The 115343-nt window shown below is 55.3% G+C and carries 104 protein-coding genes and 7 tRNA genes (2 of these 111 cut by a window edge); 68 read left to right on the top strand and 43 right to left on the bottom strand.

Features of this window, described 5'->3' with window-relative positions; all coding sequences use genetic code 11:
• The 5 genes from ACMGGS_RS14060 to seqA form a co-directional block, all read right to left on the bottom strand.
• Positions 1–472 carry the 5' portion of a substrate-binding domain-containing protein gene (locus ACMGGS_RS14060; RefSeq protein WP_414166275.1) on the bottom strand. It extends 386 nt beyond the left edge of the window, so the window shows 472 of its 858 coding nt (coding positions 1–472); it begins with the start codon at positions 470–472; the stop codon falls past the left edge of the window.
• Positions 473–639: 167 nt separating this feature from the next.
• The gene (locus ACMGGS_RS14055; protein ID WP_414163153.1) at positions 640–1713 is read right to left on the bottom strand and encodes a zinc-binding dehydrogenase; all 1074 of its coding nucleotides are present in this window, start codon (positions 1711–1713) and stop codon (positions 640–642) included.
• A 92-nt stretch (positions 1714–1805) separates the two neighbouring features.
• Positions 1806–2603 (bottom strand): DeoR/GlpR family DNA-binding transcription regulator, encoded by a 798-nt coding sequence (locus ACMGGS_RS14050; RefSeq protein ID WP_414163152.1) that lies wholly within the window; start codon positions 2601–2603, stop codon positions 1806–1808.
• A 410-nt stretch (positions 2604–3013) separates the two neighbouring features.
• On the bottom strand, positions 3014–4654 hold the full coding sequence (pgm, locus tag ACMGGS_RS14045; RefSeq protein WP_414163151.1) for a phosphoglucomutase (alpha-D-glucose-1,6-bisphosphate-dependent): 1641 nt from the start codon (positions 4652–4654) through the stop codon (positions 3014–3016).
• Positions 4655–4678: 24 nt separating this feature from the next.
• Positions 4679–5221: a replication initiation negative regulator SeqA gene (seqA, locus tag ACMGGS_RS14040; protein ID WP_276164273.1), complete on the bottom strand. Its 543-nt coding sequence runs from the start codon at positions 5219–5221 to the stop codon at positions 4679–4681.
• A 181-nt stretch (positions 5222–5402) separates the two neighbouring features.
• Between seqA and ybfF the strand changes: the two genes are divergently transcribed.
• The 5 genes from ybfF to ACMGGS_RS14015 all read left to right on the top strand — a co-directional run bounded on the left by ybfF (position 5403) and on the right by ACMGGS_RS14015 (position 8788).
• Positions 5403–6173: an esterase gene (ybfF, locus tag ACMGGS_RS14035; RefSeq protein ID WP_414163150.1), complete on the top strand. Its 771-nt coding sequence runs from the start codon at positions 5403–5405 to the stop codon at positions 6171–6173.
• Between the two features lie 129 nt (positions 6174–6302).
• Positions 6303–6596 (top strand): LexA regulated protein, encoded by a 294-nt coding sequence (ybfE, locus tag ACMGGS_RS14030; protein WP_176917699.1) that lies wholly within the window; start codon positions 6303–6305, stop codon positions 6594–6596.
• A gap of 150 nt (positions 6597–6746) precedes the next feature.
• Positions 6747–7277, top strand: coding sequence for a flavodoxin FldA (gene fldA, locus ACMGGS_RS14025; RefSeq protein ID WP_276164270.1), 531 nt, complete (start codon positions 6747–6749; stop codon positions 7275–7277).
• Between the two features lie 289 nt (positions 7278–7566).
• Positions 7567–8019 (top strand): ferric iron uptake transcriptional regulator, encoded by a 453-nt coding sequence (fur, locus tag ACMGGS_RS14020; protein ID WP_414163149.1) that lies wholly within the window; start codon positions 7567–7569, stop codon positions 8017–8019.
• Positions 8020–8176: 157 nt separating this feature from the next.
• Entirely contained in the window at positions 8177–8788 is a 612-nt protein-coding gene (locus tag ACMGGS_RS14015) for a helix-turn-helix domain-containing protein (protein ID WP_414163148.1), read from the top strand.
• A gap of 47 nt (positions 8789–8835) precedes the next feature.
• Here ACMGGS_RS14015 and chiP read toward each other — a convergent pair whose 3' ends face one another.
• The 3 genes from chiP to nagE form a co-directional block, all read right to left on the bottom strand.
• Positions 8836–10242 carry a chitoporin ChiP gene (gene chiP / locus ACMGGS_RS14010; protein WP_414163147.1) on the bottom strand — a complete coding sequence of 469 codons (1407 nt, stop codon included), beginning with the start codon at positions 10240–10242 and terminating at the stop codon, positions 8836–8838.
• A gap of 565 nt (positions 10243–10807) precedes the next feature.
• The gene (glnS, locus tag ACMGGS_RS14005) at positions 10808–12475 is read right to left on the bottom strand and encodes a glutamine--tRNA ligase (protein ID WP_176917656.1); all 1668 of its coding nucleotides are present in this window, start codon (positions 12473–12475) and stop codon (positions 10808–10810) included.
• A 178-nt stretch (positions 12476–12653) separates the two neighbouring features.
• The gene (gene nagE, locus ACMGGS_RS14000) at positions 12654–14606 is read right to left on the bottom strand and encodes a PTS N-acetyl glucosamine transporter subunit IIABC (RefSeq protein WP_414163146.1); all 1953 of its coding nucleotides are present in this window, start codon (positions 14604–14606) and stop codon (positions 12654–12656) included.
• A gap of 326 nt (positions 14607–14932) precedes the next feature.
• Between nagE and nagB the strand changes: the two genes are divergently transcribed.
• The 12 genes from nagB (at position 14933) to ACMGGS_RS13940 (ending at position 21999) form a co-directional block, all read left to right on the top strand.
• Positions 14933–15733, top strand: coding sequence for a glucosamine-6-phosphate deaminase (gene nagB / locus ACMGGS_RS13995; RefSeq protein WP_176917658.1), 801 nt, complete (start codon positions 14933–14935; stop codon positions 15731–15733).
• A gap of 57 nt (positions 15734–15790) precedes the next feature.
• On the top strand, positions 15791–16939 hold the full coding sequence (gene nagA, locus ACMGGS_RS13990) for an N-acetylglucosamine-6-phosphate deacetylase (RefSeq protein ID WP_414163145.1): 1149 nt from the start codon (positions 15791–15793) through the stop codon (positions 16937–16939).
• A 9-nt stretch (positions 16940–16948) separates the two neighbouring features.
• Complete coding sequence (nagC, locus tag ACMGGS_RS13985; RefSeq protein ID WP_414163144.1) at positions 16949–18169, top strand: DNA-binding transcriptional regulator NagC; 1221 nt, start codon at positions 16949–16951, stop codon at positions 18167–18169.
• Positions 18170–18213: 44 nt separating this feature from the next.
• Positions 18214–18966, top strand: a complete 753-nt coding sequence (locus tag ACMGGS_RS13980; protein WP_176917661.1) for an HAD-IIA family hydrolase — start codon at positions 18214–18216, stop codon at positions 18964–18966.
• Between the two features lie 335 nt (positions 18967–19301).
• Entirely contained in the window at positions 19302–20966 is a 1665-nt protein-coding gene (gene asnB, locus ACMGGS_RS13975) for an asparagine synthase B (protein ID WP_414163143.1), read from the top strand.
• A gap of 219 nt (positions 20967–21185) precedes the next feature.
• Positions 21186–21262: transfer RNA gene (locus ACMGGS_RS13970), tRNA-Met, on the top strand.
• Positions 21263–21269: 7 nt separating this feature from the next.
• Positions 21270–21354 (top strand) — tRNA-Leu (locus ACMGGS_RS13965).
• A 104-nt stretch (positions 21355–21458) separates the two neighbouring features.
• Positions 21459–21533 (top strand) — tRNA-Gln (locus ACMGGS_RS13960).
• A 37-nt stretch (positions 21534–21570) separates the two neighbouring features.
• A tRNA-Gln gene (locus ACMGGS_RS13955) sits at positions 21571–21645 on the top strand.
• A 21-nt stretch (positions 21646–21666) separates the two neighbouring features.
• Positions 21667–21743, top strand: a tRNA-Met gene (locus ACMGGS_RS13950).
• A 47-nt stretch (positions 21744–21790) separates the two neighbouring features.
• A tRNA-Gln gene (locus ACMGGS_RS13945) sits at positions 21791–21865 on the top strand.
• A gap of 59 nt (positions 21866–21924) precedes the next feature.
• Positions 21925–21999 (top strand) — tRNA-Gln (locus ACMGGS_RS13940).
• Positions 22000–22303: 304 nt separating this feature from the next.
• On the opposite strand, the gene ubiF is transcribed toward ACMGGS_RS13940, so the two are convergent.
• Positions 22304–23479 (bottom strand): 3-demethoxyubiquinol 3-hydroxylase, encoded by a 1176-nt coding sequence (gene ubiF / locus ACMGGS_RS13935; protein WP_414163142.1) that lies wholly within the window; start codon positions 23477–23479, stop codon positions 22304–22306.
• A gap of 144 nt (positions 23480–23623) precedes the next feature.
• On the opposite strand from ubiF, the gene miaB reads away from it, so the two are divergent.
• The 9 genes from miaB to ACMGGS_RS13890 all read left to right on the top strand — a co-directional run bounded on the left by miaB (position 23624) and on the right by ACMGGS_RS13890 (position 32874).
• Entirely contained in the window at positions 23624–25048 is a 1425-nt protein-coding gene (gene miaB / locus ACMGGS_RS13930) for a tRNA (N6-isopentenyl adenosine(37)-C2)-methylthiotransferase MiaB (RefSeq protein ID WP_414163141.1), read from the top strand.
• Between the two features lie 171 nt (positions 25049–25219).
• Complete coding sequence (locus tag ACMGGS_RS13925) at positions 25220–26260, top strand: PhoH family protein (protein ID WP_176917666.1); 1041 nt, start codon at positions 25220–25222, stop codon at positions 26258–26260.
• A complete protein-coding gene (gene ybeY / locus ACMGGS_RS13920) occupies positions 26257–26724 on the top strand; it encodes an rRNA maturation RNase YbeY (protein WP_176917667.1) in 468 nt (155 codons plus the stop codon). Before ACMGGS_RS13925 ends, ybeY begins: the two co-directional genes overlap by 4 nt.
• A 97-nt stretch (positions 26725–26821) precedes the next feature.
• Positions 26822–27700, top strand: a complete 879-nt coding sequence (gene corC / locus ACMGGS_RS13915; protein ID WP_176917668.1) for a CNNM family magnesium/cobalt transport protein CorC — start codon at positions 26822–26824, stop codon at positions 27698–27700.
• A gap of 5 nt (positions 27701–27705) precedes the next feature.
• Positions 27706–29247 carry an apolipoprotein N-acyltransferase gene (gene lnt, locus ACMGGS_RS13910; RefSeq protein ID WP_414163140.1) on the top strand — a complete coding sequence of 514 codons (1542 nt, stop codon included), beginning with the start codon at positions 27706–27708 and terminating at the stop codon, positions 29245–29247.
• 415 nt (positions 29248–29662) lie between these two features.
• A complete protein-coding gene (locus tag ACMGGS_RS13905; RefSeq protein ID WP_414163139.1) occupies positions 29663–30571 on the top strand; it encodes an amino acid ABC transporter substrate-binding protein in 909 nt (302 codons plus the stop codon).
• Positions 30572–30734: 163 nt separating this feature from the next.
• Positions 30735–31475 (top strand): glutamate/aspartate ABC transporter permease GltJ, encoded by a 741-nt coding sequence (gltJ, locus tag ACMGGS_RS13900; RefSeq protein ID WP_176917671.1) that lies wholly within the window; start codon positions 30735–30737, stop codon positions 31473–31475.
• On the top strand, positions 31475–32152 hold the full coding sequence (gene gltK / locus ACMGGS_RS13895; RefSeq protein WP_176917672.1) for a glutamate/aspartate ABC transporter permease GltK: 678 nt from the start codon (positions 31475–31477) through the stop codon (positions 32150–32152). The genes gltJ and gltK overlap by 1 nt, the downstream gene beginning before the upstream one ends.
• Positions 32149–32874: an ATP-binding cassette domain-containing protein gene (locus ACMGGS_RS13890; protein WP_176917673.1), complete on the top strand. Its 726-nt coding sequence runs from the start codon at positions 32149–32151 to the stop codon at positions 32872–32874. Before gltK ends, ACMGGS_RS13890 begins: the two co-directional genes overlap by 4 nt.
• A 62-nt stretch (positions 32875–32936) precedes the next feature.
• Here the strand turns inward: ACMGGS_RS13890 and ACMGGS_RS13885 are convergent, their stop codons facing one another.
• Together ACMGGS_RS13885 and ACMGGS_RS13880 are read right to left on the bottom strand one after the other, a co-directional pair.
• Entirely contained in the window at positions 32937–33896 is a 960-nt protein-coding gene (locus ACMGGS_RS13885; RefSeq protein ID WP_414163138.1) for a hypothetical protein, read from the bottom strand.
• 104 nt (positions 33897–34000) lie between these two features.
• Positions 34001–34483 carry a zinc ribbon-containing protein gene (locus tag ACMGGS_RS13880; protein WP_414166274.1) on the bottom strand — a complete coding sequence of 161 codons (483 nt, stop codon included), beginning with the start codon at positions 34481–34483 and terminating at the stop codon, positions 34001–34003.
• 225 nt (positions 34484–34708) lie between these two features.
• Between ACMGGS_RS13880 and leuS the strand changes: the two genes are divergently transcribed.
• The 14 genes from leuS to lipA all read left to right on the top strand — a co-directional run bounded on the left by leuS (position 34709) and on the right by lipA (position 49655).
• Positions 34709–37291 (top strand): leucine--tRNA ligase, encoded by a 2583-nt coding sequence (leuS, locus tag ACMGGS_RS13875; RefSeq protein ID WP_414163137.1) that lies wholly within the window; start codon positions 34709–34711, stop codon positions 37289–37291.
• 14 nt (positions 37292–37305) lie between these two features.
• Complete coding sequence (gene lptE / locus ACMGGS_RS13870; RefSeq protein ID WP_414163136.1) at positions 37306–37881, top strand: LPS assembly lipoprotein LptE; 576 nt, start codon at positions 37306–37308, stop codon at positions 37879–37881.
• Positions 37881–38912 (top strand): DNA polymerase III subunit delta, encoded by a 1032-nt coding sequence (gene holA / locus ACMGGS_RS13865; RefSeq protein ID WP_414163135.1) that lies wholly within the window; start codon positions 37881–37883, stop codon positions 38910–38912. Before lptE ends, holA begins: the two co-directional genes overlap by 1 nt.
• Before the next feature lies 1 nt (position 38913).
• A complete protein-coding gene (nadD, locus tag ACMGGS_RS13860; protein WP_414163134.1) occupies positions 38914–39555 on the top strand; it encodes a nicotinate-nucleotide adenylyltransferase in 642 nt (213 codons plus the stop codon).
• Positions 39556–39808: 253 nt separating this feature from the next.
• Complete coding sequence (gene rsfS, locus ACMGGS_RS13855) at positions 39809–40126, top strand: ribosome silencing factor (RefSeq protein WP_176917680.1); 318 nt, start codon at positions 39809–39811, stop codon at positions 40124–40126.
• Positions 40127–40129: 3 nt separating this feature from the next.
• Positions 40130–40597, top strand: a complete 468-nt coding sequence (rlmH, locus tag ACMGGS_RS13850; RefSeq protein ID WP_176917681.1) for a 23S rRNA (pseudouridine(1915)-N(3))-methyltransferase RlmH — start codon at positions 40130–40132, stop codon at positions 40595–40597.
• A gap of 27 nt (positions 40598–40624) precedes the next feature.
• Positions 40625–42526, top strand: a complete 1902-nt coding sequence (gene mrdA / locus ACMGGS_RS13845) for a peptidoglycan DD-transpeptidase MrdA (RefSeq protein WP_176917682.1) — start codon at positions 40625–40627, stop codon at positions 42524–42526.
• Between the two features lie 2 nt (positions 42527–42528).
• Positions 42529–43641 carry a peptidoglycan glycosyltransferase MrdB gene (gene mrdB, locus ACMGGS_RS13840; RefSeq protein ID WP_194205445.1) on the top strand — a complete coding sequence of 371 codons (1113 nt, stop codon included), beginning with the start codon at positions 42529–42531 and terminating at the stop codon, positions 43639–43641.
• A gap of 10 nt (positions 43642–43651) precedes the next feature.
• Positions 43652–44770 carry an endolytic peptidoglycan transglycosylase RlpA gene (rlpA, locus tag ACMGGS_RS13835; protein ID WP_414163133.1) on the top strand — a complete coding sequence of 373 codons (1119 nt, stop codon included), beginning with the start codon at positions 43652–43654 and terminating at the stop codon, positions 44768–44770.
• 138 nt (positions 44771–44908) lie between these two features.
• A complete protein-coding gene (gene dacA / locus ACMGGS_RS13830; RefSeq protein WP_176917685.1) occupies positions 44909–46123 on the top strand; it encodes a D-alanyl-D-alanine carboxypeptidase DacA in 1215 nt (404 codons plus the stop codon).
• 102 nt (positions 46124–46225) lie between these two features.
• On the top strand, positions 46226–46489 hold the full coding sequence (gene ybeD / locus ACMGGS_RS13825; protein WP_176917686.1) for a DUF493 family protein YbeD: 264 nt from the start codon (positions 46226–46228) through the stop codon (positions 46487–46489).
• Positions 46490–46584: 95 nt separating this feature from the next.
• Complete coding sequence (gene lipB / locus ACMGGS_RS13820; RefSeq protein ID WP_414163132.1) at positions 46585–47226, top strand: lipoyl(octanoyl) transferase LipB; 642 nt, start codon at positions 46585–46587, stop codon at positions 47224–47226.
• A gap of 301 nt (positions 47227–47527) precedes the next feature.
• A complete protein-coding gene (locus ACMGGS_RS13815) occupies positions 47528–48481 on the top strand; it encodes a YbeF family transcriptional regulator (RefSeq protein WP_414163131.1) in 954 nt (317 codons plus the stop codon).
• Positions 48482–48689: 208 nt separating this feature from the next.
• Entirely contained in the window at positions 48690–49655 is a 966-nt protein-coding gene (lipA, locus tag ACMGGS_RS13810; protein ID WP_176917689.1) for a lipoyl synthase, read from the top strand.
• 82 nt (positions 49656–49737) lie between these two features.
• Here lipA and tatE read toward each other — a convergent pair whose 3' ends face one another.
• Positions 49738–49941 (bottom strand): twin-arginine translocase subunit TatE, encoded by a 204-nt coding sequence (gene tatE, locus ACMGGS_RS13805; protein ID WP_414163130.1) that lies wholly within the window; start codon positions 49939–49941, stop codon positions 49738–49740.
• Positions 49942–50068: 127 nt separating this feature from the next.
• The gene (locus tag ACMGGS_RS13800) at positions 50069–50857 is read right to left on the bottom strand and encodes a deaminated glutathione amidase (protein WP_414163129.1); all 789 of its coding nucleotides are present in this window, start codon (positions 50855–50857) and stop codon (positions 50069–50071) included.
• An 88-nt stretch (positions 50858–50945) separates the two neighbouring features.
• Here ACMGGS_RS13800 and crcB point away from each other — a divergent pair, with 88 nt between their 5' ends.
• A complete protein-coding gene (gene crcB, locus ACMGGS_RS13795; RefSeq protein ID WP_414166273.1) occupies positions 50946–51317 on the top strand; it encodes a fluoride efflux transporter CrcB in 372 nt (123 codons plus the stop codon).
• A gap of 63 nt (positions 51318–51380) precedes the next feature.
• Here the strand turns inward: crcB and cspE are convergent, their stop codons facing one another.
• The 9 genes from cspE to ACMGGS_RS13750 form a co-directional block, all read right to left on the bottom strand.
• Positions 51381–51590: a transcription antiterminator/RNA stability regulator CspE gene (cspE, locus tag ACMGGS_RS13790; protein ID WP_000034826.1), complete on the bottom strand. Its 210-nt coding sequence runs from the start codon at positions 51588–51590 to the stop codon at positions 51381–51383.
• A 193-nt stretch (positions 51591–51783) separates the two neighbouring features.
• Positions 51784–52344, bottom strand: a complete 561-nt coding sequence (gene pagP / locus ACMGGS_RS13785; RefSeq protein WP_414163128.1) for a lipid IV(A) palmitoyltransferase PagP — start codon at positions 52342–52344, stop codon at positions 51784–51786.
• Between the two features lie 161 nt (positions 52345–52505).
• Positions 52506–52817, bottom strand: coding sequence for a DUF1493 family protein (locus tag ACMGGS_RS13780; RefSeq protein WP_414163127.1), 312 nt, complete (start codon positions 52815–52817; stop codon positions 52506–52508).
• Positions 52817–53281, bottom strand: a complete 465-nt coding sequence (locus ACMGGS_RS13775) for an STM2901 family protein (RefSeq protein ID WP_414163126.1) — start codon at positions 53279–53281, stop codon at positions 52817–52819. Before ACMGGS_RS13775 ends, ACMGGS_RS13780 begins: the two co-directional genes overlap by 1 nt.
• A 137-nt stretch (positions 53282–53418) precedes the next feature.
• Complete coding sequence (locus ACMGGS_RS13770) at positions 53419–56538, bottom strand: efflux RND transporter permease subunit (protein WP_414163125.1); 3120 nt, start codon at positions 56536–56538, stop codon at positions 53419–53421.
• Positions 56535–57968 carry an efflux RND transporter periplasmic adaptor subunit gene (locus ACMGGS_RS13765; protein ID WP_414163124.1) on the bottom strand — a complete coding sequence of 478 codons (1434 nt, stop codon included), beginning with the start codon at positions 57966–57968 and terminating at the stop codon, positions 56535–56537. The genes ACMGGS_RS13770 and ACMGGS_RS13765 overlap by 4 nt, the downstream gene beginning before the upstream one ends.
• Positions 57965–59221 carry a TolC family protein gene (locus tag ACMGGS_RS13760; protein ID WP_414163123.1) on the bottom strand — a complete coding sequence of 419 codons (1257 nt, stop codon included), beginning with the start codon at positions 59219–59221 and terminating at the stop codon, positions 57965–57967. Before ACMGGS_RS13760 ends, ACMGGS_RS13765 begins: the two co-directional genes overlap by 4 nt.
• Before the next feature lie 12 nt (positions 59222–59233).
• A complete protein-coding gene (locus tag ACMGGS_RS13755) occupies positions 59234–59554 on the bottom strand; it encodes a copper-binding protein (protein ID WP_414163122.1) in 321 nt (106 codons plus the stop codon).
• Positions 59555–59610: 56 nt separating this feature from the next.
• Positions 59611–60000 carry a DUF2946 domain-containing protein gene (locus tag ACMGGS_RS13750; protein ID WP_414163121.1) on the bottom strand — a complete coding sequence of 130 codons (390 nt, stop codon included), beginning with the start codon at positions 59998–60000 and terminating at the stop codon, positions 59611–59613.
• 354 nt (positions 60001–60354) lie between these two features.
• Here ACMGGS_RS13750 and dcuC point away from each other — a divergent pair, with 354 nt between their 5' ends.
• The 7 genes from dcuC (at position 60355) to ptsP (ending at position 69073) form a co-directional block, all read left to right on the top strand.
• A complete protein-coding gene (gene dcuC / locus ACMGGS_RS13745; RefSeq protein WP_414163120.1) occupies positions 60355–61728 on the top strand; it encodes an anaerobic C4-dicarboxylate transporter DcuC in 1374 nt (457 codons plus the stop codon).
• 116 nt (positions 61729–61844) lie between these two features.
• The gene (rna, locus tag ACMGGS_RS13740; RefSeq protein WP_414163119.1) at positions 61845–62639 is read left to right on the top strand and encodes a ribonuclease I; all 795 of its coding nucleotides are present in this window, start codon (positions 61845–61847) and stop codon (positions 62637–62639) included.
• A 178-nt stretch (positions 62640–62817) separates the two neighbouring features.
• The gene (locus ACMGGS_RS13735; protein WP_103677414.1) at positions 62818–63147 is read left to right on the top strand and encodes a PTS fructose transporter subunit IIB; all 330 of its coding nucleotides are present in this window, start codon (positions 62818–62820) and stop codon (positions 63145–63147) included.
• Positions 63148–63168: 21 nt separating this feature from the next.
• On the top strand, positions 63169–64413 hold the full coding sequence (locus ACMGGS_RS13730; protein WP_414163118.1) for a PTS fructose transporter subunit IIC: 1245 nt from the start codon (positions 63169–63171) through the stop codon (positions 64411–64413).
• A 16-nt stretch (positions 64414–64429) separates the two neighbouring features.
• Positions 64430–65524, top strand: a complete 1095-nt coding sequence (gene ypdF, locus ACMGGS_RS13725; protein ID WP_414163117.1) for an aminopeptidase — start codon at positions 64430–64432, stop codon at positions 65522–65524.
• Positions 65515–66555, top strand: coding sequence for an aminopeptidase (gene ypdE, locus ACMGGS_RS13720; RefSeq protein WP_414163116.1), 1041 nt, complete (start codon positions 65515–65517; stop codon positions 66553–66555). The genes ypdF and ypdE overlap by 10 nt, the downstream gene beginning before the upstream one ends.
• A gap of 22 nt (positions 66556–66577) precedes the next feature.
• Positions 66578–69073: a phosphoenolpyruvate--protein phosphotransferase gene (gene ptsP / locus ACMGGS_RS13715; protein ID WP_414163115.1), complete on the top strand. Its 2496-nt coding sequence runs from the start codon at positions 66578–66580 to the stop codon at positions 69071–69073.
• Between the two features lie 3 nt (positions 69074–69076).
• Here the strand turns inward: ptsP and ACMGGS_RS13710 are convergent, their stop codons facing one another.
• The gene (locus ACMGGS_RS13710; protein WP_414163114.1) at positions 69077–69931 is read right to left on the bottom strand and encodes a helix-turn-helix transcriptional regulator; all 855 of its coding nucleotides are present in this window, start codon (positions 69929–69931) and stop codon (positions 69077–69079) included.
• A gap of 94 nt (positions 69932–70025) precedes the next feature.
• Positions 70026–70856 carry an alpha/beta fold hydrolase gene (locus tag ACMGGS_RS13705; RefSeq protein ID WP_414163113.1) on the bottom strand — a complete coding sequence of 277 codons (831 nt, stop codon included), beginning with the start codon at positions 70854–70856 and terminating at the stop codon, positions 70026–70028.
• Positions 70857–71103: 247 nt separating this feature from the next.
• Between ACMGGS_RS13705 and rnk the strand changes: the two genes are divergently transcribed.
• Both rnk and uspG read left to right on the top strand, forming a co-directional pair.
• Positions 71104–71514 carry a nucleoside diphosphate kinase regulator gene (gene rnk / locus ACMGGS_RS13700; RefSeq protein ID WP_176919694.1) on the top strand — a complete coding sequence of 137 codons (411 nt, stop codon included), beginning with the start codon at positions 71104–71106 and terminating at the stop codon, positions 71512–71514.
• A gap of 193 nt (positions 71515–71707) precedes the next feature.
• On the top strand, positions 71708–72136 hold the full coding sequence (gene uspG, locus ACMGGS_RS13695; protein WP_176919695.1) for a universal stress protein UspG: 429 nt from the start codon (positions 71708–71710) through the stop codon (positions 72134–72136).
• Positions 72137–72395: 259 nt separating this feature from the next.
• On the opposite strand, the gene ahpF is transcribed toward uspG, so the two are convergent.
• A complete protein-coding gene (ahpF, locus tag ACMGGS_RS13690) occupies positions 72396–73961 on the bottom strand; it encodes an alkyl hydroperoxide reductase subunit F (RefSeq protein ID WP_414163112.1) in 1566 nt (521 codons plus the stop codon).
• A gap of 242 nt (positions 73962–74203) precedes the next feature.
• The gene (ahpC, locus tag ACMGGS_RS13685; RefSeq protein WP_176919697.1) at positions 74204–74767 is read right to left on the bottom strand and encodes an alkyl hydroperoxide reductase subunit C; all 564 of its coding nucleotides are present in this window, start codon (positions 74765–74767) and stop codon (positions 74204–74206) included.
• A gap of 669 nt (positions 74768–75436) precedes the next feature.
• Here ahpC and citR point away from each other — a divergent pair.
• The 3 genes from citR (at position 75437) to ACMGGS_RS13670 (ending at position 78326) form a co-directional block, all read left to right on the top strand.
• Complete coding sequence (gene citR / locus ACMGGS_RS13680; protein ID WP_414163111.1) at positions 75437–76336, top strand: DNA-binding transcriptional repressor CitR; 900 nt, start codon at positions 75437–75439, stop codon at positions 76334–76336.
• 155 nt (positions 76337–76491) lie between these two features.
• Positions 76492–77715 carry a phosphoadenosine phosphosulfate reductase gene (locus ACMGGS_RS13675; RefSeq protein ID WP_414163110.1) on the top strand — a complete coding sequence of 408 codons (1224 nt, stop codon included), beginning with the start codon at positions 76492–76494 and terminating at the stop codon, positions 77713–77715.
• Complete coding sequence (locus ACMGGS_RS13670) at positions 77700–78326, top strand: IbrB-like domain-containing protein (protein WP_414163109.1); 627 nt, start codon at positions 77700–77702, stop codon at positions 78324–78326. The genes ACMGGS_RS13675 and ACMGGS_RS13670 overlap by 16 nt, the downstream gene beginning before the upstream one ends.
• Here the strand turns inward: ACMGGS_RS13670 and ACMGGS_RS13665 are convergent, their stop codons facing one another.
• Together ACMGGS_RS13665 and mtnA are read right to left on the bottom strand one after the other, a co-directional pair.
• Positions 78327–79487: a pyridoxal phosphate-dependent aminotransferase gene (locus ACMGGS_RS13665; RefSeq protein ID WP_414163108.1), complete on the bottom strand. Its 1161-nt coding sequence runs from the start codon at positions 79485–79487 to the stop codon at positions 78327–78329.
• Positions 79488–79596: 109 nt separating this feature from the next.
• Positions 79597–80622, bottom strand: coding sequence for an S-methyl-5-thioribose-1-phosphate isomerase (gene mtnA / locus ACMGGS_RS13660; protein WP_414163107.1), 1026 nt, complete (start codon positions 80620–80622; stop codon positions 79597–79599).
• A gap of 105 nt (positions 80623–80727) precedes the next feature.
• Between mtnA and mtnK the strand changes: the two genes are divergently transcribed.
• The gene (mtnK, locus tag ACMGGS_RS13655; protein WP_414163106.1) at positions 80728–81927 is read left to right on the top strand and encodes an S-methyl-5-thioribose kinase; all 1200 of its coding nucleotides are present in this window, start codon (positions 80728–80730) and stop codon (positions 81925–81927) included.
• 40 nt (positions 81928–81967) lie between these two features.
• On the opposite strand, the gene ACMGGS_RS13650 is transcribed toward mtnK, so the two are convergent.
• From ACMGGS_RS13650 to ACMGGS_RS13635, 4 genes are all read right to left on the bottom strand, one after another.
• The gene (locus tag ACMGGS_RS13650; RefSeq protein WP_414163105.1) at positions 81968–83212 is read right to left on the bottom strand and encodes an LVIVD repeat-containing protein; all 1245 of its coding nucleotides are present in this window, start codon (positions 83210–83212) and stop codon (positions 81968–81970) included.
• 76 nt (positions 83213–83288) lie between these two features.
• A complete protein-coding gene (locus ACMGGS_RS13645) occupies positions 83289–84353 on the bottom strand; it encodes a sugar ABC transporter substrate-binding protein (RefSeq protein ID WP_414163104.1) in 1065 nt (354 codons plus the stop codon).
• Positions 84354–84374: 21 nt separating this feature from the next.
• Entirely contained in the window at positions 84375–85370 is a 996-nt protein-coding gene (locus tag ACMGGS_RS13640; protein ID WP_414163103.1) for an ABC transporter permease, read from the bottom strand.
• On the bottom strand, positions 85367–86869 hold the full coding sequence (locus ACMGGS_RS13635) for a sugar ABC transporter ATP-binding protein (protein WP_414163102.1): 1503 nt from the start codon (positions 86867–86869) through the stop codon (positions 85367–85369). The genes ACMGGS_RS13640 and ACMGGS_RS13635 overlap by 4 nt, the downstream gene beginning before the upstream one ends.
• A 163-nt stretch (positions 86870–87032) precedes the next feature.
• Between ACMGGS_RS13635 and ACMGGS_RS13630 the strand changes: the two genes are divergently transcribed.
• The 3 genes from ACMGGS_RS13630 (at position 87033) to ACMGGS_RS13620 (ending at position 88977) form a co-directional block, all read left to right on the top strand.
• Positions 87033–88121 carry an oxidoreductase gene (locus tag ACMGGS_RS13630; protein ID WP_414163101.1) on the top strand — a complete coding sequence of 363 codons (1089 nt, stop codon included), beginning with the start codon at positions 87033–87035 and terminating at the stop codon, positions 88119–88121.
• A gap of 183 nt (positions 88122–88304) precedes the next feature.
• Complete coding sequence (locus tag ACMGGS_RS13625; RefSeq protein ID WP_414163100.1) at positions 88305–88601, top strand: type II toxin-antitoxin system RelE family toxin; 297 nt, start codon at positions 88305–88307, stop codon at positions 88599–88601.
• On the top strand, positions 88582–88977 hold the full coding sequence (locus ACMGGS_RS13620; protein ID WP_414163099.1) for a helix-turn-helix domain-containing protein: 396 nt from the start codon (positions 88582–88584) through the stop codon (positions 88975–88977). Before ACMGGS_RS13625 ends, ACMGGS_RS13620 begins: the two co-directional genes overlap by 20 nt.
• Here ACMGGS_RS13620 and ACMGGS_RS13615 read toward each other — a convergent pair.
• From ACMGGS_RS13615 to entC, 7 genes are all read right to left on the bottom strand, one after another.
• Complete coding sequence (locus tag ACMGGS_RS13615; RefSeq protein ID WP_176919712.1) at positions 88974–89171, bottom strand: YbdD/YjiX family protein; 198 nt, start codon at positions 89169–89171, stop codon at positions 88974–88976. The genes ACMGGS_RS13620 and ACMGGS_RS13615 overlap by 4 nt on opposite strands.
• Before the next feature lie 57 nt (positions 89172–89228).
• Positions 89229–91334, bottom strand: a complete 2106-nt coding sequence (gene cstA / locus ACMGGS_RS13610; RefSeq protein ID WP_414163098.1) for a pyruvate/proton symporter CstA — start codon at positions 91332–91334, stop codon at positions 89229–89231.
• A 454-nt stretch (positions 91335–91788) separates the two neighbouring features.
• Complete coding sequence (entH, locus tag ACMGGS_RS13605; protein WP_176919714.1) at positions 91789–92202, bottom strand: proofreading thioesterase EntH; 414 nt, start codon at positions 92200–92202, stop codon at positions 91789–91791.
• A gap of 2 nt (positions 92203–92204) precedes the next feature.
• Positions 92205–92960: a 2,3-dihydro-2,3-dihydroxybenzoate dehydrogenase EntA gene (entA, locus tag ACMGGS_RS13600; RefSeq protein ID WP_414163097.1), complete on the bottom strand. Its 756-nt coding sequence runs from the start codon at positions 92958–92960 to the stop codon at positions 92205–92207.
• Positions 92960–93817 (bottom strand): isochorismatase family protein, encoded by an 858-nt coding sequence (locus ACMGGS_RS13595; RefSeq protein ID WP_176919716.1) that lies wholly within the window; start codon positions 93815–93817, stop codon positions 92960–92962. The genes entA and ACMGGS_RS13595 overlap by 1 nt, the downstream gene beginning before the upstream one ends.
• A 13-nt stretch (positions 93818–93830) precedes the next feature.
• The gene (gene entE / locus ACMGGS_RS13590) at positions 93831–95441 is read right to left on the bottom strand and encodes a (2,3-dihydroxybenzoyl)adenylate synthase EntE (RefSeq protein WP_414166272.1); all 1611 of its coding nucleotides are present in this window, start codon (positions 95439–95441) and stop codon (positions 93831–93833) included.
• A gap of 9 nt (positions 95442–95450) precedes the next feature.
• Positions 95451–96626, bottom strand: a complete 1176-nt coding sequence (gene entC, locus ACMGGS_RS13585) for an isochorismate synthase EntC (RefSeq protein WP_414163096.1) — start codon at positions 96624–96626, stop codon at positions 95451–95453.
• A gap of 180 nt (positions 96627–96806) precedes the next feature.
• Between entC and fepB the strand changes: the two genes are divergently transcribed.
• Positions 96807–97766: a Fe2+-enterobactin ABC transporter substrate-binding protein gene (gene fepB / locus ACMGGS_RS13580; RefSeq protein WP_414163095.1), complete on the top strand. Its 960-nt coding sequence runs from the start codon at positions 96807–96809 to the stop codon at positions 97764–97766.
• Between the two features lie 3 nt (positions 97767–97769).
• On the opposite strand, the gene entS is transcribed toward fepB, so the two are convergent.
• A complete protein-coding gene (entS, locus tag ACMGGS_RS13575; RefSeq protein WP_414163094.1) occupies positions 97770–99020 on the bottom strand; it encodes an enterobactin transporter EntS in 1251 nt (416 codons plus the stop codon).
• Between the two features lie 144 nt (positions 99021–99164).
• Here entS and fepD point away from each other — a divergent pair, with 144 nt between their 5' ends.
• Genes fepD through fepC form a run of 3 tightly spaced genes read left to right on the top strand, consistent with a single transcriptional unit; the run spans position 99165 to position 101964 of the window.
• Positions 99165–100172 (top strand): Fe(3+)-siderophore ABC transporter permease, encoded by a 1008-nt coding sequence (gene fepD / locus ACMGGS_RS13570; RefSeq protein WP_414163093.1) that lies wholly within the window; start codon positions 99165–99167, stop codon positions 100170–100172.
• Positions 100169–101161, top strand: coding sequence for an iron-enterobactin ABC transporter permease (gene fepG / locus ACMGGS_RS13565; protein WP_414163092.1), 993 nt, complete (start codon positions 100169–100171; stop codon positions 101159–101161). Before fepD ends, fepG begins: the two co-directional genes overlap by 4 nt.
• On the top strand, positions 101158–101964 hold the full coding sequence (fepC, locus tag ACMGGS_RS13560; protein WP_414163091.1) for an iron-enterobactin ABC transporter ATP-binding protein: 807 nt from the start codon (positions 101158–101160) through the stop codon (positions 101962–101964). The genes fepG and fepC overlap by 4 nt, the downstream gene beginning before the upstream one ends.
• Before the next feature lie 134 nt (positions 101965–102098).
• Here the strand turns inward: fepC and entF are convergent, their stop codons facing one another.
• The 3 genes from entF to fes are packed head-to-tail and all read right to left on the bottom strand — an operon-like array spanning position 102099 to position 107403.
• Positions 102099–105983 (bottom strand): enterobactin non-ribosomal peptide synthetase EntF, encoded by a 3885-nt coding sequence (gene entF, locus ACMGGS_RS13555; RefSeq protein ID WP_414163090.1) that lies wholly within the window; start codon positions 105981–105983, stop codon positions 102099–102101.
• Positions 105984–105993: 10 nt separating this feature from the next.
• The gene (locus ACMGGS_RS13550; protein WP_414163089.1) at positions 105994–106197 is read right to left on the bottom strand and encodes an MbtH family protein; all 204 of its coding nucleotides are present in this window, start codon (positions 106195–106197) and stop codon (positions 105994–105996) included.
• A 12-nt stretch (positions 106198–106209) separates the two neighbouring features.
• The gene (gene fes, locus ACMGGS_RS13545) at positions 106210–107403 is read right to left on the bottom strand and encodes an enterochelin esterase (RefSeq protein ID WP_414163088.1); all 1194 of its coding nucleotides are present in this window, start codon (positions 107401–107403) and stop codon (positions 106210–106212) included.
• A 250-nt stretch (positions 107404–107653) separates the two neighbouring features.
• Here fes and ACMGGS_RS13540 point away from each other — a divergent pair, with 250 nt between their 5' ends.
• From ACMGGS_RS13540 to ACMGGS_RS13510, 7 genes are all read left to right on the top strand, one after another.
• Entirely contained in the window at positions 107654–109903 is a 2250-nt protein-coding gene (locus tag ACMGGS_RS13540; protein ID WP_276164188.1) for a TonB-dependent siderophore receptor, read from the top strand.
• Between the two features lie 51 nt (positions 109904–109954).
• A complete protein-coding gene (entD, locus tag ACMGGS_RS13535; protein ID WP_414163087.1) occupies positions 109955–110599 on the top strand; it encodes an enterobactin synthase subunit EntD in 645 nt (214 codons plus the stop codon).
• Between the two features lie 134 nt (positions 110600–110733).
• Positions 110734–111675 (top strand): D-ribose ABC transporter substrate-binding protein, encoded by a 942-nt coding sequence (locus ACMGGS_RS13530; protein ID WP_414163086.1) that lies wholly within the window; start codon positions 110734–110736, stop codon positions 111673–111675.
• Between the two features lie 11 nt (positions 111676–111686).
• Positions 111687–112295, top strand: coding sequence for a DUF2291 family protein (locus ACMGGS_RS13525; RefSeq protein WP_414163085.1), 609 nt, complete (start codon positions 111687–111689; stop codon positions 112293–112295).
• The gene (locus tag ACMGGS_RS13520; RefSeq protein ID WP_414163084.1) at positions 112295–113821 is read left to right on the top strand and encodes a sugar ABC transporter ATP-binding protein; all 1527 of its coding nucleotides are present in this window, start codon (positions 112295–112297) and stop codon (positions 113819–113821) included. The genes ACMGGS_RS13525 and ACMGGS_RS13520 overlap by 1 nt, the downstream gene beginning before the upstream one ends.
• 1 nt (position 113822) lies before the next feature.
• Entirely contained in the window at positions 113823–114911 is a 1089-nt protein-coding gene (locus ACMGGS_RS13515) for an ABC transporter permease (RefSeq protein ID WP_176917563.1), read from the top strand.
• 273 nt (positions 114912–115184) lie between these two features.
• Positions 115185–115343: the beginning of an MATE family efflux transporter gene (locus ACMGGS_RS13510; protein WP_414163083.1), read on the top strand. It continues 1182 nt past the right edge of the window; the window shows 159 of its 1341 coding nt (coding positions 1–159); its start codon is at positions 115185–115187; its stop codon lies off the right edge, out of view.

Here is a 115343-nt window from a genome sequence, read left to right as displayed (position 1 = left end):
GATGTTTTTTCATCGCATCTTCAAAGCCGCGCACGCGCTCAAGGATCGGTACCACCGGAATACCGTCAAGGATCGCAACGTTGCCTTTGTTACCCAGCGCTTTCGCCAGGTTTTCACCGGCAATCAGGCCCGCATCGTAGTTTTTCGATCCGACAAACGAATCCAGCGGGCCGTTAGCCTGTGCGTCAATGGCGACTACCACCACGCCCGCTTTTTTTGCCGCCAGCACGGCAGCTTCAGCACCGACACTATCCGCCGGGTTGATGAGCAAAATATCAATTTTCTTCTGGATCATATCCTCGATGTCGCTAATTTGTTTCGAGACATCATGAGCGGCATCGGCGGTATATAATTTGGCATTGATATCCTTCGTGGCATCCTCAACGGATTGTTTCATGGTCACGAAATATTCGTTATTTAATTCCTGAAACGACATTCCTACGGTAAGTTGTTTGGCACTGGCTCCGGCCATTAGCCCCAGTGACAATAAGCCGACCAGTAACGTTTTACATTTTAAACTTCCAGACATATGAACTCTCCTTCTCATTGTTATGAACGGTGTTGGCGAACGTCTGTTTTTATCAATTCATTATCAGGGACCGGGATCGCCGCGCTACGGATAGACGATCCCGGCACCAATTACGGTTTAATGACGACTTTGATGGAATCCAGCGTTTTGGCCATATCAAACGCTTCCTTCCAGTCATCGATAGAATAAAAGTGCGTTACAATGCCTTTGGCGGTAATTAACCCACGGTCGAACAGATCGATAGCCACGTCATAACTATACGGGCCGAGGTGCGCGCCGCGGATATCAAGTTCTTTTCGGTCGCCAATAATCGACCAGTCGACCGTGGTTTCTTTACCGAACACGCTAAACTCAACGAAACGCCCCAGCTTACGGATCATCTCAAGTCCCTGTGTTACGCCAATTGGCGCACCGGTCGCTTCGATGTACACATCGCAGCCGTAGCCGTCGGTCATGGATTTCACAATGGCGATCGCATCTTCTTTTGCTGCATTAATCACTACGTCAGCGCCAAAGGTTTTGGCCAGCGCCAGACGATCTTCCATGGTGTCGATGACAATTAACTTCTTCGGCGTTTTAAGATGGGCAACCTGAATCATGCACAGCCCCAGCGGCCCGGCACCGGCAATCACAACCACATCGTTCAAATCGATATCACCACGGCGCACGGTGTGAATGGCGCAGGCCATCGGCTCAATAAGCGCCGCATCTTCTTCGGAGAGCGAATCCGGAATTTTGTGAATAATGGCTCTTTCCGAGAAACGCATATATTCGGCCATCCCGCCGTCAGCAACATCTTTCTGGAAGCCGTAAATATCATGGACTTCACACATCCAGTATTTTCCGGACTTACAGAAACGACACTCGTGGCAAGGAACAATTTGCTCCGCCAGAATACGATCGCCGATTTTTAATTTATATTTTTCGGCGGAGCCTGCGCCTAATTCGGCGACCCGGCCATAAAATTCATGTCCGGGTACCACCGGTGTTTTTACCCACGGATCGTCACCCCAGAACATAGGGGCACCATCACTGGCTTTGCAATCTCCGGCGCAAATACCACAACCATCCACTTTGATGACCACTTCTCTTTCTTTAGCAACCGGGCGAGTAATTTTTTCAAAACGATAATCTTTAGGACCATGACAGACCACGGCTTTCATATCTTCAGGCAGTTGTTCCATAGCAAACCTCTTGTTCACTGATGACATTTGAGATGTCGTTGAATGAATTAAAATAGATGGCGTAATATGATATTACTTAATACAGTGATGCATTAATCTGTTTCAATCGTCTGAATTTTGGCACAACGATATTCTTCGGAAGGCAATTTATTGGTGATCAGCACATCTACGCCTTCCAGATTACAAATCTTATATAATGAATATTGATCAAACTTCATTGAATCGGCGAGCAGTATTTTTTTATCTGAAACATTGAGCATTTCTTGCTTTAGCCGCACGTTCAGCTCGCTGCCGTCCCGGATGTCATATTGCGGCGCGATGCCCTGACATGAAAAGAAAAACTTGTTCACCTTAAAGCTTTTAATGGTCAGTTCCGCCACCGGGCCATGAAAATCGCCGTGGCGCTCGGAATACTCGCCGCCAACGCTAATAATACGGATCTTCTTGCGACAGGCCAGCGTCTGAACAATATTCAGCGAGTTGGTGATCACCGTTAAATTGATGTCCGGCAACTGGCGCGCCAAAAACCAACAGGTGCTGCTATTGTCCATTATGATACAGTCGTTTTCTTTAATAAATGTCAACGCCGCTTTAGCAATACGTGTTTTAACGTCGGTGCGCTCGCGGGTTCTTTTAATAAAAGACTCGGCAGTATCAACAAAATTCTCGGAGACCGCCTTTTGCTCTACTTCAAGATAACCATTATTGTTTTCAAATAATGCTGCACCGCCAAAACTGCGGACTATTTTTTTACTTTTGGCTAATATTGCCAAATCCCGTCGAATCGTTTCCTGGGATACGGAAAACATATCTGAGAGTTCTTTTACGCGGGCACAGTCATTCTCTTTTATATACCGGAATATTAATAAATGACGTTTTACCTGTAGCATTTGGCTTCTCAGATATTATTTTCGATGTGGCAGTATGATACCTAAAAGGCGCTTTTTGTTAAGTGACTGACTTCATACAATACAGTGACGAGCAGGTTAAAAAAAATTTTATTAGACGGCAATCATATTTTGTACGTTAACGAGGAGGAAATACGCTTATTTTCGTGATGACCATCACATATTTCAGGGGTTTTATTCTGGTGTTGTAGAAAACGAAATGTGGAAATGGTCACAAACGGTCATTCATTCCATGCCCGATTATGACCGGGTTGTGGCTTTTCTTCGCAAAGACGCAGTTTTTCGGAGCGGCAAAATAAAAAGAATACGGGAAGGCAGGCAAATTTTGGCACGTTCCCACACCCTGAAACGCAAAACGCCTCCCGAAGGAGGCGTTACGGTAAACAGACCTGTCAGGCGTTCTTCAGCACTTCGCTAACAATCTCTACCGCTTCTTTTTCAATGCGCTTACGGTGTTCTTCACCCAGGAAACTTTCACAATAGATTTTGTATGCGTCTTCGGTACCAGACGGACGGGCGGCGAACCAGCCATTGTCAGTCATCACTTTCAGACCGCCAATCGCTGCGCCGTTGCCCGGTGCCGCGGTTAAACGCGCGGTGATCGGGTCGCCTGCCAGAGTGTCGGCACTGACCATTTCCGGAGAGAGTTTAGACAGCGCGGCTTTCTGTGCTGACGTGGCACTCGCCCCCAGACGGTTGTAGCTCGGCGCACCAAAGCGTGCGGCCAGCTCGTCATAATGCTGCTGCGGGTTTTTCCCGGTAACGGCGGTGATTTCTGCCGCCAGCAGGCACATGATGATGCCGTCTTTATCCGTTGACCACGGGGTACCGTCAAAACGCAGGAACGAGGCACCCGCGCTTTCTTCACCACCGAAGCCGAAGCTGCCGTCAAACAGACCGTCAACAAACCATTTAAAGCCTACCGGCACTTCCACCAGCTTACGGCCCAGATCGTTCACCACACGGTCAATCATCGCTGACGACACCAGTGTTTTACCGACCGCAACGTCTTTGCCCCACTGCGGGCGATGCTGGAACAGGTAGTTGATCGCCACCGCCAGATAGTGATTAGGATTCATCAGACCGGCTGGGGTCACAATCCCGTGGCGGTCATAATCCGGGTCGTTAGCAAACGCCAGATCGAATTTATCACGTAGCGCCAGCAGCCCTGCCATCGCGGATTCCGAAGAGCAGTCCATACGGATCACTTCGTCTTTATCGAGATGCATAAAACGGAACGTCTGATCGACATGATCGTTCACGATGGTCAGGTTGAGCTTGTAATAGTCAGCGATGCGTTTCCAGTATTCGATACCGGAACCACCCAGCGGATCGACACCCAGCGTCAGGCCCGCTTTCTGGATCGCCGCCATATCGACGATCTCAGCCAGCCCTTCGATAAATGGCTGCACCAGATCCTGCTCTTTCACATGACCTGACGCCAGCGCGGCATCCAGTGCCAGACGCTTCATGCCTTTCAGACCGTCAGCCAGCAACGCGTTAGCACGATCTTCCACTACTTTGGTGACGTTAGTATCGGCCGGACCACCGTTTGGCGGGTTATATTTGATACCGCCATCTTCCGGCGGGTTGTGCGACGGCGTGATGACGATGCCGTCAGCCTGCGCGCCGCCTTTTTTGTTATGTACCAGAATGGCGTTTGAAACCGCCGGCGTCGGGGTAAAGCCGTTATTCTCCTGGACAATCATGTCCACGCCATTGGCGGCCAGCACTTCCACAACGGAAATAAAAGCTGGCTCCGACAGCGCGTGGGTATCTTTGCCTACGTAGCAAGGACCAGTGATGCCGTTTTTCGCCCGCTCTTCGGCAATCGCCTGTGCAATCGCCAGAATGTGGGGTTCGTTAAAGCTTTGACGAGCTGCGCTACCACGGTGGCCGGAGGTACCGAACTTAACGGCGTGTTCCGGATTGCCCGCTTCCGGTTTCAGGACATAATACTGAGACGTCAGCTGAGCGACGTTGATCAAATCACGTTGTTGTGCGGGCTGACCCGCACGATTGTGAACTGCCATTGCCTGATCCTTCTGATGCAAGGGTTAAATAGTGCCGCAAACCTTTTCAATCAGTTCCGCCGGGAACTGCATTGATTGCATGATATGTTCAATCATGCCGCATTTACGACCGGTATTGGTATTAGTAATCACCCAGTATGGGGTATCCGGCACCTGTTTCGGTTTAGTCTGATTACCGCTTTGTAACAGCGTTTGTTCGTCAGCCGCAAAATACACGCGGGTACGCCCGTGCAGTGACTCGGTGGCTTCGGCAAACGCCGTGTTATCCAGTGAATAGAGTGTAGACAGGATCAGCATGAAGCGGTTTACCGCCTTACGCTGTTCGGCATATTCATCAGACAACAGCAGCTCACGCATCGCGCGGACGTTATCTTTAGGGGTGTTAACCGGTTTTTTCTCAACCACCGGAGCGGGTGCGCTCACCGCTTTATTTACCGGCGTGACAGGCTGTGATGCGGCAGAAAATTTCAGTATGCGCCGTAAAATGTCGGACGCGCTCTCACCAATGTGCTGAGTGTGGCTGGCAATATAGCGATAGAGCTCATCATCAACTTCGATCGTTTTCATCTTGATCCAGTACGATATTTTTAAGTACAAGTTATTGAGATTATAAGGGCAAATCTCAACTGCGGATAGCGTCAAGCCTGGATGACCGCAAAAGTCCGGAAACTTCTGAAAGCTTGCAGCCGGGCGGCAGAATGTTCACCATAATACCTTAACCTGCCAGAGCGAAAAAAAGATCTTTGCCATGAAATTAAATACCCGCACGCAATCTGCACAACATTCTTCTGATGCTTCACCCATCGTACTCGTTCACGGGCTGTTCGGCAGCCTCGATAATCTGGGCATCCTCGCCCGCGATCTGGTCAGCGATTACGACATCCTTCAGGTAGACATGCGTAATCATGGTCTCTCGCCCCGCGCCCCGGAGATGACTTATTCCGCAATGGCGCAGGATCTGCGGGATACGCTGGATGAACACGGGATAGAGAAAGCCACCTTTATAGGTCATTCCATGGGCGGTAAGGCCGTCATGGCCCTGACCGCGCTGGCGGCAGAGCGGATTGATGGGCTTATCGCCATCGATATTGCGCCGGTCGATTACGCCGTGCGTCGCCACGATGAAATCTTTGCCGCAATTAATGCCGTTACCGATGCGGGCAGCACCACGCGTCAACAAGCGGCTGCGGTGATGCGCGAATACCTTAACGAAGAAGGTGTGATCCAGTTTTTACTGAAATCGTTTGTCGACGGCGAATGGCGTTTCAACGTGCCGGTACTGTGGGAGCAATATCCGCATATTGTCGGCTGGGAGCCGGTCCCGGTCTGGGATCGTCCGGCGCTGTTTATTCCCGGCGGCAATTCGCCCTACGTCACCGAAGCCTACCGTGAGCCGCTGCTGGCACAATTTCCGCAGGCGAAGGCGCATGTGATTGCCGGGGCGGGCCACTGGGTACATGCGGAAAAACCGGAGGCGGTATTGCGGGCGATCCGCCGCTATCTGGCCGAACTCGCCTGATTAAAAATCCAACGTCCGCACGCCAGATTGCCCGCGGGCGTTGGCGTGCTTCCTGCACTGATGTATGATGGCGCGCTACCCAACCGGGCAATGGCCCGGCTGCTTGTTTCCCCGAAGTCACTCTTAATCATGGCAAAAGAACAAACGGACCGTACGACAATAGATCTGTTCGCGAATGAGCGTCGCCCGGGAAGACCCAAAACCAATCCCCTTGCGCGTGATGAACAGTTACGCATCAACAAGCGCAATCAGTTAAAACGCGACAAAGTACGCGGCCTGAAGCGCGTTGAGTTAAAACTCAACGCTGACGCGGTTGATGCCCTCAACGAACTGGCGGATGCGCGCCAGATCAGCCGCAGTGAGCTGATCGAAGAGATTTTACTCAGCCAGCTCGCGCAGTTGCACGGGCAGGATATTGTCTGAAAAAGCCCTCGATCCCCCTTTTCATGTAGCAGAGAGTGCAGTCGGGCGTGATTGCTATTTCCGCGTACTTCTCTGTTCTGCTATGATTGCCCTTATCCGTGTGCAATACGCCACCACCATATCAATAAGTATCAAGAGGTTATTTTACTCATGGCAATCACAGGCATCTTTTTCGGCAGCGATACCGGCAATACCGAAAATATCGCGAAGATGATTCAAAAGCAGCTAGGTAAGGATGTCGCCGATGTGCATGACATTGCCAAAAGCAGCAAAGAAGATCTCGCGGGCTACGATATTCTGCTGCTGGGCATTCCTACCTGGTACTACGGTGAAGCACAATGTGACTGGGACGACTTCTTCCCGACGCTGGAAGAGGTAGACTTCAATGGTAAGCTGGTGGCGCTGTTTGGCTGCGGTGACCAGGAAGATTATGCCGAGTACTTCTGTGACGCGTTAGGTACTATTCGCGATATCATTGAGCCGCGCGGCGCAACGATTGTGGGTCACTGGCCAACGGCAGGTTATCATTTTGAAGCGTCTAAAGGCCTGGTCGATGACGATCACTTTGTTGGCCTGGCCATTGATGAAGACCGCCAGCCGGAACTGACAGCAGAACGCGTAGAGCAGTGGGTGAAGCAGATTTCCGATGAGCTGCACCTGAGCGATATCATCAACGCCTGATGCTGATATGACGCAACCTTCTGGTTGCGTCATACTGATAGATATAAGCAATCAAAATAATTGCTACAATTTTTTAACTTTTCAGTACATATCTGTACAATAGCCACTGATTTAACGAGGTCAGCGCCGCTTTGCGGACCCCCCCTCGTTTTAAACGCTAACTTTGTCTGATACTTGCAGTTTTCAATCAGGCATGGCAGTTCTATAATGAGAGGCATTATGAGCGATGCACTCTCTGTAAATACTTCCCTGTGGGGAGTGAATCTTATAGCAACAGGACAGATTCCGCATGACTGACAACAATACCGCATTAAAGAAAGCAGGCCTGAAAGTCACGCTTCCCCGGTTGAAAATCCTGGAAGTGCTTCAGGGACCTGACAATCATCATGTCAGCGCGGAAGACTTATACAAACGCCTCATTGACATGGGCGAAGAGATTGGCCTCGCCACCGTCTACCGCGTTCTGAACCAGTTTGACGATGCTGGCATTGTCACCCGCCACAATTTTGAAGGCGGAAAGTCCGTTTTCGAACTGACTCAGCAGCATCACCACGATCACCTGATTTGCCTCGACTGCGGCAAAGTGATCGAGTTCAGCGATGACTCGATTGAGTCGCGTCAGCGTGAGATTGCGGCTAAACACGGTATTCGCCTCACCAACCATAGCCTTTATCTGTATGGTCATTGTGCTGAAGGCGACTGCCGCGAAGACGATAATGCGCATGAAGGCTTAAGCAAGTAATGGCATCACAAGCCAGCCTCCCCGGCTGGCTTTTTTTATTCCCTTTCCCTGCCCGTATATTCAGATTTCATCAATACTTTTTATTCTTTGCCCTGGCTAGTATGCCCGCTTTCAGGCGTTACGCCTGTACGACAATGAAGTTGACAAGGATCGCGTCATGCAGCAACACGTCCTCCTTCAGAAGGCGCTCGCCCACATTCTGACTATTTTCGATGATGGCGCTAACAAACGTCGTTTACTGCGTCACAACTACCTGACGTTTCAGGCAGATACGATCTGTTTACTGTATGCCGGTGATTATTCGCTTCTGCGTCGTCATGATGAGTTGCTGGTGACCCGGGCGCTGGCTCCCGGCATCGTTGGTCTGATCCTGCCCGGTATGGCGGAACAATTTGTCACAATCCGCGCAGACAGTGATTGTGACTATCAACTGGTCAGCCATGACGCTTTTTTTACGCAGATCGATGAGCAGCAGGCCCATCATCAGGTATATACCCTTTTGCTGGCGCAGATCACCCGGCAATACCAGCGGGAAGAGCTGCTTTTAGGTTACAGTAGTCTGGTTGCGGTTCAGGGGGCCATTGTGCTGCTTGATCGGCTTGAACCGACGATTCGCGCCAGTACGAATGTTGCCGATTTCGTGGTTAAGTCGACTAACTTATCGCGGAGTATCGTCATGAAATCGATGGCCTTTTTGCGCCAGCAAAACGCGATTGAGATCACTAAAGGCAAGCTTACGCGCATCAATCGTCTTCCTGATATCCATTAAAAAACCCGGCACGCTTGCGCGGCCGGGTTGGAAGAGCGTTGCCTGCATCAGAAGATGGTAAACGGCGCAATAACCATAAATTTCACATCGCGCTCATCCTGGAAGATGTTGCCGTATCCGCCACCGTAACTCGGAATATCGGAGTGGTTGTCGTATTCGGTGAAGTGCAGTTTGAACATCGTCCCCTTCGCCCGGCCATCCTGAAGGGTGTAAACCGCATCCAGACTGTATGAAGACTCTTCGATGGTGCGGTCTTTATCGTAGTAAGCGTCCGGGTTAAGCTGCCAGGTTGAAGGCTTCGCATCCCAGGCGTACACATAAGAAGCGCCGACGCTCAGGCCCGGCAGATCCCAGTTTTTCAGGTCGTACATCGCGCCGAAGAATACCGCTTTTTCACCGTTGGCGTTAAAGTCAGAACGGTTATCCCACCAGATATCAAGGCGGCCGTTAGAGGAAGCATAGGTCGGCGTCATACGTTGCAGGAAGAAACCCTGCTGGCCGTCGGCTTTCACCCAGGTCCCTTCCAGACGCAGATCGACAACTTCCGCCACTTTATAGCCGAAAGTCAGTGCCTGAAGCCAGGCCGTGCCGTCGTAAATATCGTTGGTACTGTGATCGTCAACTTTATCGCGAGTGCCGTAGAACTGATAGCTGGTGGTTAAAGGCGCACCAGCCACATCGAATTGATAGCTGGCTTTAGCAAAATACTGATCGATGTAACCTTCAGCCTGACCAAAAGCGGCTTCGAGCACGAAGTTGTTTTTGAAATCGTATTTAGCCCCGATAGAGTGCAGGTAATCGACCTTCGTCTTTTGGTCATTCTGGTAAAAATGATCCATTTCAACGTGCCACGGTGCTTTGTAGTCGTTGGTCCACATATACGAGAAGCTCAACGCGCCCGCATCGCCATAGTCGAAATTCGCCCCGGCCTCAGCGCCCTGATAGGTGCCCGGCATAAAGCTCCAGTGCGGGGCCAGCAAGGTTTGCCCGGTCGGCTGAATATAGCCCGCGCGCGCCCAGGCGGGTCCATATTTGAATTTTGCTGCCGCTTTATACAGGCTTATCCCGCTTTTATCGCCGGACCAGTCTTCATCATAGGCCTTGTTACTTTTAGAAAAGGCAATTTCGTTCGGGTGTGCGCTGTCGCCATTTTCAGCCATTTCAATCGCCGTAAAGGCTGCAATATCAAGGCCGAACATATCAGCGGCGTAGCCGGACTGGAAATCAAGGTTCGCGTTCCAGGTGGCATGAGAAAGGTTAACTTTGTACTTATCTTCATCAGTGACATCTTTACGGTCACGTTCACGCTGCCAGTAATAGATACCGCCAGTGAGGGTTGAATCGTCGAAAAATCCTTCGGCTTTGGCCTGCGGGGAAGCCATCAAACCAGACATTGCTGTGACGCCGGCAATAGCCAGCGCCAGCGTACTACGTTTGCCACTGAACGTACGCATGGGGTGATCCTCTTTGACTTTTAAAAACGCCGACTAACGCGGCGATAAAATAAAATTAAAAAGTGGCCAGCTAAAAATGTGACTGGCTACTGTAATTCAGAGTATTTTTCGCGGCGCGAATTATCAATCTTTTTTAGCGGGAAAAATGCAGGAGTATGACGAAGCGCACATAATTAATCGTATTTTGTAACAATTTCATGCGCCAAAATGAGAGTGTCACAAGGGCGATAACGCCGATTAAACAGTGGCTTAGATCTGATATTATTAAGAATGAAGATCACCGGCGATAAAGGATCAAAATCATTAATTCGCGTCGCGAATATATTTAGCCATGTGATTATTTTGCTGATAGTGCAAATAAAAAAACGCCGCACAGCGCGGCGTTCAGACTGCTGGCAAACGTTATCTCGTGGAATTTTGCCCGGTGGCGCTGCGCTTACCGGGCCTACGTTTATGATGTAACTTGCTGATATTGTATGTTTTCGTAGGCCGGGTAAGGCGAAGCCGCCACCCGGCAAAACGACATCAACGAGGCTGACACGGTCGCCAGCATTTTAACCGAAGATCACTCGCCGATTTTAGCCCAGGTATCGCGCAGCCCCACGGTGCGGTTAAACACCAGTTTTTCTGCGGTTGCGTAACGACTATCAAGGCAGAAGTAGCCTTCGCGTTCGAACTGATACGCCTTGCTTGCTTCAGCCGCTTTCAGCGATGGCTCGGCAAAGCCCTGTTTGATAACCAGTGACTCCGGGTTAATGACCGTCAGGAAATCCTCCGCAGCCCCTGGATTTGGCACGCTGAATAAACGGTCATACAGGCGAATTTCAACTGGCAGCGCGTGCGTTGCGCTTACCCAGTGAATAACACCTTTTACCTTGCGGCCATCAGCCGGATCTTTGCTCAGCGTTTCGGCATCATAAGAACAGAAGATGGTCGTAATGTTACCGTCCGCGTCTTTTTCCACGTGCTCAGCTTTGATCACATAAGCATTACGCAGGCGCACTTCTTTACCGAGTACCAGGCGCTTGTACTGTTTGTTGGCTTCTTCGCGGAAGTCAGCGCGATCGATCCAGATTTCCCCGCTGAACGGCACTTCACGGCTGCCCATTTCCGGTTTGTTTGGATGGTTCGGCATGGTGACCATTTCGCTTTCACCCTGCGGGTAGTTTTCGATAACCAGTTTAACTGGATCGATAACGGCCATGGCACGCGGCGCGTTCTCGTTGAGATCTTCGCGAATGCAGGATTCCAGCGAGGCCATCTCAATGGTGTTGTCCTGCTTGGTGACGCCGATGCGCTTGCAGAACTCACGGATAGACGCTGCGGTGTAGCCACGACGACGCAGGCCAGAGATGGTCGGCATACGCGGATCGTCCCAGCCTTCTACGTGCTTATCGGTGACCAGCAGGTTGAGCTTACGCTTCGACATCACGGTATATTCCAGATTCAGGCGCGAAAATTCGTACTGGCGCGGGTGAACCGGAATGGTGATGTTGTCCAGCACCCAGTCATACAGGCGACGGTTGTCCTGGAATTCCAGCGTACATAACGAGTGGGTAATGCCTTCCAGCGCATCGCTGATGCAGTGGGTGAAGTCGTACATCGGGTAGATGCACCACTTGCTGCCGGTCTGGTGGTGATCGGCAAACTTAATGCGATAGATAACCGGATCGCGCATTACGATAAAGGGCGATGCCATGTCGATTTTGGCACGCAGGCAGGCTTTACCTTCCTCAAAACCACCGCTGCGCATTTTTTCAAACAGCGCCAGGTTCTCTTCCACGCTGCGATCGCGATACGGGCTGTTTTTGCCTGGTGCTTTCAGCGTGCCGCGGTACTCACGGATTTCATCAGGCGAGAGTTCATCAACGTACGCCAGACCTTTATTAATCAGCTCAATCGCATACTGATGCAACTGGTCGAAATAGTTAGAGGAGTAGCGAATGTCGCCCGACCAGTGAAAACCTAACCACTGCACGTCGTTTTTGATCGACTCAACGTATTCGATGTCTTCTTTCGCCGGGTTGGTGTCATCGAAACGCAGGTTGCACTGGCCCTGGTAATCCTGGGCGATGCCAAAATTCAGACAAATCGATTTTGCATGTCCAATATGCAGGTAGCCGTTCGGCTCCGGCGGAAAACGGGTATGCACGGTAGTGTGCTTACCACTGGTCAGATCTTCATCAATGATCTGACGAATAAAGTTAGTCGGGCGGGCTTCTGCCTCACTCATCTTGGGTTCCTCAAGGCGTAAACAACAGATAACGGCGTATGATCTTATAAGCCAGTGCCGGAGACAACCATTAGTTGCGGAAATTACGGTTCGGATGAGAATTATGGGGATGAACGGCGCAAAAAAAAGCGGCGGAGGTCGCCCCCGCCGCTTCTGTCATCACAATGATGTGGTCAGATTATTTGCTTTTGATCTCATACAGCGGCGTCTGCCCCGCGACGACATGGCCCGTCGCCTGAATCACCAGCGCGCTATAGTCGTCACTGTTGCTGCATACCACCGGGCTAATCATCGAACGCGCGTTGGCGTTGAGGAAGTCCAGATCCAGTTCAAGAACCGGCTGCCCCGCCACCACTTTCGCGCCTTCTTCAACCAGACGTGTAAAGCCCTTGCCGCCCAGCGCCACGGTATCAATGCCCATATGGACCACAATCTCCGCGCCGTTTTCTGTTTCTAGACAGAAGGCATGGTTGGTGTTGAAGATTTTGACGACAGTCCCCGCCGCCGGTGCAACCACGGTTTTATCGGTCGGTTTCACCGCCACACCGTCGCCGACCGCTTTGCTGGCGAAGGCTTCATCAGGCACCGCATCCAGCGCGACAATTTCACCGGTAATTGGCGAAACCAGTTCGGCTATGACTCTGACATTGGGTACGGCCTGCGGCTTCGCCGCGACAGGCGCAGCCGCCACCGGAGAGACAGAACCTGTCGCCGCCGGTACCGGGCGACGCGCTGCTACGCGTTTCATCACGTCGCCGATGGATTCCGCTTTTGCTCCCACGATGACCTGAATAGTCTGTTTATTCAGTTTCACCACGCCAGAAGCGCCGAGGCGTTTGCACATGGCATCATTCACCAGCGCAGAGTCCGCAACGCTCAGACGCAGACGCGTAATACAGGCGTCGATGGCTTTCAGGTTATCTGTACCGCCAACCGCAGCGATATAGTTGGTCGCCAGTTGGGTTAAGCCCTCTTCGGTATTGCTGTTGACTTCTTCTTTTACGATATCGACTTCTTCATCTTCACGGCCCGGTGTTTTCAGGTTGAACATGCGGATCACAAAGCTGAACACCACAAAGTAGATAGCGAAGAAAATCAGGCCCATCACCACCAGCATCCAGACGTTGCTGCTGGCCGCCGGCAGGTTATACATCAACGCATAGTCGATGGCACCGGCAGAGAACGAGAACCCGGCATGAATATTCAGCGCGGTCGCCACAAACAAGCTGATCCCGGTCAGCAGCGCGTGCAGGAGATACAGCAGCGGCGCGAGGAACATGAACAGGAATTCCAGCGGCTCGGTAACGCCGGTGAGGAACGCCGTAATGGCGACCGACAGCAGCATGCCGCCGACCATCGGACGACGCGCTTTCGGCGCGGCGAAGTACATTGCCAGCGCCGCACCCGGCAGACCGAACATCATGATTGGGAAGAAGCCAGACATAAACATCCCGGCAGTACCATCACCCGCGTAGAAACGGTTGATGTCGCCATGGAAGACCACGCCTGCGGTATTGGTAAACTCGCCAATCTGGAACCAGGCGATGGTATTCAGCACCTGATGCAGACCCGTTGGGATCAGCAGACGGTTGATGAAGCCAAAAATACCGGAACCCAGTGCGCCAGCGGAAACAATCCATTCACCACCGGAATGAATAGCGTGCTGCACCGGCGGCCAGACGTAGCCGAAAACCGCCGCCAGGATCAGACAGAAGAACCCGGTGGCGATCGGTACAAAGCGTTTGCCACCAAAGAAGCTCAGGAAGTCAGGAAGTTTGATATCCGCCCAGCGATTGTAGACCGCACCGCCCACTAAACCGGTAATGATACCGGCCAGCACACCCATATTAATTTCCGGGTTAATCGTGACCATCGCCTTGGTCAACACGAAGTAACCCACAGCGCCTGCCAGCGCTGCTGCCCCGGCGCCGTCTTTAGACCAGCTTGACGCAACACCGATAGCAAAGATTAACGCCAGATTGTCAAAAATCGCGCCGCCCGCCTGGGCGATAAACGGCACATTAAGCAGATCGGGTTGACCAAAGCGCAACAGCAGCGCCGCGACCGGTAGTACAGCGATAGGGAGCTGTAACGCCCTGCCCAGCCGCTGAAAAAAGCCTAAAACGTTCATTGTCATTCCCCCTGAGAAACCCTGATAAGGCTCGTTTAAGACAGCCTTTTTATTGTGAGACAACTACTGCAATCATCGATTTCATTCACACAGTTGATGATTCTCTGCAAAATTAATTCGTATCGCAAATTAAATCCGTGTTTTTTGTGATTTTAATCACCAAATATCGTTTGTAAGCCGGCATAATGCTGGTCATGCGGCAAAACTTATTTTACAATTCAAAAAATCAAGGCAGATTTACCCCGCTCAGTGACAAAGTGCATTACTCTTATCACTGCACAGACGCTCAATCTGCACACTTTTTTCTTATACTTTAGAGGTGAACAATGAGACTGATTCCACTGGCAACGGCTGAGCAGGTCGGAAAATGGGCGGCACGCCATATCGTTAACCGCATCAATGCCTTTAAACCGACCGCGGATCGTCCATTTATTCTTGGCCTGCCGACCGGCGGCACCCCGCTGACCGCTTACAAAGCGCTGGTTGCTATGCATAAAGCGGGCGAAGTCAGCTTCAAACATGTTGTGACCTTCAACATGGACGAATACGTTGGCCTGCCGAAAGAGCATCCGGAAAGCTACTACAGCTTTATGCACCATAACTTTTTCGATCACGTTGATATCCCGGCTGAAAACATCAACCTGCTGAATGGCAACGCGCCAGATATTGACGCAGAATGCCGTCGCTATGAAGATAAAATTCGCTCCTACGGTAAAATTCACCTGTTTATGGGTGGCGTGGGCAACGATGGTCACATTGCGTTTAACGAACCCGCCTCTTCACTGGCGTCGCGTACCCGTATTAAAACGCTGACCCATGACACCCGCGTGGCAAACTCTCGCTTCTTTGATAATGACGTTAACCAGGTGCCAAAATATGCCCTGACCGTGGGCGTCGGCACCCTGCTGGATGCCGAAGAAGTGATGATCCTGGTGCTGGGCGGCGTGAAAGCGCAGGCACTGCAGGCGGCGGTCGAAGGCAACGTTAATCACATGTGGACCATTAGCTGTCTGCAACTGCATCCGAAAGCCATCGTGGTCTGTGACGAACCGTCTACCATGGAACTGAAAGTGAAGACCCTGAAATATTTCAACGAGCTGGAAGCTGAAAATATCAAAGGTCTGTAATATCCCACCGTCCTGCCCCCGTGCGCAGGACGGTTATTTTTCCCACCGGGGGTCGACATGTATGCATTAACCCACGGCCGGATTTATACCGGTCACGAAATCCTTGATGACCATGCGATTGTTATCGCCAATGGCCTGATCGAACGTCTTTGTCCGCTGACGGAACTGCCTGCGGGGATTGAACAGCGGTCGCTGAACGGGGCCATCGTCTCCCCCGGTTTTATTGACGTTCAGTTGAACGGCTGTGGCGGCGTGCAGTTTAACGACACTGCCGATGCGGTCAGCATTGAAACGCTTGAAATAATGCAGCGCGCCAATGAAAAATCGGGCTGTACCAGCTATCTGCCGACGCTGATTACCACCAGCGACGATCTGATGAAACAGGGCGTACGCGTGATGCGCGAATACCTGGCGAAACACCCGCATCAGGCGCTGGGTCTGCATCTGGAAGGGCCGTGGCTCAACATCGTTAAAAAAGGCACCCATAATCCGCAGTTTGTACGTATGCCGGATGCCGCGCTGGTCGATTTTTTGTGTGAGAACGCCGATGTAATCACCAAAATCACCCTTGCGCCGGAGCAGGTTGCGCCTGAGGTCATTACTCAACTGGCAGCGGCGGGAATCGTTGTTTCTGCCGGACACTCTAATGCCACGGTAAAAGAAGCAAAACGCGGCTTCCGCGCCGGGATCACTTTCGCCACCCACCTTTATAACGCGATGCCATATATCAGCGGCCGCGAACCGGGGTTAATTGGCGCAATTTTTGACGAGCCAGACGTATGGTGTGGCATTATTGCTGACGGACTTCACGTTGATTATGTGAATATTCGTAACGCTAAGCGTCTGAAAGGCGATAAACTTTGTCTGGTAACGGACGCCACTGCGCCCGCCGGCGCGGATATTGATCAGTTCATTTTTGCTGGTAAAACAATATACTACCGTAATGGACTGTGCGTGGATGAAAACGGCACGTTAAGCGGTTCGTCGCTGACCATGATTGAGGGGGTGCGCAATCTGGTCGAGCATGTGAATATTGCGCTGGATGAAGCACTGCGCATGGCAACGCTTTATCCGGCACGCGCCATTGGCGCAGATAAGCAGTTGGGCAGCATTGCACCAGGCATGGTGGCCAACCTGACTGCCTTCACGCGCGATTATAAGATCATCAAGACTATCGTTAATGGTAACGAGGTCGTCAACGGGTAAAGAGAACGTATGACATCAGGCGGGCAAGCTCAGATTGGTAATGTTGACCTCGTTAAACAGCTCAACGGTGCGGCTGTCTACCGCCTGATTGATCAGCACGGGCCTATCTCGCGCATTCAGATTGCCGAACAGAGCCAGCTCGCCCCGGCCAGCGTGACCAAAATTACGCGTCAGCTTATCGAGCGCGGTCTGATCAAAGAGGTCGATCAGCAGGCCTCGACCGGGGGCCGTCGCGCTATCTCCATCATCACGGAAACCCGTCATTTTCATGCTATCGGCGTCCGGCTCGGTCGCTACGACACCACCCTCACCCTTTACGATCTGAGCAGCAAAGTGCTGGCTGAAGAGCACTATCCTCTGCCCGAGCGCACCCAGGAAACGCTGGAACACGCGCTGCTTAACACCATTGCCCGCTTTATCGAGGAGTGCCAGCGCAAGATACGCGAGCTTATCGCCATCTCGGTGATCCTGCCGGGGCTGGTCGATCCGGAGAGCGGCGTTATTCGTTATATGCCGCATATTCAGGTGGAAAACTGGTCGCTGGTAGAGGCGCTGGAAAAACGTTTTAACGTTACCTGTTTTGTGGGCCACGACATTCGCAGCCTGGCGCTGGCGGAACACTATTTCGGTGCCAGCCAGGATTGTGCGGATTCCATTCTGGTCCGCGTGCATCGCGGGACTGGCGCGGGGATCATCTCCAATGGTCGCATTTTCATCGGCCGTAACGGCAACGTCGGCGAGATCGGCCATATTCAGGTCGACCCGCTGGGCGAGCGCTGTCACTGCGGCAATTTTGGCTGTCTGGAAACCGTTGCTGCCAATGCCGCCATTGAACAACGCGTTCGTCAGTTACTGGAAAAGGGTCATCAGAGCCGCGTGAAGCCGGATGACTGTACGATCAAAACAATCTGTAAGGCCGCTAACAAAGGCGATGCGCTCGCCAGTGACGTCATAGAGCACGTGGGGCGTCATCTGGGTAAAACCATTGCCATCGCCATCAACCTCTTTAACCCGCAGAAAGTGGTGATCGCCGGGGAAATCGTCGAAGCAGAAAAAATCCTGCTGCCAGCCATTGAAAGTTGCATCAATACTCAGGCGCTACAGGCGTTCCGTAAAAACCTCCCGGTGGTGCGCTCGACGCTGGATCACCGCTCCGCGATTGGCGCTTTTGCGCTGGTCAAACGCGCCATGCTAAACGGGATTTTGCTGCAACGTTTGCTGGAAAATTAACGGCGGCTTATAGTCGTTACCTTATTTTTACAACTGGGTTGTTCATGACCATTCAAAACATCATTTGTGATATTGACGGCGTGCTGATGCACGATAACGTTGCTGTACCAGGTGCCGCAGAGTTTTTAACCCGCATTCTGGAGAAGGGTCTGCCGCTGGTGCTGTTGACTAACTATCCTTCACAGACCGGACAAGATCTGGCTAACCGTTTTGCCACTGCCGGTATCAACGTGCCGGATAGCGTTTTCTATACCTCCGCCATGGCGACCGCTGACTTTCTGCGCAAGCAGGAGGGTAAAAAAGCATACGTAGTGGGTGAAGGCGCGTTGATTCATGAACTGTATAAAGCCGGTTTTACCATCACCGATGTGAACCCGGACTTTGTTATCGTCGGCGAAACCCGCTCCTATAACTGGGAGATGATGCACAAAGCGGCCTTCTTCGTAGCTAACGGCGCACGGTTTATCGCCACCAACCCGGACACGCACGGCCGCGGCTTCTATCCGGCCTGCGGGGCGCTCTGCGCGGGCATTGAGAAAATCTCCGGACGTAAACCGTTTTGCGTGGGTAAACCCAGCCCGTGGATTATTCGCGCCGCGCTGAACACCATGCAGGCGCATTCCGAGCAGACGGTGATTGTCGGCGATAACCTGCGCACCGATATTCTGGCCGGTTTTCAGGCCGGGCTGGAAACCATTCTGGTGCTCTCTGGTGTATCGACGCTGGATGATATTGATAGTATGCCGTTCCGGCCATCGTGGATTTACCCTTCCGTCGCCGAGATTGATATTTTCTGAAAAATGCCGATGTGGTTAAACAGCTAACAACATAGCTTCCCAGGGGAAACGCCGGGATTGGGTTCCCGGAGGGAGGCCCAACCCGGTGGTCGCCCCGATATCCACGGACGATTTGCCATCACCCTCCCTAAACGGGTTTTATCTCAGCCCCCATTCAATAAAAACGCCATAAAAATGCATATTCGCTAATATTTCCCTTCCGGAGGCAGCGTTTTTTCATCATTCGCTAATCACTATTGCATTTTTTCTGATCCTTCCGCCAAAACCCTTGCGCAACGCCCGGCTTTGCGGCATTTTCATTATCAGGCAACATCACAGGGTTAACGGAGAAGGTTATGTGTTCTATTTTTGGCGTACTGGATATTAAAACTGACGCGGGTGAGCTGCGTAAAAAAGCGCTGGAGTTATCACGTCTGATGCGCCACCGTGGTCCGGACTGGTCCGGCGTTTACGCAAGCGATAAAGCCATCCTGGCACACGAACGTCTGTCGATTGTCGACGTTAACGCTGGTGCCCAGCCGCTGTATAACGAGAAAAAAACGCATGCGCTGGCCGTTAACGGTGAAATCTACAACCACCAGGCACTGCGCGCTGAATATGGCGACCGTTATCATTTCCAGACTGGCTCCGACTGTGAAGTTATTCTTGCGCTGTATCAGGAAAAAGGTCCCGAATTCCTTGATGAATTACAGGGCATGTTTGCTTTCGTGCTTTACGACAGTGAGAAAGACGCATACCTGATTGGACGCGATCATATTGGTATTATTCCGCTGTACATGGGGCATGACGAGCACGGCAACCTGTATATTGCCTCAGAAATGAAAGCGCTGGTGCCGGTATGCCGCACCATTAAAGAGTTTCCGGCAGGTAGCTACCTGTGGAGTCAGGACGGCGAAATTCGTCCGTACTACCATCGCGACTGGTTCAGCTATGAGGCAGTGAAAGACAACGTCACCGATAAAAACGAACTGCGTCAGGCGCTGGAAGAGTCGGTGAAAAGCCACCTGATGTCCGATGTGCCATATGGTGTGTTGCTCTCTGGCGGCCTGGACTCTTCCGTGATCTCCGCGATCACCAAGAAATTCGCTGCCCGCCGCGTGGAAGATCAGGAGCGCTCAGAAGCCTGGTGGCCGCAGCTGCACTCCTTTGCCGTCGGGCTGGAAGGCGCGCCGGATCTGAAAGCCGCGCAGGAAGTGGCTAATCATCTTGGCACCGTCCATCATGAGATCCACTTCACCGTGCAGGAAGGCCTGGATGCCATCCGCGACGTGATTTACCACATCGAAACCTATGATGTCACCACTATCCGCGCCTCAACGCCGATGTACCTGATGTCGCGTAAAATCAAAGCGATGGGCATTAAAATGGTGCTCTCCGGCGAAGGCTCCGATGAAGTGTTTGGTGGCTACCTCTATTTCCATAAAGCGCCAGATGCAAAAGAGTTACACGAAGAGACCGTGCGTAAGTTGCAGGCGCTGCATATGTTCGACTGCGCTCGCGCTAACAAGGCGATGTCGGCCTGGGGCGTGGAAGCACGCGTGCCCTTCCTCGATAAAAAATTCCTCGACGTGGCGATGCGCATTAACCCGCAGGACAAAATGTGCGGCAACGGCAAAATGGAAAAACATATCCTGCGCGAATGTTTCGAATCCTATCTGCCGGCAAGCGTAGCATGGCGTCAGAAAGAGCAGTTCTCCGATGGCGTAGGCTACAGCTGGATCGACACGCTGAAAGAAGTGGCAGCAAAGCAGGTTTCCGATCAACAACTGGAAACCGCCAGCTTCCGTTTCCCGTACAACACGCCGTCGTCGAAAGAAGCGTATTTGTACCGTGAAATTTTTGAAGAGCTGTTCCCGGTCCCGAGCGCCGCAGAATGTGTGCCCGGTGGCCCGTCAGTCGCCTGCTCCTCAGCCAAAGCTATCGAATGGGATGAAGCGTTCAAAACGATGAACGATCCATCAGGACGCGCGGTTGGTGTGCACCAGTCGGCGTACAAATAATTACGCCTGCCTCAGAGCGGACCCTGCGGGGTCCGCTGCTGTTTTTAAGCATACAATCCGCAACGCTTTTTCAATAATTGACGAATATTACGCCACGCTGTTCGCAACCTAACCAAACAGTCACTTTCGGGCCACTTTCAGTGAAAAAGGTGTTGACGCTTCAGGGTCCAATACGCATAATGCGCCCCGCAACGCCGATAAGGTAACGCGAAAAAAGATGGCTACGTAGCTCAGTTGGTTAGAGCACATCACTCATAATGATGGGGTCACAGGTTCGAATCCCGTCGTAGCCACCATCTTTTTGCGGGAGTGGCGAAATTGGTAGACGCACCAGATTTAGGTTCTGGCGCCGCAAGGTGTGCGAGTTCAAGTCTCGCCTCCCGCACCATTTCCGATAAGCGTTGCGCGGATGGGGTTTCTCCAGGCGGTAAGTGAGCCTCTAAGGCCACTTGCGATAGCGCCCGAAGAAATCTTATCTGGAAGAAGATTTGTTGGGGTATCGCCAAGCGGTAAGGCACCGGTTTTTGATACCGGCATTCCCTGGTTCGAATCCAGGTACCCCAGCCAAATTCTTTGACGTATGCGGGTTTACCGCGACAGGCATTGGGGTATCGCCAAGCGGTAAGGCACCGGTTTTTGATACCGGCATTCCCTGGTTCGAATCCAGGTACCCCAGCCATCAAAGAATGTGATAGTATTTGGCTACGTAGCTCAGTTGGTTAGAGCACATCACTCATAATGATGGGGTCACAGGTTCGAATCCCGTCGTAGCCACCAGTTACAGGATGTAGTGAGTTTCACTCGTTATCTCCGGAACAAATTGTTGGGGTATCGCCAAGTGGTAAGGCTCTGGTTTCTGATACCAGCATTCCGAGGTTCGAATCCTCGTACCCCAGCCAATTTTAAAAGACGTTCGTTGTACTGAGCGCACCTGTTGGAGTCATATCCGACAAACCATTGGGGTATCGCCAAGTGGTAAGGCTCTGGTTTCTGATACCAGCATTCCGAGGTTCGAATCCTCGTACCCCAGCCACACAAAACAAAAAAGCTCGCTTCGGCGGGCTTTTTTGTTTTCTAAAATTCTGAAAAGGCTCATATGTTTAATCGACTTTAAGAGCGAAGTGGCGCTGATATCGTTATTTTGCCGGGTGGCGCTGCGCTTACCACGGCCTACGATCCTGCCCGATCCGCAGGTCTGTACAAGCATAGCGCCGTCTGGCACTCGCCCATCCGCCACGATTATCACATCGTTCTGCCCGATCTGTAGGCCTGTGCAAGCGCAGCGCCGCCAGGCATAAACGATGCCAGCGGCCGCAGACAGGCTTCCTGCCCCCTGATTACAATCCGAGCGCATACTTCAGCGCCTGACGCTTCAGCACGCCCGCGCGCTGGGCTGCCATCAATCCCACATTACGCAGCACGCGCAGCGGTCCCAGATCGTTACTGAACCCGGCATAAAACAGATCCATCCCGGACTGCATGATGAAATTATCCGCCATCCGTCGCATCTGATAGCGCTTCAGTACCTGATGGCTGGCCCAGGCTTCGCCGTGGCTGCGGGCACTGGTCAGCACGTCGAGCAACGCATCCACGTCGCGATAGCCAAGATTAACCCCCTGCCCCGCCAGCGGATGAATGGTGTGTGCCGCATCGCCCACCAGCGCGAGGCCCGGCAGGGCGTATTTCAGCGCGTGACGACGGGTTAACGGAAATGCGCCCGCGGCAACCGGCGTCACCTTGCCGAGCCGCGCCGGAAAATGCTGCGCAATTTCCCGTTCAAGCTGCGGCATACTCAGCGCCTGAAGCTGACGAATACGCGCCGGAGTGTCATACCAGACCAGCGAGGCCCGGTTATCAAACAGCGGCAGGAACGCACGCGGCCCGCCAGGAGTAAACTGCTGCCAGGTGCTGTCGCCCGGCGCGTTTTCACACTCGACGGAAATTAGCATACAGGCCTGTTGATAGTGCCACGCGTGAATGCCGATACCCGCCATCTGCCGCACCTGCGAGTTCGCGCCATCCGCGCCCACCACCAGCTTCACCGTCAGCGTATCGCCATCATCCAGCGTCAGCACTTGCCTGTCGCCGTCATACTGCATTGACTTCACGCAGGAAGGAACGCGTAGCGTCACCTGCGGATGCGCTTCCAGCGCCTGCCACAGCGCCCGCTGAAGTACGTTATTTTCCACCATGTACCCCAGATGCGGCAGCTTAAGCTCTGAGGCGTCAAAAGCGACATGCGCGTTCTGCCACTCCCAGGTCTCAAGACGGCGGTACGGGTGCGCGCGCATCCCCAGCACCGCGTCCCAGACGCCCAAACCGCGTAGCAGCGAGACCGAGGCGGCGCTGATCGCCGAAATACGCACGTCCGGCGGAGAGGTGGGATCAAAGGCAGGCGGCACTGCTCGCTCAATGACCGTCACCGTGAAACCGTGTTGCGCCAGCCCCAACGCCAGCGCGCCGCCGACCATCCCGCCGCCGATAACCGCGACTTCACCCGCTTGATTTTTCATGGCCACCCATCCTTTTGAGAGAATCCCTTAAGTTTACAGGATTTTCGCTTTTATTTGGCCGGAAGATGAACTATGGTCACAACCGCGCCAAAGCATTACAATACGCGCCCTGCATTCCTGGTACTATTTCGCAAGAGCAAGTCAATGACAAAAAAACTCCACATTAAAACCTGGGGCTGTCAGATGAATGAATACGATTCATCAAAGATGGCCGATCTGCTGGACGCCACGCATGGCTACCAACTCACTGAGGTAGCGGAAGAGGCGGATGTGCTGCTGCTTAACACCTGCTCAATCCGCGAGAAGGCCCAGGAGAAGGTCTTCCATCAGTTAGGTCGCTGGAGATTATTAAAGGAAAAAAATCCGGACCTGATTATCGGCGTCGGCGGCTGCGTGGCCTCACAGGAAGGCGACCATATTCGCCAGCGCGCCAACTACGTGGATATTATCTTCGGACCGCAGACCCTGCACCGCCTGCCAGAGATGATCAACTCCGTGCGCGGCGATCGCAGCCCGGTGGTTGATATCAGCTTCCCGGAAATCGAGAAATTCGACCGTCTGCCGGAACCGCGTGCTGATGGCCCGACCGCCTTCGTTTCTATTATGGAAGGCTGCAACAAATACTGTACCTACTGCGTGGTGCCCTATACCCGTGGTGAAGAAGTCAGCCGTCCGTGCGACGACATTCTGTTTGAAATCGCTCAATTGGCAGCGCAGGGTGTGCGTGAAGTTAACCTGCTCGGCCAGAACGTGAATGCCTGGCGTGGTGAGAACTACGACGGTACCCCCGGTTCCTTCGCCGAGTTACTACGTCTGGTTGCCGCCATTGACGGTATTGATCGGGTGCGCTTCACCACCAGCCACCCGATCGAATTTACTGACGACATTATCGAAGTCTATCGCGATACGCCGGAGCTGGTGAGTTTCCTCCATCTGCCGGTACAAAGCGGTTCCGACCGCGTGCTGAACCTGATGAGCCGTACCCACACCGCGCTGGAGTACAAGGCAATCATTCGCAAGCTGCGTGCCGCGCGTCCGGATATTCAGGTCAGCTCTGACTTTATCGTCGGCTTCCCCGGTGAAACTACCGAGGACTTCGAGAAGACCATGAAGCTGATTGCTGACGTCAATTTTGACATGAGCTACAGCTTTATCTTCTCTGCCCGTCCGGGTACGCCCGCCGCCGATATGGTCGACGACGTACCGGAAGAAGAGAAGAAACAGCGTCTCTATATTCTGCAGGAGCGCATTAACCAGCAGGCGATGGCCTGGAGCCGTCGTATGCTCGGCACTACCCAGCGCATCCTGGTGGAAGGCACCTCGCGCAAAAGCATTATGGAGCTGTCGGGCCGTACCGAAAATAACCGCGTGGTGAACTTTGAAGGTACGCCGGAGATGATCGGCAAGTTTGTCGACGTTGAAATTACCGACGTTTACCCGAACTCTCTACGCGGCAAGCTGGTGCGTACTGAAGAGGAAATGGGTCTGCGCATCAATGAATCCCCGGCATCGGTCATTGCCCGCACCCGCAAAGAAAATGAGATTGGCGTTGGCATTTACCAGCCGTAGTCTTCCCGGCCTGCCTCACGGCAGGCCTTGTTTTCCCTCTTCTCGTCCCCCATATTGACTCCAGTGCTTGCGCCTTTTTCTGTGGCGTGAATAATTTCATTATCACCAATCCATTTTGCCCGATCCCTGCCTTCGACTCGCGATCCGGCTATACGGTAAAAGAGGAACAGTTTGAATACAGAATCTCGTGAAATTACCCTTGAGCCAGCCGATAACGCCCGACTATTGAGCCTGTGCGGACCATTTGATGACAACATCAAACATCTGGAGCGTCGGTTGGGCATCGAGATCAATCGCCACGACTACCACTTTACACTCACTGGCCGGCCGATCTGTGTGAATGCTGCGGCGGATATCCTGCGTACGCTGTACGTCGATACTGCCCCGATGCGCGGCCAGATCCAGGATATCGAGCCGGAACAAATCCACCTCGCCATTAAAGAAGCGCGGGTGCTGGAGCAGAGCGCTGAGAGTGTGCCGGAGTACGGCAAAGCGATTCATATCAAAACCAAACGCGGGGTAATCAAACCGCGCACGCCGAACCAGGCGCAGTACATCGCCAATATTCTCGACCACGACATCACCTTTGGCGTCGGTCCTGCCGGTACGGGGAAAACCTATCTGGCGGTCGCGGCGGCGGTAGATGCCCTTGAGCGTCAGGAAATTCGCCGTATTCTGCTGACCCGTCCGGCGGTGGAAGCCGGTGAAAAGCTGGGCTTCCTGCCGGGCGATCTCAGCCAGAAGGTCGACCCGTATCTGCGCCCGCTGTATGACGCGCTGTTTGAGATGCTCGGCTTTGAGAAAGTCGAGAAGCTGATGGAGCGCAACGTGATTGAAGTCGCGCCGCTGGCCTATATGCGCGGTCGTACCCTCAACGATGCGTTTATCATCCTCGATGAGAGCCAGAACACCACCATCGAACAGATGAAAATGTTCCTGACCCGTATCGGCTTCAACTCCAAAGCGGTGATCACCGGTGACATCACCCAGGTCGACCTGCCGCGCAGTACCAAGTCGGGGCTGCGCCATGCCATCGAAGTGCTGGCAAACGTCGAGGAAATCAGCTTTAACTTTTTCCACAGCGAAGACGTGGTGCGCCACCCGGTCGTGGCCCGTATCGTCACCGCCTATGAAGCCTGGGAAGAGGCCGATCAAAAACGTCGTGCTGAACTGGCCGAAGAACGTAAGCGCGACGCGCAGGAGCAAAAATGAGTGCAGTGATCCTCGACCTTCAACTGGCCTGCGAAAACAACGCGGGCCTGCCGGAAGAACGTCAGTTTCAGACATGGCTGGATGCCGTTATCCCCCAGTTTCAGGAAGAATCAGAAGTGACGATTCGTCTGGTAGATGAAGCAGAAAGCCACGAGCTTAACCTGACGTATCGCGGCAAGGATAAATCCACCAACGTGCTCTCCTTTCCTTTTGAAGCGCCACCGGGCATTGAGATGCCGCTATTGGGCGATCTGATCATCTGCCGCCAGGTAGTTGAACAGGAAGCAAAAGAGCAGGAGAAACCGCTGGAAGCGCACTGGGCGCATATGGTCATTCACGGTAGCCTTCATCTGCTGGGCTATGACCATATTGAAGACGACGAAGCAGAAGAGATGGAGTCGCTCGAAACAGAGATAATGCTTGCTCTGGGCTACGAGGATCCGTACATTGCCGAGAAGGAATAACCTGCACGCCAGTCCGCTGGCGCACAGGCGTCCCGCCCGGCGCTGACGATGCGCGCCGCGGCGACATTTTAACTAACATGAGAACCCACACGACGCCATGAGCGACGACAATTCACACAGTAGTGACACAATAAATAGCAAGAAGGGATTTTTCTCCCTGTTATTAAGCCAACTCTTCCACGGCGAACCGAAAAACCGTGATGAACTGCTGGCGCTGATCCGTGATTCCGGGCAGAACGAGCTTATCGATGAAGATACGCGCGATATGCTCGAAGGGGTAATGGACATTGCCGACCAGCGCGTCCGCGATATCATGATCCCCCGCTCGCAGATGGTCACCCTGAAACGCAATCAGACGCTGGACGAATGCCTCGATGTCATCATCGAATCCGCCCACTCGCGTTTCCCGGTCATCAGCGAAGATAAAGATCACGTTGAAGGGATTCTGATGGCCAAAGATCTGCTGCCGTTTATGCGCAGCGATGCCGAAGCCTTCAGCATGGAAAAGGTGTTACGTCAGGCGGTGGTTGTTCCTGAAAGCAAACGGGTTGACCGGATGCTCAAGGAGTTCCGTTCTCAGCGTTATCATATGGCGATTGTTATCGACGAGTTTGGCGGCGTTTCTGGTCTGGTGACCATTGAAGACATCCTCGAACTGATTGTCGGTGAAATTGAAGACGAGTACGACGAAGAAGAAGATATCGACTTCCGTCAGTTAAGCCGCCATACCTGGACCCTGCGCGCGCTGGCCTCTATTGAGGACTTTAACGAAACCTTCGGCACGAATTTTAGCGATGACGAAGTCGATACCATTGGTGGTCTTGTCATGCAGGCGTTTGGTCATCTACCCGCCCGCGGTGAAACGATTGATATCGATGGTTATCAGTTCAAAGTCGCTATGGCCGACAGCCGTCGGGTCATTCAGGTCCACGTCAAACTCCCGGACGATGCTGCGCAACCTAAACTGGACGAGTAATGTAAATGGCATTTGCCTCACTGTTTGAACGCCAGCGCGTACGTCTGATGCTGGCGCTACTTTTGGGAGCCAGCGGAACGCTGGCTTTTTCTCCTTATGACGTCTGGCCCGCCGCGCTTGTTTCGCTGGTGGGGCTTCAGGGGTTGACGCTTAACCGCCGTCCGTTACAGGCCGCCGCGATTGGTTTCTTCTGGGGCTTTGGCCTTTTTGGCAGCGGCATTAACTGGGTCTATGTCAGTATCGCGCAGTTTGGCGGCATGCCGGGGCCGATTAACGTTTTCCTGGTCGTGTTGCTCGCCGCGTATATGTCGCTTTATACCGGGCTTTTCGGCGGCGTTCTCGCTCGACTATGGCCGAAAACAAACTGGGTGCGTGTGGCAATCGCCGCGCCGGTGGTCTGGCAAATCAGCGAGTTTTTACGCGGCTGGGTGCTAACCGGGTTCCCGTGGCTACAGTTCGGCTATAGCCAGATCGACGGCCCGCTGAAAGGTATGGCTCCGGTGATGGGCGTAGAAGCCATCAACTTCCTGTTGATGGTGGTGAGCGGTCTGCTGGTACTGGCCGCGGCAACGCGCAACTGGCGACCGCTGGTGGCAGCGGTCGTGCTGTTTGCCCTGCCCTTCCCGCTGCGCTATATCCAGTGGTATCAGCCGGAGCCGGAAAAGACGACTCAGGTGTCGCTGGTGCAGGGCAATATCCCTCAGTCGCTAAAATGGGATGAGGGCCAGCTTCTCGCCACGTTGAAAGTCTATATCGACGCCACCAAACCGCTGATGGGTAAATCGTCACTGATTATCTGGCCGGAATCGGCGATTACCGATCTTGAGATTAACCAGCAGCCGTTGCTCGGCGAGCTGGACGGTATGCTGCGCGAGAAAGGCAGTTCGCTTATTACTGGCATTGTCGATGCGCGGCTGAATAAGCAGAATCGTTACGATACCTACAACACCATCATCACTCTGGGTAAAGGATCGCCGTACAGCTACAACTCCGACGATCGCTACAATAAAAACCATCTGGTACCGTTTGGTGAATTCGTGCCGCTGGAATCTATTCTGCGTCCGCTGGCCCCGTTCTTTGACCTGCCGATGTCCTCTTTCAGCCGTGGGCCGTATGTTCAGCCTCCGCTGTCGGTAGATGGCTATAAGCTGACGGCGGCGATCTGTTACGAGATCATCCTCGGTGAGCAGGTACGGGATAATTTCCGTCCGGAGAATGATTTCCTGCTGACGATCTCCAACGACGCGTGGTTTGGTAAATCCATCGGCCCGTGGCAGCATTTCCAGATGGCGCGGATGCGTGCGCTGGAGCTGGCACGTCCGCTGCTGCGCAGCACCAACAACGGTATTACGGCGGTGATTGGTGCCGACGGTGACGTTCAGGCAATGATCCCGCAGTTTACCCGTCAGGTGCTGACCGCTAACGTGACGCCAACTACCGGCCTGACGCCTTACGCGCGTACCGGTAACTGGCCGCTGTGGATTATTACCGCCCTGTTTGGCTTTGGTGGACTGGTGATGAGTTTGCGCCAACGCCGTAAGCCCTAAACGCTCTGCCCCTGCATGCCCGGCGGCGCAAGCTTGCCGGGCCTACAGTCTAAAACATACCTCGTTCCCGGCATTCCGACGTCAATTTCCCCTATACACCTCTCCTCACCCATTCCTGGCACATCCTTTGCTTATTATCTATAACAGGCTGCGAAATACGCATAAGGCGCAACCCGGTCGCACCATATTGGCGCACCGGTAGCACCTGAAAAGTGCAAGCCCCTATTTTTGCCTTCAAATGGTGCGGGTTACTTCGCAAAAATAAACAATAACGCAGCAAAATCTTTACATTAAGCCAGACTAAATGTTAACAAATGGCAATAACACTGCACGCTTAAGTCGCAGGTCATAACAACACAACACTCACAATGGGTATCAATAGCGTCCCGACGCTGACGATAAAAAGGAGTTGGATATGCAATTACGTAAACTGGCCACGGCAATGCTGGTGATGGGCGTCTCGGCGGGCGTGGTCCATGCAGAAGATGCGGCCCCGGCGGCGGGCAGCACGCTGGATAAAATCGCTAAAAACGGCGTCATCGTTGTCGGTCACCGCGAATCATCCGTGCCGTTCTCCTATTACGATAATCAGCAAAAAGTGGTCGGTTATTCTCAGGACTACTCTAACGCCATCGTTGAAGCGGTGAAGAAAAAGCTCAATAAACCTGACCTGCAGGTGAAGCTTATTCCTATCACTTCCCAGAACCGTATTCCACTGCTGCAAAACGGCACTTTTGACTTCGAGTGCGGCTCCACCACCAATAACCTTGAGCGTCAAAAACAGGCGTCCTTCTCCGATACCATCTTTGTTGTCGGCACTCGTTTGCTGGCGAAAAAAGGCGGCAACGTGAAAGACTTCCCGGACCTGAAAGGCAAAGCTGTGGTTGTGACTTCCGGTACGACCTCAGAAGTGCTGCTGCATAAGCTCAACGATGAGCAGAAAATGGATATGCGCATTATCAGCGCCAAAGACCACGGCGATTCCTTCCGCACGCTGGAAAGCGGCCGCGCCGTCGCCTTTATGATGGATGACGCCCTGCTGGCCGGTGAACGCGCCAAGGCGAAGAAACCGGATAACTGGGAGATCGTCGGCAAGCCGCAGTCCCAGGAATCTTACGGCTGTATGCTGCGTAAAGATGATGCGCAATTTAAAAAGCTGATGGATGACACCATCGCCCAGGCGCAAACCTCAGGCGAAGCGGAAAAATGGTTTGATAAGTGGTTTAAAAATCCTATCCCGCCGAAAAACCTGAACATGAATTTCGAACTCTCTGATGAGATGAAAGCACTGTTCAAAGAACCGAATGACAAAGCGCTGAACTAATTAAAAAGAAACAGGGGCAGGCTTATCTGCCCTCTCGATTGCTGGACAGCACGGACAGACTATACGCCGGGGGGTCGTTCCCCACCCGACGCGAAAACCGCAGTACGCTGTTTAACGATCTTCGAGGGTAGCGCTGCTACCCTTTTTTTTCTGGAGTAGATGTATGTCCATAGACTGGAACTGGGGTATTTTTTTACAGCAGGCTCCGTTCGGCAATACGACTTACCTGGGCTGGCTGTGGAACGGCTTCCAGGTTACCGTCGCGCTGTCGATTACCGCCTGGATTATCGCCTTTCTTATTGGCTCACTATTTGGCATTTTGCGCACCGTGCCCAACCGTTTTTTATCCGGCCTCGGCACGCTGTACGTTGAACTGTTCCGTAACGTTCCGCTGATCGTCCAGTTTTTTACCTGGTATCTGGTGGTGCCGGAGCTATTACCTGAAGATCTCGGCATGTGGTTTAAAGCCGAACTGGATCCTAATATCCAGTTTTTCCTTTCCTCGATGATTTGTCTGGGGCTGTTTACCGCCGCCCGCGTCTGCGAGCAGGTCCGCGCCGCTATTCAGTCGCTGCCGCGCGGGCAGAAAAATGCCGCGCTGGCGATGGGGTTAACGCTGCCGCAAGCCTACCGCTACGTGCTGTTGCCGAATGCCTATCGGGTCATCGTTCCACCGATGACCTCTGAGATGATGAACCTGGTAAAAAACTCGGCCATCGCCTCCACCATTGGTCTGGTGGATATGGCGGCGCAGGCCGGCAAATTGCTGGACTATTCCGCGCACGCCTGGGAGTCTTTCACCGCTATCACCCTCGCTTATGTGTTGATCAATGCCATTATCATGCTGGTGATGAATCTGGTAGAACGTAAAATCCGCCTGCCTGGCAATATGGGAGGCAAATAATGTACGAGTTTGACTGGAGTTCTATCGTCCCCTCCCTGCCGTATCTGCTGGCCGGGCTGGTCGTTACGCTGAAGATTACCGTCACGGCGGTGATTATCGGAATCGTCTGGGGTACTCTCCTCGCCGTCATGCGGCTGTCGAGCTTTGCACCGGTTGCCTGGTTCGCCAAAGCTTACGTTAACGTCTTCCGCTCCATCCCGCTGGTGATGGTGCTGCTGTGGTTTTATCTGATTGTTCCCGGATTCCTGCAAAACGTGCTGGGACTGTCGCCGAAAACCGATATCCGACTTATCTCCGCGATGGTCGCCTTTTCGATGTTTGAAGCGGCCTATTACTCAGAGATTATCCGTGCGGGTATTCAGAGTATTTCTCGCGGGCAGTCGAGCGCCGCGCTGGCGCTGGGGATGACCCACTGGCAGTCGATGAAATTGATTATTCTGCCGCAGGCGTTTCGCGCGATGGTGCCGTTGCTGCTCACTCAGGGAATTGTCCTGTTCCAGGATACTTCCCTGGTATACGTATTAAGTCTCGCCGACTTCTTCCGCACCGCCTCCACTATCGGCGAGCGTGACGGCACCCAGGTCGAGATGATCCTCTTTGCCGGTGCAGTGTATTTTGTTATTAGCCTGAGTGCTTCGCTGTTAGTCAGCTATTTGAAGAAAAGGACAGTATCATGATTTCCCTGAAAAATGTTTCTAAATGGTATGGTCACTTTCAGGTGCTGACCGACTGCTCAACCGAAGTGAAAAAAGGCGAAGTGGTGGTAGTTTGCGGCCCTTCCGGTTCCGGTAAATCGACGCTGATCAAGACCGTTAACGGCCTTGAGCCGGTACAAAAAGGCGAGATTGTCGTTAACGGCACCAAAGTCAACGATAAGAAGACTAACCTCGCCGAGCTGCGCTCGCACGTGGGGATGGTGTTCCAGCACTTCGAACTTTTCCCGCATCTGTCGATCATTGAGAACCTGACGCTGGCGCAGGTGAAAGTACTTAAGCGCAACAAAGCCGCCGCGCGGGAAAAAGGGCTGAAGCTTCTTGAACGCGTCGGCCTTTCCGCGCATGCCAATAAGTTTCCGTCACAGCTTTCCGGCGGTCAGCAGCAGCGCGTGGCAATTGCCCGCGCGCTGTGTATGGACCCGGTCGCGATGCTGTTTGACGAACCGACATCCGCCCTTGATCCGGAAATGATCAACGAGGTGCTGGACGTGATGGTTGAGCTGGCGAATGAGGGGATGACGATGATGGTGGTGACGCACGAGATGGGCTTTGCACGCAAAGTGGCAAATCGGGTGATTTTCATGGATGAAGGGAAAATTGTCGAAGATTCAGCGAAAGAGGAGTTCTTTGCTAATCCACAGTCCGACCGTGCGAAAGATTTTCTCGCCAAAATCCTGCATTAATCTTGCTGGCGCGCACCGCAGAGTGCGCGCCGTTTTATTGTTACATTGAAACAAACGGCTATTTATTTCAAAGTCAACAACGTCTGACTTACCTCTTCCGTAGTCGCTTCTTGTGCAACCTCGTCAAAGGTTGCCTGAGTAACCTTCACCTGACCCGGATGCTGCGGATCGCGCTTTATCAGATCCGCTGCCGTGGCGGTTTCCTGTAAATTAATATTCATAGAGAAGCCCGGCATGGTTTTGATCCACTGCTTCTGCTGAATATCGTAGACATACACCACACGCATGGCGCTGGTCCACCACTCAGGAAAAGCCACCACCCGGTCGCGGCCGCTATCATCCAGCCCGGGCAGCGTTTCCATGCGCCCCACCAGACATTGCGATATTTTTACTGGCTTGACGTCAGGGTCGCTATTCCACAGCGTACAGTCGCAATCGGTCTCTTCTGTACATGCGCCGCCGGTACGCGGATCGGCATCACTCATCCATGCGTAACTTGTAGATTTTCCATCGAATTTTCCTTTGATCACCCCGGCATAAACCTCTTTATTCTGATTAGCGCGAGTAACGGCGTCCGTTTCGCTGACTATGCGCCAGCCTGCGGGAGTTTTTGTCAGTTGTAGCTCTGCCGGATAATTTTTTTCCTTAAACGCTTCCAGCCCGGCAGATTTCACAAAACGCACCATGACACGATCGTCACTCTCCTCAACCGGCTGAATAGTCAGCGTACTGATAATACTCTGCTGATACTGCTGATTTTTCGCCAGAAAAGCCTGACTGTTGGCAATCACCTGCTGCGCGGGTAGCGTTTTACCAAACCACTCCACCTGGTCGGCGTAAAGCGACTGCGGCTGGGCATTCTCTGCCCGATTCAGAACATCATTCCAGCGATCCACCAGCGCATTAATTTGCTGTTCGTCGGTGGCGGTCAAGGTGAGGTCGGCGTGAGCGGCAAAAGTGCCCAGAAACAATAAGGCCGCCGCGAGGTGACGGTTAAAAGGGAGAAAAGTGGTGTTCATCATCGGTCCCTGTCGATTGGGTAATCAGCACGCGAGGTATCATCCCTGATGAGTGCTGGCGCGCCGGGCAGTAGTTATAGGCATTCTGCGCCGACGCTTTGCGGCTATCAAGGCTCAAATGGCCGTCTCTGAAACTGATCGTGCCCGCATTTCGGACACAGCGGCAGTACGTCAGGGGTATACACCGCCAGATGGAAGTGGCACTTCTCGCACACCAGATTGCCCAGCCCCACCACTTCCCCGCTGTGATACACGCCGTGATGGTTGAGATCCTGGAACACTTCGCGCCACTCCAGCTGCGTTTTATCGGTAATATCCGCCAGTTGCTGCCAGACGCTCTCCTTAATGACCCGCAGGAAAACACTATCTGCAACGTCGTTCTGGCTCTCTTCATAGCTTCTGGCAAACTCTTCCAGATCGCGTCGTACAGCCTTGATCAGCTCATCGATTTCGGTTCGCGTTAACTCCCCGGTTTGCGTTACCCGCAGGCGCGCCTGCTCGACCAGCGCATCGATATCGTGGTCGCCATTGCGCAGCCGCTCCGTTAATGTGGCTACCAGCTCCCGGTAAAATTGAGCAACCTTGTTCATCATTTCGTCTCCTGGGTCGTTAACTACCTATAATGATAGACGTTATTTACGCTACGCTCTGTTGAGCGCGCCACAGAGAGTGTAAATTCCTGCAAGCTTTTTGCGTGCCGGGAGTATGCGAAAGGCTGTTTTGGCGCGGGCGTTTGGGCTATGCTATGCGGATCTTAATTACCACATCACACGGCTACCGTTGTAGCTATGAGCAAAACAGGACCACTGGCTGCCATGCAAGAGCAATATCGCCCGGAAGAGATAGAATCCAAAGTACAGCTTCACTGGGAAGAGAAGCGCACATTTGAAGTGACCGAAGACGCAAGTAAAGAGAAGTATTACTGCCTGTCGATGCTTCCCTATCCTTCTGGCCGACTACATATGGGCCATGTGCGCAACTATACCATCGGCGATGTGATCTCCCGTTATCAGCGCATGCTGGGTAAAAACGTGCTTCAGCCGATTGGCTGGGATGCGTTCGGTCTGCCAGCCGAAGGCGCAGCGGTGAAAAACAACACCGCGCCAGCACCGTGGACCTACGAAAATATCGCTTATATGAAAAAGCAGCTCAAAACGCTGGGTTTTGGCTATGACTGGAGCCGCGAGCTGGCGACCTGTACGCCGGAATACTATCGCTGGGAGCAGAAATTCTTCACCGAGCTATTTAAAAAAGGTCTGGTGTATAAGAAAACGTCTGCGGTGAACTGGTGCCCGAACGATCAGACCGTGCTGGCGAACGAGCAGGTCATTGACGGCTGCTGCTGGCGCTGCGACACCAAAGTTGAGCGTAAAGAGATCCCGCAGTGGTTTATTAAAATCACCGCCTACGCTGACGAACTGCTCAACGATCTGGATCATATGGATCAGTGGCCGGACACCGTGAAAACTATGCAGCGCAACTGGATCGGTCGTTCTGAAGGCGTGGAAATCACCTTCGACGTGACCGGTTACGAAAATACGCTGACCGTTTACACCACCCGCCCGGACACCTTTATGGGTGCTACCTATCTGGCCGTGGCCGCGGGTCACCCGCTGGCGCAAAAAGCCGCCGCGACGAATCCTGCCCTGGCTGCCTTTATCGATGAATGCCGCAATACCAAAGTGGCCGAAGCCGATATGGCGACGATGGAGAAAAAAGGCGTCGACACCGGCTTTAAAGCGGTTCACCCATTAACCGGCGAAGAGGTTCCGGTATGGGCGGCGAACTTTGTGCTGATGGAGTACGGCACAGGTGCGGTGATGGCTGTTCCGGGTCACGATCAGCGCGATTATGAATTTGCCACAAAATATGGGTTGACCATCAAGCCGGTGATCCTGGCCGCCGATGGTTCTGCACCGGATCTGTCCGAACAGGCGATGACGGAAAAAGGCGTGCTGTTTAACTCCGGCGAATTTGACGGACTGGCCTTTGAAGAGGCATTCAACGCCATTGCCGACAAGCTGGCGGCCAAAGGCGTAGGCGTGCGCAAAATTAACTACCGTCTGCGCGACTGGGGTGTATCTCGTCAACGTTACTGGGGTGCGCCGATCCCAATGGTCACGCTGGAAGACGGCACCGTACTGCCGACGCCGGAAGATCAACTGCCGGTGATCCTGCCAGAAGATGTGGTAATGGATGGGATCACCAGCCCGATCAAAGCCGATCCTGAGTGGGCAAAAACCACCGTGAACGGCCAGCCTGCGCTGCGTGAAACCGACACCTTCGACACCTTTATGGAATCTTCCTGGTACTACGCGCGTTACACCTGCCCGCAGTACAATGAAGGCATGCTGGACCCGGAAGCAGCGAACTACTGGCTGCCGGTCGATATCTACATTGGCGGTATTGAACATGCCATTATGCACCTGCTCTACTTCCGCTTCTTCCACAAGCTGATGCGCGATGCGGGCATGGTTAACTCTGACGAACCGGCGAAACAACTGCTGTGTCAGGGGATGGTACTGGCTGACGCGTTTTACTACGTAGGTGAAAACGGCGAGCGTAACTGGGTGTCGCCGAAAGACGCCATTACCGAGCGTGATGACAAAGGCCGTATTGTTAACGCGAAAGATGCCGCAGGTCATGAGCTGGTCTATACCGGCATGAGCAAGATGTCCAAGTCGAAAAACAACGGCATCGACCCGCAGGAAATGGTTGAACGCTACGGCGCGGATACCGTGCGTCTGTTTATGATGTTTGCCTCCCCGGCAGATATGACGCTGGAATGGCAGGAGTCTGGCGTAGAAGGCGCAAACCGCTTCCTGAAACGCGTCTGGCGTCTGGTGTACGAACATACCGCTAAAGGTGCGGCTTCCGCGCTGAACGTGGATGCGCTGAGCGAAGATCAGCAGGCGCTGCGCCGTGATGTTCACAAAACCATCGCCAAAGTCACCGACGATATCGGCCGTCGCCAGACCTTTAACACCGCTATTGCGGCGGTTATGGAGCTGATGAACAAGCTGGCGAAAGCACCGCAGGAAGATGAACAGGATCGCGCCCTGATGCAGGAAGCCCTGCTGGCGGTGGTGCGGATGCTCAGCCCGTTCACGCCGCATATGTGCTTCACCCTGTGGCAGGAACTGAAAGGTGAAGGCGACATCGACAATGCGCCGTGGCCGGTGGCTGATGAAAAAGCCATGGTCGAAAACAGCACGCTGGTTGTGGTGCAGGTCAACGGCAAAGTACGTGGTAAAATTACTGTCGCGGTAGATGCTACCGAAGAACAGGTTCGTGAACGTGCGGGTCAGGAACATCTGGTCGCAAAATACCTTGACGGCGTTACCGTGCGTAAAGTGATTTACGTGCCGGGTAAACTGCTCAATCTGGTTGTGGGTTAAACGCGGGAGGAAGCGTGCGACATCTGGTTACTCTGTTGTTATCTTTGGCGGTGCTTGCCACCGCCGGTTGTGGCTGGCATCTGCGTAGTACGACGCAGGTGCCGACAACCATGAAAACGATGATCCTGGACTCAGGCGATCCTAATGGCCCGTTGAGTCGCGCGGTGCGTAATCAACTGCGTCTGAACGGCATTGAGGTTGTAGAGCAAAAAGAGACAACGCGGAAAGATATTCCGTCTCTGCGTTTGGGCGCGGCGTCTGTTTCGCAGGATACGGCGTCGGTATTCCAGAACGGCCAGACGGCAGAGTATCAGATGGTGATGGAGGTCAGCGCATCCATGCTGATCCCGGGCCACGATATCTACCCTATCAACACCCGGGTCTACCGTTCGTTCTTTGACAACCCGCAGCGCGCACTGGCTAAAGATGCCGAGCAAAGCATGATTATCAGTGAAATGTACGATAAAGCCGCTGAACAGCTGATTCGTAAATTGCCGAGCGTGAAGGCTGCCGATGAAGAAGAAAACGCCACGACGTCTGATTCGGTTGCCCCAACGTCAGGCCGCGTAACAACGACGCTGAGCAACTGATGATTCGGTTGTACCCGGAACAACTCCGCGCGCAGCTCTCTGAAGGGCTGCGCGCGGCGTATCTGCTTCTCGGAAACGATCCCCTGCTGGTACAGGAAAGCCAGGATGCGGTGCGTCAGGCTGCCGTTGCGCAAGGGTTTGAGGAACATCATACCTTTACGCTGGAGGCCAGCACCGACTGGAACGCCCTCTATTCACTCTGTCAGGCAATGAGTCTTTTTGCCAGTCGCCAGACGCTGACATTGCTGCTGCCGGAAAACGGGCCTGGCGCGCCGTTTAATGAACCGCTCTCTACGCTGGTGAGTCTGCTGCACGACGACTTGCTGCTGATCGTGCGCGGTAACAAGCTGACCAAAGCGCAGGAAAATGCGCCGTGGATCGCCGCCCTCGCCAACCGCTCGGTGCTGGTGACCTGCCAGACCCCGGAGCAGGCGCAGCTACCGCGCTGGCTCGCCGCACGCGCTAAGCAGAACAACTTGCAGATAGACGACGCGGCCAGCCAGTTGCTGTGCTACTGCTACGAAGGCAATTTACTGGCGCTGGCACAGGCGCTGGAGCGGCTTGCGCTACTGTGGCCGGACGGGAAACTGACCCTGCCACGCGTCGAGCAGGCGGTCAACGATGCCGCGCACTTTACCCCGTTCCACTGGGTCGATGCGCTGCTGGCTGGCAAAAGCAAACGCGCGCTGCATATCCTGCATCAACTTCAGCTGGAAGCTAGCGAACCGGCGATCCTGCTGCGCACCCTGCAACGTGAACTGCTGATGCTGGTAAACCTTAAACGGCAGATGGCCCATACGCCGTTACGTTCTCTGTTCGATAAGTATCGCGTCTGGCAAAACCGCCGCGCGATGGTCGGTGAGGCGCTTAATCGTCTGAGTGAAAACCAGCTGCGTCAGGCGGTGACGCTGTTAAGCCGCGCCGAACTGACGCTCAAGCAGGATTACAGTCAGTCCGTGTGGACCAGTCTGGAAAGCCTTTCTCTGCTACTCTGTCATAAAGCGCTGGCAGAGATTTTCATTGACGGGTGATATGAGCAGATTACAGGCCTTGTTTGGCGGCACGTTCGATCCTGTCCATTACGGGCATCTTAAACCAGTCGAAACGCTGGCAAACCTGGTGGGTCTGGATCGCACGATCTTAATGCCCAATAACGTCCCGCCGCATCGCCCGCAGCCGGTGGCGAGCAGCGAGCAGCGTAAAACCATGCTGGAACTGGCGATTGCCGATAAGCCCCTGTTTACCCTTGATGAGCGGGAGCTGCGTCGCGATACGCCTTCGTGGACCTCGCAGACATTACAGGAGTGGCGCGAAGAGCAAGGCGCGGATAAACCGCTGGCATTTATTATCGGCCAGGACTCCCTCCTGACTTTTCACACCTGGTATCGCTACGAAACCATTCTCGACTATGCCCATTTGCTCGTTTGCCGTCGTCCGGGCTATCCGTCCACCCTGCCCGGCCCCGACCGCCAGATGTGGCTTGAACGCCATCTGATCCACGATCCAGAAGCACTGCACGTTTTGCCCGCCGGGAAAATCTATCTGGCGGAAACGCCGTGGTATAACATTTCCTCCACGCAGATCCGCGAGCGGCTGGCGCGTCAGGAATCATGTCAGGATCTGCTGCCGTCCTCCGTGGAAGAGTATATTCATCAGCAGGGCCTTTACCGGTAATTTTCTGCCCTCTCAGCGTCATCCCCATTGACACCCTACGGCAGACTGCTATTCTCCGCGCCAGACTTTTCCTGCCCTTACGCCCGTTTGAAAATTGTTTTACAAAAATGGCGATGCATTCCTGTGCAAGGGGTGGGATGATGGCCCACTTTTAAACGTCTGCCCGGCGACATTTGTCCCGATAATGTCTGCGTTTCAGGTATACTGGCAGGCTGTTTATTATTGTTAACTATCTCATCCCCAGGGGGAACTCTTGCAGGGTAAAGCACTTCAGGATTTTGTAATCGACAAAATTGATGACCTTAAAGGTCAGGACATTCTGGCTCTGGATGTTCAGGGTAAATCCAGTATTACGGATTGCATGATTATTTGTACCGGCACCTCCAGCCGCCACGTGATGTCGATTGCCGACCACGTCGTGCAGGAGTCGCGCGCGGCGGGCATGCTGCCGCTCGGCGTGGAAGGTGAAAACTCCGCCGACTGGATCGTCGTTGATTTAGGCGATGTGATTGTCCATGTGATGCAGGAAGATAGCCGTCGCCTGTATGAACTGGAAAAACTCTGGGGTTAATGCGTGAAGCTGCAACTGGTAGCCGTCGGCACCAAAATGCCGGACTGGGTGCAAGCCGGATTTACAGAGTATCTACGTCGCTTTCCCAAGGATATGCCGTTTGAGTTGGTGGAAATTCCCGCCGGTAAACGCGGCAAAAATGCGGATATCAAGCGTATTCTCGATAAAGAGGGTGAGCTGATGCTGGCTGCGGCTGGCAAAAATCGCATCGTGACCCTTGATATTCCCGGTAAACCCTGGGATACGCCGCAGCTTGCCGTTGAGCTGGAGCGCTGGAAACAGGATGGCCGCGATGTCAGCCTGTTGATCGGCGGGCCGGAAGGGCTGTCTCCTGCCTGCAAAGCAGCGGCAGAACAAAGCTGGTCTCTCTCTACGCTGACCCTGCCCCATCCCCTCGTTCGGGTACTGGTCGCTGAGAGCCTTTATCGGGCGTGGAGTATCACCACTAACCACCCCTACCACCGCGAGTAATGATGATCAGGGTAGACTAAGCAGCGGATGAAATTACAGAATTCTTTTCGCGACTATTCGGCTGAGTCCGCGCTGTTTGTGCGCCGGGCGCTGGTCGCCTTTACCGGGATTTTGCTGCTTTCCGGCGTGCTGGTTGCCAATCTCTATAATCTGCAAATTAATCGATTTACCGATTACCAGACCCGTTCGAATGAAAACCGCATCAAGCTGGTACCAATCGCCCCAAGCCGCGGCATTATCTACGATCGTAACGGCACGCCGCTGGCGCTGAACCGGACTATCTATCAGATTGAGATGATGCCGGAGAAGGTCGACAACGTGCAGCAGACCCTCGACGCCCTGCGTGAGGTGGTCGATCTTAACGATGAAGACATTGCTAACTTTAAAAAAGAGCGTAGCCGCTCACATCGCTTTACCTCTATTCCGGTGAAAACCAACCTGACGGAAGTCCAGGTCGCACGTTTTGCGGTCAATCAGTATCGCTTTCCGGGCGTTGAGGTGAAGGGCTATAAACGTCGCTACTATCCGTATGGCTCGGCCCTGACCCACGTTATTGGCTACGTCTCAAAAATTAACGATAAAGACGTTGAGCGGCTGGATAAAGAAAACAAACTGGCAAACTATGCGGCAACGCACGATATCGGTAAGCTCGGTATTGAGCGCTATTATGAAGATGTCCTGCACGGTCAGACCGGCTATGAAGAGGTTGAAGTCAACAACCGTGGCCGCGTTATTCGTCAGCTAAAAGAGGTGCCGCCGCAGGCCGGGCACGATATCTATCTGACGATTGACCTTAAGCTTCAGACCTATATTGAAACCCTGCTGGCTGGCAGTCGCGCTGCGGTAGTGGTCACCGATCCGCGTAGCGGCGGGATTCTGGCGCTGGTGTCTACGCCAAGCTATAACCCGAACCTGTTCGTTGACGGCATCTCCAGCAAGGATTACGCCGCACTGCTGAACGATCCCGATACGCCGCTGATTAACCGTGCCACGCAGGGGGTTTATCCTCCGGCCTCGACGGTGAAGCCTTACGTTGCGGTTTCCGCCCTGAGCGCGGGAGTCATTACGCGCAATACCAGCCTGTTCGATCCCGGCTGGTGGCAGCTGCCCGGCTCGGAAAAACGCTATCGCGACTGGAAAAAATGGGGACACGGTCATCTTAACGTGACCAAGTCGCTGGAAGAGTCCGCCGATACCTTCTTCTACCAGGTGGCCTATGACATGGGCATCGACCGCCTTTCCGAGTGGATGGGTAAATTTGGCTATGGCCATTATACCGGTATCGATCTCTCCGAAGAGCGCTCGGGTAATATGCCGACCCGTGAATGGAAACAGAAACGCTTTAAAAAACCCTGGTATCAGGGTGACACTATTCCGGTAGGTATCGGCCAGGGCTACTGGACCGCCACGCCAATCCAGATGAACAAAGCGATGATGATCCTGATTAACGACGGCGTGGTCAAAGTGCCCCATTTCCTGATGAGCACCATGGAAGACGGTAAACAGGTTCCGTGGGTACAGCCACAGCAGCCGCCGGTGGGTGATATCCATTCCGGCTACTGGGAAATTGCCAAAGACGGCATGTACGGCGTGGCCAACCGCCCTAACGGCACCGGGCATAAATATTTTATGAATGCGCCGTATAAAGTAGCGGCAAAATCCGGTACGGCTCAGGTTTTTGGCCTGAAGGCGAACGAAACGTATAACGCGCATAAAATTGCCGAACGTCTGCGCGACCATAAGTTAATGACGGCGTTTGCGCCTTACGATAACCCGCGCGTTGCGGTTGCCATGATCCTGGAAAACGGCGGTGCAGGTCCGGCCGTCGGGACGATTATGCGCCAGATCCTTGACCATATTATGCTCGGTGATAACAACACCGATCTGCCAGCAGAAAACCCGGCGACAGCGGCGGCGGAGGACCAATAATCATGACCGATAATCCAAATAAAAAGTCGTTCTGGGATAAAATCCATATCGATCCGACGATGATGCTGATCATCCTCGCGCTGCTGGTGTACAGTTCCCTGGTGATCTGGAGCGCCAGCGGCCAGGATATTGGCATGATGGAACGCAAAATTGGCCAGATCGCGATGGGGCTGGTGATGATGGTCGTCATGGCGCAGATCCCGCCCCGCGTGTACGAAGGCTGGGCACCCTATCTCTACATTTTCTGCGTCATCTTACTGATAGCGGTCGATGCCTTTGGGGCGATTTCTAAAGGCGCGCAGCGCTGGCTGGATTTAGGCGTGGTGCGCTTCCAGCCGTCGGAAATTGCCAAAATCGCCGTGCCGCTGATGGTCGCCCGCTTTATTAACCGCGACGTCTGTCCGCCCTCGTTAAAGAACACGGCCATCGCGCTGGTGCTTATTTTTATGCCTACGTTGCTGGTAGCGGCGCAGCCCGATCTCGGGACCTCCATTCTTATCGCCCTTTCCGGACTGTTTGTACTGTTCCTGTCCGGGTTAAGCTGGAAGCTGATTGGCATCGCCGTGCTGCTGGTCGCCGCGTTTATTCCGATCCTCTGGTTCTTTCTGATGCATGATTATCAACGCCAGCGCGTAATGATGCTGCTCGATCCGGAAACCGATCCGCTGGGCGCGGGCTATCATATTATACAGTCGAAAATTGCCATCGGGTCCGGCGGGCTGCGTGGCAAAGGATGGCTGCACGGCACCCAGTCCCAGCTTGAGTTTCTACCCGAGCGCCATACCGACTTTATCTTTGCGGTGCTGGCAGAAGAACTGGGGCTGGTGGGCTTCCTTGTGCTGCTGGCGCTGTATGTATTACTTATCATGCGCGGATTGTGGATCGCCGCACGGGCGCAAACCACCTTTGGCCGGGTCATGGCCGGTGGCCTGATGCTGATTTTATTCGTATATGTGTTTGTAAATATTGGTATGGTGAGTGGTATCTTACCGGTAGTGGGCGTTCCATTGCCGCTGGTGAGCTACGGGGGGTCTGCCCTGATTGTACTCATGGCCGGGTTTGGTATCGTTATGTCGATCCATACTCACAGAAAAATGTTGTCAAAGAGCGTTTAAGGGGTGCGCAATGCGTAAGCAATGGCTTGGTATCTGCATAGCAGCAGGACTACTGGCAGCCTGTACGGACACGTCGAATCAGCAGCAGCAAAATGTTGCCGCGCCGCAGCCAGCGGTCTGTAACGGTCCGACAACGGAAATTAGCGGGGCCGATCCACGCTATGAGCCTCTGAACGCGACGGTCAATCAGGATTATGAACGCGACGGCAAAAGCTACAAAATCGTGCAGGACCCTTCACGTTTTAGCCAGGCGGGACTGGCTGCAATTTATGACGCCGAGCCGGGCAGCAACCTGACTGCCTCGGGAGAGGCATTTGATCCGATGCAGCTCACTGCGGCGCACCCAACGCTGCCGATCCCAAGCTATGCGCGGATAACCAATACCGCGAATGGCCGGATGATTGTGGTGCGCATTAACGACCGTGGCCCCTATGGCAACGATCGCGTTATTTCGCTTTCACGGGCGGCGGCCGATCGGCTGAATACGTCTAATAATACCAAAGTGCGCATCGACCCGATTATCGTCGCGCAGGATGGCACGCTTTCCGGACCGGGCATGGTCTGTACCACCGTGGCGAAGCAGACCTATGCTCTCCCGGATCGCCCCGATCTCAGCGGCGGCATGGGTAGCGCCTCTTCTGCACCGCAAGCCGTACAGCCGTCTGATGGCAATGTTCGGGCAATCAGTAATGATACCTTACAGCCTGAAGATGGCGGAGCCGGTGCTCCGGTGAAAAGCAGCGGTTTCCTCGGTGCGCCAACGACGCTAAGCTCTGGCGTCCTGGAGAGCAGTGAACCTGCTGCCGTTCAGCCTGCCAGCGCGCCTGCTGTCCAGAATGCGCCAGTGAGCGCGCCGGGCAATCTCGCCGCGCCTGCCGCCAGCGCGGCACCAGCCGCCGCCAACGGGAACTATATGGTCCAGGTGGGCGCGGTCAGCGATCAGGCTCGTGCGCAACAGTATCAGCAGCGTCTCGGCCAGCAATTTTCCGTGTCGGGTCGGGTGATGCAAAACGGCGCGGTATGGCGTATTCAGCTGGGTCCGTTCAGTTCCAAAGCTGATGCCAGTGCCTTACAGCAACGTTTGCAAAACGAAGCGCAGCTCCAGTCATTCATCACTGGTGCAAATTAACGTTAGGGGCATCTGACTTTGTCAGTTTATGTAAATGACATTAACAAAGTCATGCGCAATGTCAGATGCCGGTCCGTATAGCTTTTGCTATAGTAGGGCACTTTTTTTAACTCCATCACGGATGTCGTTTTTCTGACCATGAAGACCACTTTCTCCGTTCGTTCCGTGCAGCGCCTTGCGCTCACCTCAGTCCTCTCCATTGCCACGCTTGCTACTGCCGCGCATGCTGACGATCTGAACATTAAAACCATGATCCCGGGCGTTCCGCAGATCGACGCTGAATCCTACATCCTGATTGATTACAACTCAGGTAAGGTCCTGGCAGAACAAAACGCTGACGCGCGACGCGATCCGGCGAGCCTGACCAAAATGATGACCAGCTACGTTATTGGACAGGCGATGAAAGCCGGTAAGTTCAAAGAAAGCGATCTGGTCACCATCAATAACGACGCGTGGGCCACCGGCAACCCGGTGTTTAAAGGCTCCTCCCTGATGTTCCTGAAGCCAGGGATGCAGGTACCGGTCTCGCAGCTTATCCGTGGTATTAACCTGCAGTCAGGTAACGACGCCTGTGTGGCTATGGCCGATTTCGCAGCGGGTAGCCAGGATGCGTTTGTTGGTCTGATGAACAGCTATGTCGGGGCGCTGGGCCTGAAAAACACCCACTTCCAGACCGTTCACGGTCTGGACGCCGAGGGGCAATATAGCTCCGCACGTGATATGGCGCTGATTGGTCAGGCGCTGATCCGCGACGTGCCGAACGAATACTCTATCTATAAAGAAAAAGAGTTTACGTTCAACGGCATTCGTCAAACCAACCGCAACGGCCTGCTGTGGGATAACAGCCTGAACGTTGACGGCATCAAAACCGGGCATACAGAAAAAGCGGGTTATAACCTCGTCGCTTCTGCAACCGAAGGCCAGATGCGCCTGATTTCCGCCGTCATGGGGGGGCGCACCTTTAAAGGTCGCGAGACGGAAAGCAAAAAACTGCTGACCTGGGGCTTCCGCTTCTTTGAAACCGTTAACCCGCTGAAGGCAGGTAAAGAGTTCGCTTCTGAACCCGCCTGGTTCGGCGACAGCGATCGCGCCTCTCTTGGCGTTGATAAAGACGTCTACCTGACTATTCCACGCGGTCGAATGAAAGATCTGAAAGCCAGCTATGTGCTGACCAATCCGGAACTGCACGCGCCGCTGCAGAAGAACCAGGTGGTTGGTACTATTAACTTCCAGCTGGATGGCAAAGTTATTGAACAGCGTCCGCTGGTGGTGCTTCAGGAAATCCCGGAAGGCAACTTCTTCGGTAAAATCATTGATTATATCAAGCTAATGTTCCACCACTGGTTTGGTTAATATCTAGCCTATTGAAAAGCGGGTTTCCGCCCCCATATACTACTCATCCTGATAACTCCCCTTTCCTGGGGAGTTATTCTTTTTTGTAACGCCGGAGCTGACATGAAAACCAAACTGAACGAACTGCTGGAATTCCCTACACCGTTTACCTACAAGGTGATGGGTCTGGCGAAACCTGAGCTGGTTGATCAGGTGGTCGAAGTGGTACAGCGCCATGCGCCTGGTGACTACTCTCCGCAGATAAAACCGAGCAGCAAAGGCAACTACCACTCGGTCTCCATCACCATTAACGCGACCCATATTGAGCAGGTTGAAACGCTCTATGAAGAGCTGGGCAACATCGACATTGTTCGGATGGTGCTTTAAGTCATTCAGTTACCCGGTCCCTGCCGGGTAACTCATTCCCCACTATGATATAATCCCCGGCATCCCGATACTGCTTTTCCCCCGGAGATACCGTTTTGCTTCAGGATACCATCCTTATTCGCCGCCTCGGCCTTCAGCCTTATGAAGCCGTCTCGCAGGCGATGCACGATTTTACCGATACCCGCGATGACAATACCCCGGACGAGATCTGGCTGGTGGAACATTTGCCGGTTTTCACTCAGGGCCAGGCCGGTAAAGCCGAACACGTGCTGGTTCCCGGTGACATTCCTGTTATTCAGAGCGACCGGGGCGGGCAGGTGACTTATCACGGGCCGGGCCAGCAGGTGATGTATGTCCTGCTTAATCTGAAGCGCCGCAAGCTGGGTGTCCGTGAACTGGTCACGTTGCTTGAACAAACCGTGGTGAATACGCTGGCGCACTTTGCTATTGAAGCCCACCCGCGAGCCGATGCGCCTGGCGTTTACGTCGGTGAAAAGAAAATTTGCTCACTGGGGCTGCGCATTCGCAAAGGATGCTCATTTCACGGTCTGGCACTGAATATTGCAATGGATCTCTCTCCTTTTCTGCGCATCAATCCTTGTGGTTATGCGGGAATGGAAATGGCGCAGGTAAGTGAATGGGTCAACGATGCCAGCCCCGATTCTATTTCCCCTGTATTAGTAGAGCATTTTTTAGCACTGCTAAACAATCCAGGTCATGAATATATTCCTACTTAACTGATTAAGCGTGGCGGGACGTTAATTTGGCGTCCGCCCCCGCTTTATCCCCTTTTTTCTTTACAACCTCCTGAACTTTCTATATTTTCATTTCGCTTGATTTGCTTTAATTATGAATGAGTTGGAAAGGAGCAGAGCGCGGTGGTTTTTTTGACGCGAGGGGGATCTACCGCTTTGATACGCAGGTAACTTTTTAATATTTAAGATAAAGATCATTCACCCTTGCGATAATTGAGACGATAATAACAACAAGATTTGCATCAACTATCATTCATACTGTGGATGAAAATGGAGCCTAAGCGTGGATTACAACGATCTGCCAGAAAAACGAATAAAACCATTGCGTGAGGATGATAACCCGCAAATATTCCGCACGCTCCGAAATATTGACCTCAATCTGTTGACTATTTTTGAGGCAGTTTATGTGCATAAAGGGATTGTTAACGCAGCCAAAATTTTGAACCTGACGCCGTCGGCTATTAGCCAGTCGATTCAGAAACTGCGAGCTATATTTCCCGATCCACTTTTTATTCGTAAAGGCCAGGGCGTCACTCCCACCGCCTACGCCAGCCATCTCCATGAATATATTAGTCAGGGCATGGAGTCGATCCTCGGTGCGCTGGATTTAACCGGCAGTTATGACAAGCAACGGACCATCACGATTGCCACCTCTTCTTCCGTCGGCGCGCTGGTGATGCCGACCATCTATAAAGCGGTGAGAAGAGAATTTCCACAACTGCTGCTGCGCAATATTCCGGTGACAGACGCTATCAATAAATTGAGCCAGTTTCAGGCCGATTTAGTCATCGACAGTTACGTCATCACCGCCCGTGCGCTGGCTCATCACGTTCTTTATACTGACCAACTGGTCCTGGTCTGTCGTGAGGGGCATCCGGCACTGGAGCTGCCGATGAATATTGATACGCTCCGTCAGTATGAGCACACGCTATTAATGGTGGACGGGCAAAACCACAGCGACCTGCGTAAACGTATTTATGAACTCTTCCCGGACCGGCAGGTCAGTTTTAGCAGCTATAACTTGTTTACCATTGCGGCGCTGATTGCGGATAGCGACCTTATCGGCCTCATGCCTGCCCGCATCCACGATCTTTTTGCCTCCTGCTGGCCGCTGCGTAAGATTGACTATTCGCAGTTAAACGAGGAGAAATTAGAATTTTCTTTGCATTACAACAAGCTCAGTCTGCGCGATCCGATTTTACAAAACGTGATAAACGCGATTCGTCAGGCGTTCTGATCGTTCCTGGTTAAAAATCATCCCCACTCCCGCCAGGGCATGTGAACAAAAACAACAATTATTTTACAAATAGCTGTCCTGGCAGGCTGCTTTCCCCTCGCTATCAATGGTATACTGCGTGGAGTTTATTCAAAAATAGTTGATAAATACGACATTTCATTGAATAGAAACGTTTTCCCCCGTTATCCGCAACTGGAACACGCATGCTATGAGTAAACCCATTGTGATGGAACGCGGCGTTAAGTACCGCGACGCCGATAAAATGGCCCTTATCCCGGTTAAAAACGTCGCTACCGAGCGTACCGAGATGTTAAGAAAACCGGAATGGATGAAAATTAAGCTTCCGGCTGACTCCTCTCGTATCCAGGGTATCAAAGCGGCAATGCGCAAAAACGGCTTGCACTCCGTCTGTGAAGAAGCCTCCTGCCCTAACCTGGCAGAATGTTTTAACCACGGCACCGCAACCTTTATGATCCTCGGAGCCATTTGTACCCGTCGCTGCCCGTTCTGCGACGTGGCGCATGGCCGTCCGGTCACCCCTGACGCGGGCGAACCACAAAAGCTGGCGCAGACGATTGCCGATATGGCGCTGCGCTATGTGGTTATTACCTCCGTGGACCGCGACGATCTACGCGACGGCGGCGCTCAGCACTTTGCCGATTGCATTACGGCGATCCGCGAGAAAAGTCCCTCTATTCGTATCGAAACGCTGGTTCCGGATTTCCGTGGTCGTATGGATCGGGCGCTGGAAATCCTCAATGCCACGCCGCCGGATGTGTTCAACCACAACCTCGAAAACGTGCCGCGGGTTTATCGTCAGGTTCGTCCCGGCGCGGATTACAACTGGTCGCTGAAACTGCTCGAGCGTTTTAAAGAAGCGCACCCGGAAATCCCGACCAAATCAGGCCTGATGGTCGGGCTTGGCGAAACCAATGCCGAAATCATTGAGGTGATGCGCGACCTGCGTCGTCATGGCGTAACGATGCTGACCCTTGGTCAGTACCTGCAACCGAGCCGTCATCACCTGGCGGTGCAACGCTACGTTAGCCCGGATGAGTTTGATGAAATGAAAGCCGAAGCGCTGGCGATGGGCTTTACCCATGCCGCCTGTGGTCCATTTGTCCGCTCGTCATACCACGCCGATTTGCAGGCAAAAGGTATTGAGGTCAAATAAACGAGATACAGCCGCTTACATTTGCCATAAAAAAACCGGCCTCAGATAGTGCCGGTTTTTTTCGCAAGCCTTCGCGTTGCTGTTACTCTTTATGCGTGATCCGTTCTGCCGGAATATCCTCTGCTGCGCTTTTCTTCGCAGTAGCGTCGTCATCGTTCATGGCTTTCTTGAAGCCCTTGATTGCCGTGCCCAGGTCTCCGCCCAGCGTACGTAGTTTCTTCGTACCAAACACCAGAACAATCAGTGCTGCAACCACCAGCAGTTTGGTAATGCTTATCTCACCCATAGATACCTTCTTCAAAAAAACAGGCTGCGTAATACGCCACAAAGACCAGTGTCTATTAACGGACATTTGCGGCGCAGACACAATAGCAATCTGTAACAAGGTGAATCAAGCATTGTTTAAAAAAACATCACAATAGTTGCGGAGGCGCAAACTTTCGGTTAACTAATACCGGTAATTTTGCGCGAAACTGCTGAAGCACCTCTCCGTTTGCGTCTGCCACGATCAGTTGCGGGGCGTTATCGGCTCCCGCCAACGTCACCCCTGAGGGGCTGATAATCCGGCTTTGACCAATGTTTTTAGTACCACACTCACCGGCTGCCACGATATAACAGGTGGTATCCAGCGCTCTGGCGGCCAGTAACGTCGCCCAGTGATGCTCTTTCAGCGGTCCGCGTACCCATGCTGCCGGCAGAACCAGAATTTCCGCTCCCTGTAAGGCGTGAGCGATAGCCAGTTCAGGAAAGCGCAGATCGTAACAGGTCATCAGCCCTACCCGCATCCCGGCGACCTCAATCAATGGCGGGACAACGTTGCCCGCGTCAACACGCCGCGACTCCTGAATGCTAAAGGCGTCGTACAGATGCAGTTTAGCGTAGCGGGCAATGATTTCTCCGCCCCGTAGCGCCACCAGCGTATTGACCGCTCTTCCCGGCGCTGAGGGCACGTGCAGCGTCAGAATGGTGGTCATGTTATTCTTGCGGCTTTCTTCCCGCAGCAGGGTTAAAAACGCGCCGTCCAGCGGCTGAGCGGATTTTACCGACAAATCAGGATCGTCGTCCTGGCGCGCCAGTAGCGCCTCAGGCAGGACCAGTAGTGCAGCTCCTTTCTCTGCGGCCTGAGCCATCAAACTGACACAGCGCAAGGCATTGGTTTCACAGTGGGGCGTGACGGCAAATTGTCCAGCGGCAATAATCATATACACTCCGGGTGTTCCAGCAACGCAACGCTGACGTTACACTATCGTCTTTATTATGAAATAGCAGGTAATAGCCGTGTTACAAGTCATGGTAGCGGTATTTATTGGCGGGGGCACCGGTAGCGTGTTGCGCTGGTGGCTGGGGATGAAATTTAACCCGCTGCATCATGCTATTCCGCTGGGAACCTTAACCGCAAACCTGTTAGGCGCATTTATCATTGGCGCAGGTCTGGCGTGGTTCAATCGTTTGACGGATGTTGATCCCGTCTGGAAACTGCTTATTACTACCGGTTTTTGCGGCGGGCTGACCACCTTTTCCACTTTCTCTGCCGAGGTGGTTTTTCTGTTACAGGACGGGCGGTTTGGCTGGGCGCTGTTAAACGTTGCCGTCAACCTGCTTGGCTCCTTCGCCATGACGGCGATGGCCTTCTGGTTATTCTCCGCGGCGGGCGCACGCTAAGCGTTTTATGGGCGAAAAAAAACCCGCCTGTGAGCGGGTTTTGAATTCATGCTGTCGTTGAACTTACAGAGCAGTTACGTTTGCAGCAGAAGGGCCTTTGGCACCGTTAGTGATTTCGAACTCTACACGCTGACCTTCAGCCAGAGTTTTGAAACCATTAGTCTGGATAGCGGAGAAGTGTACGAACACATCTTTGCTGCCATCTTCAGGAGTAATGAAACCGAATCCTTTGGACTCATTAAACCACTTAACGTTACCTTTAATCTTAGACATCAAAATTACCTTTACATGAAAAAAGGACACAAATGCTGTGTCGGGTATCAGTACAACAATTGTGGTGCGATTTGTCCAGTCCAACCGTGCGAAAAAGTGATAAAAAGCGCTAACTTTTTTAAGTGCATCACATTATTCGCCCTTTTGCCTCAGCCGTCATGATGACACGCGTGGCAGCGTGCTTTTGCCGAACTTAAAACTGAAAACGCAGCCAGGCGAAGTAAACGTTGCCGTTATTATAGGTTCCAGGAATATAGGTCATCTGGAAGGTCGCCGGTCCATAGCCCACCGACGCCAGCGGCAGCAGAACTGGTACAGGAATGTAGTACCAGTTATCTCGCGCCGTTGCCCCCACGGTATACCCTAAGCCCAGGCGAAAATTATCGTCCGCCAGCGGCCGCCAGGTTTTCTCCCAGCCGTAGCCGCCAATCGGTTCGATCTTGTTATTGGAATCTTTGAACGCCATAAAATAGAGGCCGTGCCAGTTCCCCTTCTCGTCCCAGCGTGACTGACCAAACCCCGCGCCCCACGGTCGCTCGTTATAGCGATCGGTTTTCTCTTTATCATAGGCAAAGCGCGCATGCCAGGTGATCGCCGGAATATACAGATCGTAATGCTGCGGCTCCTGCCAGGTTTCGGCAACGTTATCGCTGAGCGTCGTGGCTCCATCATGTATCATCGCACCGATGGTTGAGGCAAACGCCGGAGGCATAATAAAAAACATAATAAGAAGAAAGCGTTTGAATTTTTTCACATCTATAACCACTCTGTTAATTCGGGCGTTAGGATAGTATAAAGTATCTAAACGAGAAATTAACAAGTGTGTATAAGGTTAGTCTGGTTTATTTGCCAGCTTTGTAGTTCGCCAGGGCTTTCGATCACCAGTCCATTTAAATGCTCGTAAAAGGTTTTCGCTCAATATATCCAACGCCCTGCTTTAGCACAGGTCACAAGCATTTCAATCGTCAGCGGCTCAGGAGCATTTTTATCAGTTTTTAAATAGCGAGGAAGGATGCAGTTGGGAAGAAACCAAATTCCGGCATTAGGATAATATCGTCTAAAATCAAAGGAAGAATCATCAACATTAAACACCGTAAAATATTCACTCAACAGTTCTTCAGCATCTTCTGGCAAAAGTTGATTATCGCCACTACTCAACGAAGAATCATCTGCCATTTCCCAGGCATGTTTTATTACGAGTTGTTTAACTCTCTCTTCAATACTCATTAAAATGCTGCCCATTGAATACGATGTTCAGGTCTGGCGATAAGATTATAGTGCCGTCTGGTTTCATAGGCAATACGCCATGCGGTAGCAGCAGCGCCAGCCCAGCCTATATACGGTATGTATCGACCAATCACTGTACCTAACTTATTCGTTTTAGCAAAATGAATTTTGCTGGGATTCACACCTATTGGCGTATATACCTGAACACCTTCAGGAAAATGTATTTTATTAAGTGCTGAACGAGAAATTATTGAAGCTAAACTGGTTCCCCATACAGCACCACCAGGTTTGGTCCTGGTAGGGATTAAAGGCATCCCGGACAATATAAGCGACGCTGCTGACAATTCTATTTCTGTATATCTTGCAAATTTCTCCAATAAGATAGCCTTGAATAGCTCCGCAGGTGTCAGATTTACAAAGCCGCCATAAAAGTACGTTCCATTAAGTTCTTCAATCGTATCCATTTTTACCTCCTTATTAAAAATATTAATCTAACGTCAGGTACCTGTGATGTAAATTATTTTTTATGGAAATGGATTGACGATAATAATATGCATAGCAAATATTATTATCAGAATGCGCCCTCGCGGGCGCACTCTGTTTATTTCACCCGATGCAGCAACTTATACACCGCGGGAATAACCAACATAGAAAGTAATGGCGCGGTGATCATGCCGCCAATCATTGGCGCGGCGATGCGGCTCATGACCTCCGAGCCTGTACCACTGCCCCACATTACCGGCAATAATCCGGTCATAATCGTCGCCACGGTCATTACTTTAGGACGCACGCGCAGGACGGCCCCCTCATGAATTGCCCGTAACAGTGTGGCATTACCGCCTTCCGGCTCCAGGCGGCGATATTTCTCTATAGCGTGATTAAGATACAGCACCATAATGACGCCAAATTCCGCTGCCACGCCTGCCAGGGCTATAAATCCGACCGCGCCAGCAACCGACAAATTATATCCCAGCAGCCACAGTAGCCAGACGCCGCCAATAAGCGAAAACGGCAGGGTACCCATAATCAGTAGCACATCGGAAATACGCCGAAAGGTCAGCCACAGCAGCACAAAAATAATCATCAACGTTACCGGCAACACTATTTTCAGCTTCGCCGTTGCGCGTTCGAGATATTCAAACTGCCCTGACCAGGAGAGCGTCACCCCCTGTGGCAGTTTGACCTGCTGCGCCACCCGCTGCTGCATCTCATCGACGGCAGATTTTAGATCGCGCCCACGCAAGTCCACATAGATCCAGTTAGACAAGCGGGCATTTTCGCTTTTCAGCATCGGCGGCCCTTCGCTGATCGTAATGTCCGCCAGTTCGCCCAGCGCAATCTGTCCACCGCTGGCGGTCACGACCGGCAGGTTGCGGAGTTTATCGACGTTATCGCGCAGTTCGCGTGGGTAACGCACATTGATGGGATAACGTTCACGTCCTTCGATGGTCTGGCCGATGTTATCGCCGCCTACCAGTGTCGCCACCAGCGATTGTAGCTCCTGTACCGAAACGCCATAACGCGCCGCCTGTAAGCGGTTGATAGAAATATCGACGTAGCGCCCGCCGGAAAGCCGTTCTGCCAGCGCCGAGGTTACGCCGGGGACGTCCTTCACCACGCCTTCAATTTGCCGGGCGACGCGCTCAATATCGGCAATATTATTGCCGTTCACTTTAATCCCCACCGGACTTTTGATCCCCGTCGCCAGCATATCGAGGCGATTACGGATGGGTGGCACCCACACGTTAGCAATACCGGGAATCGTTACCGTGCGATCGAGTTCGGCCACCAGTTTGTCAGGCGTCATGCCGCTGCGCCACTGGTCGCGGGGCTTAAAGCGAATGGTGGTTTCCAGCATGGTGAGCGGTGCAGGATCGGTGGCCGATTCCGCGCGCCCGGCCTTACCGAACACGCTTTCCACCTCCGGTACGCTTTTAATTAACCTGTCGGTCTGCTGCAACAGCCGTGTCGCCTCACGAACAGAAATCCCCGGCAGCGTTGACGGCATATAAAGCAAATCCCCTTCGTCCAGCGGCGGCATAAATTCGCTGCCGAGCCGACTAAGCGGCCAGAGGGTGACGATCAACAGAACCAACGCCAGCCCCAGCGTAACTTTTGGCCACTGGAGAACTCGATCCAGCAACGGTTCATAGACACGGATCAGCCAGCGATTAAGCGGGTTAGCTTTTTCATCAGGAATTTTGCCGCGAATAAAATAGCCCATCAGCACCGGCACCAGCGTGATGCCAAGCCCGGCGGCGACCGCCATCGACCAGGTTTTAGTGAAGGCGAGCGGCGAAAACATCTTCCCTTCCTGCGCCTCCAGTGAGAAAACCGGAATGAAAGAGAGGGTGATAATCAGCAAACTACAAAATAGCGCGGGTCCCACCTCTATCGCCGCCTGTTCGGAGATGCGCCAGTAGTCGGCGTTTTCCGGCTGGCGACCGGGATTGTCGTGCCGCCACTGTTCCAGCGTTTTGTGCATGTTTTCGATCATTACGATGGCCGCATCCACCATCGCCCCGATGGCAATGGCAATGCCGCCGAGCGACATAATATTGGCGTTCACCCCCTGATAATGCATAACCACAAATGCGCCAAGAATACCCAAGGGCAGTGAGACAATCGCCACCAGCGCCGAGCGAAAATGAAACAGGAACAACGTGCAGACCGCGGCGACCACAATAAACTCTTCGAGCAGTTTATGGCTGAGGGTCTCAACGGCGTGTTCTATTAACGTTGAGCGATCGTAAACCGGCACGATCTCCACCCCGGACGGCAGAGTTTGTTGCAGCGCCTGAAGTCTGCTTTTCACCGCCCGGATGGTCTCCAGTGCGTTCTGCCCGTAGCGCATGACGATAATGCCGCCCGCCACCTCTCCCTCGCCGTTTAACTCCGCCACGCCACGGCGAATTTCCGGGCCGATACGCACACCTGCCACATCTGACAGCATGACCGGCACGCCCTCACGGCTGGCGATCACCACCTGACGGAACGCGTCGGTGTTTTGCAGGTAACCGCTGGTACGCACCATATACTCGGCTTCGCCCATCTCCAGCACCGCCCCGCCACTCTCCTGATTGGCGGCCTTCAGCGCATCAACCAGTTGCTGATGGGTAATATTCAGCGCCCGCATTCGCGCCGGATCGGGGATGACCTGATACTGTTTCACCATCCCACCGACGCTTGCCACCTCAGCAACGCCAGCCACGGTTTTAAGCTCGTAGCGCAGCGTCCAGTCCTGGAGCGCGCGTAAATCCGCCAGACTATGCTTACCGCTGCGATCCACCAGCGCATATTCATAGACCCAGCCGACCCCGGTGGCATCCGGCCCCAGCGCCACCGTCACGCCCTCCGGTAACTGGGACTGGATCTGGCTCAGATACTCCAGCACCCTGGAGCGCGCCCAGTACAGATCGACACCGTCTTCAAACAGGACATAGACATAGGCGTCGCCAAACATCGAATAGCCGCGCACGGTTTTCGCCCCCGGCACCGACAGCATCGAGGTAGTCAGCGGCCAGGCCACCTGATCCTCAATAATCTGCGGCGCTTTGCCCGGATAGCTGGCGCGGACGATCACCTGCACGTCGGAGAGATCCGGCAGCGCATCCAGCGGCGCACGCTGCACTGCCCACAGTCCCCAGACGGCCATGCCGATAGCGGCGAGGATCACCAGCAGGCGGTTGCGCAGCGAGGCGCGGATCACAGCAGCAATCATTTCATCACCTCCCCGGCAGGCATCAGATGCACGATCGTTGCCCCCTGTTCATCATCCAGGGTGAAACTGAACATGACCCTGTCGCCTGTACTAATCCCGCTGACGGGCTGCTTAAGCGTAAAGTCCATCGTCATCGCGCCCCAGTTGAGTTCAGGCACCGGCTGATGCGCAAGGGTAATGGTATTGCCGTCCAGCGCCTGAACAACGCCAGTGGTTTCATAAGTTTTAACCGTGGCCTGTTCCGGTAGTGCACTACGCAGGCTGGCTTCAGAGTCGATCAGGAACTGGCCGGAAGTGACGACCCGCTCGCCCTCTTTCAGGCCGCTTTTAATTTCCGTCCAGCCATTCGCCGTCATGCCTGTGGTGACTGTGACAGGGCTGAAATGCCCCTTCCCGTCGGTAAGCAGGACGCGGGCATCATGACCAGTGGCGATAAGCGACTCTTCCGGCACCGCCAGTACCGGTAAACCCTGCTGCGTCCGTGCGCTTTTGACGGTTAAAAACATGCCGGGCTTCAGTTTTTGCTGCGGATTTTCCAGCACAATGCGCGCCCGCAGTGTCCGGGTGGTGGTTTCAAGCTGCGGCAACAGCTCGCTCACCCGGCCGTGGAATTGCTCGCCGGGCCAGCTATCGGACAGCGCGATGACCTCGCTGCCAGGCGCAAGCCGGGCGGCCTGCGTCTGCGGATAATCGACAATCAGCCATACCGGATCAAGCGAGGCCAGCTCAAACAGCGGCGCGGTGGCGGCAACCTGCGCGCCCTCACGAGTTTCCAGTTTTGCCACGTAACCTGCCTGATCCGCACGCAGGGTGATACGCGTTTGCGGTTTACCGCTGCGCTCCAGCTCTCGAATAGTGGCGGCAGGCATAAACTGCAACCCCAGCCGTTCCCGGGCCGCGCGGGTCAGCGCGGCGTCGCCTAGCTGCCGCACTGCAAGATACTCCTGTTGCGCCACCGTCCAGTCGGGGATCCACAACTGCGCCAGCGGCGCTCCCGCCTTGACCCACTGCTGCGGGGCACGGACAAACAGTTTTTCCACCACGCCGGAAGCCGGAGAAGGGATAATCCGCAGGCTGCGCTCGTCGGTGGTCACGGTGGCAAAGGCGGAGAAATCCGCCGCTAATAGTCTTTTTTCGACCGTCGCCACTTTCATACCCAGATTTTGCTGCTGCTCTGCGCTAATCGTCACGCCACCTTCCGCGGGAGTCTCGTCGGCATAACGGGCCACCAGCGGCATATCCATAAACGGCGATTTACCGGGCTTATCAAAGCGCCGATCGGGCACCATAGGATCGTACCAGTAGAGCACTTTACGCCCGGCCTGCGCTGGTGTTTGCGCGGCCGGTTGGGAAGCCTGCCGTCCGGCGTAATAGCCGATGCCTGCCGCTATAACGGCCAGCATTAACGCGGCCAGTAGTCCTTTTTTCATTGTGTTATCTCCTGAGGGATCAGCCAGCGGATCGCTGCCCAGTTACGGGCAACCTCTTTTTCGGCCTTATTGGCGGCCAGTTCACTGGTCAGCAAATCGCGCCGCGCGGTTAATAGCGCAGAAAGCGATGACTGCCCGGCGCGGTACTGGGCGGTTAACAGATTCAGCCGGCGCTGTTGTAGGGGAAGAATGTCGTCACGCTGGCGCGACCAGAGGGTTTGCGCCGCCTGATACTGTGCAATCAATGAACTGAGCTGGGCGGTATGCTCGCGCGCCGTCTGCGCCAGGCGATCGTTCGCCTGCATCGACATCGACACGTCGGCAGCATGGTCTTTATCCTGACGGCGCGACTGGAACAGTGGCAGGTCGACGGTAAACATCACCCCGGCCATATCGTCGTACCCTTCTGCCCGGTGGGCGTAATAGACCTCAACCTCGACATCCGGAATAGCCGCAATGGCCGACTGCGCCGAGCGCGATTTGGCGGTATCGGCCTCCCGTGCGGCGGCGATCACCTCCGGATGCAGCGCAACGCCCTGCTGGAGCGTTTTCTCATCGGCGGGTAAACGCTGATACGGCGGCAGCGCTCCGGCAATCGCCGTCACCGATTCACCAGTAAGCTGCACCAGTTGCGCGCGGGCAAGCTGCACGTCGCGTTCTGCCAGCGTGACTTCATCGCGCATGGCGCTGAGCGTCATTTGCAGCTCAGGCACGCTGTCGGGCATCGCGCTCCCGGTGCTGACACTCACCGTTTGCGCCGCCTGCTGACGCGTGGTTTCGGCCACGATGCGCCGCGCCGTCGTCAGCGCCTTTTCCGATAGCGCCAGATCCAGCCATGCCTGAGCGGCATCGCGCTGGAGGGCAGCCTGAAGCGCCGTTGATTGCGCGGTAACGCTTTGCGCCTGCGCCTCCAGGGTCAGCGCCTTACGCTCGCGCTTCTCGCTGCTGACATAGCGCTGCATCACGCCCACCCGCTGCATGGTCATCCCTTCACGGGTGAAGCGGCGATCGTTACTGCCCTGCACGGGCAGGTTTTCAATACCAAATTTAAGCTTGGGGTCCGGCAGTTCGCGGGCGGAATTCGCCATCGACTCAAGCGCGCGGACCTCATTATGACTGGCGGAAAGTCCGGCAGAATAGCGCTGGGCAGCGGTCAGGGTTTGCGCGAGGGTCCACGACTCTGCCTGAGCAGAGACATGAATCAGACCGAGCAAGACCCCGCCGAGCCACAGGCTCAGCGCAGGGTTTTTCATACGGCCTCCGGATCAGCGCAGCGCGGTCAGAGAAACGATCTGATAACCGCTCTCACCCTGAACAAAGGCGAAATCGACTTTTTCACCGGGCGTCAGCGACGCGTGTTCAGCATCGGGCGGAAGCGCAAACTGCATGGTCATCGGCGGCCAGTTGAGATCGGCAATCGCCTGATGGGCGATAGTTACCGTTTGTGGGGTGATTTTTTTGAGGATGCCCTGAGCGTGATACACCGGGCCTGGCGCAGCGACAGTAGGTTGATGATCGTGTGCCTGAGCGGCAAACAGGGAAAAACTGAGCAGCACGCCAGCCAGCGCGCGGAAAAAAATAGACATAGCAACTCCTGATAATCGTGAATTTTAGATAAAAAACCGGCGAATTATCGGGAAGGCTATTCTCTGAAGCGGCAGAAGCGAATGGTGGCAGGCGGACCCACCGCGGGCGGGGTTAGCGACCATTCGCGGCGCGGCGCGGCCAGACACGGCAGCGGCACAACGTCGAGCGTAACGGCTATCGGCAGCGCCACCAGCGGGGGATGATCGATTTTTTGCACAGTGTCCGGCACGCAGTGCTTATCGCACAGCGGCGCTTTAGCGACCTGCGGATGCGTCATCTGGTGATCCAGATGCTGCATCATGACGGTTTCACCCTGCGGCGCGATGGCACAATCATGTGAAGCAAGCGCCATCTGACTCTGGATCAGCAGCCAGCCAAACGCCAGCAAAAGCATCAGCAGATGCTTTTTCAGAAAGCGCAGGCGGTGGCTCCAGTGGGCGTGCATATCATTTCGCAAATCAATGAATCGTGCAGCGAGTATACGCAGCGTAGATTTTTAAATTAAAGCATTTTTTAGGATATTTACGTTTGTGTTTGATTCAGGCGTAATTTCATTAAATATTAACTTTTATTTATCATTTTTATATCATATTCGCATCTTAAATATATTCACCTAATGAATGTTTAACCTCCCCTTTGCAGGTCGAATGAAATATACTCACCGCGTTTTTTTAATCACGGGTTTATTGATTTTTATCAGCACATATCGTCCATTTTTTCGGCACATTTCCCGCAGATTATTTACATATTACTGTTCAGGCAGGATTTTCTCTGGGTTACCACGTCACAGGTGATAATAATGTTAACGTTTATTGAACTCCTTATTGGAGTGGTGGTTATCGTCGGCGTTGCCCGATACATCATCAAAGGTTATTCCGCGACCGGCGTCCTGTTCGTCGGCGGTCTGCTACTGCTGATCCTCAGCGCGATTCTGGGGCATCAAATATTACCTGCGGCTAACCCCAGCACGGGTTATTCAGCCACCGACATCGTCGAATATATCAAAATCCTGCTGATGAGCCGCGGTGGCGATCTCGGCATGATGATCATGATGCTCTGTGGCTTCGCCGCCTACATGACCCATATCGGTGCCAACGATATGGTCGTCAAGCTGGCCTCTAAACCGCTGCGTTACATCAACTCCCCGTATATTTTGATGATTGCCGCTTATTTCGTCGCCTGCCTGATGTCGCTCGCCGTCTCGTCCGCCACCGGTCTGGGCGTGCTGCTGATGGCGACGCTGTTTCCGGTAATGGTCAACGTCGGGATCAGCCGCGGTGCCGCCGCTGCCATTTGCGCGTCCCCTGCCGCCATTATCCTCTCCCCCACCTCGGGTGACGTGGTGCTGGCCGCAAAAGCCGCTGAAATGCCGCTCATTGATTTTGCCTTTAAAACCACGCTTCCCATCTCCATCGCCGCGATTATCAGCATGGCAATTGCCCATTTCTTCTGGCAGCGCTATCTGGATAAGAAAGAGAAAATCGTCCCTGAGATGCTCGACGTCAGTGAAATCACCACTACCGCCCCGTCGTTCTACGCCATTCTGCCGTTTACACCGATTATCGGTGTGCTGATTTTCGACGGTAAATGGGGACCGGAACTGCACATCATCGCCATTCTGGTTGTCTGTATGCTGCTGGCGGCGGTGCTGGAATTCCTGCGCGGCTTTAATATTCAGAACGTGTTCTCCGGGCTGGATGTCGCCTGGCGCGGGATGGCGGATGCCTTTGCCGGCGTGGTAATGCTGCTGGTCGCGGCGGGCGTGTTTGCGCAGGGACTAAGCACCATCGGCTTTATTCAAAGCCTGATCTCGATTGCCACCTCGTTTGGTTCGGCCAGTATTATCCTGATGCTGGTACTGGTGGTGTTGACCATGCTGGCAGCGATGACCACCGGCTCCGGCAATGCGCCGTTCTACGCCTTTGTAGAGATGATCCCTAAACTGGCGCATCAGTCGGGCATCAACCCGGCCTATCTTTCCATTCCGATGCTCCAGGCGTCTAATCTGGGCCGCACCATTTCTCCGGTGTCCGGGGTGGTGGTGGCGGTGGCCGGGATGGCGAAAATTTCGCCTTTCGAAGTCGTAAAACGCACTTCGGTGCCGGTTATCGTCGGTCTGATTGTGGTTATCGTCGCGACGGAAATTCTTGTTCCCGGTCTTCCGGCGCACTAATCTTTGGCCCGGCGAGCGTTCCCGCCGGGCTTTTTCCCTTTCCTTGCCTCTCGCCGCCTCATTTTATGCTTTAATAATCTTCAATAATTAATTCAGCCAGACCATCAGGATCACAAATGTTCAGGAAGCGTATCGCCTGCATCACGCTGCTGTGCGCGCTAAGCGCTGGTGCGACACCGCTTGTCGCGACCCGCTATGCCGATTTTGACCGCTACGTCCTGGCACTTTCCTGGCAAACGGGCTTTTGCCAGAGCCAGCACGACAGGCAACGTAACGAGCCTGACGAGTGCCGTTTGCAAAAAGAAAATGACGACAAAGCCGCGTTTCTTACCGTCCACGGCCTGTGGCCCGGTTTGCCCAAATCGATTGCCGCTCGCGGCGTGGATGACCGCCGCTGGATGCGCTTTGGCTGCGCCTCACGCCCCGTCCCCAACCTGCCGGAAGCCCGAGCCAATCGTAAGTGTCAGGCAGCGGAAACCGGCATCTCGCTGGAAATGGCGGACAAACTGAATGGCGTCATGCCGGGCGCGGGCGGCACATCCTGCCTTGAGCGCTATGAATATGCTAAACACGGCGTTTGTTTCGGTTTCGATCCTGACGCCTGGGTCGGCACAATGGTGCGCCTTAATCAGGAAGTCAGGCAAAGCACGCTGGGACGATTTATCGCGGAAAACTATGGCAAAACGGTTGACCGCACGGCGTTTAACGCTGCCGTTGCCCAAACGTTTGGAGCCAGTAACGTTAACGCCTTTAAGCTCACCTGTAACGGTAATCCGGCTTACCTGACGGAAATGCAAATCTCAATTAAATCGTCCGCCATTAATGCCCCGCTCGGTGCCGCCTCGTTTCTGCCCCAGCCGCATCCCGGCAACTGTAGCAAATCGTTTGTTCTCGACGCGGTTGGCTATTAATTTTCATCCCGCTGGCGCGCTACCCGGCGGGTTTTGGCATTCCATTTACTTATAAGCGGACGCGCGTCACATTTCAGATTCAGTGCATCAATTGTCCAGTGAATGCATCATTTGTCTGATAACCCCTCTCCTTTTTCCTGACCATAATCCGCTCAGTCTTTACTAAAAGGAGTTCATCATGGCTAAGAAATTTATTGCACTTTGCGCTTGTCCTATGGGCCTTGCTCATACCTTTATGGCAGCCCAGGCGCTTGAAGAAGCCGCACAGGAAGCGGGTTACGACGAAATCAAAATTGAAACCCAGGGCGCGGATGGTATCCAGAATCGCCTTACTGCACAGGATATTGCCGAGGCCGATATCATCATCCATTCCGTCGCGGTTACCCCCGAAGACAACGAACGTTTTGAGACTCGTGATGTTTACGAAATCACCCTTCAGGACGCGATCAAAAATGCAGCGGGCATCATCAAAGAAATCGAAGAGTTGATTGCCGCCGAACAACAATAACTGTTTTCAGGGATACCTCTTATGGCCATTAAAAAACGCAGCGCCACGGTCGTCCCCGGCACATCCGGGGCAGCCGTGGTAAAAAATTCCCCGGCCACCCGCAATAGCTTCTGGGGCGAGTTGCCACAACATGTCATGTCCGGTATTTCGCGGATGGTCCCCACCCTGATTATGGGTGGGGTGATCCTCGCTTTTTCGCAGCTTATTGCTTACAGCTGGCTACATATTCCCGCCGATACCGGGATTATGGATGCGCTCAACTCCGGTAAATTTACCGGCTTTGATCTCTCATTATTAAAGTTTGCCTGGCTATCGCAGTCCTTTGGCGGCGTGCTGTTTGGTTTTGCCATCCCGATGTTTGCGGCGTTTGTCGCTAACTCCATCGGTGGCAAACTGGCTTTCCCGGCCGGATTTATCGGCGGCCTGATGTCCACCCAGCCGACGCAGGTGCTGAATTTCGATCCCTCATCGCTACAGTGGGTAACTACTGCGCCCGTGCCTTCGACCTTCATCGGCGCACTGATTATCTCCATCGTGGCAGGCTATCTGGTGAAGTGGATGAATCAGAAAATCCAGATGCCGGACTTTCTGCTGGCCTTTAAAACAACCTTTCTGCTGCCGATCCTCTCCGCTATTTTTGTCATGCTGGCGATGTATTACGTTATCACCCCCTTTGGCGGCTGGATCAACGGCGGGATCCGCACGCTGCTGACCGCGGCGGGTGAGCGAGGCGTGCTGATGTATGCTGCCGGTATTTCTGCGGCGACGGCCATCGACCTTGGCGGTCCGATTAACAAGGCGGCCGGTTTTGTAGCTTTTAGTTTTACTACTGACCACGTACTGCCGGTGACGGCACGCTCTATCGCCATTGTGATCCCACCGATTGGTCTGGGGCTGGCCACCATTCTCGACCGCCGTCTGACCGGAAAACGCCTGTTCAACGCCCAGCTTTATCCGCAGGGTAAGACCGCGATGTTCCTCGCGTTCATGGGGATCAGTGAAGGGGCGATACCTTTTGCGCTGGAAAGCCCGATCACCGCGATCCCGTCCTATATGGTCGGTGCCATTGTCGGCTCCACCACCGCGGTATGGCTCGGTGCCGTGCAGTGGTTCCCGGAATCCGCAATCTGGGCCTGGCCACTGGTGAGCAATCTTGGCGTCTATATGTTTGGCATTGTGCTGGGGGCAGTGATCACCGCGCTGATGGTGCTCTTTCTGCGCAACATGCAGTACCGCAGAGGCAAGCTGCTGATCGACTCGCTGTAAGATAAGGAGATATACCATGACGCTGCTTGCTACGCTTCGCGACTGGCTCGATCAACAGCAACTGGATGCGGTACTGATTTCCTCAAGGCAAAACAAGCAGCCGCATTTTGGTTTTGCCACCGGCTCAGGCTATGTGCTGGTCACCCGGCACACGGCGCATATTGTGGTGGATTTTCGCTACTACGCCCAGGTCGCAGAACAGACCAGCGGCTACCAGCTTCATCTGCTGGAAAGCCAGAAGCCGATGCCGGCGATCGTCAACCCGATCATCGCCAGCGAAAATCTCCGGCGGATTGGCTTTGAGGGTGAACAGGTGAGCTGGCAAACCGGCAGCGACTGGCAAACGCAGCTCAACACCACGCTGGTGGCCGTGTCGCTGGATGCGCTGCGGCAAATCAAAACGCCGCAGGAGATCGCGACTATCCGCGAAGCCTGCCGCATTGCGGATAGCAGCGCGGCGCATATCCGCCGCTTTATCCAGCCGGGAATGCGCGAGCGCGAAGTGGCAGCGGAACTGGAATGGTTTATGAAACAACAGGGAGCGGAAAAACCCTCCTTTGATACCATCGTTGCCAGCGGCCCGCGCGGCGCGCTGCCGCACGGTAAAGCCTCTGAGAAGGTGATCGTGGCGGGTGAGCTGGTGACGCTGGATTTTGGTGCCCAATACCAGGGGTATTGTTCTGACATGACGCGGACGTTTCTGGTGACAGGGCGCGACCCTGCCCCGGAAAAAATGCCGCTGTGGTCTGTCTATCACACCGTGCTCACCGCGCAACTGGCGGCCATCGCGGCCATCCGTCCCGGCGTTCGCTGTTGTGACGTTGATGCCGCCGCCCGCAACGTCATTACGGAGGCTGGCTATGGCGCGAATTTTGGCCATAACACCGGTCATGCCATCGGCATTGACGTCCACGAAAACCCGCGCTTCTCCCCCACCGACACGACGATTTTACAGCCCGGCATGCTGCTGACGGTTGAACCGGGAATTTATCTTGAAGGCCAGGGCGGCGTGCGTATTGAAGATGTTGTACTGGTCACGGCTGACGGGGCAGAGGTGCTTTATACCCTGCCCAAAACGCTGCTGGCGACAGGAGAAGGATCATGGATGTAGCATTACTCAAAGCCTTAAGCGAGGCGGATGCCATTGCCGCCGCCGAGCAGGAAGTCCGGCAGATTATCCTCAATGAAGCCGATAACTTCGGCAAGCCCGTGCTGTTTGACGGCCTCGGCTCGGTGCTTATTCGGCTTAATGAAAGCAGCGGCCCGAAAATCATGGTCTGCGCGCATATGGATGAAGTGGGCTTTATCGTGCGCAGTATTACCAGTGCGGGCGGGATTGACGTCCTGCCCATCGGCAACGTCCGGATGGCGGCGCGCGAGCTTCAGACGGTACGTATTACCACCCGCAAAGGCGACAAAATCAGCGGCCTGCTGGAGGGTGAACGTCAGGGTAACGAGGTGGGTAAACTGCGCGTCGATATTGGCGCACGCAGCGCGAAAGAGGTCGAAGAGGCCGGCATTGCCCCCGGCGATCGTGTGACCTTTGCCACCACCTTTGCTGAGCTACCGCGCAATCAGCTGATGGGCAAAGCGTTTGATGACCGGCTCGGTTGCTATCTGCTGATCTCACTGCTGCGCGAACTGCACCAGACGCCACTCGACGCGGAGATTTGGCTGGTCGCCAGCTCCAGCGAGGAAGTGGGTCTGCGCGGCGGACACACCGCCACGCGCAAAGTTAACCCGGATCTGGCGATTGTCCTCGACACCGCCTGCTGGGCAAAAAACTTCGACTACGGCCACGATAACCACCGCCAGACCGGGGCGGGTCCGATGCTGGTGATCCACGACAAGTCGATGATGGCCCCGCCGAAACTGACCGCCTGGGTGGAAGATATCGCGGCCCGCGCCAATATTCCGCTTCAGATCGACATGTTCAGCAACGGCGGCACCGATGGCGGTGCGGTTCATCTCAGCGGTACCGGTGTCCCGACCGTAGTCATTGGCCCGCCAACACGCCATGGCCACTGCGCAGCCTCCATCGCCGACGCGAATGATATTGCCCTTACCCACCAGCTTCTGGTGGCGATGTTAACCCACACTAACGCCGAAACCGTAGCTCATCTGACGGATTTCAGATGCTGATTCTGCGTTTACAGGAGCCGTTATGTTAACCATTCCGTTTCTCTGCCCGCTACCCAACGGGCTGCATGCCCGCCCCGCCTGGGAGCTGAAAGAGCAGTGCAGCCAGTGGCACAGCGATATCCGTTTTATTAATCACCGCCTCAACAGCCAGGCGGATGCCAAAAGCTCGCTGGCGCTGATCGGCACCGGCACGCTGTTTAACGACAGTTGTAGCCTTGAAATTAGCGGTAGCGACGAAGAACAGGCGCGGCGTGCGCTGGAAAATTACCTTGAACACCGTTTTATCGACAGCGACAGCGAACAACCGATCAATTCGGTCCCGGTGAACCAGCCGCTGCCCCGCTCGCTTTCACGCTTAAACCCGGATCTGCTCGCCGGCACCGTGCTGGCCGCCGGTATCGGCAGCGGCATATTGACGTTGTGGCACAGCGACAGCCTTGAGGGCTATCGCACTATCGCCGCCAGCCCGGAAGATAATACCCGTCTTGAACACAGCCTCGCCGCGCTCGCCGAGCAGTTTAACCAGCAGCTTCAGGTGCTGGGCGGGGAGAGTAAAACCATCGTCAGCGCCCATTTGTCCTTAATTCAGGATGATGAGTTTGCCAGCAACATCCGCCGTCTGATGCGGGAAAGTAAGCTGGGGCTGGCGGCGGCGATCATCGTCAACATGGAGCAGATCAGCGAAAAACTCTCCGCCTCCAGCAGTGAATATTTACGCGAGCGGGTCAGCGACATCCGCGACATTAGCGAGCAGCTTCTGCATATTACCTGGCCGGATCTACGCAAAAACGTCACCCGCACCCTCACCCGGCCGACGCTGCTGATCGCCGAAGATCTCACGCCGAGCCAGTTTCTGAGTCTCGATCTTAGCCAGCTGAAAGGGATGATTCTGGAGAAAACCGGGCGCACCTCGCACACCTTAATTCTCGCGCGCGCCTCCTCAGTGCCGGTGCTGAGCGGTATTAGCGTGGCCCAGCTGGCGCCGCTGGTAAACCGCGAGACCGTGCTCGACGGTCAGTGCGGCGTGCTGGTGATGTCACCGAACGAGGCGATCAAAGGCTATTACGCTATCGCCCATCAGCTTGCGGATAAACAGGCTCATCAGCAGGCGCAGGCCGCCGCCTTACCGGCACTGTCGCGGGATGGTAAAAGTCTGGAGGTCGCCGCCAATATCGGCAGCGCGCTGGAAGCGCCGGGGGCGTTTTCTCTGGGGGCGGAAGGCATCGGCCTGTTCCGCAGCGAAATGCTGTATATGGACCGGGATCGTGCGCCGGATGAACAGGAGCAGTTTGAAGCCTATCAGCAGGTGTTACTGGCCGCGGAAGGCAAGCCAGTCATTTTCCGCACCATGGATATCGGCGGTGACAAGCCGCTGCCCTATCTGAATATTCCGCAGGAAGAAAACCCCTTTCTCGGCTATCGCGCGGTGCGTATCTACCCGGAATTTGCTGACCTGTTTCGCACTCAGCTACGGGCGATTTTGCGCGCCGGGGCGTTTGGCAATGCGCTGTTGATGATCCCGATGGTACACAGTCTGGATCAGATCCTGTGGGTGAAACAGGAGCTGGAGCGGGTGCGCACCCAGCTTCAGTCACAGGGGTTGCGCTTTGCCGCCACGTTGCCGCTGGGGATCATGGTTGAGGTGCCGTCGGTCTGCTATATCATCGACCATTTCTGCGATGAGGTGGATTTCTTCAGCATCGGCTCCAACGATATGACCCAGTATCTCTACGCCGTGGATCGCAATAATCCGCGCGTCTCGCCGCTGTACAATCCCATTACGCCCTCTTTCCTGCGCATGCTGCGCCAGATTATCAGCGTGGCTCATCGCCACGGTAAATGGGTCGGTATCTGCGGTGAACTGGGTGGCGAATCGCGCTATCTGCCGCTGCTGCTCGGCATGGAGCTGGACGAACTCAGCATGAGCGGTCCGCGTATTCCGGCGATCAAAAGCCTGCTGCGCCAGCTTGATAGCCAGACCTGCCGCGAGCTGGTTGATAAAGCCTGTGAATGTCGCAGCGCGGACGAAATAGAAGCGCTGCTTGCGGATTTCGCTCCGCAAGAAGATGCCCGCCCATTGCTGGCGCTGGAAAATATCTGCTTCGTGGATAACCTTACCCGTAAAGAGCAGGTGATCCAGTACCTGTGCGGCAATCTGGCGGTCAATGGACGTACCGATCGGCCAGTGGAGCTGGAGGAAGACATCTGGCAGCGCGAAGAGATTGTGACGACCGGCGTCGGCTTTGGCGTGGCGATACCGCACACCAAATCGCCGTGGATCCGCCACTCCAGTATCAGCATCGCCCGCCTCCCGGCCCCGATAGACTGGGAATCGGAAATGGGCGAGGTCGAACTGGTGATTATGCTAACGCTGGGCGAACACGAGGCGATCAACCACGTCAAAGTGTTTTCTCAACTGGCGCGTAAGCTGGTGAACAAAGGTTTTCGCGAAGCGCTGTTCTCCGCCGGCGACGCGCAGGCAATCCTCGATCTGCTCAACGCTGAACTGACCTTCTGACCGTTACTGGAAACGCGCCTGATACTCCCCCGGCGTCAGCCCAAACTGACGCCGGAATAGTCGGCAAAAATAGTCGCTATCCGGGTAGCCACAGCGGCGTGCCACGTCCCCTACCGCAAACTGGTACTTCTGCAACATAATGCGTGCCTTCGCCATCCGCACCCAGCGCACATAATCAACAAAGCTCATCGTCCCCTGCTCGCTGAACAGCCGGGAAAGATGATTCGGCGTGATATTAAAAAATTTCGCCACGCTTGTCCGCGTCAGCGGCTCGGCATAGTTATCCTGCAACCAGTTACAAATGCTCTGATAAAGAAATGCCGGACGCGACTGCGTTCTGTCAGGCTCGGCGTTAGCCACTTTGCGGCACAAATGGAGCAGGCTTAGCGTTAGCGGCTGGATAATATCCTGATCCTGCGGGGAGCGGCTCAGCAGCGTGAGCGCCGTAAGGATAGCCTCGCCCTCCCCCCGCTGGCGCTGCGGCAATTCAATTTTGCGCAGTGGCACCGGCGTGACGCCGCCGCGGTTATCGTAAAACGCCAGCCCCAGCCAGGCGGTAGCGAACACCAGACTCAGCACCATGACTGGCTTATCAAACCGCGGCGCATTGGCAGCGCGCGGCGGGATAAATAGCATCTCTCCCTGGCCGATATGCTGCTGCCCGGATTCCAGCCGGTTGCCATACTCGCCGCGCAGCACCACTTCCAGACGCGGAAAGTCGATACAGAGTTCGCCCGCGTTCACCATTTTTTGTGCGCTGGCGAACCAGACGCGGCCCAACCGCTGCGGGTTAAGCACCAGCCCGCTGAGTAAATCGGCAAAAAATTGTTGATCGGCAGGGAGTGACAGCACGGGCATGAAGAGTATTCCGGTAATAGCAGATGCGCTATTTTATCCTGAAAACAAAATGTTTTTTGGCCTGGCGACAAACCTGTGACGCCAGGCCCATTTTCTACGACTGAATAAAAGTCAGCAGATCGACATTGATATCCTGCTTGTGGGTGGTACAAATGCCATGCGAGCCGCCTTTATACACCTTCAGTTGCGCATTGGGCAGCAGCTCCGCCGCTGCTTTGCCGCAGGTTTCAAACGGTACAATCTGATCGTCATCGCCGTGGATCACCAGCGTCGGGAGGGTCATCTTTTGCAGATCCTGACGAAAGTCGGTTTCTGAAAATGCCGCGACGCAGTCATAAAGCGCCTTGATCGACCCCTGCAATCCCTGGCGGACAAAACTCCTGCGCACCTCTTTCGACTCTTTGGTGCCGAAGCGATTGTAGCCATAGAACGCTTTTGTCAGCTCATAAAAGAATGCGGCACGATCGTCGATCACGCCTTCACGGATGCCGTCAAACACCTTTTTATCGACGCCGTCCGGGTTAAAATCAGTTTTGATCATAATCGGCGTCACGGCGCCAATCAGCACTGCTTTCGCCACGCGGTCGGTGCCATGACGGCCAATATAGCGCGCTACCTCGCCGCCGCCGGTCGAATGCCCGACATGCACCGCGTCCTGCAAATTGAGATGCGCGGTAAGCTCGGCCAGATCGTCGGCGTATTGATCCATATTGTGCCCTTCCCAGGGCTGCGCGGAACGACCGTGGCCGCGCCGGTCGTGGGCGATAACCCGAAACCCTTTTGAAGCCAGATAAAGCATTTGATCTTCAAAGGCGTCGGCCGTTAACGGCCAGCCGTGGCTGAACACCACCGGCTGTCCGTTGCCCCAGTCTTTAAAATAGAGATAGCTGCCGTCTTTCAGAGTAAGTTTATCGAAACCGCTCATAAGATCTCCTGTTACGCCCGGGCGTTGCCATATGCAACGATGCTTAAAAGCATAATCCAGAATGATGAAAAGTGATGGCTGTCGCAAAAAACACCGGCGTATTACGCGCTAACTTCTGTGCGCCAGGTCACTTCAAAGTCAGGCCAACTCTCAGTATGATGGGCATAGCTAACCCTCACCTCTGACGGTGGGGGTTTTCTTTTGGATTTTGCAGCGCATAGCTGCCCACAATAACACGGAGTAAAAAATGTCCAGACCTGCGATTATCATCAATGAGTTTGATGCCGAGCGTATTGACCGTCTGCTGGAGAAACCTGCTTATGCCGCGCTGCCGGTTGCCGACGCGCTGAATGCAGAGCTGGATCGCGCGCAGATGTGTTCTCCCGAGTCGCTGCCAGGTAACGTAGTGAGCATGAACAGCACCGTTCGGTTCCGCGACCTTACCAGCGGTGAGGAGCGCGTGCGCACCCTGGTTTTCCCGGCGCAGATGACCGACAGCGGCACTCAGCTTTCCGTACTGGCCCCGGTGGGCGCGGCATTGTTGGGCCTTGAAGTGGGCAGTTCAATTCACTGGGAACTCCCCGGCGGCGCGTCTGCCCATCTTGAAGTGCTTGAGCTGCTCTATCAGCCCGAAGCCGCCGGTGACTATCAGCGTTAACGTTCTGCCTTAAGCGCCAGCCGCTTTTCAGAGGATGTTTTTGCATCCTCTTTCCGCTCTTCTCATCTCGCCATATCCGGATACAAAACTTTACAGCGCTTGCGTTAACAGGCGGCAATTTTGCGAGCCCGCAGACATCTCTTCCTGACAAAATATGCTTTGATATCAGCAGCAATCACAAGGAGGAGCAGATATGTATAACACTATCATTATGCCGGTTGATGTTTTTGAAATGGAGCTAAGCGATAAGGCCGTGCGCCATGCAGAATTTCTGGCGCAGCAGAAAGGGATCATCCATCTGCTACACGTCCTTCCGGGGTCCGCCAGTATGACGATGCAGCGTTTTGCCGCCGATCTCCGTCGTTTTGAAGAGCATTTACAACAGGAAGCGGAAACCCGCCTGAAAACTATGGTTGCGCATTTCAGCATTGACCCGTCGCGCATTCAGGTACATGTGCGGATGGGTAGCGTGCGCGACGCGGTGAACGAGCTGGCAGAAGAGCTGAATGCCGATGTGGTGGTGATTGGATCGCGCAACCCGTCTATCGCCACGCATTTGTTAGGCTCGAACGCCTCAAACGTGATCCGCCACGCGCATATTCCGGTGCTGGTGGTGCGTTAACGTTAAGCGCTGGTTGACATCTGCCCGGTGGCGCTGCGCTTACCGGGCCTACGATACAAGGCCCAACGAAGTCATTATTCTTAGGTCGGTAGGCCGGGTAAGGCGAAGCCGCCACCCGGCATTACAACCGCATCATGGCTGCTTTTGGCTTGCCTGCCCGGTGGCAGCGCGCCGCCACTTTCGCCCACAACGGACCGCAAAAAAAAGGGCCACCCGAAGGTGGCCCGCTCACATTGCAGGTATTATCTTACTTTTTTGATTATGCGGTTTTGGTGCGAATCAAATAATCGAACGAGCTAAGAGACGCTTTCGCCCCTTCGCCGGTGGCGATGATGATCTGTTTGTACGGTACGGTAGTGCAGTCGCCCGCGGCGAAAACGCCTTTGACGCTGGTTTCACACTTCGCATCGATAATAATTTCGCCCATCCGGTTGCGCTCAATCGCGCCTTCCAGCCAGGTGGTGTTTGGCAACAGGCCGATCTGCACGAAAATGCCCGCCAGTTCAACGTGATGTACATCGCCGCTAACGCGGTCGCGATACTCCAGCCCGGTCAGTTTAGCGCCGTCGCCTTTCACTTCGGTGGTCTGCGCGTTAAGGATGATATCGACATTCTTCAGGCTACGGACTTTATCCTGTAACACCTGGTCGGCCTTCATCTCTGGTGCAAATTCCAGCAGCGTCACATGCTCGACGATACCCGCAAGATCGATTGCCGCTTCCACGCCGGAGTTGCCGCCGCCAATCACCGCGACACGCTTGCCTTTAAATAACGGGCCGTCGCAGTGCGGGCAGTAGGTTACGCCTTTGGTGCGGTACTGATCTTCACCCGGCACGTTCATGTTGCGCCATTTCGCGCCGGTGGCGATGATCACGCTGCGCGCTTTCAGCACCGCGCCGGAAGCGGTTTCAATCTGATGGTATCCACCTTCTTGCGCCGCAGGAACCAACCGTGATGCGCTCTGGGAATCAATCACATCTACCGCATAGTCGTTAACGTGCGCCTTCAGCGCGCCCGCCAGCTTCTGACCTTCAGTCTTAGGCACAGAGATGTAGTTTTCGATATCAACCGTATCCAGCACCTGCCCGCCAAAACGCTCGCCCATCAGACCGGTACGAATACCTTTACGTGCCGAGTAGACCGCCGCCGCTGCGCCCGCCGGGCCGGAACCGACAATCAGAACATCATAAGCGTCACGTTGATTCAGTTCTTCCGCCGCGCGTTTTTCCGCACCGCTGTCTACTTTGGCCACGATTTCCGCCAGCGTCATACGACCCTGACCGAACTCTTTACCGTTGACGAACACCGCCGGAACGCCCATCACGTTACGATCGGTGATTTCGTTCTGGAAGGTGCCGCCGTCAATCGCCGTATGCTTAACGCGCGGGTTCAGCACCGCCATCAGGTTCAGCGCCTGCACGACATCCGGGCAGTTATGGCAAGAGAGTGAATAGTAAGTTTCAAATTCAAAGTCGCCGTCCAGATCGCGGATCTGCTCCAGCAGCGCCTGCGTTTCTTTCGACGGATGTCCGCCGGTCCACAGCAGCGCCAGCACCAGCGAGGTAAACTCATGCCCCAGCGGCGATCCTGCAAAGCGCGGGCCGTGCGTGGAGCCTGGGTTAGTGATCAAAAATGAAGGTTTACGCACCGCCAGCGAGTTATCTTCTTTATAAGAGACTTTTTCTGACAGCGTAGAAATTTCAGCCAGCAATTCCTTGATTTCTGCCGATTTGGCGCTGTCATCCAGCGTGGCAATCAGCTCAACAGGTTTAGTCAGCTTCTCAAGATAGGCTTTGAGCTGGGTTTTCATATTGGTGTCGAGCATGGGTATCTCCTGGGCTTAAAACATCATCATGCAAGCTGCCTTATTTGCGGTGCCTGAATGCATCTTGAATCATGGTGTTAGAAAAGAAACGGGCACTATGCACCCGTTCCAGAGCGAATTCACAAGTATTTCGTGTTACAGGAAGGCGGCAAGCTTATGAATCCCCGGGAGCTTACATAAGTAAGTGACCGGGGTGATTAAGCGCAGCCAACGCACCTGTAGCGCGAAAGACGCAGTGAATTTTAGATTTTGCCGACCAGGTCGAGGGACGGAGCCAGCGTCGCTTCGCCTTCTTTCCACTTAGCCGGGCACACTTCGCCTGGGTGGGAAGCCACGTACTGAGCCGCTTTGATTTTACGCAGCAGGTCAGACGCGTCACGGCCGATACCTTCAGCAGTCACTTCAACTGCCTGGATGATGCCCTGCGGGTCAACGATGAAGGTACCACGGTCAGCCAGACCTTCATCTTCACGCAGCACTTCAAAGTTACGTGCCAGTGCAGCAGTCGGGTCGCCGATCATCGCATATTTGATTTTAGCGATGGTTTCAGAGCTGCTGTGCCATGCTTTGTGGGTGAAGTGGGTATCGGTGGAAACAGAGTAAACGTCCACGCCCAGTTTCTGCAGTTCGTCGTGATGATCCGCTACGTCGCCCAGTTCAGTCGGGCAGACGAAGGTGAAGTCAGCCGGATAGAAGAAGAATACGCTCCAGCGGCCTTCGGTATCTTTTTCGGTAACTTCGATGAATTCACCGTTTTTGAATGCCTGGTTTTTAAAAGGTTTGATTTTAGTGTTGATCAAGGACATCTATACTTCCTCCGTGTTTTCGTTGAGATGTAAGGTAACGAAATTTTGATGATTCGGCTAATGCGTTTCCATTATCAAATCAATAAGCGTTAGCTAACAACTATCACATGACGATGCTGTGAACCCCGGACATTGAATGCAATTGCGCAGCATGGCGTCATTGACAATGTTACTTAAAAGTTAACAATCTCAATGCAGCCAGGATCGATGAACTGGCAGATGCTGGTCTGAGATCCAGAGTCCGGGATTACATCACCCTACAATTGAAAGGGCAATCAAGTTTTAACAGGCTCTGCCTATGGCTCTGATAGTCAGTGCCATTTAATCACAGGATCTATCAATAGACGCCATGTTTATCTGTCGTCTCTCTACCGTTGAAACGCAACCGATACTTATTTTCATTAATTATACGAATAATTAATTTAGCGCCATCAGGGTTAGATTTTCCCAGGACATCAAAACTAAATTCATCGCAGAAATGTAAACAATCGTTGTTATGCATGTCTCTTCCGCAAATCGTCTGGTTAACTATTGGTTTTTATGATATCTTTATTCTAAGTCAAAGCGTCAGCAGATTTAAAAACATATGTTTTGTAAATAAATAAAATAAAACCATTGTTATAATTTATATGACACACTCGGTCAAACTGTAATTCATAAGGCTGGTCCATGGCTAATCTCTACGATCTTAAAAAGTTCGATCTCAACCTGCTGGTTATTTTTGAATGCATCTATCAGCATTTGAGTATCAGTAAAGCCGCGGCCACCCTTTATATTACCCCATCAGCCGTCAGCCAGTCCTTACAGCGGCTACGCGTTCAACTTGATGACCCGCTGTTCATCCGCTCCGGAAAAGGCATCACGCCAACAACGGTAGGAATTAACCTGCATTTGCACCTTGAACAAAATCTCAACCAAATTGAACAAACAATCAACATCACCCATAGCTCCTCGCTGCGTAAGAATTTTGTTATCTATTGCCCGCAGTTGCTGTTAGCGTCCGGATTGATCCCGCCACTGCGCCTTTTCCTGCAAAGCAGCCAGTTTGAAATCGAACATCACGATATGCTGATGTCTTCGGAATCCGCAGAAGATTTGCTGGCTTACCGTAAAGCCGATCTTATTTTTTCGATCTCCCCTACCACCAATCGTTCAATCTGCTGTTCAGTTTATAAGCAACACCCGGTCGTCGCCGTATGCCGGAAAGGGCATCCTCGCCTTGGCAATAGCTGTACTCTCAAAGAGTTACTACGTGAAGATTTCACGTTTCTTGATAATAATGAAATCGGTTTACGTCAGTTTCAGTCTGAAGTGGAAACGCATTTACCGGGGCGGAAAATTGCGTTTCGCAGCGATTCAGTCATTAGTATTCTGAATATAATCGGTGCCACCGATCTGGTGGGGTTAATGACAGAGGGAACGTATGAAACATTTAAACAATCGCTGGGTCTGAAGAAAATAGCCCTCCCGGTGAGCTTCTCTCCCTTTAATATCTATTTGATGTACAACCGCGCCTCACTCAACAATGCCACTTTTGCGGACTTTATTAATAAAATACAGCCCCAGTAGCATCATCAAAAAAAATATTATTCACACCGCATATATAAATAAAATATTTTACTAACGTAAAAAGATGCGTAATAATCTTCTTGCTATATAACGCAGATTATTTATAAGCTCTGCTAATCTAATTCAACCTTTCTAACCTTCAAAGCGGTAGAAAAATGTCTCTGCATAAATTTCCTCTGGTCCAGAATGTTCTGGAAGCCAGCCGGGAACGTATCCGGTGGACGCTGGAAAATTTCCCTCGTGTATGCGTCTCTTTTTCAGGCGGTAAAGATTCAACTTTAATGCTTCACCTTACCGCCCAGCTTGCTCGTGAATCAGGGAAAAAAATCAGCGTCCTGTTTATTGACTGGGAAGCCCAATTTTCTTGCACTATCGCGCATTGTGAACGCCTGCATGACTACTACAGCGATGTCATTGACACGTTTTATTGGGTTGCTCTACCGCTGACCACACAAAATTCGCTTTCGCAATTCACACCTGAATGGCAATGCTGGGAGCCGGGGGTTGAATGGGTCAGGCAACCGCCGGAGTATGCGATCACCACCCACAGTTTTTTCCCGTTTTATAAACAAGGTATGACGTTCGAGGTTTTCGTTCAGGAATTTGCCGAATGGTTCTCGCAAAAGCGCCCCGCCGCCGTCATGGTTGGCATTCGCGCTGACGAATCTTATAATCGTTTTCTGTCGATTGCGTCCCGGCGTAAGCATCGCTTTTCGGATGATAAACCCTGGACCACGCTCGCGCCCGGCGCACATGCGTGGTATATCTATCCGATATACGACTGGAAAACAGCCGATATCTGGACGTGGTTTGCCAAAAGCCATCAGCCCTATAACCCGCTCTACAATCTTATGTTTCAGGCGGGCGTACCGCCGCGCTATATGCGTATTTGTGAGCCTTTTGGCCCGGAGCAGCGCCAGGGGCTATGGTTGTATCATGTGCTGGAGCCGGAGCGTTGGGGCCTGATGTGCGAACGGGTGAGTGGTGTTCATAGCGGTGGTGTTTATGCCGGGCAGGACAGCAAATTTTACGGCCATCGCCAACTGATAAAACCCGATAATCATACATGGAAGAGCTATGCGCTCTTTTTACTCGATAGTATGCCGCAGAAAACGGCCGAGCATTATCGTAACAAGATTGCCGTTTATTTACACTGGTATCAAAAAAAGGGAATGATGGATATTCCTGATACCCAGCCTGGAGATATTGGTTCAAAAGATATCCCATCCTGGCGACGTATATGTAAGGTTTTACTCAATAACGATTACTGGTGCCGGATGCTGTCTTTTAGCCCGAATAAACCAGGGCATTACCAGCGCTACAATGAACGGATAAAAAATAAACGCAAGGAGTGGAACATATTATGCAACAGCGAATAATGTTAGTACTGGCAGCCTATCTTGATAAGTTGCCAGAGGCTGAGCGTATTGAGGCAATCAATAATTTCCGACGGGTGTTACACGAATTTAGCCCTTTTAATGATAACCCTGTCGATTGTGTATTATGGGTAAAACATGAGAGGCTCGCGCCTAATAACTACAATCCTAATAATGTAGCGCCGCCCGAAAACCGGCTTCTTTACCGTTCACTGGAAGCCGATGGTTTTACCCAGCCCGTCGTCGTCGCTGAAAACAAGTGGGGCAGGTATGAAATTGTCGATGGTTTTCATCGTCAGCAGTTGGCGCAACATAAAAGTTCGCTGGCACGAAAACTGAAAGGCTACGTGCCCGTGGCAGCCCTGAAGGAGGGACCTGACCGACGTTCTTCACAGATGGCCTCCACCATTCGCCATAATCGCGCCCGTGGCCGCCATCAAATCAACGCCATGTCTGAGATTGTCCGCGAACTGGTACAGCTGGGCTGGGAGGACGTAAAAATAGGCAAGGAGCTGGGAATGGATGCCGACGAAGTCCTGCGCTTAAAGCAGGTTAACGGCCTGCTGGAACTGTTCAGCGGCCGTCAGTACTCCGAAGGCTGGACCGTTAAATAACTACAGTTTGCACAGCCGTTCGGCAGCGGCCAGCAGCGTCGATTCCTGTTTTGCAAAGCACAGGCGAATCAGCTTATGCGGAAAAGGATCAGCGCAAAATACCGATAGCGGGATCGCCGCAACGCCCGCATTTTTCGTCAGCCACTTGCAGAAGCTCACATCATCCAGATCGGAAATCGCGCTGTAATCAGCGAGCAGGAAATAGGTACCTTCGCAGGGCAAGATCTCCAGTCGGCTGGCGCTCAACGCGCTGATAAACAGATCCCGCCGCTGGCGATAAAACGCTGGCAAATCGCGATAATGCTGCGGCTCGGCACGCAGCATATCCGCCAGGGCCAGTTGCGCCGGGGTGTTAACGGCAAAGGTTAAATACTGATGTACTTTGCGCAGTTCCGCGCTGATTGCCGCCGGGGCCACGCAATATCCAATCTTCCAGCCGGTCATATGGTAGGTTTTACCGAATGACGACACGGCAATCGCACGCTCACGCAGTTGCGGATGCGCCAGTACGCTGGCATGGCCTTCTTCAGCAAAACATATGTGCTCGTAGACTTCATCGCTCAACACGTAAATTTCGCGATCCTCAATCGCCTGCCACAGCGCGTTAAAATCTGCTTTACGCCAGACGGTCGCGGAAGGATTATGGGGCGTGTTAAGGATTACTAACCGGGTACGATCGCTGAGCAACGCGGCAAATGCCTGCCAGTCGACGCGAAAATGCGGCGGCTGAAGCGCCACGCGTTTCAGTACGCCACCGGACAGTTCAACGGCGGGAGCATAGCTGTCGTAGCTGGGATCAAAGCAAATCACTTCATCACCTTCGCGTACCAGCGCGGTGATCGCCGCGTACAGCGCCTCGGTCGCCCCTGCAGTGACGGTGATATCGCTGTTCACATCCGGACGATGTCCGTAAAGCTCAGCGGTTTTATCGGCAATCGCTTCTCGCAGCGCCTGCGCGCCGGTCATTGGGGCATACTGGTTAGCGCCCTGTGAAACATGGTATGCCAGACGCTCCTGCAAATAACGCGGACCATCAAAATCAGGGAAACCCTGCGACAGGTTGATGGCCTGATGCTGCTGCGCCAGAGCGCTCATTTGCGAAAAAATGGTGGTGCCGAGAGTGGGCAATTTACTTTGGGGGATCAAAGGGCGGCTACTCATTGTTTCTATCCATTGACTTGAGACGGTTAAAATCACTATAACACGCTCAATGCATTTGGCAATCAAGACGCTTAGACGTCCAAATTGCCTTATAATAACTCAACTGACGCTAGTGGCCTGGCGCGAAGATGCCCTCTGCCACCGCCTGTGGCGAGACAACGCCCGTATCCAGCACCCAGCCGCTAACCAGCGCGGCTGGCGTAACATCAAAAGCCGGGTTGTAAACCTGCGCATCGTGCGGTGCCCACTGCACGGCACCAAAACTGCCTGCCACGCCAGTCACTTCGCTGGCCGCCCGCTGCTCAATGGGAATGGCGTCGCCGTGCGGACAGTGCCGGTCCAGCGTGGTGTGCGGCGCAGCTACATAAAAGGGGATGCCGTGAAACGTCGCCAGCACCGCCAGTGAATAAGTGCCAATTTTATTTGCCACGTCGCCATTCGCGGCGATGCGATCTGCCCCGACCCACACCGCATCTACCTGGCCGTTCGCCATCAGACTGGCGGCCATCGAATCGGTAATCAGCTGATAAGGAATACCCAGTTCGCCCAGCTCCCACGCCGTCAGTCGCCCGCCCTGAAGCAGCGGACGCGTCTCATCCACCCAGACATTGGCGATGTTTCCCTGTTGGTGCGCGCGGGCGATAACACCCAGCGCGGTCCCCACGCCCGCCGTTGCCAGCCCGCCGGTGTTGCAGTGGGTCAGTATCCGGCTGCCTGGTGTCACCAGCGCACTTCCGGCGTCGGCAATACGTTCGCAGAGCTGTTTGTCCTCAGCAACCAGACGTTCCGCTTCGGCGATCAGCGCCGGCACAAAATCGGCCTGCGCCAGCGCCCGTTTCATCCGGTCAAGGTTGTTCATCAGGTTAACCGCCGTCGGGCGGGATGCGCGTAGCCTCGCCAGCGCCAGCGCCAGTTCCTCTCGCCCCGCCCCGCGCTCTGCCAGCAACGCTAACAGCAGGCTGGCAGACAGCCCGATCAGCGGCGCACCGCGCACGCGAAGGGCGTGAATATGCTCCACCAGCGCGTCGACATTGTCGGCAGGCAGCCAGATTTTCTTCTGCGGCAGCGCCTGCTGGTCGAGGATAAAAAGCTGATCCTGGCTCACCCGCAGGCTGGTCGTCTGTAGTGTCTGCATCTCGTTAAATCCCTGTTGCGTTGATGTATCACATTGTGTCAGGATGAATCCCAGATGTATAGACGTCTGAATGGCTTTAATCAAAAAGAATGAAGGAGTAAGGCAATGTCGCAATATCAAACGTTCAGCGCCGAAGACGCCGTAGCGTATGCGCAGGAATTTGGCGGGCTGGAAAACCCGTCAGCGCTGGTCGGGGCGCAGGAAGTGGGCGACGGCAACCTTAATCTGGTCTTTAAGATTTTTGATGCGCAGGGCGTGAGCCGCATTATTGTTAAGCAGGCGCTGCCCTACGTGCGCTGCGTGGGCGAGTCCTGGCCGCTAACTCTTGACCGCGCAAGGCTGGAGGCGCAGACGCTGCGTGAGCATTATCAGCACTGTCCGCAGCACACGGTAAATATTGTGCATTTCGATCCCGCGCTTGCGGTGATGGTGATGGAAGATCTCTCCGACCATCGCATCTGGCGTGGCGAATTGATTAAAGGGATAAATTACCCCCAGGCTCCCCGTCAACTGGGCGAATACCTGGCGCAAACGCTGTTTCATACCAGTGATTTCTGGTTGCATCCGCACCATAAAAAAGCGCAGGTAGCGAATTTCGTTAATCCTGAAATGTGCGAGATCACCGAGGATTTATTCTTTAACGACCCTTATCAGGTTCACGAGCGAAATAATTATCCGCCAGAGCTTGAGCAGGACGTGGCCGCGCTGCGCGACGATGCAGCGCTTAAGCTCGGGGTCGCCTCCCTGAAGCACCGTTTTTTCTCCCACGCCGAGGCGCTGCTGCATGGTGATATCCATAGCGGCTCCATTTTTGTCGCCGAAGGCAGCCTGAAAGCGATAGATGCCGAGTTCGGTTTCTTCGGCCCCATCGGTTTTGACGTCGGCACCGCCATCGGCAACCTGCTGCTCAACTTCTGTGGCGCGCCGGGGCAACTGGGTATTCGTGATGCCGCCGCCGCCCGTGAGCAACGGCTGGCGGATATCCGCGAGGTATGGACGACCTTTGCCGAACGGTTTCAGGCGCTGGCGGTGGAGAAAACGCGTGACGACGCGCTGGCCTATCCCGGCTATGTCTCGCAGTTCCTGCAAAAAATCTGGCATGATGCGGTGGGGTTCTGTGGCACGGAGTTGATTCGTCGTAGCGTGGGGCTTTCCCACGTGGCGGACATTGACACTATCCGCGATGAGGAAATGCGTCACGCCTGTCTGCGCCACGCTATTACCCTCGGTAAAGCACTCATTGTCATTGCCGATCGAATTGAGAACGTTGAAGCGTTGATTGCGCGAGTAAGACAATACAGCTGAGTCCTCACCCCGTCTCCCTCAGGGGAAGGGTGAGGGTTGTTTACCCCCGGTACTCAATCACCGACAGCCCGCCGTTATAATCGGTGCTGTAAATAATCCCCTGTGCATCCACGAACACATCACAGGACTGGATCACCCGCGGTCTGCCAGGCCGCGTATCCATCATCTTCGCTGGCGCAGCAGGCACCAGCGCCCCCGTTTCCACCGGGCGATACGGGTCCGAAATATCATATGCGCGCACGCCCGCATTCTGATACGTGGCAAAAATGAGCGTCGAACTGATAAAACTGCCGGGGCGATTTTCGTGCAGATTATGCGGACCAAAATGCGCGCCCTTCGCCACATAATCCGCTTCTTTCGGCTGCGGGAAGGTGGAGATACTCACCGGATTCGACGGTTCACGAATATCAAACAGCCAGATCAGCTTTTCGCCGTCTTCCTGATTATCCAGCACCGCTTCGTCCAGCACCACCAACAGATCCCGGTCCGGTAGCGGCAAGGCGGTATGGGTACCGCCGCCAAACGGCGGACTCCAGTTGCGGTGGCTGATGAGCTTCGGCTGCGTGCGATCTTTCACATCCAGCAGCGTCAGACCGCCGTCGCGCCAGCTTCCATAGGCGGTATCTCCGGCAATAATCGCATGATGCAGGGCGTAGCGTTTTCCTTCGGGCCACGTCGGTTTCTCGCCTGCCGCCGGATTCATGCCCGGTAACCACCAGCGCCCGGCCACTTCCGGTTTCCGCGGATCGGCCAGGTCGATGGTGAGGAAAATATAATCGGTAAAACCGTCGATCAGCGCCGACACATAGGCCCAGCGCCCGCCAACGTACCAGATACGATGAATGCCGATCCCGTTGAGCGACAGGAAGCCGATCTCGCGAGGTTTATCGGGCACTGAAATATCAAACACGCGCAGCCCGGCGCTCCAGCCTTTGTCCTGCACATCGCTGACCGTCTCGCCCACCTGGCGGGTGTAGTAGACTTTCTCATCGGCAAAGCGGGCATCGGCGAACAGATCGCGGGCGTTAATCACCAGCAGCAGATCGTCATGCGCCTGAAGATGCACATTCCAGGTGCCCGGCGGCGCGGGAACGTAGCCAACCGCTTTGGGATTTTTCACATCGCGCACATCGACAATCGAAAACCCCTGCGACACCATATGGCCAATATAGGCATAACCACGGTGTACCATCAGTTGCACACCGTCGGGACGCCCGCCCTGATCGCTATGGCCGATCAGCCGCATATTGCGGCTGTAATCGGGGGTGGGTAAATCATTCGCCATATTCCCTCCTTCGCCTTATCCGGCCTGTAAATTTATCCGACCAACCAATCCGCGCTTTACCCCTGCGCGGTAAGCGTTATTTATTCTTCGCTTCCAGCGTGGCAAACCACGGCGCAATAAAGTCCTGAGTCTGACCCCAGCCCGGAATGATTTTACCCAGGCCCGCCACGTTTACCGCCCCCGGCTGGCTGGCCAGCAGCGCCTGCGGAATTGTCGCCGCTTTAAAATCATAAGTGGCAGGCGTCTGCTCACCGGCAATCTTATTGGCGATCAAGCGCACATTCGTCGCGCCAATGAGTTTCGGATCGACCGCCACGCTGACTTTCCACGGACTGCCCGCTTCGCGCATCAGTTGAAGGTCCTGATTGGAGATATCAATGCTGTAGAGTTTGATTTCGGTGCGTCCGTTCTCTTTCAGCGCTTTATACGCCCCCTGACTGAAGGCATCCCAGGTGCCCCAGATGGCGTCGATTTGTCCTTTCGGATACTTCGCCAGCACCGCGCCAACTTTATTCGCCGTGTCGCCCTGCACGTCGGATGAGACCGCGCCGATAGACTCCAGCTCCTTAATCCCCGGATTCTGTTTTAACAGTTGCTTATAGGCTGCCTGGCGACGCTCCATCGGCGGGAAGCCCGCGACCCACAGCTTGATAATATTGGCTTTGCCGTTGAAGTCCTTAACCAGTTGACCAAATGACAGATTCGTCAGCGAGGCATCATCCTGCTGGGTGACCGTCACGCCCGGAATGTCGCCGTTCACCGCGGTATCAAAGACGGAGACTTTAATCCCGGCCTCCACCGCTTTTTTGACCAGCGCGGTAGCGTAAGGATCGCGCCCCTGCGAGAGAATAATGCCGTCATACTTCTGGCTAATCGCCTGATTTACAAAGTCCTGGAATTTGGCATCGTCGCCGTTGCTGAGAAAGGTGCTGACCTTAAAGCCCAGCTTTTTACCTTCAAGGATCGCCCCGGAAACAAACTGAGTGGTATTGTCATCCGATCCCAGATTGCGGATCACCGCAATACGGATCGGCCCCTGATGCTCAGCGATGGCCGCAGGAACCGGCGCAGGTGTGGCGGCATACCCCGGAATTGCGCTGACTAAACTAAGCGCCAGCAGTGAAAGCGTCATTTTTTTCATTTCTCTGTTTCCCCTGAATGATTAACGTCGCTGGAAGTAAGTCAACGCAAGAGCGCCAGCCAGCACCAGCCCCTTAATAATGTCCATGGCGTAATACGGTACGGAGAGCATCACCAGACCGTTAGAAAGCACGCCCAGAATCACCGCCCCGACCAGCGTGCCCAGCGCATTGGGCTTACCGGAACCGGCCAGTGAAAAACCAATCCACGCGGCGGCCACGGCATCCATCAGATAGCCGCCGCCAGCATTCACCTGTGAAGAGCCGATGCGTGAGGCCAGCAGAATGCCACCCAGACCCGCGAGTAAGGAGGCGATAAGGTATGCCGCCACTTTATAGCGAGTGGTACGAATTCCCGACAGGCGCGCCGCCTCGGCGTTGCCGCCGATGGCGTACATCCGCCGCCCGTGGGTGGTGAGCGACAGGCCGAGCTGCGCCAGCACCGTGACCACCAGCATAATGATCACAATGGTCGGCACCTGCCCGAGCAGGCTAAACGCCGCCGGGATGGTCCCTTCCGCCATTTCGCCGCTCGGCAGCACCATATTTTCGGTGATGGAGCCGCCGTAGCTGTAGGTCATCGCCACGCCCTGGATCACAAACAGGCTGCCGAGGGTGGCGAGCATGTCGGGAATGCGCAGCACCACAATCAGAAAGGCGTTAAACAGCCCGACCAGCAGACAAAGCGCCAGCGTCAGCAGGATCGCCCCGGTGGTGCCGAAGCCGTGCCAGACAAACAGCGAGATCACCAATGCGTTTGCCAGCGATGCCGTCGAGCCGACCGAGAGATCGAATCCGCCAACGGTCAGCGAGATCGAGACGCCAATCGCGATCACCGTGACAATCGCAATGGAGCGCAGAATGTTGATGATGTTGAAGGGATCGAGAAAATTATCCGATGCCAGACCAAAGATGGCGATCAGTGCCACTACGGTCAGCAGCATGCCCCATTTATAGAGAAAATCGAAAAATTGCTGACGGGGTGATGCCGTCGCGTTTACTGAAAGGGCTTTGCTCACGCCGCCGTTCCTCCGGTCGAGTAATAGAGAAGCGTCTCTTCGCGGGCGTCCTCGCCCTGAATTTCCGCCACGATGCGCCCGTCCCAGAGCACGCAAATCCGATCGCACAGCCCGACCAGTTCGCTAAATTCGCCCGAGGCGTAAATCACGCCCCGACCTTCCCGCGCCAGGCCGTCGATCAACTGAAAAAGATCCGTTTTGGCTTTAACGTCCACGCCTTTGGTCGGCTCGTCAAAAATCAGCACGCTGGCATTGCCGCGCAGCCATTTACCGATGGCGACTTTTTGTTGATTACCACCGGATAAACGTCGCAAATGCTGTCCCGGCCCGGTGGTTCTGACGCCGACGCGGGCGATGGTCTCCTGCGCCCAGCGCCACGCCTGACGATGTCCGAACAGGCTCCAGCGCGAAAAGCTGTTATCGGCGCTGACCGCCAGATTCATGGCAACGGACTCATCAACAAAAATCCCCTCTTTGCGCCGTTCTTCCGGTACCAGCGCCAGTCCGCGCGCGACCGAATCCGCCGGATCGCGCGGACGCCACGGCCGGCCGTTCAGTTCGCCCCGTTCGCTGCGGCTTTTCGTCGCGCCGAACAGCGCCTTACACAGCTCGGTTTTTCCTGCGCCCGCCAGCCCGGCGATGCCGAGAATTTCCCCTTTACGCAGGCGCAGCGAAATATCTTTCAGCAGGGTCGCATCATGCAGGCCATCAACGCTCAGCAGGATCCGATCGTCGCACGGCGGACGGCGCGGCGGGTAAATATCGCTGAGTTCATGACCCAGCATTTTCTCCACGATGGCATCCGCGCTTAATGCCGTCATCGGCCCGCTCTCGATCAATCTGCCGTCGCGCAGCACGGTGAGGGTGTCGCAAATGGCTTTCAGTTCATGGATACGGTGGGAAATAAACACCACTGCGATCCCCTGCTGCTGCAGGCGGCGCACCACTGCGAACAGGCGCTCGCTTTCATGGCGATCCAGCGGCGCGGTCGGCTCATCAAGGATCAAAAAACGGCAGTGATGAGAGAGTGCCCGCGCCAGCAGAATTTGCTGTTTCTCCGCCAGCGAACAGCTCTCAATGCCCCGCCGCACGTCCATCGCCACATCAAGCTGCGCCAGTGCGGAGCGTGCCTGACGGCGGATATCGCCCCAGCGGTAGCGATGACCCGGCTCAGCCAGCGCATCGAGCATAATATTTTCCGCAATACTCAGGCCGGGGATCAGCGCCACGTCCACTTCCTGCTGTACCAGATGAATGCCGAGCCGTTTGGCGTCCAGCGGCGAACGAATGGTGACCACCGAATTATTGATGGCAATCTCGCCTTCATAATGGTCCCAGGTGCCCGACAGCACCGCCATCAGCGTTGATTTTCCCGCGCCGTTGGCACCGGTTAAGGCATGTACCGAGCCGCCTGTCAGGGTGAAATTCACCTGGTTGAGGGCCTTAACCCCCGCAAAGGCCAGCCCGATCCCACGCATCTCAAGACGATTGGCTTTCATCGGCTGCGGCTCCCCGTTATTAATGTTTTGATTTAGCGTATATTTCCTGCGAACACCTTGACTGGCAACGACAGAAAAGGCATAACATAAAACAAAATATTATTAGCCATCCGGATGTCCAGACATAACATCAGGTTAGCGATTACGCATAAGGACAACACTCATGAGCAGCACTGATATTCGCGTCGTTCCCGGCCCCGCCAACTATTTCTCCCACCGCGGCAGCCTCGCACGACTGGCTGATTTTTACAGCGATGAGCAACTTTCACGCGCGTTCTGGATTTACGGCGAACGGGCCATTGCTGGCGCGCGCCCCTTTCTGCCCGAGGTATTTAACGCCCCCGGCGCAAAACACTGCCTGTTTACCGGCCACTGTAGCGAAACGGATGTGGCCCGGCTGGCGCAAACCGCGGGCGACGATCGCGCGGTCGTTATTGGCGTCGGCGGCGGTGCATTGCTGGATACCGCCAAAGCGCTGGCGCGTCGTCTCGGCCTGCCGTTTGTGGCGATCCCCACCATCGCCGCCACCTGCGCGGCCTGGACGCCGCTTTCGGTGTGGTACAACGATGTCGGTCAGGCGCTGCATTTTGAAATTTTTGACGATGCCAATTTTCTCGTGCTCGTAGAACCACAGATTATCCTCAACGCCCCGGCGGAGTATCTGCTGGCAGGCATTGGCGACACGCTGGCGAAGTGGTATGAAGCGGTGGTGCTGGCCCCGCAGCCGGAGGAACTGCCGCTCACAGTGCGCCTTGGCATTAACGGCGCGCTGGCGATCCGCGATGTACTGCTGGCGCAAAGCGAGCAGGCGCTGGCCGATCAGCAGCGCGGCGAACTGACTCAGGATTTTCGTGATGTGGTAGATGCAATTATCGCGGGCGGCGGCATGGTGGGCGGCCTGGGCGAGCGCTATACCCGCGTCGCCGCGGCGCACTCGGTGCATAATGGCCTGACGGTACTGCCGCAAACTGAGAAATTCCTTCACGGCACCAAAGTCGCTTACGGCATTCTGGTGCAGAGCGCGCTGCTCGGTCAGGACGACGTGCTGGCGCAGCTTAATGCCGCGTATCACCGTTTTCATCTGCCCACCCGTCTGGCCGAGCTGGAGGTGGACATCAACAATCGCGAAGAACTGGACCGGGTGATCGCCCATACGCTGCGCCCGGTAGAATCCATTCACTTCCTGCCGGTCAACCTGACCGCGGAAACCCTGCGCGCTGCCATCGAAAAAGTCGAATTTTTCGGCCGTTAATCCACCTTTTTTGCACGCCTCTGTCGCCTGACAGAGGCATTTGCGATCCTGCTCGTAATCCCTGATTTTGCCGCTTTTCGCCTCTGCCGATCCGCTCTATGGTGTCCGATATAAGATAATTTAAAAAATCTAATTATCTTATTATTTACTTATATTCAGACAGGGCGTACAGTGGAGGTCGAAATGAAGTTTGTGTGGTCAAGGATAGCGTCAAAGCGGTTTTATCAGCTTGATGAGCGGTATCGTCGCAGGATCAGGCAGGCGCTATACGATATCGGCGATCCCGATACGTTAAGGCTGGACGTCAAAAAGCTGTCGGTGCCCAAAGACCATTATCGGCTGCGTGTGGGGGATTACCGCGTCATCTATATGCTGCAAGGCGAGTTGTGCGATATCTGCTACATCGTGGCGGTTAAGCGCAGAACCTCCACCACTTATTTGCATGAGGAGTGTGCACCCTATGGGAATTCAATATATTAAAGACGAAAAAGGGAACCCGCAGTATGTGGTGATCCCATATGACGTCTTTTTCCAAATGCGCCTGCAAATGGCGGAGTTCGAAACAGCAAGCGAGGCGGAAGGCTGGGAAGATATTCCGTGCGAACAGGATGAATATGACGATGTCGGTATTCCCGACGAAATCATCGCCGTAGTGTGTGACGAGAAAGTGAGCTTACAGGCCGCCTGGCGTATTTATAAAGGTTTGTCACAGCAGGAAGTGGCGGAAAAGCTGGGGATCAGCCAGTCCGCGGTTTCTCAGCTTGAATCACCGGATTCCCGACCGCAAAAGCGCACCCGCGAAAAGCTGGCCGCCCTCTATGGCTGTACGCAGGAGCAAATCAGCCTGCGCATTTAGCAGCACTTCATGCCACCTTTACCGCCGTAGCGCGCGTCCTGGCGTTCGCGGAAAAATTCTTCGTAGGTCATCGGCGTCTGATCCGGATGCGTGATACGGATATGCTCAACGTAGTTGTCATAATCCGGCACGCCGATCATCATTTTCGCCGCCTGCCCCAGATATTTTCCTGCTTTAGAAAGGGTATCAAACATAGCTGCTCCATAACGTCATCCCTCCCCCGGTTGAGGGAGGGACTTTTCAGAGAGGAATCAGTGCGCGCCTTTTGACTGCGCGACGATCTGATCCAGGTTATCCGGCATCGGCTGGTATGGCGTTTCTTTTGCCGTCACCCCATTCTGCCTCAGTGCCGCCAGCGCGGTTTTGATGGAGAACAGCGCCAGTACCACGACCACCACCATAAAGAAGATGGTCAGGCCCGCGTCAAGACGGTTGTTAAACACCAGTTGCGCCAGTTGAGACTCCGTATACTGTGACGGAATATTGCCGCTGTCGATCATCGCCTGGAACTTATTGGCGATGGCGAGGAAGCCGACTTTCGCATCCGGACTGAAGGATTTCTGCCACCCGGCGGTGAGCGTACAAATCAGCAGCCACGCGGTAGGCACCAGCGCCACCCAGGCGTAACGCTGACGCTTCATCTTAAACAGAACCACCGCGCACAGCATCAGCGCCATACCCGCCAGCATCTGATTGGCAATCCCAAACAGCGGCCACAGGGTATTGATGCCGCCCAGCGGATCGACCACGCCCTGATGGAGGAAATACCCCCACGCCAGCACGCACAGCGCCGTCGCCAGCAGGTTCGCCGGCAGCGAGTCGGTACGCTTGAGGCCGGGGGCTACGACGCCCAGCAGATCCTGTAACATAAATCGCGCCGCGCGGGTTCCGGCATCTACCGCCGTCAGAATAAACAGCGCCTCAAACAGAATGGCGAAATGATACCAGAAGGAGACATCCATCAGGCCACCGAGCGCGCCGTGCAGGATATAGGCCATCCCCACCGCCAGCGTCGGCGCGCCGCCAGCCCTGGAGATAATGGACTGCTCGCCAACCTCATTAGCAATGTGTGCCAGCGTCTCCGGGGTAATGCTAAAGCCCCAGCTACTCACAACCTGCGCGGCAGAGGCCACCACATCCGCGGTACCCGCCGGTGCCAGCACCGCCATCGGGCTGTTCATCGCAAAGTAAACGCCCGGATCGATGATACACGCCGAGACCAGCGCCATGATGGCTACGAACGACTCCATCAGCATACCGCCGTAACCGATAAAGCAGGCCTGCCCCTCATTCGCCAGCATCTTCGGCGTGGTGCCGGAGGAGATCAGCGCATGGAAGCCTGACACTGCGCCGCAAGCGATAGTGATAAACAGGAACGGGAAGAGATTCCCCGTCCACACCGGCCCGGTGCCGTCAATAAATTTGGTCATGGCAGGCATGGTCAGCGTCGGACGCATGATCAGAATACCGATCGCCAGACCAATAATGGTGCCGATTTTGAGGAAGGTAGAGAGGTAATCGCGCGGGGCCAGCAGCAGCCAGACCGGCAGCACAGCCGCCACAAATCCGTAGCCCACCAGCATCCAGGTTAACTGGATCCCGGTAAAGTCAAAATACGGTGCCCAGGTTGCGCTTTCCGCCACCCAGCCGCCGGAAATGATGGCGAAAATCAGGAAAAACAGGCCGATGACCGAGACCTCACCAATTCGGCCAGGGCGCAGATAGCGGATATAAACGCCCATAAACAGCGCCAGCGGAATGGTAAAAGCGACGGTATACGTCCCCCACGGGCTGTGGGTCAGCGCCTTGACCACAATCATCGCCAGCACGGCGAGGATGATCACCATGATCATAAAACAAGCCACCAGCGCGATAATCCCCGCCGTCGCGCCCATCTCCTCTTTCACCAGCTCGCCCAGCGAACGCCCGTCGCGGCGGGTGGAGACGAACAGCACCATAAAGTCCTGCACCGCTCCCGCCAGCACCACGCCCGCCAGTATCCAAATCATCCCCGGTAGGTAGCCCATCTGCGCCGCCAGCACCGGGCCGACCAGCGGACCCGCGCCTGCAATTGCCGCAAAATGGTGGCCGAACAGCACTTTTTTGTCGGTTGGCACATAATCCAGCCCGTCGCTATAACGCACGGCGGGGGTCATGCGCGTCGGATCTACCGCCAGCACTTTGCGGGCGATAAAAAGCCCGTAGAACCGATAGGCGATGAGATAAATGCATACGGACGCGACCACAATCCACAGCGCGTTAATCTGTTCACCACGATTGAGGGCAATGAAGCCCAGAGCAAATGCGCCCACAATAGAGAGCACTGCCCATATGAGGTATTTCCCTGAATTGTTCATAGTTGTGTTCCGCTGCCTCAGCCAGAGAGATGTTACATTTTGTTTCTAGAGCATTCAGCGGGATTTAACAACTGTGAAACACTGGAGATCTGAGCTAAAACCGTTTATTTACATGACAATGTTAACGGGATCACTTTAGGGCGGTAAAGGAGTGAAACGGGTGTGGGGAAGTCCGGGAGCGGGAAAAGCGCTGTCGTCGTGCTCAGGAGCACCTACAGGCGCAATGGCTAAAGTAGCCAGGACTGCTCCCTTTTCCTAAGTGAGAGAGTGTGAGGTAGATGACAAACCTGTTTTGCTATTGTGTTCGCCGTTTTGCCGGGTGGCGGCTGCGCCTTACCCGGCCTGCGAAATATACGATATCACTACGTTACACGTAACCTGTAGGCCCGGTAAGCGCAGCGCCACCGGGCAGCATCCCACGTTATAGCGTTTGTTATCTTCGCAGAAGCCACCGTTACCCCAGCACCGCCGTACTCAAACGGCAAGTGCAGCAGCGCCTTCCCTGCTCATCGAAGACCACAATCTCCCAGCTCTGATTTTGACGACCAAGGTGCAACGGCTGACAAACGCCCCGCACTTTGCCCTGCGAGACCGCGCGGTGATGAGAGGCGTTAAGCTCCATCCCTACCACACACTGACCGTCGCGGGTCATCAGATAACCGGCCATCGATCCCAGCGTTTCCGCCAGTGCCGCCGAGGCACCACCGTGCAGCAGGCCGAACGGCTGGTGAGTGCGGGCATCCACCGGCATGTCGGCCTCCAGCGTATCATCGCCGAGGCGGGTATAAACGATCCCCAAATGCGCTACCATCGTGTTCAAACTGGTGGCGTTGAGTTCATCGAGGGTCAAATGCCGTTTCCAGATCATCTTCAGGCTCCCAGCGTTGAACCGCCGTCCACCACGATATCCTGAAGCGTGATATGGCTGGCGAGATCGGAGGCAAGAAACAGAATAGTGTTGGCAATTTCCTGCGGGCGGGCGATCTTGCCGAGCGGGATCCCCAGCTTAAACTGCTCGCCAAAACCGCGAATACGCTGCTGTTCCGCGTCGTCGCTGACCCACAGCGTGCGCTGCATGTCGGTATCAGTAGATCCCGGCGACACCAGGTTACAGCGCACGCCGCATGCCGCCAGCTCCAGCCCCACCGTCAGCGCCAGGCTTTTCAGTGCGGCTTTAGACGCGCCGTAGGCACTCATCCCGATGCGCGGCGTGTGCGCGGCGTCGGAAGCTACGGTGACTATTGCCCCGCCCTGCTGACGGCGAAACTGCGGCATGGTCTGCCGGAACAGGTTAAACGCGCCGCCGACGTTGACGGCAAAGGTCTGCTGCCAGTCTTCCAGGCTGAGTCCGTCCGTAGGCCCCATGCGCAAAATGCCTGCCGCGTTGACCAGCACGTCCAGCCGCTCGCAGGCGGCCAGCAGACGCTGACATACTTCAGCGACCTGCGCGGCATCCGCCACGTCCAGTGTTTCGGTGGCGAAAGCATAGTCGTGCTGCGTAAAGGCCACATCGAAGCCAGTCACCGTCGCGCCCGCCTCTACAAACGCCTGCGCTGTGGCATAACCGATGCCTTTACCTGCCCCGGTGACCCACACCGTTTTACCGCAAAAGTCAAAACCGGGCATCACTTCACCTCGCGGGAGAGCAGCGCCCACCAGGCATCCAGGGTCGGGTTTTTCGCCAGCATGACAAAATCAATATCGCCGTGGACTTTCCGCCAGCGCGCCGCCAGCGCCATCATGCGCACCGAATCCAGCCCGTAGTCGATCAGGTTTTCGTCATCCAGCGGTTCATCGGAGTCATCCAGCAGCGGCAGGATCAGCGCACGCAGGGCGTCTTTACTCTTCGGCACCGGCGCAGGCAACAGTTCTTCGGTCATGACCACGCGTCCCGAGCGGCCTGCGACATAGTTCAGCGCCATCAGGTGCTCCTCGCGGCTGAAATCAGCCAGCGCGTCGGCGACCATAAACGGCTGAATATCACGCATGAAGGCGTCGGTGGCGGTGGTCATGCAGCCAATGTGAGCATAGACGCCGGTGATGATCAGCTGGTTGCGCCCCGTGGCCTTAAGCTGCGCTTCCAGCGGCGAGCGATGAAATGCGCTGTAGCGCCACTTCACCAGCACGGTATCGCTTTCATCCGGCGAAAGCGCATCGACAATTTTTTGCTGTTCCGGCGAACGGGTCAGCCCCGGCCCCCACATGTCATTGAGCAGCGCGCGATCTTCAGCGCTCTGCTCTTTCGGCTGGGCGGTGTAGTACACCGGAATATTGTGCTGTTTGCAGTACTGGCGCAGAGCGGCGATATTGGCGACGACCTGTTCCATCATCGGGCAGTTATCGCCCCAGAAACTGATGAAATAATCCTGCATATCGTGGATCAGCAGCGCCGCACGCGCGGGATCAACGGTCCAGTTGACTTTGTTATCCGGCATGTCGCTGGCGATGGGCAGCGCGTACGCCTGTAGTTTTGGAATGGCCATGACTTTCTCTCCTTCAGACCGGCGAACGGGACGCCAGCCATTGACGCAACTGTTTTTTATCCACTTTACCGACCGGCGTGAGCGGCAGCGCGTCCACGCACTCCACACGATCCGGCAGTTTGTATTCGGCGACGCCCTGCTCGCGCAGGAACCGGCGGACCTGTACCGCGCGCAGCGGCGCGTTAACCACCAGCCATGCGCAGCTTTTCTCGCCCAGCAACTCGTCTTCCATACTGACCAGCGCGGCCTGGATCACCGACTCGTGGCGCAGCAGCAGGTTCTCAATCTCTTCGGCAGCGATTTTTTCGCCGCCGCGGTTGATCTGATCTTTTTCCCGTCCCTGCACGGTAATGTAGCCCTGCTCATCAATGGCAATCAGATCGCCGGAGCAGTAAAAGCCATTCTCATCAAACGCGCTGGCGTTGTGCGTCGGGCTGTTGAAATAGCCACGAAAGGTATACGGGCCGCGGGTCATCAGGCGTCCCACTTCGCCGTGCGGCAGCGGATTGCCGTCGGCATCCGCCACCCACACTTCATCGTCCGGGCACATCGGGCGGCCCTGGGTGTTGAGAATGCGATCCAGCGGATCGTCCAGCCGGGTATAATTGACCAGCCCTTCCGCCATGCCGAAAACCTGCTGAAGCTGGCAACCCATCTCCTGTGGAATGCGCGCGGCAAGCGTCGCGGGCAGGCGTGCCCCGCCGACCTGAAGCAGTTCCAGCGAGGCGAGCTGGGCATGGCTACCATCTTCCTGTAGCGCCTGTAACCACAAACTCACCGCAGGCGGCACCAGCGGTGCAACCGTGATACGATGCTTTTCAATTAGCGGGAAGCACAGCGTAGCGCTGGGATCGGCGGCCAGCACCACGGTGCCTTGCGCCAGAAATACGCCGAGCGCGCCGGGTGAGCTGATGGCGTAGTTATGCGCCGCCGGAAGCGCACATAAAAAGCGTGTCCGCTCGCTAAACTGACAGATTTCATTACTGCGCCGCACGCTGTAGTAATAATCGTTATGGGTACGCGGGATCAGTTTCGGCGTGCCGGTCGTACCGCCGGAGAGCTGGAAATACGCCACCTCGTCAGCCGGTGACGGTGTGGCGATAAAATCATCAGCCGGACGAGCAATCGCCGCGCCAAGGTCGTGTTCGCCCTCATGCTGACGTAACAGCACGGCCCGGACTGAGCGGCATTCGGCCACAAATTGATTCAGAAACGCATCGCTGGCAAACAGCGCATGCTCGCGGTCGGCCACGATCAGCGCCGGCTCGATTTGCGCAGCGTAGGCGGTCAATTCCGAGCGCTGATGGCTGAACAACGCCATCACCGGCGCAACGCCCAGCTTCAGCAGCGCGAAAAAGGTGATATAGAGTTCGACTACGTTGCCAAGCTGCACCAGCGCGGTCTCTCCGGGCTTAATCCCCTGACGCTGTAATGCGGCGGCCAGATTATCCGAGGCCTGATGAAGCGCGCGATAGCTGACATAGCGCTCGCCGTCGATGACCGCAATATTATCGCTTTGCGCATGGCGGGTCAGAATGTCGGTCAAGGGCAGATCCTGCCAGTAGCCTTTTTCACGATAGCGACGGGCTAAATCATCTGGCCAGCGGGTAAAGGGAATGCTCATCATCGTTCCTTACTGTAAGCCAAAGACGTTCAGCATCGTAGAAAGCTTGGTGCCGGTTTCTCGCCATTCCGCGACGGGAGACGACGCGGGAACAATCCCCGCCCCGGCAAATAACCGGATTTGATTCTGATACAGCCGGGCGCAGCGAATCGTCACCACCCACTCACCGTTACCTTCATCGTCACACCAGCCGACGATGCCGCCAAACAGTTCGCGGTTAAACGGCTCCAGCTCAGCGATCAGTTTCTTCGCGACCTGATGCGGGAAACCGCTTAGCGCTGGCGTCGGATGCAGCAGACAGGCCAGCGACAGCGCGTTTTCCTGCGCGTCACACTCGCCAGCAATCGGCGTGCCCAGATGCCATAACGTTGGTGTAGTGATTAGCTGGGGTGATTCCGGCAGCGTTAAATGGCGGCTATGCGGTGCCAGCACGGCTTTCATCGCCTGGGTCACCAGATCGTGCTCGTGGCGATCTTTTTCCGAAGCCAGCAGCTTATTGCCCGCTTCGCGATCCAGCACGTCATCCGGCTGACGTCGCGCTGAACCGGCCAGCGGCAGCGAGTTAAACTGCGTGCCTTCTTTGCGCAACAGCAGTTCCGGGCTGGCACCCAGCAAGACACCACCGTCGCTGAGCGGCAGATGGAAGTTATAGCTGGCCGGATTCTGGGCAATCAGGCGCTCCAGTAATTCGCCGCTGTTAACCGGCGCATCGGTAGCAATCTCAATCAGGCGGGATAAGACGACTTTATCAACCTCAGGCGTGGCGGTCAGTGCGGCAGCGCGGGCGACCATCGCCATAAACTCATCCTGCTGTGGGATCTCACGGCGCGCGGTGATATTCAGCGGCGGCTGCTGGGCAGCGTAGCGCGCGGAGTGCTGTTTCTCTTTGCGGGAGAAGGTCTCATGGCGCTCGGGAATAAACAGTTCGCTGGGCTGGGTGGTATCAAACGGGATCGCACCGACCATCACCGGTTTTTCGATTCCCGCCGCTTTTGCCCGGGCGAACGCCTCTGTCAGCGCCTGCTGGAATGCGCTGTGCGCAAGCTCTCCCCCTTCGGCAGGCTCGCTCACCCGCGCAAAACAGCCGGTCGTCGTGAAACTGCGGAACGGCGACATAAAAAGAAAGCGATCGGCGCTCAGCGTCGCCTTTGCCTGCTGAAGCTCTTCAGCCAGTGACGTTTCCATATTCCTCTCCAAAAACGATAAAGATAATAATTATCATTATATTTTGGCTCGCTAACCTAAAAGCAAAACTGCCCTGTGTCAACCGCCGGGAATAGCATCTTGTGCGGGTAAGGCTTGCATCCGCATGAGGCAAAGCTGAAAATGAGAAGCATTCACCACAATAATACAGGATACCGGTCCGTGAATTTTCACTCTTTACCACGCAACGCGTTGCTGACGCTGTGCCTTTTTCTTTTCGGAGTAACCTCAGCGCTGGCGGCTGACTGGCCGCGCCAGATCGCCGACAGCCGTGGTACGCAAACGCTCGATCACAAGCCGCTGCGCATTGTCTCTACCAGCGTCACTCTTACCGGTTCCCTGCTGGCGATTGATGCACCGGTGATCGCCAGCGGGGCGACCACGCCGAATAATCGCGTCGCCGACGACCAGGGTTTTTTACGCCAGTGGGGCAAGGTGGCAAAACAACGCCAGCTCGCGCGCCTGTACATCGGCGAACCCAGCGCCGAAGCGGTGGCGGCGCAAATGCCGGATCTGATCCTGATTAGCGCCACCGGCGGCGACTCCGCGCTGACACTTTACGACCAGCTCTCGGCGATTGCCCCGACGCTGGTCATCAATTACGACGATAAAAGCTGGCAGGCGCTGTTAACTGAACTCGGTAATATCACCGGTCAGGAAAAACAGGCCGCCGCCCGCATTGCCGAGTTCGATCGCCAGCTTGCGACCGTGAAGCAGCAGATGACCCTGCCGCCGCAGCCGGTCAGCGCGCTGGTGTATACCGCCGCGGCCCATAGTGCGAATCTGTGGACAGCCGACTCAGCGCAGGGCAAGCTCCTGCAACAGCTCGGCTTTACGCTGGCGACGCTGCCCGCCGGGCTGCATACCAGCCAGAGCCAGGGTAAACGTCACGACATAATTCAGCTCGGCGGCGAGAATCTGGCGGCGGGCCTTAACGGCCAGTCGCTGTTCCTTTTTGCCGGCGACCAGAAGGACGCCGATGCGATTTACGCCAATCCGCTGCTTTCCCACCTGCCTGCGGTGCAACATAAACAGGTCTGGGCGCTGGGTACCGAAACCTTCCGCCTTGATTACTACAGCGCGATGCTGGTGCTGCAACGTCTGGCGTCACAGTTCAAATAAGCGTTAGTTGCCGGTTGCTTCCACGGAAGGAGGCGACTGGCGAAAACGCCGCAATTCATTCAGCACCAGCAGAAGCACAACGCCTGTCACTACCAGCGCAAACCCGCTGGCGCTGGCAGAAGCCGTGGGCGTCATAATGGCACCCAGTCCGCCGAGTAGCGCCGCGCCGATGGCATCGCCGGTCACGTTTTGCGCCGTCCATAATCCGTTGATGCGACCGAGCATACCTTCCGGCGTCTGGGTCTGGATCAGCGTATATTGCAGCAGCGAACTGATGGCGCTCAGCCAGCCGAACAGCGCCAGGCACAGCGCGCCCAGTATCCACACCGGCATTAGCGCAAACAGGCCAATTGCCAGAAACGATCCCACGGTGGTGGCGAGCATAATCAGCCCCGGTCGCTCGCGCTGCGCCAGTCTGCCGCTGGTCAATGCGCCCAGTACCGCGCCCAGCGGAATGGCGGCATATAATAACCCTATTTGTCCGGCGGACATGTGCCAGTTGATCGCCAGCGCCGGATACAGCACCCGCACGGCGCTTGCCATAGTCAATAACCCGCCGAGCAGCGCAATACCGCCAATCAGCGGACTGCGGAGTAAAAACTGAAAACCGGCCACCAGCGATCTCAGCGGATGTTCGCGCGGCTGCGGCGGAGGCGGCAGCGAAGGCAGGCTCAGCAGTGGCAGCAGGGTAATGAAGGTGCCTGCCGCCGCCAGCCCGTAGTTCCACGCCACGCCGCCGCTCGCCAGCAGGATGCCGCCCAGCATCGGCGAGATCACCGATCCCAGGCGCACGGTCAGCATGGTAATTGCCCCGGCCTGCATCAGATTTTCCCGCCCGACCAGCGCAGGCGTCGCCGCCAGCAGCGCGGTGACGCCGAGCGAGGCGAAAAAGCCATCCCATAGACCTAATAAATAGATCGCCATCAGTGACGGTTCAGGCAACAGCGCATTGAGGCACAGGCCGATAAAGCCAATGCCGCAGGTGCCACGTGCCAGCAGGATCACTTTTTTGCGTTCATAGCGGTCGGCCAGCACGCCGCCGACCATCAGGCCGATAAACATCGCGCTGCCGGTTAACGTGACGGAAAGTCCGACCTGCCAGGTAGAATGGGTCATCATCTGGATTTGCACGGGGACAGCAACGCCCAGCAAACCAAGCGAGAGAATAGAAATAAAGCGGGCGAGAAAAACGGCGCGAAAAGCAGGATGTGTCTTTAGCAGGCTTAAATTCAGTAGCCAGGATTGTCGGTTCATTACGGTGCCTGTACGTAACGCATTCTCCGGCAGAATGCATTGTGATTGATTTTGTATATACCCATTCTGTCGCCGCACATGCTACCATAATCAAATAAGATCGATAACGATAATTACTATCATTATCATGCAATGGAAGCTGTTATGTCGCACTCCCCTTCCCTGGTTCGGGCCATTGCGCTACCGGGACTATTGATATTATTGCTGGCCGCCGCTGCCCTTAGTTTGCTCATTGGCGCGAAGCCCTTGCCCTTCACCGTGGTTGTAGATGCCCTGACGGGGACCTGCCAGAGCGCCGATTGCACCATCGTCCTTGATGCGCGTCTGCCGCGCACCCTTGCCGGACTGCTGGCTGGCGCTGCCCTCGGGCTGGCTGGCGCGTTAATGCAGACCCTCACTCGTAATCCATTGGCCGATCCCGGCATTCTCGGCGTCAACGCTGGTGCCAGTTTTGCCATCGTGCTGGGTGCCGCCCTGCTCGGTATCGCCTCCCCGCAGGAACAGCTCATGATGGCCTTTTGCGGCGCGCTGGCGGCAACGCTGCTGGTCGCTTTCACCGGCAGTCAGGGTGGAGGGCAGCTCAGCCCGGTTCGCCTGACGCTGGCGGGCGTGGCGCTGAGCGCCGTGCTGGAAGGCCTTTCCAGTGGCATCGCGCTGCTTAACCCGGACGTTTACGATCAGTTGCGTTTCTGGCAGGCGGGTTCGCTGGATATTCGTACCCTGCAAACCCTGAAAGTGGTGGTTATTCCGGTCGCGATTGCCGCCGCTGCGGCGCTGTTGCTCAGTCGTAGCCTGAACAGCTTAAGCCTCGGCAGCGATACGGCAACCGCGCTGGGCAATAAAGTCGCTCGAACCCAACTCATCGGCTTGCTGGTTATCACCGTCCTGTGCGGCAGCGCGACGGCGGTGGTCGGGCCGATTGCCTTTATCGGCCTGATGATGCCACATCTGTCGCGCTGGCTGATGGGGGCCGATCACCGCTGGTCCCTACCCGCCACGCTGCTGGCGACGCCCTCTTTGCTGCTGCTTGCTGATGTTCTTGGACGGCTGCTGGTGCCGGGTGAACTGCGTGTTTCGGTGGTCAGCGCGTTTATTGGCGCACCGGTGCTGATCTGGCTGGTTCGCCGCCGCCAGACGGGAGGTTTACGATGAACGCGCCTTCCCGCCGTCTGATTATCTGCTTTTTCATTCTGCTGGCAGCCAGCCTGCTGCTGGCCCTGTGGAGCCTGTGCAGCGGCGCGGTGACGCTGCAACCTGCTCAGGTGCTGGCCGCGCTGTTTGGCGATGCACCGCGCAACATTGCTCTGGTGGTCAACGAATGGCGATTGCCGCGCGTGCTGATGGCGCTGGTGACCGGAGCCGCGCTCGGGGTGAGCGGGGCGATCTTTCAGTCGCTGATGCGCAACCCGCTTGGCAGTCCGGATGTGATGGGCCTGAATACCGGCGCATGGAGTGGAGTGCTGGTAGCGATGGTGCTTTTTGGCCAGCATCTGACCGCGATTACGCTGGCGGCGATGATCGGCGGCATTCTGACCGCGCTTATCGTGTGGGCGCTGGCATGGCGTAACGGGATTGAGACCTTCCGTCTGATTATTATCGGCATCGGCATTCGCGCCATGCTGATGGCTTTTAATACCTGGCTGCTGCTGAAGGCATCGCTGGAGACGGCGCTGTCCGCCGGATTATGGTTCGCCGGGTCGCTCAACGGACTGACCTGGGCTAAAACCTGGCCTGCTGCGCCGCTGATTTTCATCATGCTGGCCTGTGCCACCCTGCTGGTGCGGCGGCTGCGGCTGCTGGAAATGGGCGACGATACCGCCTGCGCACTGGGCGTCAGCGTTGAACGTTCACGCCTGCTGCTGATGCTGGTCGCGGTCCTGCTGACCGCCGCCTCCACCGCCCTCGCCGGACCGATCTCCTTTATCGCGCTGGTCGCCCCGCACATTGCCCGCCGCATCAGCGGCACCACGCGCTGGGGCTTAACCCAGTCGGCCCTCTGCGGCGCGCTGCTGCTGCTGGCCGCTGATTTCTGCGCCCAGCGCGTTTTCCTGCCTTACCAGCTTCCGGTGGGCGTGGTCACCGTCAGCCTCGGCGGTATCTACCTCATCGTGCTACTTATTCAGGAGTCACGCAAAAGATGACCGACACCTCAACCCGCCTGCACGGCGACACGTTGACCCTGGCCTATGGCAAAAAAACCATCGCCGAATCGCTGAGCGTGGCGATCCCCGACGGTCATTTCACCGCGATTATCGGCCCGAACGGCTGCGGCAAATCCACGCTGCTGCGCACCTTAAGCCGTCTGATGACGCCAACGCATGGTCAGGTGTACCTCGACGGCGAACAGATCCAGCGCTACGCCAGTAAAGAGGTGGCGAAGCGTATCGGCCTGCTGGCGCAGAATGCCACCACGCCCGGCGATATCACCGTTCAGGAACTGGTAGCACGCGGTCGCTACCCGCACCAGCCGCTGTTTACCCGCTGGCGGCAGGAGGATGAGCAGGCGGTCACGCGTGCGATGCAGGCTACCCGCATCACCGATTTAGCCGGGCAGAATGTCGATACCCTCTCCGGCGGCCAGCGCCAGCGAGCCTGGATTGCGATGGTGCTGGCCCAGGAAACCGCCATCATGCTGCTGGATGAGCCAACCACCTGGCTGGACATTAGCCATCAGATTGAACTGCTGGAACTGCTGAGCGAGCTGAACCGCGAGAAGGGCTATACCCTGGCGGCGGTGCTGCACGATCTCAATCAGGCCTGCCGCTACGCCACGCATTTGATTGCCCTGCGGGAAGGCAAGATTGTCGCCGAGGGGGCGCCGAAGGAGATTGTCACGGCGGAACTGATTGAGAGGATCTACGGCATGAAGTGCGTGATTATCGATGACCCGGTAGCGGGAACGCCGCTGGTGGTACCGCTGGGGCGAAGGGGTGCGCGGGGGTAAGGAGAGATCTCAGACTGTTAACAAACGTTATACCGTGGAACGATGCCTGGCGGCGCTGCGCTTGCACAGGCCTACAGATTTAAAATAACCCGTTGATATTGATGCTTTTATAGCCGGGTCGCCCCGGCAATCTTTTACCCTAAAATCTCCCTCAACACCGGACCTATCGACTCAAACGCCTGCGGCGTAATTATCTCCACATGGGCGCAGTCCTGGCGGTACACGTCCAGCTCTCCAACCCACGGCGACCAGGCGCGGTGCGGGTCCATGCCTTTTGCCAGCGTGCGTTCGGCGACGAACAGCGTGGCTTTACCATCAAAGCGCGCGCTGTGCGCGGTGGTGAGCAGTCGTACCGCGTCGGCGTAGTTACCTTCGATGGCCGTGAACAGCTCGCTGGAACCTTGCCCCTGCTGAGCGGCGATAAAGGCTTCGCGTTCGCGGGCGATTTCCGCCAGTACCTCCGGATCCAGCCCGTTGGCCTCTTTTTCCGCCCAGTTCTGGGTTTCCGGCGGCCAGGTGTCAAGCAGACCAAGAAATGACACCTCCTCTCCCCTTTGCCGCAGCCGGGCGGCAATGCCCTGTGCCAGCGTTCCGCCGAGCGAGTAGCCAAACAGGTAGTACGGACCGTGCGGCTGCTGCGCCAGCAGCGTGGCCAGATGGTGTTCGCAGACGGCATCCAGCGTGGCCGCCGTCGCCATCGGGCCGTGCGGACGCGGCGACTGAATACCGGTAATTGACCAGCGCGCCGGGAGATAGCGCGACAGCACGCTAAACTGCCAGGCGAAGCCGGACGCCGGGTGGAAGCAGAACAGCGTCGGGCCGTGGCTTTCACGCAGCGGCAGCAGCGGCTCATAACCCAGCCGCGAAACCTGTTCATCGCCTGAAGCTGACTCCAGCAGCGCGCTCAGTTTACCGACGGTTGACGCGACCATAATCTGCCCTGGCGTAACCTCGCGGACAAACTGGCGGCTCAACTGTGCCGCCAGCCGCATCGCCAGCAGCGAGTGGCCGCCGAGGGCGAAGAAGTCCGCCGCCACGTCATTCACCTCACATCCCAGCAACTGTGAGAAGGCCCGGGCGACGGCCATCTCCGTACCGGGAAGCGGCGCGCGCCCCGGATTTTTCGCCGTCAGCGTTGGCAGCGGCAGCGCCTTGCGATCCAGCTTGCCGTTGGCGCTCAGCGGCAGTTCACTCAGGGGGATCAGCACGACGGGCACCATATGCGGCGGCAAGCGTTCACGCAACTGTTCAAGCAGCGCGTCGGTCTCCTGCGGCAGTCCGGACTCAAACACGAGATAGCCGACAAGCTGTCGGGCATCGCCGCCCACGGCCGCCGCCTCGTTAAACACGCAGGCGTGGGCGACGGCTTGCGCCACCTCCGGCAGAGACTGCATGACACGGTCAATTTCGCCCAGCTCAATACGCTGGCCGCGGATTTTTAGCTGGTCATCGCTGCGCCCCAGGTATTCCACCGCGCCGTTATCCAGCCAGCGGGCGACGTCGCCAGTGCGATACATCCGCTCGCCGGGGGCAGAGGGATCGGCAATAAAGCGACTGGCGGTAAGATCGGGACGTCCCAGGTAACCCTGCGCCAGTTGGATGCCGGTGAGATAAAGATCGCCCGCCACGCCCGGCGGCACCGGGCGCATCATCGCATCCAAAATGCGCAGCCCGGTATTCCACACCGGCCAGCCAATCGGTACGCTGTTCCCCTGCACCGCCGCCAGTTCCGGCCCGTATGCCGGATACCAGCTTACGTCTACCGCCGCCTCCGTGGGGCCGTAAAGGTTATGCAGCGGCACGCCGGTAAGCTGCTCCCACTCGCGACACAGCGCGCTGGGTAGCGCCTCTCCGCTACAAAATACGCGTTTGAGGGACGGGCACCGTTCGGCGGCATCGGCGGGATCCAGCGAGGCAACGAACGCCGCCAGCATCGATGGCACAAAGTGGGTGGTGGTCACGCCGTATTGCGCAAAGAAGCGCTGCATGGCGAGCGGATCGCGATGGGCTTCAGGCTCTGCCATTACCAGGCTTGCGCCCGCGATAAACGGCCAGAAGAACTCCCACACCGAGACATCGAAGCTGCACGGCGTTTTCTGCGCCACCACATCGTCGGTGCTCAACGGATAATGATCCTGCATCCACAGCAGGCGGTTAACAATGGCCGTCTGCCCCACCATTACGCCTTTCGGTCGTCCAGTGGAGCCGGAGGTAAAGATGATATAGGCGGTGTGCTCAGGGCGCGAAAGGCTCAGTGGCGGCGCGTCCGACAGCGGCAGCGGCGCGTCATAGCAGACCGTCTCCAGATCCGGTAAATCGCTGAAGCGGTGGCGCTGATCGTCTGAGGTTAACAAGAGCTGTGGACGGGCATCCTCCAGCATCATCCGCAGCCGCTCGTCCGGGTAGCCGGTATCCAGCGGCAGCCAGGCCGCGCCCGCCTCCACGATGGCGTGCAGCGCGAGCGTCAAAAAGACCGAGCGCGGCAGGGCGACCGCCACGCTGTCGCCGGGCTTCACCCCTTTCTCGCGCAGCATTAGCGCCAGCGCCGTCACCTGCTGGCGCATTTCGCGATAGCTAAGCTGGTACTGCGCGTCGGCCAGCGCTGGCGCATCCGGCGTTTTACGCGCCTGCTCAGCCACCAGCGCGCTTAAGGTGGTCAGCGGCAGATCATGCGCGGTATGGTTAATCCCGGCGATCTGCTGGCGCTCCTCAGCCGAAATCAGTTCTGCCTCGCCACAGCGCAACTGTGGCGAGGCGGCAAACTGGGTCAGCAGCGCGTTCAGCCGGGCGACATGCGCGGTCAGGCTCGCCTCGTCATAGCGCTGTTGATTAGCCAGGACTTCCAGCGACAGTCCGCCCTCTTCATCCGGAAACAGTGCCAGTTCAAGATCGTTCACCGGGCCGGTTGCCAGCGTATGGGTGGTCGCCGTGATGCCGTCGAGATCCAGTTGATACTCAAAAACTTTAATGTTAAATACCGGGCCAAACAGCGGCTCATCACCCGCGGCACGTCCACTGTCGCGGACAATCTGCTCGGCGTCATAGCGCTGGTGGCGACGCATTTTTTTAAGCTGTCCGGCAAGACGCGTCGCCAGTTCGGGCAGCGTCTCAGCCGGATCGATAGTCACCGCCAGCGGCAGCACGTTCAGCACCGGCCCGGTGGCGGAGAGCGCTGCCGACCCCATCCGACGCATAAAGATAAAGCCCGCGGCATAGTCATTGCGCCCGCATAACCGCCCCAGCCACAATGCGGCCAGCGCCAGGGCGAGATCCGCGCGCTGACAGGCAGGCGCGGCGGCGGCAAGCTGATTAAACGCCATCCGGCTGGCGCTGAGCTTCAGGCGATAAATATCGCTACTTGCCGCTCTGCCCGGCAGCGGTGCCGGAGAGAGCGAGGCGGGTGCAGGAAGCTGTCGGCGCTGTTCCGTCCAGAATTGCGCATCGCGCGTCCAGGCGTCGCTGTCACGATAGCGTTGGTACTCCTCCACCACTTCGGCAAAAGGGGTAAAGGGCGATTCAGGCGTGGGTTCGCCTCGCCGCCAGGCGCGATAAATCGCCGCGATTTGACGGGTAATGGCCGGGAAACTAAAGCCATCAACCAGCAGGTGATGATAGCGCTGATACCAGTACCAGCAATGATCACCGACCTGGATAATCTGGTGACACACCAGCGCATTACCACTATCGGCGCGCAGATTCTGGTGTAAATCCGCCTGCATTTGCGCCAGCGCGGCCTGATGCGGTTCGGCCTGCCCGCGCAGATCGCTTAACGCGGGGAGCGGGAATTCGGCCTGCTCATCGACCGACTGCCAGACGTCGCCCTCGTCTTCCGTAAAGCGCATGCGCAGGGTGTCGGCCTGCATCATTCCGGCAATAATCGCCTTTTGCAGCAGGACGGCGTCCAGCTCGCCGTGAAGTTCAACGTAGTGCGCCACGCTCCAGGCGTTCGGCAGCGTGGAGAGTTTTTCAGCCATCCAGATCCCAGGCTGAGCGGCTACCAGCGGCAGACGAGTGGTCATAACAAATTCCTTAACGGGCAAAATGCGCAGGTTTTAACGTGGTCCAGTGGGCGGTTAGCCAGTCATCACAGGCCTGCCGGGATTGCGGCTCGCAGATAATGATCCAGCCGTCCGGCAGGGAAACGGATTGCGGCCAGAGGCTGAACTGCTGTTGCGCGTTTTGCAGAAGATAAAATTGCCCCTGCGGGTTATCGAAAGGGTTACTGAATTGCATCGCCAACTCCCGTTATGACTGCGGCTGCAAAAGATAAATCAGGCCCGAAGTCAGCCCGCCGCGCCAGCACAGCGCATCGTGACCGCCTTCGACCTGCCGCCATTCCACCGGTTGTCCGGCCTGCTGAAGCTGTTCGCGCATCGCCTGGTTGGCGCGCAGAATAATCGGCTCACGCACGCCCGCTTCCAGTACCAGCTTCAGCCCGTTCGGCGTCAGATCGCCGCGCGCGATTTGCGCTTCAAGCTCACCGGTGTGCTTACCGCTGCGATGCGGCCACCAGTACGATCCCGACTGGCTCAGCGCGCAGCCAAAGCGCTCCGGCCAGTGCAGCGCGGCGAATAATGACGACAGCCCGCCAAAACTCTGCCCGGCCACCACCGTTTTGTCGGCACGGTCGCTGAAAGGCGCGACGGCATAAACCTGCGGTAAAAGCTCGTCCTGAACCGCCAGCCAGAAATCACGGTTGCACGGTAGCTCGACGCTGCGGTGCGCGGTATCAATCACGTCAATCAGCACATAAACGGCGGCGGGAAGCTGGCCGTCATCGGTCAGCGCTGTTAACGCGGGCCAGATCGGCATACTTTCGGCCCAGAATTGCCCGTCCAGCAGGATCGCCAGCGGGCGATCGGTATTGTCCTCGCCGATGGCGAATACCCATACCCGGCGCGCATTACCCAACCGGGCGCTACACCATTCCATCAGTTGCGGAGCAGGCCATTGCTGCGCCGGGGCATTCCAGCCCGGCTGGACTGGCGCTTCAGGCATTTCCAGCGCAGAAACCGGATGCCCGCGACCGCCTCTCCAGCTCTGCTTATTCAGCGGATCGGCCACCGCGCGCGGCAACAGTTTGCGCCATCCTTCACGCAGCGCCATCCGATCCGGCGCGCCGTCAATAAAGACGTCAGGCGAAAAATCGCCGTCGTGTTCAGAAGGAATAAAGCAGTAGCTGCCCCGCCAGTCGGGTGCGAGAAGCGTCTGCCACTGCCAGACGTCGGTGTCAGGGATGCGTTGCAGGGTCTGCGGGACAGCGTTCTGGTGGTGGTCGGTCACGCCCGTAATGTAGATCCATACCCGGCGCGTCGGCGACGACGTTCCGAGCGGGTCGCGCCACCAGAACGTGACCCGATAACGGTCCCCTTCCCGAACAATATGCGGGCCGGTTTTGGTTTCCCACCAGGCGTCGCTGCCCGTCGATAAACTCACCACATTATTAACCCTATGTTTACTGAAGCGTTTTTCTTTATCGTTAAAATTTATTGATAATATTATTGATAACTATTTGCATTTGCAATAGCGTAATGACGCGCCGTGGCAGCGCAAAATCTTAAAAACATGCTATGGGCTGAGCGATTCAGGGAAACGGAACGGTTCTCAGCAACCAGGCAATGATAATGCCAGCACCTCACCCACTGGGAAGGATGCACTGGGGATGCGGCAACGAAAAGCAGAGCTTACAATGAATAACAAAATTCACTCCCTGGCCTTACTGGTCAATCTGGGAATTTACGGGGTAGCGCTTCCGCTGCACGCGGAGGAGACTGCCTCACAGCAAACTTCTTCCGACGGCGAAACGATGGTCGTTACCGCCGCACAGCAAAATCTTCAGGCTCCCGGCGTCTCCACCATTACCGCCGACGAGATCCGCAAAAATCCTCCCGCCCGCGATGTGTCTGAAATTATCCGCACCATGCCCGGCGTTAACCTGACCGGTAACTCCACCAGCGGCCAGCGCGGTAACAATCGCCAGATTGATATTCGCGGCATGGGACCGGAAAACACCCTGATCCTCATCGACGGTAAGCCAGTCACCAGTCGTAATTCGGTCCGTCTGGGCTGGCGCGGCGAGCGCGACACCCGCGGCGATACCGGCTGGGTGCCGCCGGAATTGATCGAGCGTATCGAAGTGATCCGTGGTCCAGCCGCCGCACGTTACGGAAACGGCGCAGCGGGTGGCGTGGTGAACATCATCACCAAAAAAAGCAGCGGCGAATGGCACGGTTCGTGGGATACCTATTTGGACGCGCCGGAACATAAAGACGAAGGGTCGACCAAACGCACCAACTTTAACCTGACCGGCCCGCTGGGCGGCGACGTCAGCTTCCGTCTGTACGGCAACCTGGATAAAACGCAGGCTGACGCCTGGGATATTAACCAGGGCCACCAGTCTGAGCGTACCGGGATTTATGCCGATACGCTGCCTGCCGGGCGCGAAGGCGTGGAAAACAAAGATATCAACGGTGTGCTGCGCTGGGACTTCGCGCCGATGCAGTCGCTGGAGTTTGAATCCGGCTATAGCCGCCAGAATAACCTCTACGCGGGCGACACGCAGAACACAAATACCAATGCGCTGGTGAAGGAAAACTACGGCAAAGAGACCAACCGCCTTTATCGCCAGACATATTCCGTCACCTGGAACGGCGGCTGGGATAACGGCATTACTACGAGTAACTGGGCGCAGTACGAGCATACGCGTAACTCGCGCACGCCTGAAGGTCTGGCGGGTGGTACGGAAGGGATTTTCGACCCGAATGCCTCGCAGAAGTTTGCTGATATCGATCTGGATGACGTGCTGTTACACAGTGAGGTCAACCTACCGTTCGAGTTCCTGGTGAATCAGAACCTGACGCTCGGCAGTGAATGGAATCAGCAGCGGATGAAGGATATGACCTCGAACAGTCAGACCTTTATGGGCGGCGATATTCCGGGTTATGACAGCACCAACCGTAGCCCGTATTCGAAAGCAGAGATTTTCTCACTGTTCACCGAAGACAACATTGAACTGACCGACACCACCATGTTGACGCCGGGGCTGCGTTTCGATCATCACAGCATCGTCGGCAATAACTGGAGTCCGTCGCTGAACCTGTCGCAGGGGCTCGGCGATGACTTCACGCTGAAGATGGGGATTGCCCGCGCTTACAAAGCGCCAAGCCTTTATCAGACCAACCCGAACTACATTCTGTACAGTAAAGGCCAGGGCTGCTACGCCAGTGGCACTGGTGTCGGCTGTTACATGATGGGTAACGACGATCTGAAAGCGGAAACCAGCATCAACAAAGAGATTGGGCTGGAGTTCAAACGCGACGGCTGGCTGGCCGGGCTGACCTGGTTCCGTAACGATTATCGCGACAAAATTGAAGCGGGCTACGCGCCGATTAGCCAGACCGGGACCGGTAAAGTCAAAACCGATATCTACCAGTGGGAAAACATCCCTAAAGCGGTGGTGGAAGGGCTGGAAGGGACGGTTAACGTGCCGGTCAGCGATACCGTTAACTGGACCAACAACATGACGTACATGTTGCAGAGTAAAAACAAAGAGACCGGCGAGCGCCTGTCGATTATCCCTGAGTATACCGTCAACTCAACCCTGAGCTGGCAGGTACAACAGGATTTCTCTGTGCAGTCCACCCTGACCTGGTACGGCAAACAGCAGCCGAAGAAATATAACTACCAGGGCAAACCGGCGACCGGTTCAGAAACCAACGAAGTCAGTCCTTACAGCATCGTTGGCCTGAGCGCGACCTGGGACGCAACCAAAAACGTCAGTCTGACTGGCGGCGTCGATAACGTCTTTGACAAACGTCACTGGCGTGCCGGTAACGCCCAGACCACTGGCGGCACGACGGGTTATATGTACGGCGCAGGCGCTGAAACCTATAACGAGTCTGGCCGCACCTGGTATATGAGCGTGAATACGCACTTCTGATAGCATATTACCCCTCTCCTGCCGGGAGAGGGGTCTTCAGGCTGCGCCACGATGAAAACGTGCCATACGACGATCCACCTCGCCCCTCATCGCCTGCACCGCGTCGATTTCGATCCCGCGACCTTCAGTGCAAGCGATCTTCTCTGGCTACCGCACTATGCTCAACTTGCCCACACCGGGCCTAAACGTCAAACCGAGCATCTTGCGGGACGTATTGCTGCTATTCATGCCCTTAGTGAATACGATGAGAAACGGGTGCCGGGCATGGGCGAAGCACGCCAGCCGCTGTGGCCTGCCGGGGTTTACGGCAGCATCAGCCATAGCGAGACGACGGCGCTGGCGGTAGTTTCTCGTCAGCCGGTGGGCGTGGATATAGAAACGCTTTTTACCCCGGCGCTTAGCGATGAACTTACCGACAGCATCGTAAATACTCAGGAACAAAGGCTGCTACGCGCCGCCCCCTTCCCCTTCCCGCTGGCGTTAACCGTGGCCTTTTCCGCCAAAGAGAGCCTGTTTAAAGCCTGGTCCGCAATTGCCACTCCCCATCCCGGTTTTCACAGCGCCCGGGTAATCGCCTTCGGCCCGAACAGCCTGCACCTGCAACCCTCCGCGACTTTTTCCCCGCATCTGGCAGGCCAGAGCCTCACCTTTCTCTGGACAAAAAATGCGCAGCAGATTATCACCGTGACGCAATAACCCCCTCAGGATCGTGATCCTTTTCTCCTTTTAAGAAATTACCTGCGTAAACCGTAGACAGTTTGATTCAGGCGTTTTATCGTTAACTTGAATAATAAATCATTATTGAATAAATATTCAATGTGGAGAAAACGATGAACATGACCTTTGCAAAATCCGTAATACTGGCTTCTACCCTCGCCGCGTCCGGTTCGCTGTTTGCTGCCGATGGCGGTCTGATCGCTATTATTACTCCCTCACATGATAACCCGTTCTTTAAAGCCGAAGCGGACGGTGCCGCTGCCAAAGCTAAAGAGCTGGGCTATACCACGCTGGTGGCGTCCCATGATGATGACGTAAATAAACAAAACCAGTTGATTGAAACCGCCATCGCCCGTAAAGCGAAGGCCATCATTCTGGATAACGCCGGCGCGGACGCCACCGTTGGTCCGCTGGAAAAAGCGAAAGCGGCAGGCGTTCCGGCGTTCCTTATCGATCGTGAAATTAACAAAACCGGCATCGCCGTCGCGCAGATCGTTTCTAACAACTATCAGGGCGCGCAGTTAGGCGCGGAGAAATTTGCCAAATTGCTGAACGGTAAAGGCAAATATGTCGAACTGCTGGGCCGTCAGTCAGACACCAATGCCAAAGTTCGTTCGCAGGGTTATCACGATGTGCTGGATGATTACACCGACCTGAAAATGGTCGCCCAGCAGACCGCGAACTGGAGCCAGACCGAAGCCTTCACCCGTATGGAAGCGATGCTGCAAACCAACCCGGATATCGTCGGCGTCATTTCCGGTAACGACACCATGGCGCTCGGCGCAGAAGCCGCGCTGAAAGCCGCAGGTAAGAAAGATGTTGTGGTTGTCGGCTTTGACGGCAGCGATTACACCCGCGATTCCATCATCAATAAAGGCAACATCAAGGCTACCGTCCTGCAACCTGGCTGGCAGCAGGCGCAAATGGCTGTTGAGCAGGCGGACTACTTCCTGAAAAACGGCAAAGCCCAGAAGGAAGAGAAACAACTGATGGACTGCGTGCTGATTGATGAAACCAACGCCAGCAAGCTGAACATGTTCAACCTCAGTAAGTAAGCGGAGGCGTTATGTCGTTAAAACAATGGGGTGTCGCGCTGTTGGGTTGTGCCATCCTGTTGCTGACGGCCTGCACGGTGGTGGATCTGGATGAGAACGGCAAGCCGATTATGCCTGCCGATCCCAACGCCAAAGCCAACTTTGACAACCAGACCCCACAGCAGATCGCGCAACAAACCTGGCAGGAACGCGTGATTGATGCGGCACACAAAAAGGCGCTTGATGCCACCGCACTCTCAACGCAGTTAAAAACGCCATCACCCGATGCTGAAAGCGTCTTCGTCCGCCTCACCAGTAAAGTGGAGCGCGTGGACCTTAGCAACGAGCGTGAACAAAAACTGATTATGACATTTAACGGTCAGCCGCTGGAGGTACAGACCGGCCCGGTGATGCGCGGCAACGCCATTCGCGACGCAACCGGATTTAAATTTGAAGATTTTACTAACCAGGTACAGTTTGCCCAACTGTCGCGCGCCTATAACCGGGAAGCCGTAAAAAGCCTGCCGAAGATCGACGACAGCTGGACGGGTAAAACCGCCACCGTACTGATGGCCGTGACCCTTAACGGTGGCAAAGCCGAAAACGCGGCCGCGCTGGAGCTGAAACAGGAGGCACAATAATGAGCGACAGTCCTGTGGATGACATTATCCTGCGCACGCGCGGTATTTCGATGCTCTTTCCCGGCACCATCGCGCTGGACAACGTGGATTACAACGTCTGGCGCGGTAAGGTGAACGTGATTATCGGCGAGAACGGCGCGGGCAAATCCACGCTGATGAAAATTCTCGCCGGTGTGCAGCAGCCGAGCCTCGGTGAAATGTGGCTCAACGGCAAGCAGGTGCATTTTCCCAACACCCGCGCTGCCGCGGCACACGGCATCGGCATGGTGCATCAGGAACTCAATCTGTTTGAGAACCTCACCGTGGCGGAAAACATCTTTCTGGGCCGTGAGCTACAGAAAGGTATTACGCCGATTAACGAAGCCGAACAGGAAAAACGCGCCGCCGAGCTGCTTAAACGTCTCGATCAGCCAATCTCTCCCCGCGAGCTGGTGGGCAATCTGAAGGTCGGCCAGCAGCAGCTGATTGAGATCGCCAAGGCGCTGGCCGAGGATGCGGACATCCTGATCCTCGACGAACCCACCTCGGCGCTGAGTAAAACCGAAGTGGAGATCCTGTTCCGGGTGATCCGCGAACTGACCCGCCAGGGGGTGTCGATTATTTATATTTCGCACCGCCTGGAAGAACTGATGGCGATTGGTGACGTGATTACCATCCTGCGCGACGGCAAGTTCCAGTCCGAAGCGAAGGTAAGCGATATCGACGTGCCGTGGATCGTGCGTGAAATGCTCGGCAGCGATCCGGTGACGAACTTCCTGACGCCGGGCCGCACTTTTGGCGCACCGGTGCTGGAAGCGGAACACATCACCTGCGTCAATGCCAGCGGCAATGCGGTGGTCGATGACGTTTCGTTTAACGTCCACGCCGGGGAAATCGTCGGCATTTACGGGCTGATGGGGGCGGGTCGCACCGAACTGTTTGAATGCCTGCTGGGAACGCAACGCAACTATCTCGGCAAACTGTGGCTGGACAGCAAACCTGTGCCGCAGCGGCTGACACCCGCCGATCGCATCAAAATGGGCATGAGCCTGGTCCCGGAAGATCGCAAGCGTACCGGCATTTTTCCCGTTTCTTCCGTCGCCACCAACCTTACCATCGCCAGTCTGTGGCGACGGTTGCAGCGCGGTTTTGCCATCGCGCAGAAAGATGAGGAAAAAGTCGTTGCCAGTACTATCGGCAGCCTGTCGATTAAAGTCTCCTCGCCGGAGGTGGAAATCCAGGCGCTCAGCGGCGGCAACCAGCAAAAAGTGGTGATCGGACGTTCGCTGCTGACCAATCCAAAAATCCTGTTTCTGGACGAGCCGACGCGCGGTATTGACGTCGGGGCCAAAGCGGACGTGTTCCGCATGATGGTCCAGCTCTCTGAACAGGGCATTGCGGTGGTTTTCTCGACGTCGGATCTGAAAGAAATTATGGCGGTATCGGACCGCATTCTGGTGATGTCCGGCGGCAAACTGACCGCCGACATCGTGCGCGATCGGGCCGAAGAGTCGGCACTGGTAACGGCAAGTGCTCAGGGGTTCTAACATGAAAACAACACAGTCTGTCGCATTAGCGCCGCGCGCCGGGGCGTCGCTGTCGCGGGAAAATATCCTGCTTATGCTGCTGAAGCTGCGCACCTTTATCGCGCTGTTTCTGATCGTCGGCTTTTTTACCATCACCGTGCCGGGCTTCCTTTCGGCGGGCAGCATGGTGATTATGATTAAGCATATCGCCATCAACGCCTTTCTGGCGCTGGGGATCACCTTTGTCATCATCACCGCCGGGATCGACCTGTCGATTGGGGCCACGCTTGGCCTGTGCGGGATGATCGCCGGATGGCTTATCACCAAAGGTATCGTGCTGCCGATGTTTGGCATCGCCATTTTCCCGAGCGTGTGGGTGATTGTGCCGATTGTACTGTTGATAGGCGCGCTGATTGGCGGCGTTAACGGCTGGATCATCACCCGTTACAACGTGGCCCCGTTTATCTGTACCCTCGGCACGATGTACGTGCTGCGCGGGGCGGCGATGCTCACTTCCGACGGCCAGACCTTCCCTGGCCTGTCGGGCAATCCGCAGCTCGGTAACACCGGTTTCGACGAGATTGGCGCAGGCTCGCTGCTCGGCATTCCGTGGGCCATCTGGATGATGATCGTGCTGGCGCTGATCATCGCCTACATTGCCCGCCGCCTGCCGTTTGGTCGTCATGTGTATGCCATTGGTGATAACGAACGCGCGGCGGAGCTGTCCGGCGTGCGGGTGAAACAGATTAAAGTGCTGGTGTATATGCTCTCCGGCCTGTGTGCGGCCATCGCCGGGATCGTCGTCTCCGCGCAACTGCTCGCCAGCCATCCGGCCAACGGCACCGCGTTTGAGATGAATGCCATCGCCGCTGTGGTGCTGGGCGGCACCTCGCTGGCCGGCGGACGTGGCACCATTCTCGGCACGCTGATCGGTGCATTTGTCATCGGTTTCCTCGCCGATGGTCTGGTCATGATGGGGGTGAGTGAATTCTGGCAGATGGTGATTAAAGGGATCGTGATTATCGTCGCGGTGATTATCGACCAGATGCAGAACCGCATGCAGCAAAAAGCCGCGGTGGTGGCGCAAAAGGCGGTAATTGAGGGCAAGTAACTTTCGTCGCAGGCGGAAAGTAATCCGCCTGCCTTCTTTATTAAATCCTGGAGAATAATGAGCAACGGGATTATTATCGTTAGCTTCTGGTCTTTAGCAGGACGCAATGATGGCAACCTGGACGCTAATTACATTCGCAATAATTATTCTTCAGCAAAAAATCATTGCGTATCTTAATGATAAAAAGCGGATCGTCGAATAAGACGGTCCGCTTTTTTTATGCCAGTCCGGGGACACGTTTGTAATAAATAAGTAATAAGGAGATTTATAGTTATGTCAGGGACAGATAATAAATTACAGCTCGGGTTATATGCCCTTGCCTGGCCGATTTTTATCGAACAACTGCTTCGTTTGCTGATGAACTACGTCAGCGTCTTTATGCTCGGGCATTATTCAGATGAAGCAGTGGCGGCAACCGGGGTTGCCAGCCAG

This window comes from Superficieibacter sp. BNK-5, from assembly GCF_047456055.1.
GTDB lineage: Bacteria > Pseudomonadota > Gammaproteobacteria > Enterobacterales > Enterobacteriaceae > Superficieibacter.
This window is presented reverse-complemented; position numbering and strand designations above follow the sequence as displayed.

Bases quoted from the DNA above. Each gene is read 5' to 3' on its own strand.
- ACMGGS_RS13635 (WP_414163102.1), bottom strand. From the start codon at position 86,869: ATGAAAGCCAATCGTCTTGAGATGCGTGGGATCGGGCTGGCCTTTGCG.
- nagE (WP_414163146.1), bottom strand. From the start codon at position 14,606: ATGAACGTTTTAGGCTTTTTTCAGCGGCTGGGCAGGGCGTTACAGCTC.
- gltK (WP_176917672.1), top strand. From the start codon at position 31,475: ATGTACGAGTTTGACTGGAGTTCTATCGTCCCCTCCCTGCCGTATCTG.
- ACMGGS_RS13770 (WP_414163125.1), bottom strand. From the start codon at position 56,538: ATGATTGCTGCTGTGATCCGCGCCTCGCTGCGCAACCGCCTGCTGGTG.
- ACMGGS_RS13780 (WP_414163127.1), bottom strand. From the start codon at position 52,817: ATGAGTATTGAAGAGAGAGTTAAACAACTCGTAATAAAACATGCCTGG.
- uspG (WP_176919695.1), top strand. From the start codon at position 71,708: ATGTATAACACTATCATTATGCCGGTTGATGTTTTTGAAATGGAGCTA.
- ypdE (WP_414163116.1), top strand. From the start codon at position 65,515: ATGGATGTAGCATTACTCAAAGCCTTAAGCGAGGCGGATGCCATTGCC.
- asnB (WP_414163143.1), top strand. From the start codon at position 19,302: ATGTGTTCTATTTTTGGCGTACTGGATATTAAAACTGACGCGGGTGAG.
- gltJ (WP_176917671.1), top strand. From the start codon at position 30,735: ATGTCCATAGACTGGAACTGGGGTATTTTTTTACAGCAGGCTCCGTTC.
- ACMGGS_RS13905 (WP_414163139.1), top strand. From the start codon at position 29,663: ATGCAATTACGTAAACTGGCCACGGCAATGCTGGTGATGGGCGTCTCG.
- mtnK (WP_414163106.1), top strand. From the start codon at position 80,728: ATGTCGCAATATCAAACGTTCAGCGCCGAAGACGCCGTAGCGTATGCG.
- mtnA (WP_414163107.1), bottom strand. From the start codon at position 80,622: ATGCAGACACTACAGACGACCAGCCTGCGGGTGAGCCAGGATCAGCTT.
- holA (WP_414163135.1), top strand. From the start codon at position 37,881: ATGATTCGGTTGTACCCGGAACAACTCCGCGCGCAGCTCTCTGAAGGG.
- ACMGGS_RS13705 (WP_414163113.1), bottom strand. From the start codon at position 70,856: ATGAGCGGTTTCGATAAACTTACTCTGAAAGACGGCAGCTATCTCTAT.
- entC (WP_414163096.1), bottom strand. From the start codon at position 96,626: ATGGAAACGTCACTGGCTGAAGAGCTTCAGCAGGCAAAGGCGACGCTG.
- ACMGGS_RS13670 (WP_414163109.1), top strand. From the start codon at position 77,700: ATGCAACAGCGAATAATGTTAGTACTGGCAGCCTATCTTGATAAGTTG.
- ACMGGS_RS14015 (WP_414163148.1), top strand. From the start codon at position 8,177: ATGCAGCAACACGTCCTCCTTCAGAAGGCGCTCGCCCACATTCTGACT.
- ACMGGS_RS14050 (WP_414163152.1), bottom strand. From the start codon at position 2,603: ATGCTACAGGTAAAACGTCATTTATTAATATTCCGGTATATAAAAGAG.
- nagB (WP_176917658.1), top strand. From the start codon at position 14,933: ATGAGACTGATTCCACTGGCAACGGCTGAGCAGGTCGGAAAATGGGCG.
- entS (WP_414163094.1), bottom strand. From the start codon at position 99,020: ATGAACCGACAATCCTGGCTACTGAATTTAAGCCTGCTAAAGACACAT.
- rna (WP_414163119.1), top strand. From the start codon at position 61,845: ATGTTCAGGAAGCGTATCGCCTGCATCACGCTGCTGTGCGCGCTAAGC.
- ACMGGS_RS13595 (WP_176919716.1), bottom strand. From the start codon at position 93,817: ATGGCCATTCCAAAACTACAGGCGTACGCGCTGCCCATCGCCAGCGAC.
- rnk (WP_176919694.1), top strand. From the start codon at position 71,104: ATGTCCAGACCTGCGATTATCATCAATGAGTTTGATGCCGAGCGTATT.
- ACMGGS_RS13730 (WP_414163118.1), top strand. From the start codon at position 63,169: ATGGCCATTAAAAAACGCAGCGCCACGGTCGTCCCCGGCACATCCGGG.
- ACMGGS_RS13530 (WP_414163086.1), top strand. From the start codon at position 110,734: ATGAACATGACCTTTGCAAAATCCGTAATACTGGCTTCTACCCTCGCC.
- entD (WP_414163087.1), top strand. From the start codon at position 109,955: ATGAAAACGTGCCATACGACGATCCACCTCGCCCCTCATCGCCTGCAC.
- ACMGGS_RS13760 (WP_414163123.1), bottom strand. From the start codon at position 59,221: ATGAAAAACCCTGCGCTGAGCCTGTGGCTCGGCGGGGTCTTGCTCGGT.
- fepD (WP_414163093.1), top strand. From the start codon at position 99,165: ATGTCGCACTCCCCTTCCCTGGTTCGGGCCATTGCGCTACCGGGACTA.
- mrdA (WP_176917682.1), top strand. From the start codon at position 40,625: ATGAAATTACAGAATTCTTTTCGCGACTATTCGGCTGAGTCCGCGCTG.
- ypdF (WP_414163117.1), top strand. From the start codon at position 64,430: ATGACGCTGCTTGCTACGCTTCGCGACTGGCTCGATCAACAGCAACTG.
- rlpA (WP_414163133.1), top strand. From the start codon at position 43,652: ATGCGTAAGCAATGGCTTGGTATCTGCATAGCAGCAGGACTACTGGCA.
- ACMGGS_RS13515 (WP_176917563.1), top strand. From the start codon at position 113,823: ATGAAAACAACACAGTCTGTCGCATTAGCGCCGCGCGCCGGGGCGTCG.
- ybfE (WP_176917699.1), top strand. From the start codon at position 6,303: ATGGCAAAAGAACAAACGGACCGTACGACAATAGATCTGTTCGCGAAT.
- mrdB (WP_194205445.1), top strand. From the start codon at position 42,529: ATGACCGATAATCCAAATAAAAAGTCGTTCTGGGATAAAATCCATATC.
- ACMGGS_RS13520 (WP_414163084.1), top strand. From the start codon at position 112,295: ATGAGCGACAGTCCTGTGGATGACATTATCCTGCGCACGCGCGGTATT.
- leuS (WP_414163137.1), top strand. From the start codon at position 34,709: ATGCAAGAGCAATATCGCCCGGAAGAGATAGAATCCAAAGTACAGCTT.
- ACMGGS_RS13750 (WP_414163121.1), bottom strand. From the start codon at position 60,000: ATGCACGCCCACTGGAGCCACCGCCTGCGCTTTCTGAAAAAGCATCTG.
- ACMGGS_RS13775 (WP_414163126.1), bottom strand. From the start codon at position 53,281: ATGGATACGATTGAAGAACTTAATGGAACGTACTTTTATGGCGGCTTT.
- ACMGGS_RS13665 (WP_414163108.1), bottom strand. From the start codon at position 79,487: ATGAGTAGCCGCCCTTTGATCCCCCAAAGTAAATTGCCCACTCTCGGC.
- ACMGGS_RS13540 (WP_276164188.1), top strand. From the start codon at position 107,654: ATGAATAACAAAATTCACTCCCTGGCCTTACTGGTCAATCTGGGAATT.
- crcB (WP_414166273.1), top strand. From the start codon at position 50,946: ATGGTAGCGGTATTTATTGGCGGGGGCACCGGTAGCGTGTTGCGCTGG.
- entE (WP_414166272.1), bottom strand. From the start codon at position 95,441: ATGAGCATTCCCTTTACCCGCTGGCCAGATGATTTAGCCCGTCGCTAT.
- seqA (WP_276164273.1), bottom strand. From the start codon at position 5,221: ATGAAAACGATCGAAGTTGATGATGAGCTCTATCGCTATATTGCCAGC.
- ACMGGS_RS14055 (WP_414163153.1), bottom strand. From the start codon at position 1,713: ATGGAACAACTGCCTGAAGATATGAAAGCCGTGGTCTGTCATGGTCCT.
- cstA (WP_414163098.1), bottom strand. From the start codon at position 91,334: ATGAACAATTCAGGGAAATACCTCATATGGGCAGTGCTCTCTATTGTG.
- ACMGGS_RS13765 (WP_414163124.1), bottom strand. From the start codon at position 57,968: ATGAAAAAAGGACTACTGGCCGCGTTAATGCTGGCCGTTATAGCGGCA.
- ACMGGS_RS13625 (WP_414163100.1), top strand. From the start codon at position 88,305: ATGAAGTTTGTGTGGTCAAGGATAGCGTCAAAGCGGTTTTATCAGCTT.
- fldA (WP_276164270.1), top strand. From the start codon at position 6,747: ATGGCAATCACAGGCATCTTTTTCGGCAGCGATACCGGCAATACCGAA.
- ybfF (WP_414163150.1), top strand. From the start codon at position 5,403: ATGAAATTAAATACCCGCACGCAATCTGCACAACATTCTTCTGATGCT.
- ptsP (WP_414163115.1), top strand. From the start codon at position 66,578: ATGTTAACCATTCCGTTTCTCTGCCCGCTACCCAACGGGCTGCATGCC.
- ACMGGS_RS13885 (WP_414163138.1), bottom strand. From the start codon at position 33,896: ATGATGAACACCACTTTTCTCCCTTTTAACCGTCACCTCGCGGCGGCC.
- pgm (WP_414163151.1), bottom strand. From the start codon at position 4,654: ATGGCAGTTCACAATCGTGCGGGTCAGCCCGCACAACAACGTGATTTG.
- ubiF (WP_414163142.1), bottom strand. From the start codon at position 23,479: ATGAAAAATCAAGCGGGTGAAGTCGCGGTTATCGGCGGCGGGATGGTC.
- ACMGGS_RS13620 (WP_414163099.1), top strand. From the start codon at position 88,582: ATGGGAATTCAATATATTAAAGACGAAAAAGGGAACCCGCAGTATGTG.
- ACMGGS_RS13735 (WP_103677414.1), top strand. From the start codon at position 62,818: ATGGCTAAGAAATTTATTGCACTTTGCGCTTGTCCTATGGGCCTTGCT.
- entH (WP_176919714.1), bottom strand. From the start codon at position 92,202: ATGATCTGGAAACGGCATTTGACCCTCGATGAACTCAACGCCACCAGT.
- entA (WP_414163097.1), bottom strand. From the start codon at position 92,960: ATGCCCGGTTTTGACTTTTGCGGTAAAACGGTGTGGGTCACCGGGGCA.
- citR (WP_414163111.1), top strand. From the start codon at position 75,437: ATGGCTAATCTCTACGATCTTAAAAAGTTCGATCTCAACCTGCTGGTT.
- tatE (WP_414163130.1), bottom strand. From the start codon at position 49,941: ATGGGTGAGATAAGCATTACCAAACTGCTGGTGGTTGCAGCACTGATT.
- corC (WP_176917668.1), top strand. From the start codon at position 26,822: ATGAGCGACGACAATTCACACAGTAGTGACACAATAAATAGCAAGAAG.
- ybeD (WP_176917686.1), top strand. From the start codon at position 46,226: ATGAAAACCAAACTGAACGAACTGCTGGAATTCCCTACACCGTTTACC.
- ACMGGS_RS13890 (WP_176917673.1), top strand. From the start codon at position 32,149: ATGATTTCCCTGAAAAATGTTTCTAAATGGTATGGTCACTTTCAGGTG.
- fepC (WP_414163091.1), top strand. From the start codon at position 101,158: ATGACCGACACCTCAACCCGCCTGCACGGCGACACGTTGACCCTGGCC.
- ahpC (WP_176919697.1), bottom strand. From the start codon at position 74,767: ATGTCCTTGATCAACACTAAAATCAAACCTTTTAAAAACCAGGCATTC.
- dacA (WP_176917685.1), top strand. From the start codon at position 44,909: ATGAAGACCACTTTCTCCGTTCGTTCCGTGCAGCGCCTTGCGCTCACC.
- ACMGGS_RS13755 (WP_414163122.1), bottom strand. From the start codon at position 59,554: ATGTCTATTTTTTTCCGCGCGCTGGCTGGCGTGCTGCTCAGTTTTTCC.
- dcuC (WP_414163120.1), top strand. From the start codon at position 60,355: ATGTTAACGTTTATTGAACTCCTTATTGGAGTGGTGGTTATCGTCGGC.
- nagA (WP_414163145.1), top strand. From the start codon at position 15,791: ATGTATGCATTAACCCACGGCCGGATTTATACCGGTCACGAAATCCTT.
- ACMGGS_RS13645 (WP_414163104.1), bottom strand. From the start codon at position 84,353: ATGAAAAAAATGACGCTTTCACTGCTGGCGCTTAGTTTAGTCAGCGCA.
- miaB (WP_414163141.1), top strand. From the start codon at position 23,624: ATGACAAAAAAACTCCACATTAAAACCTGGGGCTGTCAGATGAATGAA.
- lipA (WP_176917689.1), top strand. From the start codon at position 48,690: ATGAGTAAACCCATTGTGATGGAACGCGGCGTTAAGTACCGCGACGCC.
- ybeY (WP_176917667.1), top strand. From the start codon at position 26,257: ATGAGTGCAGTGATCCTCGACCTTCAACTGGCCTGCGAAAACAACGCG.
- ACMGGS_RS13650 (WP_414163105.1), bottom strand. From the start codon at position 83,212: ATGGCGAATGATTTACCCACCCCCGATTACAGCCGCAATATGCGGCTG.
- ACMGGS_RS13630 (WP_414163101.1), top strand. From the start codon at position 87,033: ATGAGCAGCACTGATATTCGCGTCGTTCCCGGCCCCGCCAACTATTTC.
- nagC (WP_414163144.1), top strand. From the start codon at position 16,949: ATGACATCAGGCGGGCAAGCTCAGATTGGTAATGTTGACCTCGTTAAA.
- entF (WP_414163090.1), bottom strand. From the start codon at position 105,983: ATGACCACTCGTCTGCCGCTGGTAGCCGCTCAGCCTGGGATCTGGATG.
- ACMGGS_RS13800 (WP_414163129.1), bottom strand. From the start codon at position 50,857: ATGATTATTGCCGCTGGACAATTTGCCGTCACGCCCCACTGTGAAACC.
- ACMGGS_RS13980 (WP_176917661.1), top strand. From the start codon at position 18,214: ATGACCATTCAAAACATCATTTGTGATATTGACGGCGTGCTGATGCAC.
- ACMGGS_RS13675 (WP_414163110.1), top strand. From the start codon at position 76,492: ATGTCTCTGCATAAATTTCCTCTGGTCCAGAATGTTCTGGAAGCCAGC.
- ACMGGS_RS13615 (WP_176919712.1), bottom strand. From the start codon at position 89,171: ATGTTTGATACCCTTTCTAAAGCAGGAAAATATCTGGGGCAGGCGGCG.
- ACMGGS_RS13550 (WP_414163089.1), bottom strand. From the start codon at position 106,197: ATGCAATTCAGTAACCCTTTCGATAACCCGCAGGGGCAATTTTATCTT.
- chiP (WP_414163147.1), bottom strand. From the start codon at position 10,242: ATGCGTACGTTCAGTGGCAAACGTAGTACGCTGGCGCTGGCTATTGCC.
- cspE (WP_000034826.1), bottom strand. From the start codon at position 51,590: ATGTCTAAGATTAAAGGTAACGTTAAGTGGTTTAATGAGTCCAAAGGA.
- fur (WP_414163149.1), top strand. From the start codon at position 7,567: ATGACTGACAACAATACCGCATTAAAGAAAGCAGGCCTGAAAGTCACG.
- lnt (WP_414163140.1), top strand. From the start codon at position 27,706: ATGGCATTTGCCTCACTGTTTGAACGCCAGCGCGTACGTCTGATGCTG.
- ACMGGS_RS13710 (WP_414163114.1), bottom strand. From the start codon at position 69,931: ATGCCCGTGCTGTCACTCCCTGCCGATCAACAATTTTTTGCCGATTTA.
- fepG (WP_414163092.1), top strand. From the start codon at position 100,169: ATGAACGCGCCTTCCCGCCGTCTGATTATCTGCTTTTTCATTCTGCTG.
- ahpF (WP_414163112.1), bottom strand. From the start codon at position 73,961: ATGCTCGACACCAATATGAAAACCCAGCTCAAAGCCTATCTTGAGAAG.
- nadD (WP_414163134.1), top strand. From the start codon at position 38,914: ATGAGCAGATTACAGGCCTTGTTTGGCGGCACGTTCGATCCTGTCCAT.
- ACMGGS_RS13880 (WP_414166274.1), bottom strand. From the start codon at position 34,483: ATGAACAAGGTTGCTCAATTTTACCGGGAGCTGGTAGCCACATTAACG.
- ACMGGS_RS13525 (WP_414163085.1), top strand. From the start codon at position 111,687: ATGTCGTTAAAACAATGGGGTGTCGCGCTGTTGGGTTGTGCCATCCTG.
- glnS (WP_176917656.1), bottom strand. From the start codon at position 12,475: ATGAGTGAGGCAGAAGCCCGCCCGACTAACTTTATTCGTCAGATCATT.